Below are 85,474 nucleotides of genomic sequence, written 5' to 3'. Positions count from 1 at the left end.
AAGACGGACAAACCTGTATCGATTGTCATAAAGGGGTGGCTCATTTAGCGCCACAACAAAAACTCGATACTTCTGAATTTGATCATTTATTCGATCTTGCAAAGAAAACACCAGAAGCAGCGAAAGAAGTGTACCCAATTAGTACCGTTAAAATGGGGGAACTTGCGACTGTCAATCCAACCACTGCATTACAAGTGGTGAAAGCGGATGGCAATAAACGTACGGTAGAGATCTCTGGTTTCCAAATGAAAGGTGCAGAGGCAATTTTATACCTTGATAACGGCAAGCGAGCAATTTTGGCTACGGTGACTGAGAAAGGTCAAAAAGCATTGAAATTAGGTGAATATGTTGCAGATAGCTATGGCAATCAATGGCGCAGTGCGAGTTTAACCGGCGAAATTGATCAACCGGTCTTGAATACGCGTGAACCAGTATGGAAATACGCCAATGATTTGAACACAGTGTATTGCTCAACTTGTCACGCCAAAATCCCAACTACGCACTTTACGGTAAATGCTTGGCCTCCAGTGGCTAAAGCGATGGGGTCACGTACTGATATTTCTGCAGATAACTTGGAAATTTTGACTAAGTATTTCCAATATCATGCCAAAGATATGAAGGGACAGGAGTAAAAATAATGACGAATATGAAGATTTCCCGTCGCGGGTTTTTAAAAAGCACAGGCGCATCTGCAAGTGTATTGGCTATCAGCAGTATTGTTCCACTTGCGGCCTCTGCCAATACTAAAGTGGCCGAGCGCGGTTACATTATTACTGCTGGCCGCATGGGCGTATTAAAAGCAAAAATTGAAAATGGCAAGATGGTGTCAACGACGAATGCACTTGCTCAAACCGTGGTTAACCACCTACAAAGTACGGGTCCGTCTCAAGTTTATACTCGAGCTCGCATTAAACACCCAATGGTGCGTAAAGGATTTTTAGCCAATCCGAGCAATCCAGAAGGTGTTCGTGGTCAGGATGAATATGTCAAAGTGTCATGGGATGAAGCGTTAAAACTCGCGCACGAACAACACATGCGCATTCGTAATGAACATGGAGCAGAATCTATTTATGCTGGTTCTTACGGTTGGCACTCAAGTGGTGTATTGCATGATCCTCGAACATTGTTACAACGTTATATGACACTTGCTGGTGGCTATGTGGGCTACCTTGGCGATTATTCAACGGGGGCGGCGCAAGTTATCATGCCGCATGTGGTTGGCTCGATAGAAGTGTATGAGCAGCAAACGACTTACCCTGTGGTGATGGAACATACCGATGTAGTTGTACTTTGGGGCATGAATCCTATCAACACACTGGAAATTGCATGGACAGCGACTGATGGACAAGGACTTGAGTTTTTCCATCAGTTGAAAAAATCGGGTAAAACCGTTATTGCTATCGATCCAATGCGTTCTGAAACTATTGATTTCTTTGGGGATAAAGCACAATGGATCGCACCAAACCCAATGACCGATGTGGCTTTGGCGATGGGTATTGCGCATACTTTAGTGAAAAATAAGCAGCACGATGAAAAATTCTTAAATAAATACACACAAGGTTTTGATAAGTTCAATGACTATCTGTTAGGCAAACCTGACGGTGTGGTAAAAGATTCAGCTTGGGCTGCCAATATTAGCGGCGTACCGGCTAAGCAAATTGAATTGCTGGCAGAAATATTCTCTAAAAACCGCACCATGTTAATGGCCGGTTGGGGAATTCAACGTCAACAGTTTGGTGAGCAACGCCACTGGATGATTACCACTCTAGCGGCAATGTTAGGGCAAATTGGTCTACCTGGCGGCGGTTTTGGTTTCTCTTACCACTACTCTAATGGCGGAAACCCTGCGCGTGATGCTGGTGTGTTACCTGCGATGTCGGCAACCATTGATGCCAACTTTACCGCTGGTTTGACAATGGGCAGTGTGGTCAATGCTTTCCCTGTTGCTCGGATTACAGAAGCAATGGAAAACCCTGGTAAGCAGTACCAACATAATGGTCAAACTCTAACCTTCCCACATCTTCGAATGTTGTGGACCGCAGGTGGTGCTAACTATACCCAGCAGCAAGATACTAACCGTTTAGTTAAATCATGGAATAAACTTGATCTCGTTGTAATCAATGAAATTTATTGGACTGCTGCCGCTAAGCATGCCGATATTGTTTTTCCAATCACCACCAGTTTTGAGCGTAATGATTTAACCATGGTTGGCGATTACAGTAGCCAATACTTATCACCAATGAAGCAAGTGGTAGAGCCAGAAGCAGAAGCGAGAAGTGATTTTGAAACTTTCGCGGCTTTATCTGAGCATTTATTTAAAGGTGGACGCCGAGTTTATACCGAAGGGCGTGAGGAAATGGAATGGTTGCGTGACTTCTATCAAAAAGCACAAAAAGGTGGACGTAACGCCCGTGTAGCCATGCCTAATTTCACTAAGTTCTGGGAAGCAAATGACGTAGTTGAAATGAAGTGGAACGAGAAAAATGCCCAATTCGTGCGTTTCAGCGACTTTAGAGCCGATCCAATTATGAATCCGCTTGGTACCCCAAGTGGCAAAATTGAGATTCATTCAAAAACGATCGAAAGCTTTAATTTGGCGGATTGTCCTGCGCATCCTACATGGCTTGAGCCAACTGAGTATACAGGTAATGCTAAAGAGGGAGAGTTGCAGTTAATGTCATCTCACTCAGCTTATCGTCTGCATAGCCAATTTAACTATGCTGATATTCGGAAAGATTATGCGATTGCCAATAAAGAACCCATCATGATCAATGAAGAGGATGCGAAAAAACGCGGCATTAAGCATGGGGATGTGGTTCGTGTATTTAACCAACGTGGTCAAGTACTCGCCGGTGCTCAAGTGACGGATGGGATCCGACCGGGTAGTGTGTGTATTCATGAAGGCGCATGGCCAGATTTTGATCCAAAATTAGGTATTTGCCGTAACGGTGGACCGAATGTATTGACCTTAGATATTCCGACTTCACGCCTTGCAAATGGCTGTGCGGCTAACTCAGCATTGATAAAAGTTGAGAAGTGGGTGGGTGATACATTAGAAACACAGGCATTTGAGCCACCGAAAGGAGCGTAATTTACTCTTTGTTAGTGTGGGGTTAAGGCTGCGGTGAAGCTTCATTTATATGTCATTGCTTCTGCATAAAACCGCATGGTTGTAACGGTTAGTTGAAACCGAACATTGTCACAATGTTCGGTTTTTTATTTATTGCTATACCTGCTTTTAGAGCATCGATTGATTTATGCGGATTGGTTTTTGGCTTGATTGGGGAGAGGGCGAGCTTTGCGTAAGTAATGGATCCCAATACTAGCCGCAATTAACGCACTTAATGCTCCGAGCCCTAATGACCAGCGTGGCCCATAAGTATCGGCTACCCAGCCGACAATCGGGGCGCCAATTGGAGTGCAACCCATCGCAATCGCCATTCGAATTGCAATCACACGCCCACGCATGCTTGGCTCGGTAGAAAGTTGCATTAAGCTATTGCTAGAAGTATTAAAGGTTTGGACTGAGATGCCAATGATCACTAACGTTGCGCCAAAAAACCAGTAATCGGGACTAAAGGCCGACAGCACAAAACCGATGGTTAAAATACTACAACCCACCACTAATGACTTAATGGTAGGGCCTTCACTGCGGGCGGAGAGCAAGGCTCCTGCTACGGATCCTACTGCCATGAGTGAGGTGAGTAAGCCAAACTGCCCTACGTTAGAGTGGAAGACGTTTACCGCCATAGTTGAAATGAAAATTGGGAAGTTTAGGGCAAAAGTACCAATCATGAACAACATAAAGAAAATAGCTTTTAGATCCGGACGTTGCCAAGCATATTGAAAACCTTTTAAAAACCCACCACGGCCACGTTTATTTATTGGATTAGGGTACAACTCATCTTGCCTTAGCAACGTGAGCGAATAGATCACCCCGATGAAAGACAGAGCATTAACAATAAATACCCATCCGGTTCCAATCATTGCAATTAATAAAGCCGCTAACGATGGGCCAATCATGCGAGCAGAATTAAATGAAGTCGAATTGAGCGCAACGGCATTAGAGAGATCTTTTTCACTCACCAGTTCTGCCACAAACGTTTGTCTTGTCGGGGCATCAAACGCGGTAGTGCAGCCTAAAATAAACGCGAAAATATACACATGCCAAAGCTCAATGTGACCGGTGAGGGTTAATAGCCCTAATAGTAGCGGTAAAATGCCTAATAAAGTTTGTGTCACAATAAGCACTTTTCGACGGTCAAAATGGTCAGCCACATAACCTGAAAATGGCAACAATAAAGCGTGAGGACCAAATTGCAGAGACATGACTATCCCAACCGCCGTCGCATTATGCTGAGTTAATTCGGTAAGCACGAGCCAATCTTGAGCGGTCCGCTGCATCCAAGTACCGATATTCGATACCAGCGCACCCGATGCCCACATTCGGTAATTAAAATGGCGTAATGAGCGAAACGTGCCAGTGAAGGCCATACGATTACCTTGTTTTTTTGATAAAAGTTGGGGGAATAAAATCATTGTGTACTTTATCAACAATCTTGCTTTCCATTCTTTTGAAAAGCAAGGATAATGTGATTTCAATCACCTTCTGAGTTGTCCTTTATTTATGAAAACCTCGTTATCAGCTGAGGCGAATTCTCGTCATTTGCAATATTTGCGCGTGTTTGCGATGGGATTCAGTGCGTTTATTTTTAATACCACTGAATTTGTACCTGTTGGTATTCTTACCGATATCGCACAAAGTTTTGATGTCACAACAGCCAAGGCAGGTTGGATGCTGACCATTTATGCTTGGGTAGTCGCGTTGCTGTCACTGCCATTAATGCTATTAACGCGTAAAGTTGAGCGTAAAACCTTGCTGTTATGTTTATTTGCGATGTTTACCGTAAGCCATATTTTATCCATTTTTGCCTGGAGTTTTCCTGTTCTGGTGATAAGCCGAATCGGTATCGCTTTTTCTCATGCTATATTTTGGTCGATCACCGCCGCAATTGCGATTCGGGTTGCTCCCGCAGGTAAAAAGACCTTTGCACTGAGTATATTGGCAACAGGAACGTCTCTAGCGATGGTATTAGGCGTACCGCTTGGGCGCTTAATTGGCCAATGGTTTGGTTGGCGAGTGACGTTTGGTGTGATAGGGGTGGTCGCATTTTTAATGATGTTATTACTGGCTCGTTTATTACCAGTACTGCCGAGTGTGTCTTCTGGCAGTTTAAAAAGCGTGTCGGCTGTATTTAAAAAGCCAGTGTTAATTGGCGTCTACTTTTTTACCTTTTTGATCTTCACCGCACATTACAGCAGCTACAGTTACATCGAACCGTTCATGCAGGAAGTGGGTCAATCAGACAGTTATTTCACGACTTTTTTGCTATTGCTGTTTGGTGGGGCTGGTATTATTGGCAGTGTGATGTTTGCCGTATGGGGAGAGAAGCATAATACTTTAATGCTAGTGAGCAGTGTGATTTTGATTGCCATTTGCATGGTGTTACTCAATAGCGTCGCAATGTCGACTTGGGGGATCAGCGGGCTGATTTTTGTTTGGGGTGCCGTGATGATGTTGGTGCCAGTGACGATGCAAGTAAAAGTCTTCAATATTGATAATGATTCATTTGAAGTCATTATGTCGATGTACTCTGGCATCATTAATTTAGGTATTGGCGCGGGGGCATTAATTGGCGGTAAAGTCATTATTCACATGGGTTTGCCTAATGTTGGTTATGTCGCAGCAGGCATTAGCTTGTTCTCTTTAATAGTACTGTTTTATCTACTACGTAAGTATCCGGTTTTGCGGTAATGATTCATCTAGTTTTAGGCGCAGTCGTATCAGCACTGCGGCGTATTCATGATATGGCTAGGACCAAAACCTGACACTTCAAATAATAGCTGATGAAAGCAGGAGCCTTGTTTGCTCCTGCATATAGTTTGTTCCTTCCTTCATATGGTTTGATGGCTAGTTGCCTTTGTTTCCTTTAATGTTCAACTTGCTTCAACATCAGCCCTGCTCTAAAACCTGCTTTGACGCCGCTATTTGGAAAGAGCAGGTATTCATTTTCTTCTTTGACCATGTATAAGGTGTTTTGATCGGTGGCGATCAAAGTGCCTTGTTTGAACTTGGTAAAATTATGGCTGTTTTCATTAATGTTGAATTGAAACTGCTCACTGATTTTGGTGATCTGCTGTGAGACCTTATACAAAATAGGCGAGATTGGGTTGGGCTGATTATTTTTGCTATTAGAGGCTTGATCGTTCTCTGAGTGAGGTAGATTATTAGCCATCAATGCGAGTAACCCTGAACGAATACCATCAAATTGGCTTAAATCATTAGCGCCAAAAGGCAAAGCCTCACCTAATTCTAGCGTGCAACTTTCAGCGTGAAATTGATGGCTAGTAAAGTAGCTAAAAGTCGACGCGGGATCATGGTTAATCACCAGCGCTTCTAGCCCTATATTTTGCAGCCATTGCATCATCGTGGGTGAGTATTGACCAGATTCGACATAAGGCAGCAAACCAAAACGAATGTGACGTGATGGCTTTATCGCGGTATGCAAATCAAAATGCCAATGTGAGTATTCAGGTTTTTCCTGATAAAATTTGGCAACCAGTGATTCCAGTGTCGCCGCGCGTGTGGTTTCAGTGTTTTGTGGATATTGAGCATGCGCTTGATTAAATAAACGGTTTAAATCGATATTAAGATAACGCTCACCAATTCGCATCGCGTCAAGATTGCCAAGAATAACCATTAATCGAACGTTAAGCGGATACTGTCCATTGAGTAAGCCTTGCACCAACTCAGATATAATTTCAACGGGTGCGGTTTCATTGCCATGTACGGCGCAAGAGATCACCACGTTTTTGTCGAGTTTGATATCTGTAGTGTTATTCCTCATTTGAATTGGCTCAAAGACAATGATGCCAGCTTCAGGTCGGTGCCAATCAATCGATGATCCAATACTGTTTTCAATTGAACCCGATTCAACTGATATTTTATCGCCTGCCAAAGACTCGGCTAAAAAATCAAACATGGTGCTTCCTTGCCTATTGATTACATTTGAAATGAATAAATTGATCCCAAATTCATGATCTTGGTGAGTTCATCTAATGCGGTGTAGTTTTCAATTAATAGCTGGGGATCACTAAGGTCCGATTCGCTTAATTGATCGCGATAATGCTTATTCACCCAGTTGGTTAAGGCGTGATAGTTAGTATCGGTTAACATAGCGTTTGGATTCGTGACGTTTAACTCGGCTTGACTTAACACGACTCGCAGCCTTAAACATGCAGGACCGCCACCGTTGCACATACTTTCGCGTAAGTTAAAGACTTGTATCTCATTAATCGGACCACCACTTTGAATTAATTCGTTTAAGTAGCCCCATACGCGTGGATTATTTTTCGATTCTTCCGGCACGACAATAAGCATACTGCCGTCTTTTTTAGTCAGTAATTGACTGTTAAATAAATAGGTTTTAACTGCATCTTCCACACTGACTTTAGAGGTAGGCACTTCAATTGGCATGAATTGCGATCCAAGCGGCTCCAGTTTGCGGTGGATTTCATCGAACGCTTGAGCTTGATGTAAAAACGCTTGTTGATGATGAAATAGTACGTTGCCATTGCTGACTGAAATAACATCGTTATGAAAAACGCCTTGATCAATCACGTCTGGATTTTGCTGCACAAACACGGTTTTATTTTCATCAAGTTGATGCAATCTTGCTACCGCTTGACTGGCTTCTTTGGTTTGACGTGCAGGGTATTTGGTTGGCTTGACGTGCCCGCCATCGCTTTGACAACCATAAACGAACACTTCGACGCCAGATGAACCATAGTCTGAGCATAATCGATTGTGATTGGCCGCGCCTTCATCGCCCCAAGTGCTTTGTTGTGGCAGCGCGGCGTGATGCTCAAAATATTGTTCATCGGTAAAAATGGCTTTAAGCGCATTGCTGGTGGTTGGAACTTCAATCGCGCGGTGAAACTTATTATTCAAGTTGGCAACTGTAAAATGTACTTTGCCATTGCCTGTATCGGCCGATGGTGACACGGTTGCGGCATTCGCTACCCACATTGATGACGCCGATCCGACAGCTGCCAGTAAATGTGGAGCGGTTTTGGCAGCTTGTTGCAGTACGGTAGCATCATTGCCGCTAAAGCCTAACTCACGCAGCGTTTTCACACACGGGCGTTGCTGTGGTGGCAATACGCCTTGCTTGAAACCAAGATCAGCCAGCGCTTTCATTTTGTCTAGCCCTTGTAACGCGGCTTGTTTCGGATTGGCGATAGCATTTTTATTTGAGGTCGAAGCGACATTGCCGAACGACAATCCCGCATAGTTGTGGGTTAAACCCACCAGGCCATCAAAATTAACTTCATATGCTGACATGCTGCATCCTTTTTACAGTTAAATCTATTTACGATTAACGTTATTCATGATTAAAACGAAAAATTAAAAGCGTAAGCCGGGTAGATTAGTTTCTGGCATGGTTAAGTGTTCTGACTCCACCGAAGCCATCGGCCAGGCACAATAATCCGCTGCATAATAAGCACTGGCGCGATGATTACCCGATGCGCCAACACCACCAAATGGCGCGTTACTGGATGCGCCCGTTAGTGGTTTGTTCCAATTTACAATGCCAGCGCGTGCTTCAATTAATACTTGGTCATAATCACTTCGTTTGGTTGAAATCAAACCCGTCGCTAAACCAAAGCGAGTTTGATTGGCAATGGCAATCGCTTGATCAAAATCTTGATAGCGAATAACGCTAAGCAGTGGGCCAAAATATTCTTCATCGGGCAGGACTTTCACATTGGTAACATCAATGATGCCAGGGGTAAGGAATGCGGTGTCAGCATCAGGCTTACTCATTTCAAGCAACGGCTGAGCGCCTAAATCACATAATTGTTGCTGCACTTTCATTAGTTGCTTAGCCGCTTGATTGGAGATCACCGGCCCCATAAATGGCGCAGGTTCTGCATTCCATGCTCCCACTTGAATATCGCGACTGACTTCGACTAAACGTTGGATGAAAGCATCGCCTTGCGCGCCTTCTCGTACTAATAATCGACGTGAGCAAGTACAACGTTGCCCCGCACTAATAAACGCCGATTGAATCGCAATATTAACGGCCGCATCGAGTTGCTCAAAAGACTCAACAATTAAGGCGTTATTGCCACCCATTTCGAGCGCTAGAATTTTCTCGGGTTGCCCCGCCAATTGGCGATGTAAATGGTAACCAGTATTGGCGCTACCGGTGAATAACAAGCCATCAATGCCATTATGATTGGAGAGAGCAATTCCGGTGTCTTTACCGCCTTGAATAAGATTAATTACGCCATTAGGTAGGCCCGATTTTTGCCAGATTTCAAGTGTGCGTTGCGCTGTCCACGGAGTAAGTTCACTTGGCTTAAACACTACGCAATTTCCCGCCAATAATGCAGGAACAATATGTCCATTAGGTAAATGAGCCGGGAAATTATAAGGACCGAATACGGCTAATACGCCATGCGGTTTGTGGCGTAGTACTGCCTGTCCTTCTGGCATTGGGGTGATTTTCTCACCCGTTCTTTCATGATAAGACTGAATTGAAATCGCCACTTTGTTGATCATGGCTTGTACTTCGGTTCTGGCTTCCCATTCTGGTTTTCCGGTCTCTTGAGAAATAATGGCCGCTAGTGGGTAGTGTTCTTTTTTTAGCTCTTCAGCGAAGCGCTCTAGGATTTCAATTCGTTGTGTTAAATCGGTTCGTGCCCATACAGGAAAGGCTTTTCTTGCGGCATCAATCGCTTGAGAGACTTCTTGTTCGCTGGCTTCTTTACCTTGCCAAATAGTATGGTTATCACTGGGGTTTTGTTTTGAGAAATAAACGCCAGTACCCGTTTGCCATTGTCCGTCAATAAAATGCCCGTTAGCCTGTTCGTGACTAGGATTGGAATGTTGAGTCATGAGTTATTCTCCTATTTTACAAAGTGAAACGAGACGAATAGAGTCACCATCTTTGACCTTTAACGCTTCGGCTTGGGCAAGAGTGATGGAAATATGGGTGTCATCAACATGTGGTTCACCAATAATGGCTCGGAAATCTTGGTAGCTATCATTACTCATCAAGATGGTGTGAGAGTCACTTAGGTTACTTGGGTCGGTAATACGAACTTGTCGGTGTTGGCTATCTCGCACTACGCGTAAATCTTTGGTGTAAGCTTCAAGAGTGGGGCCAGCATCAAAAATGTCGATGTAGCCTTCATAGCGCATCCCTTCGCTTTCTAAAATTTTGCGAGCAGGGGCGGTATTGGGATGAACTTCAGCCATTACTTTTTTCGCTTCATCGGTTAAAAAATCAACATATAAAGCATGTTTTGGCATAAGTTCTGCGATAAAGGCTTTTTGACCAATGCCAGTTAAATAATCGGCTTGGCTAAAATCGATGGCAAAGAAGTGTCGGCCCAAACTTTCCCAAAACGGTGATTGATCGTTGTCATCGTGCATGCCACGCATTTCAGCGATGATTTTTTCAGAGAACTTATCTTGAAATTGAGCAATAAACATTAAGCGGCATTTGGATAATAAATGACCGTTATAGTCTTTACGGTAATCAGGGTCTAAAAAGAGAGTACATAATTCACTGTAACCAGTATGGTTGTTGGTCAGCATTAGAGTTTTCATCTGGGTGTAGACATTGAGTTCTTTAGAGGCGTGAACTTGTGTACCCACATGGAAGTTATACCAAGGTTCATCTAAGCCGATAGCAACTTCAATACCGCAAATACCGACAACTTTTTGAATGTCGGTGTCTTCTAAAACAAACAAATAGCCTTCTTCTGCAGGCGTAGCTTTACCAGTCCATGTGGCTAATACTCGTTTTAGGCGAGCCAGTAAGCGCTCTTCATTTTGAGGTAGGGAAGTAAAACCTGTGCCCGTTTTAGTCGCAAAATCTAAAATAGACTGCTTGTCGTTATTCGTTATTGGTCGAATTATCATCATAATGGTTCATTCCTTGAATTTACTCGTCGTATTTGAAGCTGCCGCGTTGTTGAAGCTATTGTTTGCTGAAGCTATCGTTTGTTAAAGCTATCGTTTGTTGAAGCGACAATTTGTTGGCTAACCTCAGATCCTCTTATTCAATGATGTGACGAGTATTCTATTTATAAAACCAAACACCAAAGAGGTTGATTTTGGGTTAAGTTGGCTTGATAAGCCTTTTCTTGTGTGACGATCAATTGTCCGTCGTGCAATAGGCCATCAATAAAACAAGCTCTAAATCCTTGGCTGTCGGTGATGCCGATTAAATAGGTTTGGTTGTTCAAATGAAATTGATCTTGTAAGTACAGTTGAGCTTGTAAATACTGCTGATCTTGTTGTGAATCTTTAATGGTCAGCGTGGCCTGTTGGCTTTGCTGCCAAATCGCGAGTGCATGACGAGGCGCGGTTAAAATGGGTCCGGCATCGAAAATTTCTACGTACTTATCGGATTCAAAACCTTGGTCACACAACAATCCACATTGCAGCTCGGCTTGTGGATGCGTTTGTCCCATTACCGATTGCGCTTCTTCATTAATCAAAGGCACATAAAGTGGGTGGTGTGGCATTAACTCAGCAATAAAAGTATTGGCTTGAGTACCGTGATATTCCTCAACTTGGTGATAATCCATGTCAAAAAATTTACGCCCAACATGTTCCCAAAAAGGCGCACGGCCATCGTTATCAAAAATACCAGGTAATACCGCCATCCATTCACTTGAAAATCGTTCAGGGTAAGCGGTCATAAATAACAGGCGGCCTAAAGTAATTAACGCTGGATATTGGTTGTTGGAACTCAGCTCATTGTGAGTTGAAGGCGCTATATAAAAGGAACAAAGTTGTGAGTGATCACTTAAATCGTGACTCAGTGTTAGCGCATGGATCCGGCTGTGTACGTTGAGCTGGCGTGACGAATGAATCAAGGTGTCGTTACGAAACGAATAAAACGGAGAGCGATAACCAGCAAGTGCATTAATCGCTCCTGTTCCTATTAATTCATTGCTCGAGGTATCTTCTAAAACAAAGAAATACGACTCTTCTCCCGGGCAAAACACATCTTGTCCGAATGAATCAATCGACCGCTCAATTTTAGCCATTAACAACTCACGCTTAGCGGGCAAGGTGCATACCATTGGCCCGCTATTTTGCGCCAAATGTAATATCTGGTCGATGTCATTTAGTGTCGCGGGGCGCAGTATGACCATGCTTATTCTTCCTGAACTACATAAACCCCTAAAGCGGCTTCTAAGCGCGTTAAACCGGTCTCAACTTCTTGCTGGGTAATGTTTAAAGCTGGTGCAAAACGCACTACATTGGGTCCTGCAATTAACATCATCAGTCCATGTTCAGCGGCAATATTACTGATGGTTTTTGCGTTGCCTTTATGAGCATCGTTAAGCTCACAACCAATTAATAAGCCAACACCACGAAATGACTTAAACAGATCAAACTTTTGATTGAGTTGGGTTAATCGAGCGATAAATTGATCATGGCGATCTTGTACCGCTTGTAAGAATGCAGGTTGATTCACTTCTTCTAACACTGCGTTACCAATCGCGCCCGCAATAGGGTTGCCACCATAAGTCGTGCCGTGTGTTCCTACACATAATGAGGGAGCAAATTTATCGGTGGTGAGAATGCCGCCAATCGGGAAGCCGCCGCCTAGTGCTTTTGCGGTTGAAAGAATATCGGGGCACACGTTGTAATGCATATAAGCATAAAGCGCGCCAGTACGGCCAACACCGGTTTGCACTTCATCAAAAATTAAAGCGACGTCATATTGGTCACATAAATCTCGTAGACCTTGTAGAAATTCTTTATCGGCAGGGATAACGCCACCTTCACCTTGAATTGGTTCAACAATCACGGCGCATGTTTTTTCATTAATGATGGCTTTTGCTGCTGCTAAATCGTTATAGGCAACATGATTTATCCCACCAGGAAGAGGGGCAAAGTCTTGAGAATACTTTGGCTGCCCGCCTGCACTTACTGTAAATAGTGTGCGGCCGTGGAAGGCATTATTGAAAGCAACAATTTCGTTTTTATGTTCACCGAAATGATCAAGAGCGTATTTTCTAGCCAGTTTTAAAGCCGCTTCATTGGCTTCTGCGCCAGAGTTACAAAAGAAGACTTTATCGGCAAAGGTACTTTCCACTAATTGACGAGCCAGTTTCAAAATAGGCTCATTAGTATAACCATTACCGGTATGCCACAACGCGTCGGCTTGTTCGGCCAATACACGTTTGAGTTTTGGGTGAGCATGACCTAAAACATTGACCGCAATACCGCCAGCAAAGTCGATGTAGTCTTTCCCATTTTGATCGATGATCACCGAGCCTTTCCCCGACACTGGAATAAACGGTGCAGGTGAATAGGTTGGGAGTAAATATTTATCAAAATCGCTGCGAGTCGGTTTGTGAGTCATGATGATAGCCTTATCATTGAGTGCATTAATCTTAAATTTATTTAGGTATAGATTTAGGCTACGCGACTGATGATAAAAATACGTTCATATACGCGACAACTATTTACATATTTAACACATCGTTAACATTATGATTGTCGCTTTTATCGCAAATCGGGCTTTGGGGGAGTGGTCTGCTTGAGCCGTCTAATTAGATAGAGGTTGCTAAAATTATGGTTGAGAAGGATGTAGCTTGGCTCTCTCTTCTCTTGGGGTAAGTTGATAAAATGTTTTATAGGCAGAAGAGAAATGAGGGCCACTTGAAAAACCACATTTAAGCCCTATTTGAACAATCGACGTTGATGTGGTTTGCAGTAAATATTTGGCGTGCTTAAGACGAATTTGCATGTAATGACGCGCTGGCATGGTATCAAGATGACGTTTAAATAGGCGCTCTAATTGGCGACGTGATACATATATTTGCGCGGCAATATGATCAGTGGTGAGTGGATCTTCAATATGACTCTCCATGATCTCAATGGCGTTGGTGAGCTTACGATCTATTGCGGTTATTGGCTGTGGTATACGCTGTTTTTCATCGCCATTGCGTCGTCTTTCCATGCACAATAATTCGACTAAGTGCAGAATGAGTTCGGCGCTCTCAAATTGTTGCAGGTAATCGAGCAGACAATCGAATAAAGAGAGTTGCCCGGCGCAACTACTTATATGCTCATTTCGTTGGAATAGGTGATCACTGAAATGAATATGAGGATATTTATCTTTTAGATCATCATGCAAAGACCAATGGGCTACCAAGGTATGGTTATTTTCATGATTAGATGAGCTATTTTTACACTTTAGTGGGTTGTGACTAAAGCCGATGCTACTGTCGAGTAGCCAATAAACACCTGCATGAACCGTGAGTATTGGCGTGAGGTTTTGATGATAGTGATTGAGTGCGTTCTTAATTTTAAATGAAACAGGTTGTAGTGGCGCTTGTTCGGCTAAAATAATGAGACATTGATAAGGGGGAAGGCTCGTGAGCGCAGCACTATTTTGCTCGGTGATAAAGTCGATCTGATACTTTTCTTGCTCTAACAATTGATTGATGAGCCGAAAAGGTTCCACCACCGCGCCTCGACTTAAAGCGGAGCAGTCTTGTGGAATAAATACTCCAATATGCGCGGTTATAACGTCACGATGTGGCATTATTGCGTGATACTTTCAATGTTAGCGTGACTCGAACTCAGAGTAAGTTCATTCAAAGTAAGCCAACTAAGAATAAAAACGCAGCTTAAGTAATCCATTTAACCTTTCCTATTTGTTTAGGTGGTAGGCGAACTTTTTGCCTTATCAATTAATTCTAATTTGAGTTGACTAAAAGACATGGGTTTATACAAAAAATAGCCTTGAAGTCATTCTACATGGTGTGTGACCAAATGATCCATTTGCGCTTGTGTTTCTACGCCTTCAAGCACAATTTTTACTTTTAATTGATGGGCAAGGTCGATAATACTATTGAGAACTGGCGTATTAATGGAGTCGTTGCCTTTTGGTTATTTCAATGCTGAGCAAAAGGTTTTGTGCTTTATATTTTCCAGCCCATAAAGTGCTTTAATTAACTCCTTAAGATAAAAGGAAAAATGTTTTTTATTGGACACATTAATAAGATTATTAGGATGTTAATACATTACTTTAACTAGGTAGTTGTCGTATAACCATTTGTTTAAATTATAGTTTTATTTTTTATGAATATACATAATAATCTAATAATGGATTATGATGATGTAGTGCTTTCTGACATTAAGAGGTTAAGGATAATGAAGAAATTTTATTTAGGGTTGATCATTACAGGTTTATGAGCAGGGTGTTCATCGACAGATGATTCGAATGCACAATCCACATCATCAGTTGCCGTAATGGGCGTGATTGGTGATGGTCAATTTACCCAGTTTAGAGCCAATAATGGTAAAAGTGATGCTTGGCTAAAACATGCCGATAAAAATAATGGCTTAGGTGATGTTGATAGTTCTGCGGAAACAGCCTCTGGTGATGAGGGTTCAGTGCGAATTCGTTTTGTGAATGCAACGGATGATTTCACCGCAGCGCCCGGTATTAGCCAAGTATTAACGAATGTAGAGTCAAATACTGAATATACGTTATCGGTTTATTACGCTGATAAAAAAGGTGATGCCTCACTGAGCGAATTAGAGATTGGTGCGAAGGCGCTTGGCGAGCACTCATTATCTGGCTCGACTGTGGTTACAAAAGAGATTCATATTAAAGACCTTGCAGATAGTGCTCACGGCGATGCCAACGATGGCTTTCGTCAAGCAAGCGTCGACTTTAACTCAGGCAGCAACACGACTCTTGAGATTTATGCGTTGATGCATATTATTAATGCGAATCAATTGGATAAGAACGCTGATATTAGTGATCAAACGGAAGTCTATATTGATGATTTTTCATTAACCGTAAAAGATGATTAATGCTGTTGATATAAACTGCGACTAAGTTGCATTGCATTCAAAAAAGTTACCTGTGATAGAAAAAAGTCTCAAACTCTACATTTCAGAGTTTGAGACTTTTTTATTGATAAGCGCGACGTAGATGCTTGTTTTAACTAGAAACTAACTAAAAATCTAGAGGCATCGATAGATTATTGCGCATCAATAGTAAGGTCTGCACCTTGGCTATCGGTTTTTAGTTGAGATTTACTGTCGAGTATAAACACTCGCGCTGGATCGATTTTTTGTTCATCCACTAAGTATGCTTTAATCGTTCGAGAGCGTTCAACTGCCAGGCTACCAAGTTCATCAGGGCTGATATTTTCAGCATTAATCAGTTGGTTGTACAAGCTGATGTGTAGCGCTGTGTCTAGCTGTGTTGAATCGACCTTTTCTTTGCCTGTGCTTTGTTGGATTTGCAGTTTTACTTTGTCTTCTTCATCACTGACACTTTTGTTTGGAAGTTCGCTATACAAATCTTCTAGGCTGTCGGCTAAGTCTTCATTTTGTGCAATGCTACTGGCCGATGAGTTTGGTGGCAGTTCATCTAGTCCACTGTCTTGCAGTAATTTTTGTTGTAGTTTTTCTTCTGCTAACGCTTGGCTATCATCAGTGGCAGATACTGCCCCAACAACGCTTAGTTTTAGCATCGGCCTATCTTGTAGCGCTTTACCTAACGTGGCTAAGCGAGAAAGGGCTTCTTCATTAAGTTGTGATTTCCCTGCATCAAATGGGATGTGATCAAGCTCCTCATCACTGCCTACCAATCCAGCGAGTAGTGAGAAAGGAGAGGTGATGGCTTTCGTTATGATATTGGTCAGTGCCTGTAAAACGATGCTTCCAACACTAAAGTCTGGACTATTCACATCCCCAGAGACTTGTAGACCTAAATCAATCACACCATGACGATCTTGTAGCAGCGCAATCGCGAGTGTCAGTGGCAGGCTGGTAGCAAGATCGGAATCGCTTTTCTTACCCAGTTGGAGTTGATCGACCACCACGTGGTTATTACCCAATAATTGATTTTTCTCAAGCTTATATTTGAGATCTAACGATAGCTGGCCTTTATCAATATAGTAGCCAGCATAAGTGCCTGAATATGGGTTTACCGAAGTCAGTTCGACACTTTTGAAAGTAAGATCTAAGTCTAAGTAAGGCTGTTTTATTAATGGATTGACATGACCTTTTAAAGTGACGGGCGCGTATTTATTGATTTTACCTTGGATGTCTACGCTTGCTTTAGTGCCAGGCGTTGACGATAAATGACGGATATTACCGCTAATCGATTCAATGCCAGAAGAAAAACTGGTTGGCAGTGAATAATCGGCAAATAAAGCAGAACCTTGAGTGAATTTAATCTGTTTAATATCGACTTTTAACGGCTTGCTTGGCGCTGATTTTTTCTTGCCTGTATTGGCGCTAGCAGGTTGGGGCTTAACAATGCTTCCGATATTAGTATTACGTTGCTTATCAATTAATACTTTGCTGTAAGGCGCGGTAAAATTGATGGTGTCAATATTGAGTCGTTGAGTTTTTTGATCAAATTTTAAATTATTGATGGTCATATTGGACCATTTGATTAGCGGCTGGTATTCCAAACGATCACGGATGAGTAAATTGGCAATTTGTGCGCTCCCAGAATAAGACGCTGCGCCTTTAGTATCGGCATTAAAGTTACCTTGAGTGCTTAATTTACCTCGTAATAACTGCACGTTTAGATAAGGGTTCAAATAGGTTTGTAGCTGAGTTAAATCCAATTGTGATAGTGCTACTTTTCCTTTAACCACAATACCTTGACGGTCAACTTTGGTTAAATCCACACTGCCTTGACTGTTGAATGAGCCACGAGTGTTGTCGGGCGCTTTCTTGAGCCAAGAATTGACGGATAAGTTAACATTGTAATCAATCGGTTTACTCAGATCGCTAAATATATCTTTTGTTGTGATAGATAATGGATATATACGCCAATGCACACCATTACTCACCATTTTTTCATTGATATTGATATCGGTTTTTTTCATATCAAATTGGTGTAAATGAAGAAGCCAAGGTGTATTTTTTGAGTCGTTTGATTTGCTGTCAGCCGCATTTTTTACGGTCTTAGTTGCTGTGTTTTTAGCTGCTGTGTTTTTAGTTGCCGTGCGTTTAGCGACTGCTTGTGTAGTGACTGTTTGTTTAACGGCTGCTTGATTAGTCGCAGTTTGATTCACAACCACAGGCGTTTGGTTTTTTGGTTGCGCTATTGGAGAGAAAAGTTTTTGTAAATCAAGTCCATTCTTGGTGAGGTCTGCATCTAACCATAGGCCATTTAAGACTAAGCTTTGGACATCAATGCGTTTATTTTGGCTATTAAGTGCAACGTTATTTACCTTTAAGCTTGGGAGCTTAATTTTAGGTAGGTTGTTATCACTGAACTCGAGGTTGCGTAACGTAAATTGACCTTTGTCGGTAGTGAAATTAAAGGCGTCATCAGTATTTTTCAATGCAAATTGAGTTGATAAATCGAATTGTCCATCAGTAAGTTTTGCTTTTAGTTCTTTTTCGGCAAACGGCCAAAAGCGCGCTAGGGTGATTTTGTCTAGTACTAGGTTGCCTTGTAGAGCAAATGGTTGAAATTGGAATTGCCCTTTTAAAGCCAGTGAACCTTTATCGACTCCGATGATCTCCAACGCAAAGTGGTTGGCTTTTTCATTGAGCGACAATGGTGAATTTGAATTGGAGGCTTGGTCTGGTTTTACAAGCGTGACCGCCTTAGAGTCTAATTGTGGAAGGTGTAAATTTAGGCCTTGATACTGTAAATGTGCACCGGTTGGTGTATCGATAAAATCAAAGTGGCCTTGGGTAAGTTTAATGTCTTGCGCATAAAATGCAGGCAAGGTTTGGGTTTCGTTGGGTACTGTTACTTTCTCATCTAGATGTTGTGTGGCATTTTTTGCCAAGGTATTGATGATATCGGTAAAGTTAAAATCGGCTCCATTTTTCAGTCTCGCCACGGTGACTTGTGGTTTGATTAAATATAGGTGCTCAACGGTTGGTGCAAAGTGAATAATACTTTTCCAGAAACCAACTTGTAGATCTAAGCTGTCAAAGCTAACAAAAGGTGGTGTATTTTCTTGCTTCTGAGTTTTTGCATCTTGCATTGGCGTGTTGGCTTCAAGTATTTCGAAACCTTGAATGCGAAAGCGCAATAAGAATGGGTTGATACTGACTTTTTGAATGCGTACATCACGTCCCAATAAAGCACTTAACTGTTTGGGTGCTTGTGATTGAGCAACAGCCGGAATAATTAGCCCAAGAATGATGGCGTAAATGGCATAAGCTAATAATAAGTAACTCGCAATACGCAAGAAAAGAGGAGCTTGCTTAAATCGGCGATAAGCATTTTTTAAAGCGAGTGGCATACGTTGTATTGAACCTCTGGGCAGTATTTCTTAGGGTTAGTACAAACCCGTCAGAAAATAGAAAAGTCACCATCATTATACGCTTTGATAACTATTAACAAATAGTTAATTGTCGGTTTTTTCTTACAAAGTAGGCGAGAAGAACGGAATTCAGTAATTGCAGATATTGAGTAAGACGTTTCGTTGGTCAATCATCATAAATTTGATAGTACAGTTTTGGTTTTCTATGTAGTTCATTGCTGAATATTCAGTGATTAATCAAATGTATGGCGCCAAGATAACAGTCGGATTTGCAGATGCCACAACCATGACAATGACTTAAATTAATATGGGGTATTTGCCCATCTTTCCATTGCAGTGCTTGGGTTGGACACGATGTTTCGCAAGCATCGCAATAGCCGTAAAGGTTAATACAAGTATCGTTAACGTTGGCGCGCAATCCCGTATCTTGCTGCTCACCTGAGAGCGCAATAGTTGGACACACACTCTTGCATTCACCACATAAGGTGCAGTGAGCATAATCCACATCCAAAGTCGGATATCCAGCTTGCATATGAATAATGGATTGTGGGCACGCTTTGGCGCACTCGCCACATTGGTTGCACAATCTCTGGAATATATCTTCGTCGACAGCGGTTGGTGGGCGAGAAACGGTTCGCTGTACGGCTTCAACGGTTTTGATTGCCTTTACATGAGCGCTAAGACCACCAAATAAACCTCGTCGAGTTAAGTTAGGCGCTGTCGACATGCTCAATTACTCCTGAGTTTCATTTCTGTCTTGGTCGATTTGAATATAAACCTTTCTATTTTCTACCGGGATCAAGAAAAGCTTAGTGTATTGCTCTAGTAAAATTTGAGTGGTTTTTACTAATGATGAATAGCTCGGTTCGGTAAGCGCGAGACTGACATTACTCAGATAAGTCTGACTCCACGGAAGTAGGTGGACGCTTAGCATTTCTTGCAGTTCAGCTGAATCAATCGCGTTGTCGTTTTCTTGATTATCCAATAATGCACCTAATGCCATTAACATTAAGCCAATATGATCAAGCGGATCGTTGTTTTTGGTTTCAAACTCAAAGCCAGCCTTGGCTAAAAACTGCTTATATTGAGTATGAGATTCACCGAATAACACACATTCACGATCTAAATACACTGATCCCCACGGTGGTGCAGGAATATCGGCAATGGCGCAAAAATGTTGATCGTGCTGCGCGGTTAGATCATCAATATTGGCTTGTTTAAAGGCTGCCAATGTCGAGATAAATTGCTGCATTAACGGTGAGTTATTCGTTTGGTCTAATGGGGCGCTCAGTACCCGATCAATACCGTATAGCGAGTATTCGCATGGACGATAATAGAATAATGAACCTAATGTTTTGCTGATTAAGGCAGAATCTATATGGCTGTAAGTAGCAAGCGTCATAATATATCTCTATTGAAATTCGTCGTTAAAATCACTTATTCGTATTGTGGGAATTTAAAGCATAAGTGAACAAGTTACTGGCACATAATATACGTGTAAAAGATCGATCATACTTTGATGTAAAACAAGGTACCCCAAAGGGGCTAGGTTCATAATTCTCGGCATAACTCGAAATATAAAAGAGGAAATGTCGTGTCAGTTAATATTAAACAGACCACTATCAACGGTGCCTTTGCGGTTACTCGTCGAAGTTTTGTTAAAGGAAGTTCTGCGTTAGGTGCACTAGCTGTTGCATCAACAGGTTTAACATTACCGTTTAGTAAGAAAGCCATTGCGAAAGAAACGCCGGCTAAATCTGATGAAAAAATCGTTTGGTCATCATGCACCGTAAACTGTGGTAGCCGCTGCCCATTACGCATGCATGTGGTGGATGGTGAAATCAAATGGATTGAAACTGATAACACTGGCCTTGATGAGTTCAATAATACCCATCAAGTTCGTGCTTGTTTGCGTGGCCGTTCGATGCGCCGTCGTGTTTATAACCCTGATCGTCTTAAATATCCTCTTAAACGTGTTGGTAAACGTGGCGAAGGCAAATTCAAACGTATTAGCTGGGATGAAGCTCTTGATACGATTGCCGATAGCCTAAAACACACGATTAAAGACTACGGTAATGATGCGATCTACCTAAACTACGGTACGGGTACACTTGGTGGTACGGTGACTAAAAGCTGGGATCCATCGGCGACTTTGATTGCACGTTTAATGAATTTATCCGGTGGTTACTTAAACCATTATGGAGATTACTCTACGGCCGCAATTGCTCGTATGGGGGATTTTTTCTATGGCGGTTGGATGGATAATAATGGCATGGATGATATTCAAAATGCTGATTTAGCCATCTTTTTTGGTAATAACCCAGCAGAGACGCGTATGTCTGGTGGGGGACAAACTCATAATTATGTTGAAGGCCAACAAAAAAATCATACTCGTACCATTATTATTGATCCTCGTTATACCGATACGGCCGCTGGTCGTGAAGACCAATGGATACCGCTAAAACATGGCACGGATGCGGCGTTATGCGCTGCGCTGGCACATGTGATCATCACAGAAAACAAAGCAGATGAAGCTTTCCTAAATAAATATTGTGTTGGTTACGATGCCACAACGCTGCCGGCTTCTGCACCTAAAAATGGTAGTTACAAAGATTATATTTTAGGTAACGGCAATGATAAAACGCCAAAAACACCTGAATGGGCTTCAACCATTACAGGCATTCCAACGGAATATATTACTAAGCTTGGCCGTGAAATTGGTAATGCAAATCGACTTTATATTACACAGGGTTGGGGGTTACAACGTGCCGCCAGTGGTGAGCAAGCCTGTAAAGCGATTGGCATGTTGGCTTTGCTTCGTGGGCAAGTGGGTGTGCAGGGCGGCAGTACAGGAATGCGCGAAGGCGGGCATGGTTACCCGTTCCAGCGTTTCCCGAAAGTACCCAATCCAGTAAAAGCGTCTATCCCAATGTTCTTGTGGACCGATGCCATTTACCGTGCCCATGAAATGACGGATATCACCGATGGTATTCAGGGGGTCGAACGTCTGAAAAATCCAATTAAGTTCATTTGGAACTACGCGGGCAACTGTTTAATCAACCAACATGCCGATATAAATCGTACCCACAAAATTCTGCAAGATGAAAAAGCCTGTGAAATGATCGTGGTGATCGACAATCATATGACGTCTTCTGCCAAATACGCGGACATCGTACTGCCAGATTGTACCACTTCGGAGCAATCAGATTTTTGTATGGATGGTGCGGTAGGGTCAATGCCTTACTTTATCTTTGCGAGCCAAGCGATCAAACCACGTTTTGAATGTCGTCCGATTTACGACATGTTGTCTGATCTTGCTAAACGTATGGGCACAGAAAAAGAATTTACCGAAGGTCGGACTCAAGAAGAGTGGCTTAAGTGGATGTACGCTGAAACGGTGAAACAAAATAATGATCCTGATTTACCCGATTACGACACCATGCGTAAACAAGGGATTTATAAAAAACAATTCGAACGTCCTTATGTGGCTTACGAAGCGTTTAGACAAGATCCAAAAGCAAACCCTTTAAATACGCCATCAGGTAAAATTGAAATTTATTCTGAGCAGTTGGCTGAAATAGCAAACTCTTGGAAACTTGCTGACGATGAATACATCACTCCGATTGCCGAATATCACCCAACCTTTGATGGCTGGGATGCGCAGAAACGCCAACAGTTCCCACTGCAAATGACAGGCTTTCATTATAAAGCTCGTACGCACTCGACTTACGGAAACGTGGAGTTATTGAAGGCGGCAGCACCGCAAGAAATCTGGATTAACCCTATGGATGCTCAAGCGCGTGGCATCAAAAATGGAGATTTAGTCTTGGTAGAAAGTGAGTTCGGCAAGTTGCAAGTGTGCGCCAAAGTAACGCCTCGTATTATTCCTCAAACGACCGCGCTGAGTGAAGGTGCTTGGTATGCTCCAAATCGTGAAGGCACGGACATGAATGGTTCAATTAATGTATTGACCACCGCACGCCCATCACCTTTAGCAAAAGGGAATCCTTCTCACACCAACTTAGTTGAAATTACACTGCTAAAAAGCATGGGAGTTAAAGCATGAGTGAACACAATAACTCAGGCGTGAATCAATCAATGAAGGTCAAAAAACAATACGGCTTTTATATCGATTCAAGCAAATGTACCGGTTGTAAAACTTGCCAACTGTCATGTAAAGACAACAAAGATCTTGATGTTAAGCGTAATTTCCGCCGTATTTACGAATATGTCGGTGGTAACTGGTCTGAGAACAATGGTGTATATCGCCAAGATGTTTACGCTTATTACTTGTCGATTGCGTGTAATCATTGCTCAAACCCTGCTTGTACTAAAGTTTGTCCATCAGGCGCGATGCATAAGCGTGATGAAGATGGTTTAGTCGTGGTTAATGAAGAAGTGTGTATTGGTTGTAAATATTGTCATATGGCTTGTCCGTATGGCGCGCCACAATACAGTGAAGAAAAAGGTCACATGACTAAGTGTGATGGTTGCTATGAACGTGTTGCTGAAGGTTTAATGCCAATTTGTGTCGATTCATGCCCATTACGTGCGATTGAATTTGGTGACATTAATGAGCTTCGCGCGAAATACGGCAACAATGCTGATTGCGCGCCATTGCCGGATTCTCGCTTAACCAGTCCTAATTTGATTGTGAAATTGAATCCGAATGCGCGCCCACTTGGTGATACATCTGGCTTCTTACAAAATCCGAAGGAGGTGATCTAATGCACTTTTTAGAATTTCCATTAGTGATTTTTACGGTTCTCGCGCAGTGCGCAGTAGGGGCTTATTTATTGATCACCACTCGCATGACGTGTGTGAAAGAAGAATCACAGCTGACTAATTTAGCCGTGAAAAGTTTATTCTTTGTGCTCGGTTTTATGGCGATTGGTTTTGCAGCATCAACGGCTCATCTTGGCAGCCCATTGCGTGCATTCAACTCGTTTAATCGTGTTGGTGCATCAGGTCTTTCCAATGAAATATTAAGCGGCTCAATCTTCTTTGCGTTGGCAGGTATTTACTGGTTAACCGAAGTGTTAACTATGATGGGTAAGCCGCTGGTGTCGAAAGGTATCCGGACGGTGCTTCGCTATTTAGGTGCGGTGTCTGGTGTGGTCTTTATGGTCGCGATGATCAAGGTTTACTTGATCAACACCGTGCCACTTTGGGATAACATTTTCACACCTCTTGAGTTTACGTTTACCGTAATCACGGCTGGTTTATTGTTTGGTTATGTTTTATTGAATGCGTTTAATGGCAGTTCAGTAGCGTCCAATAAAAAGATGGCAGGCATTGGTGTATTACTGATCGCGATTCACTTTATAGTGATGATTGCTCGGATCCTTGATTTTTCTGGTGTGGTTACCTCAATCCACCAAGGTATTACCGTGCTTGATGAATACTCAACTATGATCATGACCCAATGTGTATTGATGTTAGTGACCGCTATTTTGTGGGTGTTTTCCGCTCAACAAACCAATAACAAAGTACGCTTCTACAGTATTCTGGCTTTGTTTGCCTTAATAGCGGCAGAAGTCTTTGGCCGCGGTGTGTTCTACGGTATGCACTTTACGTTTGGTCTTATCTAGTCAAACTAGTTTAATTCCACTATGCACTTCGATATTGAGTCTAAGTGATTAAAAACCGCTAGCGGAAAAAAGAAAGTCCGAGCAATTTGAAGGGGTCACTTCACTTGCTCGGACTTTCGTGTATTTGGGTGTGATCAAATAAATTGCTCTTATAAGACCTTACGAGCAAGAACCGCAACAAACGCCAGGTTCTCCGTGTTTCTTGGCTTTCTTCTCAGTACTTTCAGCAGACTGATCTTCATTTGCTGTTGGTTGCTGTACTAATTTCGTTTCTTCTGTATCCGATTTATCTTTCTTGAAAATTTTAGTAAATGAAAGTGCCATGTGAGTTCCTACCTTATAAGTTGCATTTTAAATGCATCTTATAAGTTGTGGTAATAATCGTCAACACTAAGTTGTGTGATTTTTGGTCAGTCTTACTTGAGGTTTTTGTTTTTAATTAATATTTGTTCCGATCAGTAGGTGCTGAAATCATCGCTTTCTTAAGGTTTAGCTTTGGCTCGAGTGACTAAAAAACAAATAAGGGAGCCTAATGTTACCAATATCACGCCTTGCCAAAATGAAGCGCTTAATGAAATGGATAAATAAACAGAGGCAAACAAGGTAGAGAAAACTGGCGTGAAGTAAGACAGGGTGCCTAGAAGAATGAGATTCCCTCCAATCATGGCTTGATTCCACAATGCATATCCTGTCCCAATTATAATGCCAGCCAGCAATAATGTGAGCGTTGATTGGGTCGTAAAGTGAAAACTAGGCTCATGGCTGAAAGCGTATTTTACCCATAATGTGATGGCTGTTGCGATGAAAAAGAGTGTAATTGCATTTTTACCATTACTGATTTTTTGGGTTACAACACAATAGATTGCCCAGATGATAGCAGCAAAGAAAGCCATAAAATAAGTGATGGGGTTATCCGATATATTATGGAGTAAAATATTTATGGAAATGCCTTGATCACCGGAGATACACCACGCTACCCCTGAAAATGCTAATAAGATGCTAGGATAAACGAGAATATTGACCTTATTTCTACTTAATATGACCGATAGGAGTATGGTCAGTGCTGGCCATAAATAATTAATGATAGCCATTTCCATTGCTTGATAGCGGCTATTTGCCATGCCTAACGATAATGCTAGGCAGACTTCATAAGTAACAAATAAGATGCCGCCGATAATCAAGTAACGTTTGGGGTAATGCTTGATTTTTGGTACACCCATGACCAACATTAGAAATATTGCACTAACGGAATAAATCATCGCGGCGCCGCCAGTTGGGCTAAATAGTTCGGATAAATCACGGATTAATGCGGTGACAGAGCTCCATAATAAAATGGCAGCAATACCGAAAAAAGTATATTTATTCTGGATAACGAAAGACATGAAAGCCTAATAAAGTGAATGAAATAGAAAGATTTTGACTTTACCTTTAATCACGCTGAATGCAAATAACCTCATGCAGTTATTGCTTTAATGCAGCGTGACCATTTGGTTTCGTTACGCGATTCAAATTGAATGGTGCGATAAGCATCGAGAATGTGATCTACCTCGCTCCCTTTGCCTTTTTGGATGCGTTGGTAATGCTGTAGTGTTTTATGAAGATAGGCTTTAACTGCCTCTATTTGTTGCGTGGAGGATACCTTCCAAATATCATTACCAACTGCGCTAACTCGTTTATTTATATCTATTTTTGATGATACAAATAAGATTTCATAGAAACGTTTGTTTTCTTCGATTAATATTTCGTGCTTTAAACTGAAATCAAGCTTGATTAGTTGTTGGCGTAAGGTAAATTGGTGGTGGACAGGACATAATAGGAAATCGATAGTGAGATGTGGATATTTTTGATGAATAGCTTGAATAAAGACATTCATTAAATCCCCACCGACACCTGCAATAATAATTAAATGCTTTCCTTCATATTGATCCAAAGGTAGCGCTGCCACATCCAGACAATGTGTTTTCCAAATGGAATCTGATCCTGAATAAAATTGGTGCAGCTTTATTTCTAACTTATCCATCAGTTCAGGGACAATATCTACAAAATGAATGTTCATAGCTGCTTGCCGAGATAATAAGGCGGCACCTAAAAAACCGTGATCACAACAGCAATCCCAAATATGGGAATAGCCTGGGATCACCATTTGTTCAATTTGCTTCAATCTTTTATTGAGTTTCAAGATATACGCCTGTTTTTTTATTAGAAAGCGGGCGTATTGTAATAACTTTCTTTTTCTATGCGAAGTATCTACCGCCATTTTATTACGGTTGATATTGAATTTTTTGTTAAGTGGGGTTTTCAGAAAACCTTTTGCCATCTTGTTAAGGAAACATAATGAATGCAAGACCAGAAATAACTATTTCATCTTTAGATGCAGATAGACTGTATAAGCTAATCGAGTCGTTACCAGAAGGTAGTTTTGCCGGAATTAACGATCTTGAAAGTGAATTAGACCGTGCCAATATTGTGGAGCCATCTGAAGTTCCGCCAACGGTTGTCACGATGAATTCAACGGTGAAGTTTGTTGTTGAGTCATCTCAGCAAGAGGTTATGTTAACGTTGGTTTATCCAAAAGATCTTGATACGAGTGGGAATAAAATCTCTATCCTTGCCCCCGTCGGTAGTGCGTTATTAGGGCTTTCTCAAGGTGATAAAATTGAATGGCCAAAACCGGGTGGCGGATTGATTAAGGTTCAGATAAAAGAGATTGTTTACCAGCCAGAGCGAGCGGGTGAAATGCATAGGTAGTATAGCAATATAGGTAGTAGACCAATAATGAAATGAAGCTTTTTAGTATTTAACGATTAATAAGCTTCATTTCTTGATGATTAAACCATGCTGTCAATTGCAAACCATATCGAAAAATAGAAGCCTTAAATATGAATGTAGATAAAGCAAAAAAGCGCATCGCTAAACAGGTGAAAAAGGGCTTTAAAGGCTATCCTCAGATCTGCATACAATACTTTGGTAAAAGCGATAACTGTGCTACCGAAGTGGTGGTTCAGTTTATTGCCGAAGAGGGAGCTGAAATACAAGAAGAGCGCTTTGCGAGTGCCTCTGACGTTAGAGAAAATGAGGTTATTCAATCTGCTTTGGTTAAAATTATAGAAAGAGCCAATGTAAGCTCGGTTCTAGAAGTAGAAGGCGTTTCTTTAATTAAGTAATGATGAATAAATTACCATAATAAAGAGTATGAATTTATTCATCTAAATAAGCTATAGGTTTAAATTTTAGGAGTAGGTATGAAGTGTAAATCTATAGTTTTGATATTTTCAGTCGTATTGTCATTACCATTCAACGTTTATTCATGGGGCAGTTTACAGTCCGAAAAAGTCGATGGTTTCAACCGTTATTGCCATTACAGTGACGGCGGTGTAGAGACAGTTAAAAGCATTGATTTATGCCCGGTTGATAATCAATCCACTGCGAAACATAGTAGCTCACCCACGATTAATATTAAAAAGAGCAATAGTAGTTTTGGGTCGTTAACGAGTGAGAAAACGAGTGGTTTTAATCGTTATTGTACTTATAGTAATGGCTCAGTATTAACCGTTAGCAGCACCGATTTGTGTCCGCTTACTGGTAAGTGATTTTTTATACCATTCCAGCTTCGGCTGAGGTTTTTCTATTGCTCATAATTAAAACCATCACCATAACAACCGTCATTATTAAATAAAAAATACCTAAATCATTTTGAGTATGGACGCAATTTCTTACCAAAAACCCACCACCAAAGCCTGCTACACACATTTGAATCGAACCTGAAAGGGCAGACACTGCGCCAACGCGATTTGGGTGAGGTTCTAATAGTAATGACATCGATAATGGAAACGTCATACCCTGTGCAATGGTTAAAATAGTGAAGGCAGTAATTAAGTGCTCGACAGAAAGCGGGGTAACTAATAACCATATACCGGAAATAGCCATGATCACGAAAGCGAGGCTCAAAATTTGACTACTTTGAAAGTAATTATTTAAACGGTTGACGGAAATACTGCCGATCAATAAACCGGCGGAAGGGATGATCATCGCTTGGCCGTATTCAGATGCCGTCATCCCCAGTTCATTTTGGAACAGGAACGGTAGAATAGAAAGTGAGACGACAGCCCCTAGATAGCTGATCCAATTATAGCTGGCACTGGAAATAACCTGACGATTGGTGATTAATTCGGCATAACCGCGCAGCACTTTTCGCACATTAAAACGGCTTTTGGCATAAGGAAGCGTTTCAGGCAATATACGCCAGCCGAGCAGAACAATTGCCGATAAATAAATTAGTACGGCCATAAACACGCTTTGCCAGCCAAAATTGAACGCTACCCAACCACCAAATACAGGTGAGATGATCGGTAAGATCGATGCCGTGATCGATAAGTAAGAGAGCGCCTTGGTGAGGTTCGCACCATCGTAACTGTCTCGTAATACACTGCGACCTAATACCGAAGCGCTACCTGCGCCCAATCCTTGCAATAAACGCCCCATCAATAATGCTTCAAAGTTATTAGCAAAATACACGCAGATTAATGTGCCGATAAGATACACACCTTGACCCATCAAAAATACCGGGCGGCGGCCGATTGCATCGGATAACGGTCCATAAAAAAGCTGAGATAAACCAAAAGACAGTAAGAAGAAGGTGACAATGGATTGTACTTGCGCTTGAGAAACTGCCAGATCATGGCTAATAAGTGGTAATGATGGCAAATAAATACTGACGCCGACCTGGCCCGTAGCAATGATCATCATCGCGAGCAAAAGTGGTGTTTTTTTAAAGGTGTTGATCGCTTTAATCGTGGTTTCTGTTTTCATTTAAGTAGTGTACTTTGAAGAATATAAAATGATAATGACTCTAATTGGAAAGAGATTGAGTCCTTTTGGGAATCAATTGAAGCGCATAACTTGGGTGGTTCAGATGGATTGGATAGAATCGGTTAGAACATATATAAAAGTCGTCGAAGAAGGCAGTTTTAATCAGGCTGCGCGGCGTTTAAACACGACCAGTTCCGCGGTGAGTAAGCGTATTCACTTTTTGGAGCAACGTATTGGAGTGCAATTATTAAAGCGCACCACGCGATCCATTAGCCAGACGGAAGCGGGCGCAATGTTTTATCAGCGCGGTAAAAGACAATTAGAACAATGGCAGTCTTTGGTGGATGAAACTCGTTCAATCAACCAAGCACCAACGGGATTGTTACGAGTGGGTACAACCCTGGCGCTTGGGTCTAAATTTTTTATGCGTTATGTGGATGATTTTTTGCGTCAATATCCGCACATTAAAGTCCAGCTTATTACCACCATGCCCGGACAGTTGCCTGAATTAAGTTTTGATATTTTTATCGGGCGAGAAATTGAAAATCTCGATACCTTAAGTTTTCGAGCGGCGCCTCTGGTGGATTATCAATCGGGCTTTTACGCCTCACCACTTTATTTGAAAGAACACGGTGCGCCGCAGAATATTGATGAACTGTCTGATTACAATATGCTGATTTGGGGCGAGAAGGTAGAAAGAGAAGTTAGGTTATCCGTGGAAGGGCAACGCTCTAAAAAAGTGCGGTTAACTGGGAATTTTTCGACCACCAACCCTGAAGCATTATTTCACAGTGCTAAGCGCGGCATGGGGATCATTCTTTCTAACCAAGTGATGTTGCAAGAAGAAATTCAACGTGGTGAGTTAGTTCGTATTTTGCCTCATGTGACTTCGGAACATACTCGGGTATATGCGTATTACCCAAAACTAGATTATGAGCATACCCGTACTCAGTTGTTTGTTGATTATTTAAAACAGCGCTTAAAAAGTGAAAAAGATGTATTAGTGGTATAAACCGAGAGTCTTTTTAGCTCTCGGTCATTGATTTATCGTTGTCGGTACTGATCTGTTTAGATAGCTTTAAGCACGATGACTTAAGCTTTAAGAATAGTTTGTAATTCGGTTAAAGAACTGACCGTATAATGCGGCGTGATGTGCTCAACAGTATTCGCGCCGTGAGAATTTAACCAGCAGGTTTCGATACCAAAATTTAACCCACCTAAAATATCAGAATGCAGGTTATCACCCACCATCAGTACCCGTGATTTACATGGATTTCCTATACGCTCGAACGTGTGTTGAAAAATCCCGTGATCAGGTTTCGCAACACCGACTTCTTCTGAAATTACCACGTGCTTAATGTATTTATCCATCCCAGTGCGTTCTAAGCGTATCGCTTGCAGTTCGGTAAAACCATTGGTGATGATGCCAACTTGCGCTTTACCAACTAAGGACTCCATTAATTCTTTAGCGCCGGGTAGTAAGCTGCAAATATCGGCCATTGCTTCAAGAAAAGAAGAGTTCAGATCGACGGTGGTGGTATTGAGTTTTTGTGCCCAAGATTCAAAACGAGTGTGTTTTAATTGCGCCGCAGTAATGTCACCATTTTGATAGTCAACCCAAAGAGGTTTGTTCACGTTTTGGTAGGCGATAAAGTCTTGTTCGGTAAAATCCACGCCTTTACGCGAAAACATTAATTGAATCCCTTTAAATGAATCAAAATGGAAAAGGGTTTCGTCAGCATCAAATAAAATCCAATCATATTTCATGGTTACTCCTTATTTTGGTGACACTAGTGTAACGATTTTTATTTTTGGTGATAAGGGGGTGCTAAGAAATAGCTTACATCCCATAGCGAAAAGGTTTGCCCAATGAAATAAAATCTCGGTGTATTGGCGCGAGAGCATGGGCGTAACCAGAAAGTAGATGCAGAGTGTACTCACATCGAGCAAGAAAGTGTGGGTCGATGATGGTTGACTCTTCGCTTAACAGAGAGTCAACCTCACGAAAGATAAGGTGATCAGGTAAAAAGCAAACATGGTTATTTTTATTGCCTGTCATTCGTAATTCACTGATAGGGTAAACTCCATTGATACTGGCAGAGACACTAACGAGTAAGGCCGGCTTGTGCGCAATCTCTTCATCTGTGGTGAGTAGCAAAAAATTCTTGAGCGCAGGCGTTGCCATTCCATGCCATTCTGGTGTAATAAAAATAAAGGCATCAGATTGAGATAATTGTTGAGCAATGGGTTTCCATTGTTGCCATTCGTCATCGTCATTCCAGACGCCTTCATTCCAAAAAGGTAGAGCCAATTGGTGTAAATCTATGATGTTAATGTCATCAAATTTCGAATGAGCTAATTGTTTTAACACATTCGCGACATTTAAGCTTTGGGACTGTGGTCTTTGGCTACCAGAAATAATAGTGAGTTTCATGGTTAATTCCTTTTATTCAAATAGTTAATGAGTGATGGATTACGGGTTAGAGTGCCGACTGTTTTGATGTTTTATTGCTTAAAATAATTGAAGAGAATATTGCTAGCGCGCCTATTAGTTGGCTTGGTGTAAAAGCTTGCTGTAAAAAAATATAGCCGAGTACACAAGCGGAGACGCTGCTGAGAAAGCCTAAAAATGAAATGGAAATGGCAGGCAACTTTTCTATACCGCGAAACCATAAAAAGTAACCTACAATTGCGCCGATTATGCCTAAATAGAGGTATCCCAATACGTTGGTGAGGCTGATGTCGTTTGGAATACCTTCGACGCTCAAGGCAACTGGAGCAAGAATTAAGCCACCAAATAATAATTGCCAGCCGGTAAAGCCTAATAAACTCATTTCTTCTGGGCGTCCCCATTTTTTAGTTAAGACCACGCCTAGTGCCATGCTCAAGGTTCCCAGCAATGCGATAAAAATACCTGTTCGATTAAGATCTGCATGGTTGTTGAGCACTAATAAACCAATGCCAGTAATGCCGATTATGCCTGCAAGAATATGCTGGGAGGTGAGTGCACTCTTCAGTAAAAATCGACTGAGGACGATCACCATTAATGCTTGGCTTGACATGACTAACGCAGCCATACCGCCGGGTAAATAAGTTGCGGCATAGAAAAGGCAGTAGAAAAATAAGCCGATGTTAAGAAAGCCTAATAGTGCAAGACGAAGCCACCAATGCCCTTTGGGTAAGGTTCGAGTGATCATTATTAATAGTATTCCAGCAGGAAGCGCTCGCATAAGGGCTGCCATTAATGGACTGTTTGTTGGAAGAAATTCGCTAGTAACAATATAGGTGCTTCCCCAAATGATAGGAGCCAGTGCAGTGGTAAGTAGTAGCAGTAATAATCCAATTCTAGACATTATCGTTTCCTTCAATATTTCACTTCTAATGCGCACAGAGTAATCTTTATTGAAAGTAACTCCTGTGAAAGATACTTTCATTAAAGTAATGGATATTTGCATTTTTATCAAGTATCTTTTTTAAAAGTTACTTTTGAGATTTGAATGATGAAAGATTCGGTCGATACAATTTTGCTGCAATGGTTACAAGTTCGCCCCGACCTTGATTGCTCAAGTATGGGCGTGGTTGGTCGTGTTCGACGCACCAGTGAGCAATGGAAAAAAAACATGGAGAGAGTGTTTAAGCTCCATCAATTGAGCTCAATTGAGTTTGATATTCTTGCTACGTTACGTCGGAGCCAAACACCATTGACGCCAACAGAGCTTTATCAAACTCTGATGTTGTCATCGGGAGTGATGAGCACTCGTATTGAATCTTTAGTTCAACGAGGTTTATTACAGCGTCTTGCGAGTGAAGAGGATCGACGCAGCTGCCGAGTGGAATTAACCGAAGAGGGAATGGTTTTAATCGATCTTGTTGTTGTTGAGCATGTCCAGAATATGGAAAGCATGCTGTCACCATTAAATCATAAAGAACGAGATCAGCTGGCTGAGTTGTTGAGAAAATTATCCCAATAAAAATGGCGATATCATTTGTTAATGATATCGCCATTTTTGGTATAGCACTGAAGTGGACAGTTATGGCTACATTAATTGCTCGGCGTATCGGCAGGGTAATGCGTAATATTACCGACTTCGAGTAATGGCGCGACATCTAAGTGTTCCGCATTCATCATCGATGAAATACGTTGCACGGAGGAAACGAGCAAAGATTGCTCCCAAACATCCAAGCTTTGAAAGCGATCAATAAAGTGATCTTGCAAAGGAAGTGGCGCTTTTTCGAGTAGAATTGCACCTTCTTCGGTTAGATAAGCGTGTACTTTTCGTTTGTCTAATTGGCTGCGTTTGCGCTCAACTAGCCCACGTTTTTCGATTCGATCAATAATGGTCGTCGCGGTTGCTTGACTCATATTGGTATTTTTTGAGATCTGTCTAATGGTGACTTCACCACAATCACGAATTGAGCGCATCAAAAGTAGTTGTGGTCCGGTCAAGCCTAATTCTTTGTTGAGCTTTCTGGAATGTAGATCCACGGCGCGGATGATCTGGCGAATCGCTACCAGAACTTCTTCATGTTTGTTCATGTGATGTCCTTCTAGTTAGGAGGAGGAAAGTACCTTATCTATCGTTATTCGAAAAGGAAAATCTGCAAATTGCTGTAATCTACCAGTCACTATAAAGCGACTGTTTGAGAGGAACTACCTTGGTATTTCCAGTTTTTATGAAAATACCAAGGTAGTTTAATCATGAATAAATGGAATATTATTTCGCTGCGGCTTTCGCTTGAGCTATCCATGAATCAAATGTCTTTTGGTGTGCTTTGATCCAACCGTTAGCGTGGGCTTCGATATCCGCAGGTTTGTTTTGACCTTTTCTCATCATAAGATTTTCTTGGCTAATATCGTTTACACTGAGTTTCATAATGGCAAACAGTTTTGCAGCTGCTGGGTTTTCTTCAGCAAATTTCTTATTGGCAACAATACGCATGTTATTTACTTGGAATCCGTAATTGCGACCGTTTGGTAACTCGGTATTTTGCTGTAATCCTTTCGGCATTGAAGAAAATGGCACTTGTAGCCACACCACATCTTTGCCAGGGATTAACTCACCGCTCACCCAATAAGGAACCCAACCATAGTAAAGAATTGATTCACCGTTGTGATAACGAGTAATGGTATCCGCAATTAATGCCGAATAGCTACCTTGCTGATGCGTTACCGTATCTTGCAAACCATAAGCTTTAATTTGGTTATTGATGATGCTTTCTGTTGTCCAGCCCGGTTCACTGCCGGTTAGATCCGCTTTACCATCCCCATTTGAATCAAATAATTTGGCTAATTTAGGGTCTTTTAATTGACCAAGATTGGTGATGTGATATTTATCGGCGGTCTTTTTATCAATCAAATAACCTTGCGCGGCATTAGTGACGTAATTACCCTTTCGATAAAATTTATCATCACCCCCAGAGAGCTCGTATTTGTCTTTATGCTGTGGATCCCAGTTAACGGCTAAATAGGTCGCATCGTTATTAGCGATTGAGGTGAAAGCAACGCTGTAATCAACTTCTTTGCTTGCTCTAACGGTATAACCGAGTGATTCCATTGCTTTGTTTACAATAAGCGTTTGAAAGGTTTCTTCTGCAATGGTGGATTGTACTGGTTGAACGGTAATTCCTTTACCGGGTAATTCTTGTGCTTGAACCGTCGTTACAAATGAAGTACTCAATAAGACACTTGAAAATAGTAAATGAGCAAAAGCTTTCTTCCGTGGGGCATTCATAGTTTATTTTTCTCTTGTAATAAATAATGTATTGAAAGGAATTGTGAGTGGTTTGAGTGCAATAATTGGTGGGTCAAAGTCGGTTAGTTAAATCTTGGTTGAACTTGACCGTAATTTGTATCACTCCTCACCCTAGATACATTGAAAGGAAAGCTGCCAAAGGCCTCTGGCAGCTTAATGTAGAATTGACCGCTTAATATAAATCTATGTTTGTTATTTAGCAGCGGCTTTAGCTTGTTTTATCCAAGCATCAAATTGTTTTTGGTGCGCCTTGATCCAACCGTTAGCGTGGGCTTCGATATCAGCAGGTTTGTTTTGACCTTTTTGCATCATCAAGTTTTCCGCACTGACATCGTTAATGTCCAGTTTCATGATGGCAAATAGTTTTGCAGCAGCTGGGTTTTCTTCAGCAAACTTTTTATTGGCAACAATACGCATGCTGTTCATTTGGAAGCCATAGTTCTTACCATTTGGAAGCGTGGTATCGATATCACTACGATCGCCTGGTAATGAAGAGTGTGGCACTTCTAACCAAACTACATCTTTTCCTGGGACTAATACACCACTCACCCAATATGGCGTCCATGTGTAATACAGGATGGATTCACCATTTTTATAACGAGCAATAGTATCGGCAATGATCGCAGAATAACTACCTTGGTTATTATCAACAGTGGCTTCTAATCCAAAATCTTTCATTTGATGATTAACGACGGGTTCACAACCCCAACCTGGATTACAACCGGTTAAGTCTGCTTTACCGTTATCGTTAGTATCAAACAGTTTGGCAATTTTAGGGTCTTTTAGTTGCTCAATGTTGGTGATGTGATATTTATCGGCAGTTTTCTTATCAATCAAATAACCTTGTGCAGCGCCTGTGATGTATTGGCCTTTACGATAGTATTTGTCATCGCCGCCAGCTTGCTCATATTTGTCTTTATGAAGGGGAGCCCAGTTAACGGCTAGGTAAGTAGCATCGCCATTGGCAATCGATGTGTAACCAACGTTGTAATCGACTTCTTTGGTTGGCTCTACTGTGTAACCAAGAGATTCCATTGCTTTATTTACGATAAGCGTTTGGAATGTTTCTTCGGCAACGGTTGATTGAATTGGTTGAACGGTAATGCCTTTACCCGGCAAATTTTCTGCGTAAGTCGCGGCAGTAAAGGTAAGCGCACTGGCAAATAATGCACCGGTAATCGCTTTTGTCGTTCGTGTTTTTGTCATCCATGTCGTTTTCATACTTTCTCCTAGTTAACTTGTTTACACTTAGTATGTAGATTCATTTTTATGATGAAGATGTCGAAGTGTTTTTACTTGTTAGCTTGTATATCAAAGATGCTGGGCCAGTTTCATACCAGCGAGTTTTCTTATCTCGGGCTGCAACACCTATGGTTTGAGTTAGGCGATCAAGTAAAATAGCTAAGATAACGATGCCTAAACCACCAACCGCTGCAAGGCCCATATCTAATCGACCAATACCACGCAATACCATTTGACCTAAACCACCAACGGCAATCATTGACGCGATAACCACCATTGAGAGTGACAACATTAAGGTTTGGTTAACACCTGCCATTATTGTTGGCGTTGCAAGTGGTAATTGAACTCGGTACAGCATTTGTTTCGGACTCGCACCAAATGAATGACCTGCCTCGATAAGCTCTTCTGGTACTTGTTGAATACCTAAAATAGTTAAACGGACAATAGGCGGTAGGGCGAAAATAATCGTCACCACAACACCAGGTACATTACCGATACCAAACAGCATGACGATTGGCACTAAGTACACAAAAGCCGGTGTGGTTTGCATCGCATCGAGTATTGGGCGAATAATTTTGCCTGCGGTTTCACTTCTGGCGAGCCAAATCCCCATAGGTAAACCAATAAGCAGACAGAAAAAGACCGAGGTAAGTACTAGGGCCAATGTCACCATTGCTTCTGACCATGCACCAATTAAGCCAATTATGGTTAAAGAAATCAGCGTTGAGATCCCCATTTTTCTTCCAGCTAATTGCCATGCAATCAAGGTTAAAATGGCAATCATGACTATCGAAGGTGTTGATACTAAAGCGGTTTGAAAAGAGGTTAAAATAAAGTCAATCGGTACACGTATTGCTTGGAATATCGGGCGTCCATGCATAACAAGCCAATTTAATGAAGTTTCAACCCAGTTATCAAATGGGATCACGGCATCTTTAAATGGATGAGACCAATCAATACTTTGCTGAACATGTTCTGTTGGCGCATTGCTTAACCAGGATGTTGTGCTTTCGGCAGAGCTTGCAGTAGACCAAGGATCTGAGTTGGCTGTGGCATCAACGGTTGTGCTAGCCCAAGGATCGGCTGCCGCTGCTTGGCTAACCGTTTCTGTAATAGTAGTTTCGGTTGTCATAATGATTACTCTCTATCTAATGTTTGCAGTAGGCGCGTTTTGGTTATTACGCCATAATATTGACCTTTTTCATCCACAACAGGGACGGCATAAGGGACATCTGCTACTTTGCTGATTAGCTCGCTGACGGGAGTGTCTATATCCAAAGACAGGGTATCTTTGAGCAATGCTGAGCTTAAAGTCCTTCCTTCTTTTTTGGCGAGAGTTAGAGAGTCTATGGAGACAATGCCTGCATAGATATTGGCTTTGTCGGTGACGATACCGTAGTCACGATCGTGATCCGATAAAATTTGTAGTGCAGCTGCTGGGCCGTCGGTTTCACCTTTCTTGAAGACTGCCGCAGGTTTTTTACGTGCAATATCTTTGGCTGAGTAAACCGATGCTACGTTTACACCACTAAAGAATGATTCAACATAATCATTGGCTGGATTTTGTAATATTTCATCTGGTGTACCGACTTGAACCACCACGCCATCTTGCATAATGGCGATTCGGTCACCAATTCGCATTGCTTCATCTAAATCATGAGAGATGAAAACAATTGTGCGTCGATCATCACTTTGCAGGCGAATGAGTTCATCTTGCATTTCGGTTCGAATTAATGGGTCGAGAGCTGAGAATGCTTCATCCCGCCGGATAATTCATCTGGATAAGATTCGCATTGATTTTCAAGTCCTACTCGAGCTAATGCTTTTCGAGCAGCATCATTACGTTTATCCAACTCAACGCCCGATAATTCAAGACCAAACGCGGCGTTTTGGATGACGCTCATATGTGGCATTAAGGCGAAGTTTTGGAAAACCATACTGATGTTGTTACGACGAACGGTGCGCAGTTCTTTATCGGAAATAACGGCAATATCTTTACCATTTAAATAAACATGGCCTTTGGTTGGTTCAATTAAGCGATTTAACAAGCGAACTAAGGTTGATTTTCCTGAGCCAGATAGACCCATAATAACAAAAATCTCACCTTCATTAATGGAAAGGGAAACATCTTTAACACCAACGGTTAAGCCCGTTTTGTCAAAAATTTGGTCTTTATCGAAACCTTGTTCTAATAATTTAAATGCCTCATCAGGGGATTCTCCGAATACCTTGTAGAGATTTTTTACTTCTAATTTAGTTGTCATGTTTTATTGCATCCTTGACTAAATTTTACAAAATCTGAACGTCATGATTTTGTAAATTGTTTAGTACTCTAACGAATTTTGGTAAGAATTGCAAAAATATGACGATTTCACAGGTAATGAACATCCTGCATTAGACTTCTATGAAAGTGTTTATATATTCCCTAATACATTGAAACTTAGTTATTATTTGTTTGTAATCTCAGCCTTAAATTGAACTATATTCATAAGTTGTTTCGGGCTATGAGCGGGAGATATGATGGGATCAACAAAATATTTAATACTGGTTGGTTTGTGCCGAGGTAAGCTGTTAATGGTTTTACCTTTAAGTTATTCTCGCGTGTTATTTCTGTTTTGATTTGAATTGCGTTATAGCCTAAATGAATGGCGAATCATGTTGAATTATTCACCTTCACTTTTTAAATAATGAAGGTGGATATTATTACTTAGGTTGTTGTGCACATGCCATTCTAATTCTTTCGGCCGGTGCTCTTAATTGCGTGATTAGATACTGTTTGAACACCTCTTCATAAGGTTGTTCAGATATAGCCTTTTGCATACATAGTATCCAGGCTTCACTCTCTTCATCACCAATGGGTAAATGTCTATGCGCCGACGGTATATTTATGGACCCATAAGTCTCAGTGTACAATCTAGGGCCGCCTAACCAACCCGATAAAAAATAAGCCAGCTTTGTTTGCGATGAGGTTAAATCATCACTGTGCATATCGCGTATAACCTTTGCTTCTGGCAGTGTATCCATAAAGCCGTAAAACGCCTCAACGAGCTTAATTAACCCTGAAATCTCTCCTGCCGCTTTATACGAACAATCTCCGATACCATATTGACGTTCTTTTGAATTCATTTTATTCCAGCTGCCTATCCTTAATTGAATAATCTAAACTGTATCATTGTCCGCCGCGCAGCAAAAATAAAAATGCACGTCATACAAAAATGACGTGCATTTGATTGTCGATATTTTTGCTAACGACTAAAGGTTACACACTTTTTCCCAGCTACTGTCACTACCCGGAGTCGAAGCTGTCCACCAATTTGCTTGATAGATGACACCATTATTAATGACCTTATCACCCTGATTAGCATGATCGTTTTGTGGGAGAGTTGGATACGTTACCAAGCCAGTACCATCGCAACTTGCACTGCCGCCACCATTATCGCCACCACCATTATTCACGGATAAATCGGCGACTGGAAAGTCAGGGTGCTCAAACTTAAAGCTGTAGTCGATACCATTGATATTGACGGTATAATTGGCAGGGCCTGAAATTGGTAGGTAATACACCATATCCAACTCGTAGGCTTCACCAGCCGGCAAGCTTTTCCATGCAGGTAAAGTAAAGGCAACACGATGCATCACGCCATCTAAACCACCAATGTTATCGGCGCGAGTATGACCAGAGCTAATGACAGCTAAACCGCCACCGGATTGATCTTTAGCGTTATCTGGCGCAGAAGTTGGAATATCGAACTGGAATTCGGTTCCACCTGGAATATCTTGGCCTGTGTTGTTGGTAAAGGTGATTTTTGGATTAATTGGGTAGTTTTGATCGCCCACTTTAAATCCGCCAATACTCACACTAATATCCACCACTTGTTCTGGCATTGCGCTGGTGGCGACTTTATTACCGTAAGGCGCTGCGGATTTGAACTCATCATAAATGGCTTTGGTCATGGTGTTACCCATGTGATATTCGCCATTACCAGAAGCACAGGCTTGTTCAGTTGAATCAACGGTGGTTCGCTTGCCGTTTGCATTTAACACATAACAGCTATAATCGCCCGCCAGTTCCCAGAACATTATACCACCAATCCCTTGGTCGATAACGTAATCAGCTTTGGTGATGATCGATTCTTTATCTTCGGTTGATAAGAAGACTTTTTTATCTTCATTCCATAACCAAGGTGCGACCGCAACACTGTCGTAATAACGAGTGTAAGAACCGGTTAAAGCATCTTCTGGATTGGTGTCTGGGTGTAAAGCATAAGCATCGGCATACGATCCCCAAATGCCTTTTTCGAGATTTTTGGCATGCCACATTGGGTTCGAACCTGCACCCATTTCATTGCCTTTTGGATCGGTGTCGTGCCACATGTTGTCGATACCTACCGCGCCATGACCACAGTTGTTTTTCTCTCCTTCACCTGTGCCAGCATCACATTGAGTTTGATCGGGTAATGCTGCACGACCCCATAAACCATGATCGCCGCCAGTCACGCCTTGCCAGCCGCGAGTATAATAAGGCACGCCAATATTGATTCGTCCCGCCGACATAGAGCCGCGGAAGAAGTGATATGCCCAATCGGTGTTTAGATAACCAATGCCGCCATAGGCAGCCGTACCATAAACGTTCCACTGTGCAAGCTCTGAGTCTTTACCAGTATCGTATAAAGCCGCATTGTGACCAACGTGATCATTCCAAGCACCATGCAAGTCGTAAGACATAATATTGACATAATCGAGATACTTGGTGACGTTAAAGGTTTCCATGCCACGTAATAAATAGCCTGAAGATGGTGCGGCGATGGTTAACATATAGTATTGATCGTCAGCCGCCGATGCTTCATCTACTTTTTCTCGTAGCACTTTCATTAGTTCTTGATAAGAAGCCCATAAATGCGCACGACGCGGCTCCATAATGTCTTTATCAAGTGGATTGCCAGCGCCAGCCATTGAGGTTGGGTATTCGTAATCGATGTCAATACCATCAAACTTATACTTTCTGATTAACTCAACTGCCGACTGAGCAAATTTTTCAATCGCGGTATGGTTAATCGAACCATCGGCATTGGTGGTCATGGTATAGAAACCACCATCATCAACACGAGAGCCATCATCAGCAAAGTGACCGCCTGTTTCGGCCCAACCACCAATCGATATCAGGGTTTTTACGCCATAACGTTTTTTGTAAGTAGCCAGTGCTCCGAAGTGGCCTTTGAAGCCTAACTCGGGATCCACATCCACACCCAGCCATGTTTTATTAACCGCGGCATTGTTTGGATCATTAACATCACCAATGTTGACTTTGCCATCAGCACCAATACTGACGAAAGCGTAGTTAATATGTGTTAATTGATCCCATGGAATGTCTTTTACTAAGTAAGCGGCTTGTGGATCATCGCCCGATCGCCAACTGGTAAAGCAGCCTATAACACGGCGAGGGTGATCGGCTCCCATGATCTCGCGACCGTCTTCATCATAAGCATCACAATAAGGAACGTTGACACCTTCGGTTTGATATAAACCATCGGGACGACAAGAGTTGGTGGTGGGTAAATCACTTAATACTTTTAAAGAAACGGCAGAGGAATCGGTTGTCGCTCCTTTGTTGTCCGTAGCTTTAGCAAATACGGCTAAAGTTCCTGCTTTGGTGGTGGTGTAATCAAGAGTGTAAGGAGCAGAAGCAACCGTACCCACCAAAGAACCTGCAACGTAGAAATCGACTTTATCAACCGTGCCATCGCTGTCTGCCGCACTAGCGGTCAATGTGACCATTTCACCCACATTAACGCTTGTTGCTGAAAGAGCCGCAGAAACGGTTGGCGCTTGGTTGCCATCGGTTTGCGCGGTTTTAACATCGACAGTCACACTACTTTGAGTACTCTGTGCGCCTTCATTATCGTATGCAATAGAGCTAAAGCTATGTAAACCTGAAATAGCGGTCCAACTTGCTTTATAAGGTGCGGTGGTCGCTTGTGCCACAATTGAACCATCGACTAGAAATTCAACACGAACAATACTGCCATCAGTATCATTGGCGTTAGCCGCTAGTGTTACAATGTCGCCTTCGGTAATATCCGCTGTTGCTAATGGCGCTGTAAGATCTGATGTCGGTACTTCATTAGTGATAACGTCACTAGAGCAAGTGTCAACTAATGCCCAAGCTCCCCATTCACCCGCCTCTATAGGACTATTGCCTTGAGTCCAATATTTCGCACTGTATACACTGCTATCTTGTTGTACTTTATCTCCGCCATTATAAATTGAGCTCGAATTCCACTCTTCTAGCGAACTACAATCGGCCGCCGCATAGCTTCCGAATGCCATGATGCAGCCTATGGTTAAGGTACTTAGCCGAAAGGCATTTTTACCAAACTGAGTTTGCGTTATTTCCATATTAAATCATCCTTAACATATTGTTTTTACTTATTGTATGGATAGCTATTATTCAAGTTATAGACTTAAGTTCTCGCGCAAAACAACTGTAGGATAATTTATATAATTCACACTTAAATATTGTGATAATTCAATAGTGACTCGGAAAAATTAGCTTATGACATGCAAAAAATTACAACAGTTTGTAGAAGTAATCGGTTTTTTAGTTATCTTGACATTTCAATAACATAAGAGGCAGTTTTAAAGTATTTTTTTTGATCCGTTAAATAAATAATGGCTCATTGGATTGACGTGACTTTATAAACCTTTACCCTGTATCCGCTCAACTTATGGCTGATCATTTTTTTGTTATTTATTTATATGATCGGGTGACTGAAACAGTTGTAAGTGATCGCGACCTGTTTGAAAGGGATAGCAGCAGGTGTAAATACATCTTTGTTATGGTTTGAGCCATGCAGAGAAAAATGGAGTCAGAATGTCTGATTTAACCAACTCCCTAGAGACAACTTCACAAAATCCTCAATTACAAGAAGCGGCCCCATCCACATCCGATAAATTAGGTCTCACCAATCCTGCATTTTGGTATAGCGGTGGTTTTATTGCCCTTTTTGTCGTACTTGCCTTATTTGATGGTCAAGTATTATCCAGCCTGGTTAATACTGGCTTTGCTTGGTCAGTAGCGGTCTTTGGGCCTTTTTGGCAAGTTCTTTTATTACTTACTTTTCTTATTGGATTGGCTTTAGCTGCTGGGCGTACTGGGCGTGTAATCCTTGGTGGAGTGGATACACCAGAACTGCCTAATTTTCGTTGGATGTCGATTCTTTTTTGTACTCTACTTGCTGGCGGAGGTGTATTTTGGGCGGCGGCTGAACCTATCGCACACTTTGTCAACGCACCTCCAGTTTATGCTGCCACCGATGATATTCAGCAACTAGCGATTAATGCGCTTTCGCAATCCTTTATGCATTGGGGTTTTTTAGCGTGGGCGATTGTGGGTAGTTTAACGACAATTGTGGTAATGCACCTTCACTATGATAAAGGCTTACCTCTAAAACCTCGAAGTTTACTTTATCCCGTCTTAGGTGAAAGAGCGCTCTATGGGCATACTGGTGCCTTAATCGATGCTTGCTGCATTATTGCGGTCGCGGCAGGCACAATTGGTCCAATTGGTTTCCTTGGGTTGCAAATTAGTTACGCTTTAAATGAATTGTTTAACGTGCCTGATGGTTTCACTACCCAGATGATCATCGTACTGTTTGCTATAGCTTTGTATACCCTTTCTGCATTGAGTGGTTTAAATCGCGGAATGCAAATGATCAGCCGTTATAATGTTATTTTAGCGGCTGGATTAATGATCTACATTTTAATCTTTGGTCCTACCAACTTCATTTTCAATGGTTATATTCAAGGCGTTGGAACCATGATTGATAATTTCATTCCCATGGCGACTTATCGTGGTGATGAAGGATGGTTAAGCGGCTGGACGGTCTTTTTTTGGGGATGGTTTTTAGGCTATGGGCCTATGATGGCCATTTTCATTGCTCGTATTTCTCGCGGTCGTTCGATTCGTCAATTAATTTGTACCATAAGTTTAGTGGCGCCATTAGTAACGTGTTTTTGGTTCACTATTATTGGTGGCAGCGGGTTGGCATTTGAGATCGCTAATCCGGGCAGTGTCAGTGCGGCATTTGAAGGCTTTAACCTTCCAGGTGCATTATTTGCGATTACTCAACAATTTCCAATGCCAATTCTAATTTCGATTTTATTTATTGTATTGACGACGGTATTTATTGTGACGACAGGTGACTCAATGACTTACACCATCAGTGTTGTGATCAGCGGAGAAACAGAGCCTAACGCGATTATTAGAACCTTTTGGGGAGTCATGATGGGCGTGACAGCTATTATTTTGATTTCACTTGGTGAGGGTGGAATTTCGGCGTTGCAATCATTTATTGTGATCACGGCGGTGCCAGTATCGTTTATATTATTACCGTCATTGTGGAATGCACCACAAATTGCAATGAAAATGGCAAAAGAGCAGGGCTTTGATTAATCGATCATATTGATGACATAAAAAATAAAACCAACCTTCGGGTTGGTTTTTTTCTATTAAAAAAAGCTTTCAATAGCTAGGCGTTATAAATATTGACACCTAGCCAATGTCAACGGATTACGATTTTGTTAGCCGAGGCTTAAAGGTAATTAAGCGTGGTAATAATAAACCTGCAATCACAACAGCAACCCCGACGAGTTGTAATTGCGTCACGCTTTGTCCCATTAGAAATGAAGTAAACAAAGCAAATACAGGTACAAAATTAAAGAATAATGAGGCATTGGCTGAGCCTAGTTGGCGTACGCCATTTAACCATAATAAATAACCCGCTACCGTGCCAAAGAGTCCGATGTAAATTATCTCGGTCATGCCTACGGTTGTGCTATTCATGAACTCATCAAAAGGGTGAACGTCAGGGGTCATTAAGCACATGACTCCAATCACCACTGCGCCACTGACCATACCGACAAAGGTGTATGGAATCACTGGCATCCAACGACTGATCCCTTGGCTGCAATAAGTATATAGACTCCACGCGAGCATTCCGGTAAAAATAAGTTTATCACCATGATTAAGCTGCATATCCAGCAATGTTTCTAAGTGTCCATTAGTGATCACGAGCATGACACCCGACAAACTGACCAATAAACTAAAACATTGTGCGGCGGTTGGCAGAATACGCTTTGCAATACAAGCGATCAGTGATGTCATTAATGGACTGAGCGCCATAATGAGTGAACCATTAGCAGCGCTGGTATAAGTTAGCCCTGTAAATAGGCCGAGATTTAAGCCTCCAACGCCAACGGCGCTTACTGCCACAGCCCAAACCCATTGTTTAGTCGTTAATATAATTTTTGGACCACGAATCATTTTTATATATACCGCTAGGCAGACCGCGGCAATCGTAAAGCGCCAAAAAACCAACGTAAAAGCATGCACTTCATTTAAAGCATTTTTACCGAGAGGAAAGGTGCTTCCCCAAAAAAAAGCACACAGAACTAAAAGTAGCACGGCTTTAGTGGTGGTTGAAAAGTTCATATTATTCCATCTTACTTGTTAAAAACGTGTCACTAGTGTATTAGTTTCAATAATTAGATAAACAGGCAAAAATAAGATGGTAAATCCTATATATGAAATCTAACTATTCACTTGATGACCTACATTATTTTTGTACTGTAGCACGTTTAAAAAGCTTTAAAGCCGCGGCAGAAAGTTTATCCATGCCACTTTCTACTTTGAGCCGCCGTATTCGTCAATTAGAGCAGGACTTACAACTTAGGCTATTAAACCGAGATGCACATCGAGTATCACTTACGCATACAGGAGAGCTGTATTTCCAGAGAGCCCATGATTTATTCGATGAACTGAGTGATATTGGTGAAGATCTACACAGTGAGAAATATCAGCCCAAAGGTAAGGTTCGGATTAGCGCCCCAATCAATGCTGGCTCTCAGTTCTTACGTGAGATTTTTTATGATTTTTTATTGGAATATCCTGATATTCAATTGGATTTACATTTTTCTAATATTTTAATTGATATTGAACAAGAAGGGATGGATGTGGTTTTTAGAGTGGGGAATCCTGTTGTGGACAATTGGATTGCTCGGCCATTAAAGGATATCCATTTTATTTTGTGCGCATGTCCCAACTATGGCACCAACGCAATAACGCATCCGACGGATTTGTGCGGTAAACCGGTGATCATTTGCCATCCGATGTCTATTTGGCAGTTAGTCAATGTAGCCACTCAGCAAGAATATGATTTTCAAGCTACTCACGGTATCCGATTAGAAGTAGATGAAATTCAAATGTTGACTCATGGCGTCAAAAAAGGTCTAGGTATCGGCTATATTCCAGATTATTTTGCGCATCCAATGATAGCAAATAATGAACTGAGTCGAGTCTTACCAGAATGGCGCAGTAAGGTGAGAACGCTATTTATGCTGTACCGTGATCGAGATAACTTACCAATGCGAGTGCGGTTATTTGTTGAGTATGTGGTTACGCGTTTTGATGAAATGAAATAAAAACCTTATCGGATCTTATCGTTTAATTAATACTCACTAAATCAACGCTGATTTTACCTATGATGATAAATAAAAAGCTCGGGTATGGATTGATCCCAATACACGAGCTTTTTATATCAATATTCTGTTAATGATAAAACATCACCTAATCGCTTTTATTTTACCAACCATTCAATCTGTTCATTGGCTCTAATTGGCACGACAACATCGTCGCCAAAAGGCATCGTTGCAGGAACAGACCATGATGATTTTTCAATCGTGATGGTGTCGCTATTACGCGCGATATTATAGAAATCAGGGCCATTATGGCTAGCAAACGCTTCTAGATTCTCAATCTTGCCCTCTTTATCAAATACTTCAGCGTAAAGTTCAATTGAAGCATGCGCGGTATAGGATCCAGCACAACCACAAGCGGTTTCTTTTTTGCCCTGAGCGTGAGGGGCAGAGTCGGTACCGATGAAGAATTTCTTATTGCCGCTGGTGGCAGCTTCTATTAATGCTTGTTGATGAGAACCACGCTTCAAAATTGGTAAGCAATAAAAGTGAGGACGGATACCGCCCACGAGCATGTGATTACGGTTGAATAATAAGTGGTGCGCAGTAATGGTGGCTGCCACGTTATCGCCCGCATTTTTAACAAACTCAACGGCGTTGCTGGTGGTAATGTGCTCTAACACGATTTTTAAATGTGGAAAATCATTAACGATTGGTGCAAGAACGGTACTTAAGAATATTTCTTCACGATCAAAAATATCCACATCGTGAGCCGTCACTTCACCATGGATAAGTAATAACATGCCAATTTCAGCCATTGCTTCTAAGACAGGATATATTTTCTGCGCTGAGGTAACACCAGAGTCAGAATTGGTGGTCGCGCCAGCAGGGTAGAGTTTACAAGCAACTACTTTGCCAGAAGCGTGTGCGGTGCGAACATCCTCAGCGGTAGTATTATCGGTTAAATACAGCGCCATTAATGGTTCAAATGAATGATGACTATAGTTATGCGCCATAATGCGTTCGCGATATTCAAGTGCCATATCTAAATTGGTCACAGGTGGAATCGTATTGGGCATGATCAACGCTCGACCATTGTAACGGCTGATATCTTTTACGGTATTGGCTAGTGCATCTCCATCGCGTAAATGAACATGCCAATCGTCAGGACGGGTAATGGTTAGAGTTGTCATGAATTTCTACCTTTATTTATGAGCTAATTTCTGATGCTAAATGCTTATGGGTAAAGTCGTACGCAAACGCTTTCGTTTGGTGCGAATAATAGAGGAAATAGCTCTGATTTTCACCTGATCTTTTATTGAGATTTCTGATAACATTCTATCAATAGCATAAAAAGGAATTGGAGTGGAAATGAGCAAGGCTGAATTGGAAAGAAAACTCGCTAAGATTGAAGCGACACTTGGTTTTGATGATAAGGATGGCCTAGATGAATATACTCCCGCTTTACTCTCTCAAATTAATGTTTATCCAGTAAAATCGATTACAGGGATTGAACTGTCGTCATCTTGGGTTGAAAAACAAGGTTTAAGCTTTGATCGTCGTTTTATGGTGGCCGATATGAATGGCAGGATGATCACCGCTCGTGAAAACAATCAAATGGTGCGGGTAAAATCGGCTCTGCAATCCAATGGTTTAGTATTAACCTACCCAGAAGCAAAACCATTGCATGTGAAATTTACCGATTGCTCAATGGCAGAGGTGACGTGTCAAGTATGGGGCGATGAGTTTCAAGCTTATGCAACGTCAGAAGAAGCCAATCAATGGTTTAGTTTTATTATTGGTAAAAAAGTACAGTTATTGTTTACGGGTGAGCAATCGAACCGTCAGCGAGAAAAAATTCAAACCAATGTGAGCTTTGCTGATGGTTACCCATTGTTATTGATAAGCCAAGCCTCTCTTGATGAATTAAACCAACGTTGTCTAGATAAAGGAAGCACTGTGCAACACAGCATGGCTCAATTTAGACCTAATATTGTGGTGTCCGATACGAAAGCTTTTGCTGAAGATGGATGGAAACGTATTCGTATTGGTGAAGTTGAATTTGAAATCGTGAAATCTTGTATGCGTTGCGTACTGACCACGGTTAACCCTAAAACGGCGATGCGCAGCGAACAAAATGAGCCCCTTAAAACGTTATCTACTTTCCGTGCTGATGAAGAGGGGGGTATTTATTTTGGCCAAAATGTGATCGCTAAAAATGAAGGTATGATCCGTGCGGGTGATGTGGTGGAAGTGCTCGAAACCAAAGAAAAACAGTTCTACCAAGACACCAGTGAGGATGTGGTAGAAGTTGAGCCTGTAAAAACCATTATGATTAGCATCGATGGTAATTTATTTGAAGGTGATAACCAATCAACCTTATTAGAACAAGCCGAAAAAGCAGGGTTTGCGATCGCCAATAGTTGTCGTTCTGGTTTTTGTGGAACCTGTAAAATGACATTAGAGTCGGGCAAGGTCGATCAGCCTGATATGCCGGCTTTATTTCCAGGTGAAATCGATGAAGGTAAAGTGCTTGCGTGTTGCTGCGTTCCTAAGTCAGATGTCGAATTAGTCAGTTAGTTTATTCGTTATTGCCAATAATCAACCGTCGTTAATTTGAGCTTTAACGATGGTTTTTTATTGCTTTATGGGTTACCCGATGAGAGTGAATGCGTTCGCTTTTTTTGTGAAATTAAGTTACATTTCCGCCTGCGTTTTTGAACTCTTTTGACCTAAGTTGTCTTAGTTGGTCACTCTTGGTGAATTCATGCGTATTTTACAGGCTTGTTTCTGCCAAATTTTTTTCCATTCTCTGCCTTGTTTTACTACTAAGGTAATGAATTATAAACACTTATATTATGCCTAAACTACGATTATCACAATTACGTCAACATCCTTTATTTCCCCGTATGATTCAAATTATCATCGGTTTAGTTTTCCTTTGGTTCTTATATGCCATTTTTTCGGGAACCAGTGATGGACGAAAATCAGTGGATATGGATATGGAGAAAGTGTTAGCCAAAGAGCAGGAAGCGGTGGCTAAAACCAAGCCGATTAGACCACTAGAAAATGCGCCTTTATTCTCTTATCAAATTCAAAGTGGGGATAATTTAAGCAGTATTTTTGTTCGTTTAGGTGTGCCCTATGGTGACATGCTTAGCGTTATGGATACCGACCAAAACCACCTCACGTTAGATACATTACGACCGGGTAATACATTAAAAATTTGGATGGATGAAGATCAAAAGCATCTCACTAAACTAGAAGTGGAATTCACTATTGCCAATAAAGTGGTGTTTACTCGTAATGATGATGCGAGTTATACCTTTGATGAAGTTATCCTTGATGGTGAGTGGAAGACATACCCATTAGTGGGTGAGATTCAAGGCAGTTTTTCAACTTCAGTCTATCAAGTTGGTGTGTCAGGTCGAGAAATTGCCAATATCACTCAAATCTTAAAAGATAAACTTAACTTTGGACGTGATTTACGCGCTGGAGATAAGTTTGAAATTTTGCAAAAACGTCAGTTTATTGATGGGGTTGCCAGCGGTAGTCGAGAAATTGATGCGATTCGAATTTATAATCGTGGCAGTGTGATCAGTGCGTATTTACATACAGATGGTCAATATTACGATAGCCATGGTGATAGCTTACAGCGTGCATTTTTACGCTGGCCGACTAAAATACATTATCGTATTAGTTCGCCGTTTGATGCCCACCGTTTGCATCCAGTCACGCATCGTTTAGCACCGCATAATGGTACCGATATAGCATCACCTAGTGGCACTGATGTATTTGCGACGGGGGATGGTATTGTGACTATGACCACCAATCATCCCTATGCTGGTAAATATGTATCTATCCAACATGGGGCAACCTATTCGACTCGTTATTTACACCTGAGCAAAATATTAGTGCGTAAAGGGCAGGTCGTGCATCGTGGACAATTGATTGCTAAATCGGGCGCAACAGGGCGGGTAACTGGTCCTCATTTGCATTATGAGTTCATTATTCGCAATCACCCGGTGAATTTTTTAACGGCAAAAATCCCGATGGCAACATCGATTTCTAAGAAAGATAAAGCCGCGTTTAATGCCAATGTAAAACAAATAGATGAAGAATTTAAGCAAGCAAAAGAGATAGCAAAACAGGAAGATAAGTCGGCCGAAAACCAGTCGAGTTAAGTCATAAACATAAGGCAAGTGAATGAATCTCACTTGCCTTTTTCATTTTAAATGGATTGAAAATGAAAAATTTAACGACCCCGCCTTTAACATCCCAATCTTTAGAATCAGAGCCAACGTCAGATGAAGGATTACAGCATCGCACCGATATAAAACATAAATATAGCTGGCAAAACCCGCAAACTTTTTTGTTATTGGTTTCGATTGTCGTTCCGATTGCTTTTGCTAGCTGGCAAGCACTGCTGAATAACTTTGTCATTGAAAAAGCCGCGTTCACTGGTGCCGATATTGGTTTGTTGCAAAGTGTACGTGAAATCCCGGGTTTCTTAGCGTTTACGGTTGTCTTTGTGCTGCTATTTATTCGTGAACAGAAGTTTATGATCGTGGCATTAGCGATGCTTTCTGTTGGCGTTGCTATTACGGGGTTTTTCCCATCTGTATTGGGTTTATTGCTTACGACATTATTGATGTCTACTGGTTTTCATTACTTTGAAACCTTAAAGCAGTCTTTGTCTCTACAATGGCTATCAAAAGAAGAAGCACCAGAATTTTTAGGCAAATTAATTGCCGTTGGTGCGTTAGCTTCATTGCTTACTTATGGCGCATTGTGGAGCATGCTAGAAATCTTCAAATTAGATTACTGGCATATCTATTTGATCACTGGCAGCGTGGCATTGGCAGTGACTGTATTTATGGCGCTTGCTTTTCCTCAATTTGAATCGACAACCATTCAAAATAAGAACTTAGTATTACGCAAACGTTATTGGTTATATTACGCCCTAACGTTTATGAGTGGCGCGCGTCGTCAGATTTTTACCGTATTTGCGGGCTTTTTGATGGTTGAGAAATTTCACTATTCCGCTGCCGATATTACGTTATTATTTTTAGTCAACTATGTATTTAATTTCTTGTTCGCTAAAAAAATTGGCCGCTTTATTGGTGTGGTCGGTGAGCGTAAAGCGTTGATCTTTGAATATATTGGCTTGATCTTAGTCTTTGTTGGCTATGCGTTGGTTCATAATGCTCATTTAGCGGCCGGTTTGTATGTTATTGATCATTTATTCTTTGCTTTAGCATTAGCGGTAAAAACATACTTTCAAAAGATAGCGGATCCAAAAGATATGGCATCAACGGCGGGCGTATCATTTACCATTAATCATATTGCAGCGGTCATTATTCCAGTTAGTTTTGGTTTACTGTGGCTCCAGTCTCCCGCGGCAGTATTTTATATCGGAGCAGCAATGGCAGCAGTTTCATTATTGCTCGCTTTTAATGTTCCATCTAAACCAAGTATTAATAATGAAGTATGCCTGTTTCGATGGGGAAAGAAATCTGATTAGTCTTTACTAGTAATCAAGACTTAGTGGCGGGCTAAAAATAACAAGGCCGAACAGATAATAGTTTCTGTTCGGCCTTATTGTTTACTAGATATTGTGAATCTATTTATTCGTCCAATCTGGTTGAAAGGTATTGCTTTTAGGTCTAATCACAACACTGCCCGCGAGCTTGTCGTGAAAGCCTTGTTTTTTACTATCAAATGCTACCCATATGAAACCTAAAAAGAACAAGAATGTAGAAACAAAATACCCTAAATAACGAATAATCGATTGTGGGGTCGTTAGTGGTAAACCTGTCTTTGCATCAACTACTTTTGCTTTGATCAACATTTTTCCCGGTGTGGCTGAGCGGTAACGCCAAAATAAAACGGTAATGATCAGCAGAGGTAAATAACTCCATAATGAACCTTGAGGTAAGATATTTGACCACGAGGTACTAAAAGAGTGAAAGCTTCCCATGTCATTTTCGACCGAGTAACTTTCAACATTATTGAACATACTGCCAAGAGGTAATAAAAGTAATAGGCAAGAATAAAGAACCGTATCGACGAGGCTGGCTCCAACGCGAGCCCAAAAACCGACATATTCATACTCAATAGGTGTTCCGAGTGGGTTGTTAAAATTAACCATGTTGATCCCTAAATTCTAAATAGATTATAAATAACTAACGAATGCCGATAATACGCCGATAAGTCCACCAAACACACCACCCCAAACGACCAGCCATCCCAAATGTTGCTTAATCATGGTCTGTACCATTTCTTTTACCATTTTAGGTGTTAGTTCATTAAGTCTTTGGTCGATTATGTTTTCAATTTTAGAGCCAATGTCACCTAGCATTGATTGGCTGTGCAATTGTTCTTGAATGGCTTGCTGTATTTGCTCACTCTGGCTGAGTTCAATAATAGATTGCTGCATTTTTTCTATGAATGGTTGCTTGAGTGGTTGCAGTGCTTCCGGACCACCAAACATTGCCAGCATTGTGCCAAATGATGAGTTTACAATAACTTCAGTCAATGAATCAAAAGTAGGCGCTAAATCGATTTTCTTAATAATAGGTTCAAGAGCTAAGCCTTTACCCTGAGACATCTCACTACGAACAAAGTTCTCAATATTTCCTTGAGCGAAAAACTCCGTCATCATTAGGTGTTTAATCGCCGCTTTAAATTCTTCAAAACGTGCAGGGATAACACCAGATCCATATAAACCGGGTATTTTCTCAAATAACATGTGGATCGCTAACCAGTTGGTGATTGCACCAGAAAATGCAAATAGGCCAGCATAAAAAATGGTGGTTTGCTGAGTAATATAACCAATAGCAAGCAATATTAAAGAAATGAGGTTAGCGATAAGGCTTTTATTCATGATGTCTACTTTGTTGGAGTTGATGAATATCTAAGAAAATAGGTAATAAAAAAGATGATAACTTGGGAAAGTATCATCTTTTTAAGAAAGCGTTCAATGTCGATATATTAGATCATGCAGATATTAGAATTCGATTGGAGAAAAGCCCGTCATGACTTCTAAATTCAATTGTTTGCCAATTTTAGTGATAGGGTGAACAATAATGAGACCTTTCACTGATTTTTTCAAACTGCCTTGATCGGCTTGCTCTGCTTTGGTCAACTCACGAATAAATGGCATCGCTAATAATGCTTTACGCTCTTTATTAAGGTCAAAGCTGTCTTTGTGATTCATCTGCGCTAGCTTTTTGCTGATTTGTTTGATTTCAGTTTCAAATTGAAAAATCATCGCTTTATCTGCGCGTTTTTGTGCCGCTTCTAACTTATGACGGCATTTATCGAGTCGGTTATTTAGTTGTTGTTTTTCATCATTTTGGCTCATATATACACCAGTCAAGTTATCACAAATACAAAGGGCGCAGATTGTAGCATAAGCGATGGCGTTCACCTATTGTTACTTGGAGGGTTTAAATGGGATCTTTGACGGTTATAATAAAGAAAATATAGATGAAATAATCAGAGTAAAACAATGAACGAAATCTTTTTTGCGGGTGGTTGCTTGTGGGGGGTGCAGGAGTTTATGCGTCATTTACCTGGCGTGTTGATGACAGAAGCGGGCCGAGCGAATGGGCAGAATCATGATACACAAGGGGACTACGACGGTTATGCTGAATGTGTTCGGGTTCAGTTTGATCCGAACCAAGTTTCTATGTATCAGTTGATGGACTATTTTTTTGAAATTATTGATCCTTATAGTCTTAATCAGCAAGGGGAAGATGTGGGTGAAAAATATCGAACTGGGGTTTATAGCTGTGATGATGCAATCTTATCGATCGTAGAGCAATACATTGCTCAACGTAGTGATGCGGATAAAATTGCGGTAGAAGTCATGCCGCTATCAAATTATGTGAAAAGTGATGATGATCATCAAGACCGGTTGACTTTACATCCTAATGATTATTGTCATATTCCGTTTGATCTTTTACATAAATACCGACAATAACGAAATCATTTCTAGCTTGGTAAAAATAAGAAAAGCCCCCGACATTTAAATGCAGGGGGCTATGGTCTTACTCGCAGCAATCCAGCTACTTTTTATGCTCCATGCATCAAATCCTTGATAGTTTGCTTATCCTAAGCTTATCCATTATCTCGCATCCTAGCGGTGTCCAATTATATTCCGTATAAGCTAATCTTCCTGAGTAGCATTCATCACTTGTTCCCTGAGCGGTGTCCTTTCCTCAATCTTGAGGTGTCCATAAATCCATTTTAAGTTACGTCCTGTAACTTAGTTGTATCCGTTCGTTGTCCTGCATCCTGCTGACCGCCAACCTTAGCGGTCCAATTCCTATTTGTTTAAAACAAGCTTGCTAGCTTTCGATAAGATTAATCCTACGTGATTTTAAATTTGTCTCAAGATAGATCAATAAGAAAAACTAAGTATGAATCATTATATAAAATAAAACCCCATTAAATATCAATAATTTAATGGGGTTTATGCCGTGTTTATCTTGTATGAAAACGTCTTATCTTACAAAAAGCGTAAGCGATCTCTTACATGGATATACGCACTCAGCTTATGTTAGTCAGCTTTAGTTCGAACTAAAGTTGCTGCCATTGTTTTTAGGGTTGCGTCGCGGTGCTGGCTTTGCGCCATTTGCCGGGCCTGAACGAGGAGAGCTATTTGGGCGAGTTGCACTTGTGCCTATATTACTTGCGCCTGTATTGTTTGAACGAGCATTATTTGGACGAGGTGCATCTGAACGTGAGCCTGATGCTTGCGCTCCATCAGTACTTGCTGTTGCCGGTTTAGCAGTGCCAGTATGACGACGGTTTTTGCTGACAGGTTTGTGGCCACGGGCATTATCGCTTGAGCGTTGCCCGTCACTGTGCCCAGTACGTGCACTTGGTTTTTTCGGTTTCTTCGGCTTCATCGGACGCATATCTAGATTCGATGCAGGCAGTGTATTGACGACTTTGAAGCCTTCAAGTTCCATACGTGGTAGGACTTGCTTGATTAAGCGCTCAATCGAGAACAGATCGTGTACTTCGTCGATACAAACTAAAGAAATCGCTTTACCTGTGGCGCCAGCACGACCAGTACGACCAATACGGTGAACATAATCTTCAGATACATGAGGTAAATCGAAGTTGACCACTTGAGGCAGTTGAGCAATATCGATACCGCGAGCGGCGATATCGGTAGCGACTAATACTCGAATTTCACCTGTTTTGAAGTTTTCTAATGCTTTGGTACGTGCGCCTTGGCTCTTGTTGCCATGAATAGCGGCAGATGTAATGCCTCTTTCATCTAAGAAACGGCTTAAACGGTTGGCACCATGTTTAGTTTTGCTAAAGACCAATACTTGTTGCCAATCATTATCTTCAATCAGTTTTAATAGCATCGGTGCTTTTTGTTTCTGATCTGCAGGGTAGATGGATTGCTCAACCGTAGTGGCAGTTTGGTTAGCGGGGTTAACCGAAATTTCAACAGGATTATTGACCAAGCCTTTAGCGAGATTGCGAATATCGTCAGAAAACGTAGCCGAAAACAAAAGATTCTGGCGTTTAGCGGGTAAGAAACTCAAAATTTTACGAATATCGCGAATAAAGCCCATATCCAACATACGATCCGCTTCATCAAGTACCAGTACTTCAAGTTGCGAAAAACGCACAGCATTTTGATTGTATAAATCAAGCAAACGGCCAGGTGTTGCTACTAATACATCGACACCTTGACGCAGTTTCATCATTTGGGGATTAATTTTAACACCACCAAATACCACGGTAGAAGTCAGGCGAGTATGTCGGCTGTATTGTTCTACATTCTTATGAACTTGGGCTGCAAGTTCACGAGTTGGCGTTAGGATTAAAGTACGCACCTGATTCGGACGAACACGCTCACCACCAAGCAAGCGTTCTAGAATTGGAAGAGTAAAACCCGCTGTTTTGCCAGTTCCTGTTTGGGCTGCAGCCATGACATCCTTGCCTTCGATAACCGCTGGAATTGCTTTAGCTTGAATTGGTGAAGGTGTGTTATAGCCCTGCTCTTCTACTGCTTTTAGTAGAGGTGCAGAAAGTCCCAAAGAGGAAAAACTCATATAGTGATCTCAGTCATTAATAGATAGCCGATGTGGCTTTGAAAGGCATGTATGGTAAGTCGAAAGTTATTAATATCGGTCTACCATTTTTTGAATGCGCTATTCTGAGGCTTTTACAAGCAAGCAGCAACCACTATCGTCATTATTCGTGTTTTTCTTGGTATTGAGTATTCCACTTTGACTCAAATATCGGTATTCTTGCCGCCAGTGAATAAATCACGGATAGATAGTGAATAGTTATGCGATGGATTGCGCAGTATTTAAGCATTGTCATTTGAGAGCATAATGAATAACACCTCAGAAACGCTAGAAGATCCATCTTTAGTTGAATCACCTGTCGGCGATCATCCTCTAAGTTATAAATTGTACCCAACAAAAACCTACTTAATGTTTCTTATCCCATCATTGATTGGTTTGTTTTTGTTTATGGCTCCGATTCAATATCAAGATTCATATACCATTCCTGTCGCCGTTTTAGCCAAATCGATGCAAGCGCTTCTAGCAAATCATATTGTTGATATGGTGACACTGGTGATCGCGTTTATGTCAGTGGCGACGTTAGCATGCCAAGTGATCAAACCTAAGTTCGTTCAAAATAGTCCTTTCTTAAACAGTTTAATGAACCCAAGTCCAATTTGGTTGATCGTGCGTTTATTGGGTGGATTAGCTGCGGTGATGAGCCATAGCCAACTTGGGCCTGAATTTATTTGGGAAGAAAATACCGGCGGTATGGTATTGAATGGTTTATTGCCAACCCTATTTTGTGTGTTCATTTTTGCTGGAATGTTATTACCGCTGTTACTTAATTTTGGTTTGCTGGAATTATTTGGCACCTTATTAAGTAAAGTGATGCGACCAATTTTTAATTTACCAGGCCGTTCAGCGATTGATTGCATGGCATCTTGGTTGGGTGACGGTTCGGTTGGGATCCTACTAACCAGTAAACAGTATGAAGATAAATTTTATACGCAACGTGAAGCAGCCATTGTGGGAACTACCTTTTCTGCGGTGTCGATTACTTTTAGTTTGGTCGTGATTGCGCAAGTTGGTTTAGAGTATTTATTTCTGCCATTTTACGCAGCAGTATGTTTAGCCGGATTTGTTGCCGCGATTATTTTGCCTCGTATTCCACCACTACGTTGGAAGAAAGATGTTTTTGTTGATGGTAGTGTGCCTGATCGTAAGGCCGATGACTTACCAGAAGGCCATACCAATTATACTTGGGGCATGACGCTCGCATTAAGAAAGGCACATAACGTACCGTCTTTTAAAAGTGTGCTAGGTGAAGGCGTGCGCAATGCAATTGATATGGTGTTTGGCGTGCTGCCGGTAGTGATGGCGTTAGGGACACTTGCTTTAATTATTGCTGAGTATACTCCTATATTTTCTATTCTAGGCCAGCCATTTATTCCTTATTTGAAGTTACTTGGCGTGCCAGAAGCCGTTGAAGCATCACAAACCATTGTGGTGGGCTTTGCTGATATGTTCATTCCCGCGATTCTTGCCGCTCCGATTCACAGTGATATGACTCGTTTTATCATTGCGGCTATGTCGGTGACTCAGCTTATCTACATGTCAGAAGTCGGTGCATTACTGTTAGGCAGTAAAATTCCAGTGGCGTTATGGGAACTGTTTATTATCTTTATTTTACGGACTTTAATTACCTTGCCTGTTATTGTCGCGGTCGCACATTTGGTTTTTTAGCCTTTATTTTTAGTAAACTTAATCCAATTTATAAAAGAGTAATCAAACTATGCAACAAGATGAATTTGAAACATTAGTAAAAACATTATGCACACTCGATGCTGTACCTCAAATCTTAAAATTTTTGCAGATGAACAGTGATGCTGATGTGTCGGAAGCCGCTAAGTCTCTATCTGGGCAGTTTGCGCTGGCTGATGTAGATGGTGAAAGCCGCATTTACCATGTGACCACCGAGAAAGACGAGCAAGGTGTGGAGCAAGAATACGTCGAGCACATCATGAATGAAGGGGATGATGTTATCCGCTTTGTAGCATGGTTTTTTGAAATTTTGTTTGAAGTGAAAATGAAAGATACTTATCAAGCGGCAGGTAAAACATACGTTCAACCTAAACGTAGTTAACCTGAATTTGAGATAGCTAGTGTTAATACATTATTGAATATCTAACAAAACCAATGGATGTTTCCATTGGTTTTGTTGTTTTCGCTCTGGAGAATATTTAATTGTAAACAATAGCTTAAATTTCAGCATATCATGTTGAAAATAAGTTAAAAAACAGTCGTAACTTTCCCAGTTTTTATTATAAAGTAAGACTTGATGTTGAGTTTTTATTCATTTTATTAATATAAAAATATAGCAACCTCGGTCGATAGGATTTGACTCAGTTGATGGTATTAAGGAAGGGATGTCTGATGAGAATAAGAGAAGCTGAATTCAATGATTATGCCAAAATTGCGGAATTGCATACTGCGAATTGGCAGCAAGCTTATGCTGGTATTTTAGATGATGATTATTTACAGAATCAAATGCTTGATGAACGAAAAGCGATTTGGCAAACCCGCTTAATCCATCCTTCATTGAACCAAGGTATTTTGTTATTAGAAGAAAATGATCAGCTTTGTGGTTTTATTTGCTTGTATGGAAATCACAGTTTTGATTATGGCACTATGATTGATAACTTACACGTTGCGTCTGGTTCTCGAGGGAAAGGGTTTGGTAAGCAGTTGATGGCAGAAGCCGCAACGTGGGCAAATAAACATTTTTCTAGTTTGGGTATGTATTTAGAAGTATTAAAAGCCAACCAAGCTGCAATAAACTTTTATTTATCCGTCGGGGCTACCGACAGCAAAGATATGGTATGGAATGCGCCATGTGGTACTCAAGTGCCTTGTCATACTTATACTTGGCAATCTCCTGATCAACTTAAACAAGCAGTATCATGCCATTCAGAAGCCTAAATATTTATACTCAAAGAATAAAAAAACCGAGCGATAAGCTCGGTTTTTTACGAATAATCTCAATTAAATGATAATTATATTAGTTGCTAGGACGAATAAATGGCATATGGCGATTCACATCTTTATATAAAAGATAGCGGAATGGGCCTGGGCCACCTGCGTAACAAGATTGTGGGCAGAACGCGCGTAACCACATGAAATCACCGGCTTCAACTTCAACCCAGTCTTGGTTCAAGTGGTATACCGCTTTGCCTTGTAGAACATACAAACCATGTTCCATTACATGCGTTTCATCAAATGGGATCACAGTACCTGGCTGGAATGTCACGATATTAACATGCATATCATGGCGCATATCGGCAGAATCAACAAAGCGAGTGGTTGCCCAGCCTTCATCTGTATCCGGCATTGCGATCGGCGCAAGATCATTTTCATTGGTAACAAATGCTTCTGGTAGTTCAAGGCCATCTACAAACTGGTAAGCTTTACGAATCCAATGGAAACGCACTGGTTGGTCATTATTATTATGAACCGTCCATTTACAACCCGGTGGCAAGAATGCATAGCCGCCTTCAGTCATATGATGTGCTTTACCTTCAATCGTGATGTCCATTTCACCGGCAACAACAAATAAAACACCTTCAGCATTAGGATCAAGCTCTGGTTTGTCGGAGCCACCTTGTGAAGAGATTTCTACAATGTATTGTGAAAAGGTTTCAGAAAATCCACTCAATGGGCGAGCGATGACCCACATACGCATATTTTCCCAAAACGGTAAAAAGCTAGTGACGATATCGGTCATGACTCGTTTGGGAATAATGGCGTAAGCTTCGGTTAGCACTGCGCGGTCTGAAAGTAATTGAGTTTGAGGTGGTAACCCACCTTCTGGTGAGTAATAAGCGTGTTTCTTGCTCATGTATTGTGATCCTTCATAAAACGAGAGGGGAGTGATAGGTAAACGTTAATAACTGATGTATTTACTATACTACATTGTATACAAAATTAATCAATAGAGTTCACAATATTTAATTTTTCTATTTAAAATAACCACTTGCATTATATTTTATTGATCGCGTTATGGTGTTTTTTGCTTTGTAGAATCACTAGGAAAATACCACCTAAAATCATGATTGAGGCAATAATAAATGTCGGCGTGATCGGTTCTGCGATAAAGATAACGGCTCCTAATGCTGCAATAACGGGGACTAAAAGCTGGATCACACCAGCTTGGGTGGCCGATAAACCTCTAAGCGCGACGTACCATAATGAATATCCTATTCCAGATGTAATAGCACCTGATGTTATAGCCAGCAGTATTCCATTTAAAGCCAGTTGGGGAGGTGTAAACAAAAAGCCGATGAGTAGCAGTAAAGTAAAAGGTAAACTGCGAATAAAATTGCCTGCTGTGTCCGATAATGGGTCATCACATCGTTTTCCTCTAATGGTGTATACAGCCCAAGCGATACCGGCTATCGACATCAATATAAATCCGCTTAAAGAAGGCGTGGCTAGATTCGGCAATACTAAATATAAGAATCCAGAAAACGCGAGCCCAATACCAATAAATTCGATTAGTTTTAATTTTGTGCCAGTGAAAGATGAATATAAAATCATGCTAATTTGTACGGCGCCAAAGAGAATTAATGCACCAATACCGGTATCGATAGAAAGGTATGCGATCGAAAAAGAGCAGGCATAGAGAAACAGCATAAAGGCAGATAACCAACTGCCTTTTATGATAGACGAAGACAAAGAAAATAAATGTGTTCGCCCTTTGAGTAGCAGCCAAAGCATAATGGCCCCAGAACTTAAACGGATAATCGTAAAGCTGTATGGATCAATGTGACCTTCGGTGAGAGCTAACCGACCTAAAACCGAGTTCGCTGCCAATGCCATGAGAGCTACGGTGGTAAATAATAAGGTCGTTGAAGGTTTTTGCATAAAGTGTGATCACTTATTCTTTGGGATGTTCAGTATTTTTCTGTTTATTTATGCTCATCGTTATGTGCCATGCTCGTCATGCCTGTCATTATTTTCTGAACAGGAACGGTGATATTTTCAGTGTCACCGTTGGCATAAGTGAGCGTGACAGGAATGGTTTGTCCTTCAACTAAGGGTTGTTTCACATTGAGCAGCATAATATGGAAACTGCCTGGTTTTAATTCAACTTGCCCATGTGCAGGTAAAGTAATGCTTTTCACTTGACGCATTTTCATTACATCGCCGCTTTTTTCCACCGTATGTAATTCTGCTTTTTCCGCGATATTGGTTGATACAGAGATAAGGTTTCGCTCGTGATCTTGATGGTTTTCAATCGTCATAAAAATAGCACTATTAACGGCATTCGGCGGCGTAGCTCGCGCATATGGGTTGTCATATTTTAAGCCATCATGAGCGAATGCAGAGGCACTTAATAATAAACTAGTGAGAGTGACACCGGCCAGAGAAAGTAGGTTGATTTTCATTATTGGTTTTCCTTTTCTAGTTGTTCAATAGCAACAATAATAGGCTGTGGATTTAATGTGTGCGGTACTTTTTGCAGTAATGAACCATCGGGTGCTAAAAAGTAGAAATAAGAGCTGTGATCGATGGTGTATTTTAATGCGGAATCTTTTAATTCGGTTTTTTGAAAGATGACACCGTAACGGTGAGCCAGAGTTGATATGGTATCGAGTGAGCCTGAAAAACCTTCAAGATTTGGGTGAAAATAATGTGCATATTTTTGAGCATCGTCACCAGAATCGCGTTCGGGATCTAAAGTAATAAATATCGGTCGGATCTTATTTAGCTCCGTTTGAGGCAGTTGCTTTAAGGCGGCTGATAACATAGCGAGTGACGTTGGGCAAACATCTGGGCAGCGCGTAAAACCAAAGTAAATGACTCGAATGCGATGATCTTGGTTGTCAAAAATATTGACCATTTCACCATCGCTTCCTTCTAGTAAAGCCTCTTGCGATTGAGCGTTTTTTACATCAGTAGAAGTGGGGTTGTTGAGAGATAAATTGGCTGCAATACCAATAACAAATGCCAAGATTAATAAGCCTATCCAAGACTTTTTCATTTTTCCATCCTAATTGAAGTGTAAATCGTATTTTGGTTGTTATCTGTTAACGATCCAATCCAAGTCATTTTAGTATAAGTACAAATGGGTAAAACAATATCGCCTCGAAAACTGCCATCATCTTGTTTGATCACCGGAAATTTCACTACGCCCAAATCCATTTCAAGTCCTCGTAGAGTTAGCATTAATTTATCGCTACTTTGATTTGGCCAATCTACATGAATTTTGGTTTGGGTTAACGGACGAACAATGTCGGCATCTAGCGTTAAGGTGACGTTATTTTGTTGGCATTTTGTCGTTGATAAGGCGCAATAGCGTGACAACTCCCATTTAGGCGCAGTAGAGGTAAATGCGGTATTATTTTTGATAAGAGAATATAAAGTAGGGGCATAAAAACCAGCAATCAGTGCCAGTCCAATCAATAGAATAGGGATTATAATACGGCGTTGACTTGGATTAGCGTTGGTTGGCATCTCTATCTCATCAATGATTTTTTCAATGCTGATGCTACCAGTAAGAGGTGATGTGAAACAGATTTTGTTATCAATTTGTGAGTTAGGAGTAATAATTATAAAGAAGGTAAAAATAACAAAGCCCAAATTCGAAAACTTGGGCGTTTAATTTTAATCAGATTATATTTAGTTAATCGTTTTGAGCGAATTTTTCGAGTAACCACACCACCATAACACCACTGATCATGCAGATGATTGCTAGGAAGAGTTGTGATGGTTCACCCACTACATGTTCAAATTGATTGGGAAGTAAATTGTGTTGCAGCAATGGTACTTGTTCGCCGTGAGAATTGGTCATCCAGCTTACGGTTTCTTTCCAAGGCCAAATTTTTGGCAGTGTGCCTACCATTAAGCCTGTCAAGAAAATCAGAGTTGCGTCGCGATAGCGCTTTAATAACCAAGCTAATAGATGTGAAAAGCTTAATAAACCGCAAACCGCACCAATAGCAAATAAACTAATAATACCAAGGTCGAGTTCTTTTACGGCAGCAAGAATAGTTGGATAAATACCAAGCAATAGTAAAATAAAGCTGCCTGAAATTCCGGGTAAAATCATGGCACAAATCGCAATGCCACCAGCAATAATTAAATTAATAGGTGTGGCTTGCATATTCAGGGGTTGCAAAATCGTGATGCAGTAAGCCAAAGCGATACCGAGAATTAAGAAAACGAAATAGCTGAGCTTTCTGTGTTCGACTTGTTTTAAAATATGCACGACCGAAATTAGAATTAGACCAAAAAAGAAAGCCCATAACGGAATAGGGTGGGTGACTAATAACCAAGAAATTAACTTAGCTAAAGTTAAAATACTGGTTAAAATTCCGCCAAACAGTGCCACGAGAAAACCGGCATTGATATGAACTAAAACAGCTTTGAATCCTTCGCGTTTCCATAGACCTAACAAGCTTGGATTAATTTTTTGAATACTGCCCAATAAGGTGTCGTAAATACCAGTAATGAAAGCAATTGTGCCACCAGAGATGCCAGGAACAACATCGGCAGCGCCCATTGCAATGCCTTTGAGATAAGTAAATAAATAGTTCATTAACTAAAATACCATTAACAGAAAGTGATGCGGATCATCATCTTAATTAGGGCCGTAGGTTGGCATGGTTTACGGTGAAAGAAAAGTAATTTGATGGTTAATTTTGTTGAGGCTATACAGTCAATTTCATTACTGAAAAGCCCACCAAAAGGCTTGATAGAATGCATCCTTTGCATTTTTTTCAATGACTAAACCGTTGGAGGATAACAGGCGATCAAAAGGCCATGTCATGATCTCTTGAATTGAAGCTCTGAGCCGCGCTTTATTTTTGAATTTTCGACGTTCTAAATAAGGCAATTTGATTTCGTTTTTACTGCCTTGAATTAAGGTGGTTATTTTTTGACCAAGTGGTAGGTGCGGTTGAATAGCCACTAAATTGTCACTGACAAAGAGTGTACGACTGGTGGGATCGCAGAAAATCATTTTGTTGGGATGATCGTCGCTGACGATTGAGGTTTGTAGTAATTGACCTTGCCAAAGTTCCGGTGTGTTGTTTGAAAGCACGCCATCAAAATTAAGATCGGTTCGTTTTTCAATTAATGCATGTGTGGCATAAAAATACGCCTCTGAATAGGCCAGCCACCAGTCGGATAGATATTGATGGTAAGTCGATGTTGGGGAAATAATGGCTTTTAGCGTACCAAGATTAGACAGCTCTAATTGTTTCTGCGTATTCAATTCAATCGGTGAGATCACGACTAATTGTTCATCTTCCAACTTAATCACGATCATGCGCTGAAGATGCGTTAATCCAAATTTATGGTATGGCATATCTTCATACCATACACGACCGGCTTCCCATTCAATTAACATTCAAATTGCTTCCTGCAAATATGCCTTTTGGCTCAATATACTTTTAGACTAATACCCAGTGGTATCTGCGTTGTAGTTTATCTCAAGTGATGATAACTGTAATTAGGAATCAATCTTAAATCATTATTTTTATGGAGAAGGTGCTCTATGGTGGCGGTTAAACCACGCTTTCCAGGGCATCATTAAAAGTGTGAAAATGCTGATGGCGTAGAGCATGCTCCAACCTAAACATAGGAAGACGATGCTGCAAAGGAGTGCTGAAAAACCCGCTAAGTATTTACTCCAACCAGTCAGTAACCGATAAGCTGAAAGCATGGCGAGTAAGTATAATAATACAAAAACACTGTTCGCGAGTTTGACTAAAGTTTCAAGATCAAGGTTAGTCATACGGCCAATAGTGACGGATAAAAATAGTATGACAGCAACGGCATAGGTCGCTTTGACTGGAACACCGCGTTTGGATAAACGAGTGAGGCTGCTGGTGGGTTTATAATCTCGGGCTTGAGACCACACCAAGCGAATCATGCTTTGAGTGTATAAATTAATGCTAGCAAAACAAGCAAAGTAGCCAATTAGGGTGATCACGATAGCAAGCTTGTTACCGAGTAATTGTTCGCTGAGCCAAGGAATGGAACTGTGCGCCAATATGTTTGGTTCAAATGCATGAAATTTTAGGATCACAACGGAACACGCCCAATAAATAAACCCTGCAACAAAGCAACCAAGAATAATAGCGATGGGAAAATCTCGTTGCGGATTTTTAAATTCTTCCCCCATGTGAGTAAAAGCTTCGATACCCACAAAGCACCAAAACATAACGGCTAGTGCGGTACCGATAGGAAATATCGCAGAAGAGTTTAAACTTGGCATTGGAATATCATCAAGACCAATGTCGCCTTGCCAAAAGAACACCGCCACTAATGCAAAAATACTGAGCGCAATGAGTGTTTGAAAGTGAGATGAAGATTTACTACCTAATAAGGTGAGCGCCAGAATAAGCACGATCGTGAGGATTTCAGCTAAATAATATCCATCGATAAACCCGATGCCTTGATTGAATAAATTAGGCATCCATTGGTTATCAAACAATATCGCATGACCAAAACCGCCCGCTAAAGTAATCGCAGCAGGTAGCCCAACTGGAAGCACACTTAAAAATAACCAAGCGACACTGCGTTCGGTTTTGGAATTAAAAGCCTGGCGGACAAAATAAGCCGTACCACCTGCATTTGGGTAACGTTGTCCTAAAATCGCAAAGGTGAGTGCAATGGGACAAATAGCAATGAATAGAATCAACCAAGCCCATAATGACCAAGTGCCTGCTAGATTCGCGGCAATCGCTGGGATCATGAATAAACCAGTACCGAGTAAGGTAGTTGATAGTTGACCGACACCGCCGAGCAGAGTGATTTCTTGTTTTAAATTTTGACTCATCTTTAACTCTTCATGGTTTATCTAAGCAATTTTGGCTGATTTTCTATTTCAAATATTCTTCCATCTCAAACACTTTCTATCTCAAGCATGATGGCGAGTTTACATAAGCTGTAGGCTTGATAATAAAATAATACCTAAGCTGCAAGTGAATATGGAACCAACGGTAGTTAAAGCAATAATATTGGCGGCTAAGGTGGCATTTCCGCCCATTGCTCGTGCCATCACATAACTGGCGGCGGCGGCGGGAGAGGAGGTCATGAAAAAAACGATGCCCAGATCGAGGCCTTTAAATCCATACCAGTAAGCGGCGAACGTTATCATAAAAGGACAAAGAATTAACCGATAACTGCTGGCAATAATATTGGCGGCTTTATCATGTTTCAATTCGTGAATATTTAAAGAAGCGCCAGCACACAATAATGCTAAAGGCAGTGTCATATTGGCGAAGTGTTGTCCTGCATGAATGATTATTTTAGGTATAGGCAGGTTCAAGTTACTGGCGATAAGCGCGAGAGTGATCGCGATAATAAGTGGGTTTTTGATAATGGCTTTTAGCATACCAACGTAAGATGTAATGCTCGAACTTTGGCCCTTTGGCGTTAAGGCGACCACCGCTAAGATATTATATAAAATGGTGACACCGGCAATATAAATAGCGGCAACCGCAACACCGGTTTCGCCATAAGCATTAGTGACATAAGCGAGCCCAATAATTGCCATGTTCGATCGAAAAGCCCCTTGAATGATGACGCCTTGATCTTTAGGTTCTTTAATTAATATTCGAGTTGTTATGGTGGCGAAAATAAAAAAAACGACAGTAGTGATTATCCCGAATACCACCAAAGGAACGTTTTCAGCCGTAATGGTGTTTGATTGGATAATGCTGAGAAACAATAATGCAGGGAGTGTGACTTGAAAAACCAGCTTAGAAGCGATTTCGATAAAATTATCATTAATCATGTTAAAGCTACGTAGTGCTACTCCGAGTAATAGCATCAAACAGATAGGGCCTGTAATCGAAATGGAAAAGGCAAAATGCTGCATCATTTCAGTCATAATTCATCCGTGGAATTTAAGGCTTAGTAAGCGAATATAGGCGAGAGCATAACTTTGGATAACCTGCTACAGCATAAATGATATGTATAGAGAATGATATTAATTATATAAATGTTAATTAATCAAAAATTAAAATAAATCTTGAGTTAAATGAAGAGCTCAGATAAAAAGAGTGCGTCAATCATTTATTAATAGGGACATAAAAATGATCAAAGAAAATACATATTTTGAAGGTTCGGTAAAATCATTAGGTTTTACTCAAGACGATGGCGATAGCAGTGTTGGTGTGATGGCTGCGGGTGAATATACATTTGGCACAGCGGCACCAGAAAAAATGACGGTAGTAAAGGGCGCACTAACGGTAAAATTACCGGGTAGCGAAGAGTGGATCACTTATGAAGCAGGCCAAGCTTTTAATGTGGTTGGTGATTCTTCTTTTGATCTTAAAGTTACCACTCCAACGGCTTATTTATGTGAGTACCTTTAAAGAGGGCTAATTCATTCCATTTACGGAATACCCTCTTAACACAAGTTAAAGCTTATATTTAAACAATATCGATGCACTATTTCAGGGATGCGAGCATTGCTTGTTCGTCTTGTAATAATGCCTGCATCGAAGGACGAGCTTTAATACGAGAAATAAGAGCAGCAAGGTTAGGCCAACGCTGCTCATCTAATCGTTCACCAGCATATTCCATATTAATTATCTGACAAGTGAACGACAAATCCGCAAGACTTAAAGTGCCACCCACCAAGAATTCTGCATTTCCAAGGCTTCGTTCAAGATAGTCAAAGTGCGCAGGCAGCTTTTCATTCATTGCTAATTGCACCACATTTTCATCACACGTTTTATTCATACTTGGATTAATGATTCGGTGCTGAAATATAGTGAAGGTCGTGAGCGGTGATAATTCATAGTCGGCATATTTCTCTAGCCATCGTACTGTCGCTTTTTGTTCCGGACTTTGACCAAGTAATGGTGTTAGTTCAGGGTGTTTATCCTCAATATATTGGCAAATCACACTAGAATCAGCCAATGAAAAATTGCCATCTTTTATGGCAGGAATTCGCCCTAAAGGATTAATGTCTAAAAACCAAGATGGTTGATTAAAAGGTGGCACTATTTCTAATTGATAATCGATCCCTTTTTCAGCTAAACACAAGCGTAATTTACGCACAAATGGAGAGAGAGGAACGCCATAAACAGTTAAGCTCATGATTAAATCCTTATTTAGTCGACAAGATGAAAGAAGTAAAAGAAAGAGTACTTGAGCCTACTCTCTAACAAGTAATATTACTATCTTGAAGCTGGATTACTATCTTGAAACAGATGTTGATTATATGAGGTGAAATGTCTCATTTTTATTTAATATTTATTCTACCGTGAGTTGCCTGCGTATCATCTCATCATTCACCCAGTGTAATAACTGTTTGATTGCTTTAGATAACACCTGATTCTGGCGCACGATATAACCTAAGCTGGTGGTGGGGAATTGCGGCAATGGTGTGACGGTGGTGGTTAAGTTTAACTTTGTATGCAGTGAAAATTCTGGAACGATGGCCACGCCAAACCCCGCTTCTGCCCAATCAATTTGAGCATCGACACTGCCCACTTCCATAATGCGATATTGTGGTAAGTTTAAAGAAGGTAATGTGCTGTCTAACAAATCACGAGTTCGAGTATCGTGACCGAGTAAAATTAACGTTGGAGGCTCGGATAGCGTAATATTTTTATCATCTTTAGCTTGTTGCCATAAACTTAAGTTGTTACCTAGAGCACACCATTTTATTTTTTGCAGTTCGGTAAAATGCAGTGGCTCACTTTCTTTTTGCGCGATCACAAACCCAAGATCGGCTTCGGCGCTTTTTACTAAGCTTGATGCTTGTGATGAAGTGGTATTGAGAAGCGAGAAATCAATGCCAGGAAATTCTTTTTTAAATAACTGGAAAGGCTCAATCAGGAGTAAACGAGAAATAATATCGCTAGCGGCAATGGTTAACGTCCCTAAGCTTAAATCATTAATCGCATTGAGATCAGATTGACAAACTTGCAGTTCCTGCAACGTTTTCTGTCCTGTTTTTAGTAATCGTAATCCTGCTTGAGTTAAGCAAAATGGGTTGCGTTCAATGAGTTTGACTCGCGTGGCTTTTTCTAACTGTTTAATGTGCAGGCTGACATTGGGTTGAGTCATGTGCAGGGCATTGGCCGTTTTACCAAAGTGTTTTAATTCCGCTAACGTAACAAAGGTTTTAAGCCAGTGGATATCTAACATGCTATTGCCTCCCAAATTCAGATTGTCGCGATGATTGATGTTATATGTAATTCTTATCAAGACAATAATTATAATTAATTTCTCTTATTTAGATAGGGGGGATAACATATTCGCTTAATCAATTTGGAGAATAAATTATGCCGTCTATTGTAGTTGTTGGTGCTAACTGGGGTGATGAAGGCAAAGGCCGTATCGTAGATTTTTTAGCGGAAGATGCGTCTGCCAGTATTCGTTTTCAAGGTGGTAACAACGCAGGTCACACTGTGGTCAATGATTTCGGCACCTTTAAATTACACCAGCTACCGAGTGGTATTTTTAATCCAGATTGTATTGCGGTGCTTGGCCCTGGCATGGTCATTAGCCCTGCGGCATTAAGTGAAGAAATGGCAGAAGTGAAAGCAGCTGGCGTTGAAGTGAAAATGTGCATCTCTGATCGCGCCACACTTTGTCTTCCACTGCATGCACTTGAAGATACACTTGAAGAGCTACGTTTAGGCGATGCCGCTTACGGTTCTACACGTCAAGGTATTGCTCCCGCTTATGGCGATCGCGTGATGAAAAAAGGCATTTTAGTGGGTTGGTTAAATCAGCCGGAAGTGCTTCAAGAACGTATTCAATTCATGCTTGACTGGAAAATGCCACAATTAAAAGCCTTATATCCAAGCTGTGATTTTTCTCAAAGTGCAGAAGAAATGACGCAATGGTTGCTTGAAGTGACGGCGGCTTGGCGTCCATTTATTTGTAATGTGACAGAGCCTTTAAAAGCGTTGCAAAAACAAGATGCAAATCTTTTATTTGAAGCGCAATTAGGCGCTGGCCGTGATTTGGTTTATGGCGAATACCCTTACACGACATCATCAAATGTAACGGCGGCTTACGCGGGAATTGGTAGTGGTTTACCGGCGCTTCGTCCTGAACGTATAGTTGCGGTTGCTAAATCATTTAGCTCATCGGTTGGTACGGGTACTTTAGTAACAGCAATGGAAGAGCAAGATAACTTCCGTGAAAGTGCTAATGAGTATGGTGCAGTGACTGGTCGTCCTCGTGACATGGGTTACTTTGATGCAGTTGCAACTCGTAATGGCGTTGAACTGCAAGCGGCAACCGAAATTGCACTTACTAAGATCGATTGCTTATCTGGTATGCAAGATTTAAAAATCTGTGTTGCTTACGATGGCGATCATAGTGAAAACCCAATCTGGCCACAAACGGCGGCATTAAGCCCAGTTTATGAGCAAATGGAAGGTTGGAGTGAAGATATTACAGGTTGCCGTACTTTTGAAAGCCTACCATTGGCAGCGCAGCATTATGTTGAGCGCATTGAAGCCTTAATGGGGGTTCCGGTGAGCATGGTATCGGTTGGACCAGAGCGTGATCAAATGATCATTCGATAGTTTTATCGTATCAATTTTTATAAATAAGATTCTACAAACCTCGCTTAATACGATCAGTATTTGCGAGGTTTTTTTATGTCTGATCTGCTTGTCGGCCTAACGTTGCTTTAATTATTTTTGAATGCAGAAAGCCGGATATCAGATTGAAGAAAGGGCGGTGAAAGGGTAGAAAACTGAACCAATATCACATTGATTGGTCTATCATTGGCATTGTTTATATTTTTATCATTAAACGGAGAGATTATGTCTATTACTGTATTAGATCCGAAAACTGCCTTGATTGTCATTGATATTCAAAAAGGGATTTTGGCTTTACCAACCTGCCATGACTCCGATCCCGTAGTGGGTAAATGTGTGCAACTGCTGAATGCTTTTCGTGCGAAAGATTTGCCAGTGGTTTTAGTGAATGTCGCAGGTGGTGCGCCGGGTCGCACTGATCAAACAAGTGCTCATGGGGAATTACCCGCGGACTGGGCTCAGCTTGATTCTCGTTTGAATATTCAATCTAGCGATCATTTAGTGACGAAAAAAACGTGGGGCGCATTTGTTAATACTGATCTAGATGCGCATCTGAAAGCGCAAGGCGTAACGCAAGTTGTCGTCGTTGGCGTTGCGACAAGTATTGGTGTGGAATCGACTGCTCGCCAAGCCTTTGAAGCAGGATATAACGTGACATTAGCAACCGATGCCATGACGGATTTAAATCTAGATACGCACAATAACAGCGTAAATTTAATCTTCCCTAGAATGGCAGAAACGGGTTCGACTCAGGATGTTATTGCTCTCATTGAAAAACGTTAATTTATAAAAATGATATAACAAAAAGGCCAGATCATTATGATCTGGCCTTTTGAGATCAATCTAGGTCACACTAACTATTATTCATTTGGTTAGGGACGGCAATAAATCCTGTCGTTAGGTTTTCATCTTTAGCTTCTACAAGCTCAATAATATCGCCGATATAATTTTCGACTTTATCACCGACAGAATCATTATCTTCTGTAAAATAAGCAACGTGGAATACCGCATCGCCTTCATTGACGAGAGGTAAAGTTTGTTGACCAATGACGATACCTTCTTTTGGCGCTTCCATCGTAATTTCTTCGTGGCCTAGTGGTGAGCTAATGTAGGCTAATATCTGCCCTTTACTTACTCGATCGCCTAAAGTGACCATAGTTCGTAAAATGCCATTACTTTCCGCTCGAACCCAGCTGCTTGATTTCGCGATAACAGATTCTGGTAATTTTCTACGTGTTGCGCGGAGCATTTTCAACTCTTGCATGACACGAATTACCCCTAATACACCAGCATTAATGGCGATAGGCTCAAACCGTAGCGCTTCACCTGCTTCATAGGTGAGTACCGGAATACCAAATTTTTCAGCTTCAGCCCGCAGTGAACCATCACGTAAAGCTGCGTCAATAATGACGGGGGTTCCGAATGCTTTTGCCATGCGGAGTGTTTCAGGGTTTTCTAAACAAGCACGAATTTGTGGCAAGTTAGTCCGATTAATTGCTCCGGTATGCAGATCTATAATGTAATCTGCTTTTTGTGCTACTTCAGTAAAGAAGGTATGAGCAATACGTGACGCAAGTGCGCCTTTTTCTGAGCCAGGGAAGCAACGGTTTAAATCACGACGATCGGGTAAATATCGCGACTTATGAATGAAACCGAACACATTGACAATAGGCGCGGCAATCAAAGTGCCTTTGAGCTTACTCGCGTCTATTTTTTCAATGATTTGTCGTACGATTTCAACACCATTTAACTCATCACCATGAATCGCAGCATCAAGCAATAAGACAGGACCTGCCTGTTTGCCATGTATGATTTCCACAGGGATTGAAAGCGGCGAGTGCGTATACAGTTTCGCCGCTTCAATTTCCATGACTTGTCGTTCACCTGCTTTAATCACCTTGTCCATAAATTTAAAAGATGGATTCCGTTTCACCTTTTTTTTGACTGGTGTTGCAGTTTCAGTTGCTTTGGGATTATTAGCCACGTCCACGAGTTTTGGTTCCTTTCTCAGATGCATTTTTTTCTATGAAATCAATGATCATCCCTGCAACATCTTTCCCTGTTGCCGCCTCAATGCCTTCAAGACCTGGTGATGAATTGACTTCCATCACTAATGGGCCACGTGAAGAACGTAATAGGTCTACGCCTGCAACGTTTAAGCCCATAATTTTTGCCGCAGCAACAGCCGTTTTGCGTTCTTCTGGTGTGATACGAACCAAGGATGCAGTACCACCGCGATGTAGGTTTGAGCGAAACTCACCTTCACCTGCTTGACGTTTCATTGCCGCAATAACTTTATCACCGATAACAAAACAGCGGATATCCGCACCGCCTGCTTCTTTAATGTATTCTTGCACCATGATGTTAGCTTTTAAGCCCATGAATGCTTCGATAACACTTTCAGCAGCTTTACGCGTTTCAGCCAATACAACACCAATGCCTTGAGTACCTTCAAGCAGTTTGATCACCACTGGTGCGCCGCCGACCATTTCAAGTAGATCTTTAATATCATCTGGTTTACTGGCAAAACCGGTAATAGGCATGCCAATTCCTTTACGTGAAAGGAGCTGCATAGAACGAAGTTTGTCGCGTGAACGAGTGATCGCAACAGATTCATTAGCAGGGTAAACACCTAACATCTCAAATTGGCGTAATACCGCAGTGCCATAAAAGGTAACGGATGCGCCAATACGAGGAATGATGGCATCAAAACCTTTTAATTCTTCACCTTTAAAATGAATCTGTGGTTGGTCAGAATTGATATTCATATAACAGCGCAATGCATCGATCACTTTGACCTCATGTCCGCGAGCGTGGCACACTTCGATTAAGCGCTTAGTTGAATACAGTGAGCGGTTACGCGATAAAATCCCGATTTTCATTAATCTTTATCCTTGGTGGATGGGTTGATACTAAGAAATTAAAAATGATGCAGTAGGATCAACAATGATCTTGTTTTGCATCGCTGTTCGGCCTAATAACATTCGAAATAACATATTTTCTCTATTCGTTAATGTCATTTCGATTGGCCATTCTTCTTTATTAAACTTAAGCATAGTCTGGATGACGAATCTTTGCTCTTCGTGACCGCCTGAATCTTTGACCATTCTTTGATCTAAAACCTTGGCTTCGCACTCTTTGATAAAGTCATTATTATTTTGCAGAGGATGGACCCAAAAACGAACCCAAAGTTCACTGTCGCGCTCGAAAGTCTCCAGTTTGAAAGTATGCAGACAAGAGCTGCGAGCCCCGGTGTCTATTTTGGCTTTGATCGTTTCAATGCCCAGCTCTGGGAGGGATAATATTTCTCGCCATCCTACGATGATTTTATCGGTCATAGTTTTTATCACTAAGGTTGGGTTAATAGGCTTGCAGAGTGTAAGTCTATTTGAATATAACAAGTAATTAATAGTGTAGATAGGTAATGTTGCGGACCTTAACAATTCTATAGGGGTACGTCATGTGAAATGTTTTTTTGGTCACGATAAAAAGTGTTGATTGAAAATAAAGACATATTATTCACGTTAGTGGCCTACAAAAAAGCCAGACTATTCGTCTGGCTAGTGTCTATTTCGCTATGCTCGCAAGGTGTTAGAAATCGTAACGGATACCCGCTTGTAGTTGATCATCTTGATCGTCGATTTGTTCAAACTTGTAACCAATATAAGTGCGTAAGTTGCTATTAAATTTATACACGCCTTCAAGTGCGAAGTTGTCTACCGCATCGTCATCGCCGTCATTACCGGTAGCATAGTTATACACGCCAACGAATGTCCATTGTTCAAATTTATATTGAGCTGAAACTTCGTAGCCGTCGTTATCACCATTTGCACCGTCATCAGTTGTCATTTGGTATAGGGCACCGAAAGTGAAATCAGCAATAGAATATTGTGCGCCTAAGTCTACTTGAGATACATCATTATCAGCCGATTTACCACCAGCGTAACCGGCCCCTAAATCCAGACCAAAATCAAATGAGTACTTTGCACCTAAAGAGTATTGGTCGCTATCAACCTCTTCACTTGCAAGATAGTTAGCGCCAACGGTCAGTCCACCAAATTTACCTTTATAGGCAAAGTTATTTTCTTGTTTGTCTGCGCCAGCATTAAATGATAATGCATCATCAGCGTCTGCACCAAAAGTGGCCATGGTGTCGGTAAAGTCGGTGATCATCACTAAAGCGGTATCTTGTTTACCGTAAGAAAAATCGCCAATTTGAGTACCAATACCGGCAAATATATAACGAGTTTTAATATTGCTACCTGAACTGACTTCGTTTTCGTATTTACCAAAACCGGTTAATCCTTCCGATATTGTTGTTTTACCTGAAATGCTTAAACGCGCACGGCTTTTATCATCAAATCCACTATCAGTTTGATCACCCGTGGTAGCGTCGTATTCTTCATTATTATCCGACACATTGAAGCGAGCTTCTGCACGGCCACCAATTTTTAACTCCGATGTTTCATCTTTATAAACGGTTGCGGCGAGCGTTGATGTTGAAACGAGCGCTGCAAGAACAGCGGAAGCCAATACTGCTTTTTTCATGGTTTAATCCTATTGATTTAAATTAGAGACTTACATGTCTTCTTAGGTGTTGCGGTTACTCTAAAAGAGGATTGTGAAACATTGATGTCGAGAATGTGACAGTTTGGTTTAATAGCTGAGAGCGTATTAAAATGTGATTGGCATCACTTGAAATAGAAGAAAAAAGGCAAAAAAATAGCCAAAGATGGTGAGATCTTTGACTACATAAGCTTATCTAAGTAAATCGTTTGGATAGATAGTGTGGCAAGAGAAATGTGCTAAATCGCAGGGTAAATGGCACCGAGAACGGCTAATCGACTTGCACCAGTTGCGGCGGGTAAATTACCCGGTTGTCGATTCATCGTTTGATGTGCCAGCCATGCAAATGCCATCGCTTCCATATAGTCAGCATCAATGCCGTATTTTAAAGTATTACCAACCTGCCAATTTGGTAGCAGTTCAGTTAAACGAGCCATTAATAATGGGTTTTGAGCGCCACCACCGCATGCTAAAAGCTCATTCGTTGTGTTATTTTGCTCAAATTTTTTGACTTGTTCGGCAATGGTTATTGCAGTTAATTCGGCTAACGTTGCTTGTACATCTTCTATAGACGTTGAGGATGTCGATAAAATATTCTCTAGCCACGGCAGATTAAATAGCTCGCGCCCGGTGCTTTTAGGGGCAGGGTGTTGGAAGTAAGGTTCTTGTAACATAGCTTGCAGCAAAGCTTGATCAATGGTGCCACTTTTGGCTAATTGCGCGTCTTTATCAAAACTTTGTTGATAATGCTTTTGCACCCAAGCATCCATCAGCATATTACCGGGTCCGGTATCATAACCGGATGTTTGATCGCCATTAATAATAGAGAGATTAGCAATGCCGCCAATGTTTAGGATCACAATATTATTGTCTAAATGCTCAAACAGTGCTTGATGAAATGCCGGAACCAAAGGCGCACCTTGGCCGCCAAGTGCCATATCTTTGCGGCGAAAATCTGCCACGGTGGTGATACCTGTTTTGGCGGCAATAATATTGGCGTCACCTAATTGCATCGTGAAGGGGTAGCGCGAATCAGGTGCATGGAATACGGTTTGACCATGGCTGCCAATAGCCGTGATTTCATTGATTGAAGTATGACTAGTAGCGAGCAATTGGTTTACAGCATCGGCAAACACATGCCCTAAGCGATGATCAATCTCACCGATTTTGATTAGATTAGTTTGTTGTCCAATGCACACGTCTAATACATCGGCTTTGAGATCCTCTGGCATGGTAAAAAAGTCATAGGCTAATAACTTGATTTGTTTCCCATCGGTTTCGACTAATGCAGTATCCACACCATCCAAACTGGTACCAGACATAATACCAATGTACTTTTCCATGAATCGTTCTCCTACAGCAATATTGTGCTTTGAGTATAACGGCATATAGTGTCAAAATATGGAAATTATATAATGATTCAGTGGATTACATCACATGTGTTGGTTTTCATTCAGTGAATACATAAAGTTAATTTTTTCAGTAAGGAATAAGCATGGGTCCATTGTGGTTAGATGTCGAAGGGTTTGAACTCGACGCAGTAGAAAAAGAAATTCTGGCGCATCCAACCGTGGGCGGCGTGATCTTATTTGCCCGGAATTACCATGATAATGAACAATTAATTGCCCTTAATAAAGCCATTCGCACCGCAGCTAAACGTCCTATTCTCATTGGTGTTGATCAAGAAGGTGGGCGAGTACAGCGTTTTCGTGAAGGCTTTACGACCATTCCTGCGGCAAAAGATTATGCCCAAATGAATAATGGCGAGGAAGCCGCGTTACTTGGCGGTTGGTTAATGGCGGCAGAGTTGATTGCCCACGATATCGACTTAAGCTTTGCGCCAGTATTGGATAAAACATTTCAATGTAAGGCAATTGGTAGCCGTGCATTTGGGGAAGATTTAGAGACTATTTTGAAATACAGCTCGGCGTATATGAAAGGGATGAAACAAGTCGGAATGGCGACCACAGGTAAGCACTTTCCCGGGCATGGTGGCGTGATTGTTGATTCGCATTATGAAACGCCATTTGATCATCGTGATGATATTTTTGCTACCGATATGGCGATCTTTAAAGCTCAAATTGAAGCTGGAATTCTTGATGCTATGATGCCGGCGCATGTGGTGTATCCTCATTATGACGATCAACCCGCCAGTGGCTCAAACTATTGGTTAAAAGAGGTATTGCGTAACCAACTTGGTTTTGAAGGAATTGTGTTTTCAGATGATCTCAACATGGAAGGCGCCAGTATTATGGGCGGACCCGCTGAGCGTTCACTAAAATCCATGCAATCGGGTTGTGACATGGTATTGATGTGTAATAACCGACAATCTGCGATTGAAGTTTTGGATAATTTACCCGTTACCGAAGTGCCACAAGCGATGTCGTTATTGAAAAAACAAAGCTTTAGTTTGGCCGAACTGCAATCAACGGAACGTTGGAAACAAGCCAACCGATGGATGCGAGATCATCAAGAAGCTTTATGTTAGTCAGCGGTAGCTCTATTAGTCTATTTTAGCTGTAGTAGCTGTATCTATGTTAACTGTGGCCTTATGTTAATTGTTAGCACCGTTGGTATTAACCGCTGAATCCAAGATAAATAAGGGATACCGTGCAGTATGTAAAAATTAAAGAAGCTTTGGTTGAGCAAATTGATTCGGGCATGTTGGCGGCGAGACAAAAGCTGCCATCTGAACGGAAATTAGCGGAATCTTTTGATACCACGCGAGTGACGTTGCGTGAGGCGTTATCGCTATTGGAAGCAGAAGGCAAAATTTACCGTGAAGATCGCCGTGGTTGGTTCATATCTCCAGAGCCTCTTATTTACGATCCAACTCAAACACATCATTTTACTAATATGGCTTTAGCGCAACAGCGTAAACCTGAAACGAAATTGATCTCAACTAAATCGATGCTAGCAAACAAACAGGCGGTGAAATTATTAGAATTGCCACCTTTTTCTGATGTTTATCAAGTAGATCGGGTACGATACTTAGAAGATAGGCCAGTAGTCTTTGTCACTAATTACATAAAATCAGAGTTGTTCCCTAAACTGCTTAAACACGACTTAACCCAATCATTAAGCGATATTTATCGTGAATATTATGGGCAGCAGTATCAGACAATACGTTATCGAGTCAGCACGACTTCCTTGCTTGGTAATATGGCCCAAGCTTTGCGAGCCACACCGGGCAGCCCAGCGACGTTAGTTGAACGGATTAATTATAATCAACATGGGCAATTGATTGATTGCGATTTAGAATATTGGCGCCATGACGCTATGTGTATCGAGTCAATTGCTGAGTTTCAGTGTGATTAATTAAAACCATACCAAGATCGATACTTGTATTTTTCTTGGAATTTTTGCACAATCTTCCACCAGTAATTTAACGCTATATTACGAAAAAATGAGCGTTAAATTCACTTCGTATAATCCCACTAATCTGGCGTGGGAGTCTCTACCAGAAACCATAAATTCTGATTACGAAGAGAGGCGAGCGATCGTTTTCTCTTTGTATGTCTACACTTAACTTATCCGTATCCCACTTTGGGCTATGAATCAGCACATCAAAAAGAAAAAATCGTTGCGCATTCACTTTAATCAATTGATTTGAAAAAAGGGTATAGACAATGAACCAACAGATGAAAACCTTTATCCAAGGCCTACCAAAAGTTGAATTGCATTTGCATATTGAAGGCTCGCTTGAACCTGATCTTATGTTTGAACTCGCCAAGCGCAATCAGATTTCCATTCCTTTTACTTCCCCACAAGAAGTACAAGCAGCGTATAAATTCAATAATTTACAGTCTTTCCTCGACATCTATTATCAAGGCGCGAATGTATTGATCCATGAGCAAGATTTTTACGATCTTACTTGGGCGTATTTATTGCGTTGCCAACAAGATAATGTTGTTCACACCGAAATTTTCTTTGATCCACAAACTCATACCGCGCGTGGTATTGCGTTTGAAACCGTCATCAATGGTATTGATAAAGCGCTAAAAAAAGGTAAAGAAGAACTTGGGATCTCAAGCCAGATTATTATGTGTTTCTTGCGTCATTTAGATCAAGATTCTGCGTTTGAAACCTTACAACAAGCACTTCCATTTAAAGATAAAATCATCGGTGTGGGCTTAGATTCTTCAGAGGATGGTCATCCACCAGAAAAATTTACCGACGTGTTTCAAGCCGCCATGAGTCATGGCTTTTTAACGGTCGCCCATGCAGGGGAAGAGGGGCCGGCGGAGAACATTCATAACGCCATGAAGCTGCTCGGGGTGTCGCGTATTGATCACGGTGTCCGTTGTGTGGAAGACCCACAATTGGTGGCTCAATTGATTGCGGATCGCACACCATTGACCGTTTGCCCATTATCGAACACTAAACTTAAAGTTTTCGCCAAAATGGAAGATCATAATATTGTTGAGTTATTACGCCAAGGTTTGTGTGTGACCATTAACTCAGACGATCCCGCTTATTTTGGCGGTTATATGATCGATAATTTTATGGCAGTTGCGCAGGCTCTACCAACCACACAAGAAGAATTAATGGCATTTAGTTTTAATGCGATTGAGGCGAGCTTTATTTCTGATGAAGAGAAGCTGGGATTGAATGAGCGGGTGAAGCAATATGGCTTAGTGAACGTGTGGTAATTTAAATCATCAGAATTGGATTACTCAATCTCTTTTTTGAATAGTTTGTTGTTTTATTATAATGAAAAAGCGGCGGCTTTAGATTTAGCCTCCGCTTTCCTATTACTTCCTATACAGTCACCTATTATTGATAGTTTGGCGTATTTAGTTAAGTGCTTTCGGGTAATAAAAATAATCCAACAGGGTTGATAACTAAATAGGCATGATCGGTACAGTTGGGATCAAACTGTGATGAGTTTAACTGCAATAAAAGCTCTTTGTCATGCCACTGAACGGTGAGCTCAAACATTGAGCCCATATAGGTTTTATTTATGATTTTGCACTGCTGACAAGCTTGACCTTCGGCACGCAATAATATTGCCTCTGGTCGGACACCAATTTGGTAATTACCTGGCGGTAAAGCTTGCACCGTTTCTTCATCGGCAGGAATGTGGTAATCATTAATGATTAAATCTGTGCCGTCATAATGACCATTAAATATATTAGATTCTCCCATAAAGCTGGCCATAAATAGGGAGGTGGGATGTTGGTATAATTCGGTAGGGGAGCCTTCTTGCATGATGTCGCCATCTTTCATTACAATTACGGTATCCGATACCGCGAAGGCTTCAGTCTGATCGTGGGTCACGTATAAAGACGTAATATTAAATCGTTGTTGTAATTCACGGATGGTTTCACGCATGCTGCGTCTTAAATTGGCATCTAGATTACTTAAGGGCTCATCAAACAACAGCACTTTAGGCTTTAATACCAGTGCTCTGGCTAAGGCGACTCGTTGTTGTTGTCCCCCTGAAATTTGGTCAACATAACGCTCACCAAATCCTTCTAAGTCAACCAGTTTTAACGCTTCGTCTACTCGCTGATTGATTTCCTTTTTATGTAAGCCAATCATTTTTAGTCCGTATCCAACATTATCACGCAAAGATAAGTGTGGAAATAAGGCGTAGGATTGGAACACCATACAAATATCGCGTTGTTGGATGGAGGCGCTAGTGACATCTTCGCCATCAATAAAGATCTGGCCGCTGGTCGGTTTTTCTAACCCTGCAACAAGTCGTAATACTGTGGTTTTTCCGCAACCGGAAGGACCAAGTAAAGTGACCAAGCTACCTTTTTTGATCGTTAAGTCTAAATCGCCAATCACGGTTTTGTCACCAAAACGTTTGCAGACATTTTTTAATACAACAAAGTTTTCATTTTCCATGGGTATTCTCCAAACGTTATTCTTGATTATTGGCTTTTGAACGAGACACGCGTGCTTCGCCAACAAAAAAATCAAATATTAAAATAATCGACAGCATCACCACAATGAGAATGGAGCCATACGCGATCGCGATGCCATATTCTCCATCTTCAACTCGGTTTAATATATAAGAGGTCGCAACTCGAGTTTCTGGTGTAACTAAAAATATGATGGCGCTGACGGTCGTCATGGCGCGAACAAAACTGTAGATCAATGTGGAGAGGATTGCTGGTCTCAATAAAGGCAATAAAATTTGGGTAATAGTTTTAAGCGAATTAGCTTTCAAACTCATAGAAGCTTCATCGAGTGATTTATCCAGTTGACCTAAACCAGCGATACCAGCTCTGATGCCGACGGGTACATTACGCATCACCATTGAGATAACCACAATGGCGGCAGTGCCAGTGAGATAAATAGGCGCGTCATTAAACGCTAAAATATACGAAACCCCGGCTACGGTGCCAGGTACGGCGAAACAAAGCATGGTGGCGAATTCAATGATTTTTTTACCATGGAACTGCTGGCGTACGACGATGTAAGCGATCAATAAGCCGAACAATGCCGTTAGTGGTGCGGCGATCCCTGCGAAAATTATGGTTGAGATCAACGATGGCCAAGCGCCTTCTCCAATACCCATCCCAAATAAACGAGTGTAGTTATTTAAGGTTAAGCTGTAATCCACACCCCAGTTAACAGTAAAGCTACCAAAAACGATGCTACCGTACAGTAAGATGTTAAACGCCATCCAAAAGTACAATAATCCGGAAACTGAATGTTTCAATAGGCTTGGAAGGGGTTGCACATCACCTCGATACGATTTTCCCGAAATAGTGACGTATGACCGCTTACCTATCCATAAATATTGCACCACAAAAATCGTGAGAGAGAACAATAATAATACGGCGCCTAAAGTACTGGCGGAGGCGTAGTCTAATTGTGCTCCTGCTATATAAAAATATATTTGAGTCGCCAGCACATCAAAGCTACCACCTAATACTAGCGGGTTACTAAAGTCGGCGAGCGATTGAACAAATATTATTAAGAAGCTATTGGCTAGCGCGGGTTTTAATAAAGGTAATACGATTTTAAAAAAAGTTTGATAGCGGTTTGCTCGCAGGGTATATGAGGCCTCTTCTAATGAAGGATGTAATGATTTCATAGCGCCATCTAAAATCATAAAAGACATAGGGGCAAAGGCGAGTACTTGTGCCATCCAAATTCCGGTGAAACCATATAACCAGTTGGTTTGTTCTAATCCAAACCAATCCGTCATAAATTCAGTGACATAGCCTGAGCGACCTAACATTAAGGTGACCCCTAAGCCGACCACAAAAGGTGGAGTGACGATTGGTAAGATAGAAAAAATACGTGCAATAAATGCTGAACGTATGGCTATACGTGTCGTGTAGATGGCAAAAACCAATCCAAAGAAGGTGGCACCGATACCAACGGATACTCCGAGAATGATAGAGTTCCAGATAATTTGAATAATATGTGAATGGCTAAGAATATCGAGGAATTGCCACGCTACAAAGTTCCCCATGTCATCTTTAAACATAGGAATGAAGATGGCAATGCTCGGAAATATGATAAATATGCCGATTAATAACACAATTGACAGCAGCGCACCGATCACAAAGCGATCACCGCCTAAAAACTCTAAGCGTGCAAACGCTAAGGTTATTATTGCCCCTAAAGCAATAAATAAAGCAATAGTGGAATAACCCAATCCTTGATGAGTTCCCCAAGACGAGATCAAGACAGCTAACATGCAAAAAGCTGAGTAACTAATATCAAAATAATGTCGTGATTTTGCGTATTTGTTAAGCGGTTTAAGCGGGCGAATGAATAATACGAGTGGTAGAGTAAACCATAACCAAGCAATGTTTAGACTACTCCACCCCATCGCATCGTGAAATTCTTTAGAGGTCGATTCAAAAACGCCATAATCAAGAGCAAAAGAGGGCAGTAAGACAAAGGCACATAAGAGTGCGATTATCCAATAAAAAATCGGATCGCGATGAGGCGTGTTGTGCTGCCGGCGTGGAACGGTGTCTGCGGTGAGTTCATTCATGTATGAGTACCAAAATAGTGATTCGATCATTAAGCACGATTTGATTGCAACAATGTATTATTGGAACAATGTAAAGTCGTGAGCGTCTCTTTCGCGGTCAGCAAAGACAACGCCTATTCGATTTAAAGCGATAACGTTAATGACGTTGAGTATAAACAGAACATTGGAATAGCGAGCCAGAAGTAAGGCAGAACGAGCCTACCTTACTAGTGTGATAGTGTTCGAGGGTTAGTTACCCATTTTCACCTGATTGACCCATTTATTGATCAGACGTTTACGCTCATCAGATGAGCCATAGGTGTCCATGTCATAATTTATTAGAGTGAGTTTTTTAGGATCCAACGCATTCGGCGATTGCTCTGCTTGAGTGTTGGTTAGGATCTGGAATGACTGACCCTGTTTCCAAGCCAGTTCTTGGCCTTCTTTAGACATAACCCAATCAACGAACAACTTGGCGTTATCTAGATTGCGTGCACCTTTGATAATACTAACGCCACCAATTTCATACCCAGTACCTTCACAAGGAGAAATGAGTTCAAGTGGGGCACCTTTTGATTGTTCTAGTGAGTAATCGTGTAAGAATCCGATTCCAATCGCTATTTCACCACGAGCCGCGTTACGAGAAGGAGTGACACCTGACTTAGTGTACTGGGAAACATTTTTATCTAACGCTTTGAAATAATTAAAGGCTTTTTCTTCATCCCATAACTGAATAAAGGTCGCTAATGCCGTGTAGGCTGTTCCTGAGCTCTGAGGATCGGAGATTTGGATTTCGTCTTTATATTCAGGTTTAGTCAGATCTTCCCAGCATCGTGGAATCGGTAACCCTTTTTCTTCTAGACGCTTAGTGTTCACCCCAAAGCCCAAAATACCCATGTAGACTGCTGAGGAGTAGTTGCCTTTACGTTTGGCTGGATCTTTGAACCCATCCATGATGAATTCAAGTTGTGGTGATTTATAGGCTTGCAGTAAACCCATTTCCCCGGCTTGAGATTGAGGATCTAAGGTGCCACCGTACCAAACATCAGCGCGAGGATTCTTTTTCTCTGCATCTATTTTGGCAAAGGTACTT

General features: G+C 41.2%; 75 protein-coding genes, 2 pseudogenes and 1 riboswitch (1 of these 78 running past the window's edge). Of the genes and pseudogenes, 27 read left to right on the top strand and 50 right to left on the bottom strand.

Features of this window, described 5'->3' with window-relative positions; translation table 11 throughout:
• Nucleotides 1-632, top strand: a pseudogene (locus FH976_RS03515) (NapC/NirT family cytochrome c); the annotation flags it as partial.
• A 5-nt stretch (nt 633-637) separates the two neighbouring features.
• On the top strand, nt 638-3,091 hold the full coding sequence (locus FH976_RS03510; protein WP_194089531.1) for a molybdopterin guanine dinucleotide-containing S/N-oxide reductase: 2,454 nt from the start codon (nt 638-640) through the stop codon (nt 3,089-3,091).
• A gap of 164 nt (nt 3,092-3,255) precedes the next feature.
• Here FH976_RS03510 and FH976_RS03505 read toward each other — a convergent pair whose 3' ends face one another.
• Nucleotides 3,256-4,494: an MFS transporter gene (locus FH976_RS03505; protein ID WP_194089530.1), complete on the bottom strand. Its 1,239-nt coding sequence runs from the start codon at nt 4,492-4,494 to the stop codon at nt 3,256-3,258.
• Between the two features lie 133 nt (nt 4,495-4,627).
• Between FH976_RS03505 and FH976_RS03500 the strand changes: the two genes are divergently transcribed.
• On the top strand, nt 4,628-5,815 hold the full coding sequence (locus tag FH976_RS03500) for a sugar transporter (RefSeq protein ID WP_194089529.1): 1,188 nt from the start codon (nt 4,628-4,630) through the stop codon (nt 5,813-5,815).
• 175 nt (nt 5,816-5,990) lie between these two features.
• Here the strand turns inward: FH976_RS03500 and astE are convergent, their stop codons facing one another.
• From astE to FH976_RS03465, 7 genes are all read right to left on the bottom strand, one after another.
• On the bottom strand, nt 5,991-7,043 hold the full coding sequence (astE, locus tag FH976_RS03495; protein ID WP_194089528.1) for a succinylglutamate desuccinylase: 1,053 nt from the start codon (nt 7,041-7,043) through the stop codon (nt 5,991-5,993).
• Nucleotides 7,044-7,063: 20 nt separating this feature from the next.
• Nucleotides 7,064-8,404, bottom strand: a complete 1,341-nt coding sequence (gene astB / locus FH976_RS03490; RefSeq protein ID WP_194089527.1) for an N-succinylarginine dihydrolase — start codon at nt 8,402-8,404, stop codon at nt 7,064-7,066.
• 63 nt (nt 8,405-8,467) lie between these two features.
• Nucleotides 8,468-9,964 (bottom strand): succinylglutamate-semialdehyde dehydrogenase, encoded by a 1,497-nt coding sequence (astD, locus tag FH976_RS03485; RefSeq protein WP_194089526.1) that lies wholly within the window; start codon nt 9,962-9,964, stop codon nt 8,468-8,470.
• 3 nt (nt 9,965-9,967) lie between these two features.
• A complete protein-coding gene (gene astA, locus FH976_RS03480; protein WP_194089525.1) occupies nt 9,968-10,999 on the bottom strand; it encodes an arginine N-succinyltransferase in 1,032 nt (343 codons plus the stop codon).
• A 161-nt stretch (nt 11,000-11,160) separates the two neighbouring features.
• Entirely contained in the window at nt 11,161-12,240 is a 1,080-nt protein-coding gene (locus FH976_RS03475; RefSeq protein WP_194089524.1) for an arginine N-succinyltransferase, read from the bottom strand.
• 2 nt (nt 12,241-12,242) lie between these two features.
• Nucleotides 12,243-13,460, bottom strand: coding sequence for a bifunctional succinylornithine transaminase/acetylornithine transaminase (locus FH976_RS03470; protein WP_194089523.1), 1,218 nt, complete (start codon nt 13,458-13,460; stop codon nt 12,243-12,245).
• Between the two features lie 210 nt (nt 13,461-13,670).
• Nucleotides 13,671-14,648 carry a GlxA family transcriptional regulator gene (locus FH976_RS03465; protein ID WP_194089522.1) on the bottom strand — a complete coding sequence of 326 codons (978 nt, stop codon included), beginning with the start codon at nt 14,646-14,648 and terminating at the stop codon, nt 13,671-13,673.
• 710 nt (nt 14,649-15,358) lie between these two features.
• Here FH976_RS03465 and FH976_RS03455 point away from each other — a divergent pair.
• The gene (locus FH976_RS03455; RefSeq protein WP_194089521.1) at nt 15,359-15,928 is read left to right on the top strand and encodes a hypothetical protein; all 570 of its coding nucleotides are present in this window, start codon (nt 15,359-15,361) and stop codon (nt 15,926-15,928) included.
• A 170-nt stretch (nt 15,929-16,098) separates the two neighbouring features.
• Here the strand turns inward: FH976_RS03455 and FH976_RS03450 are convergent, their stop codons facing one another.
• The 3 genes from FH976_RS03450 to FH976_RS03440 all read right to left on the bottom strand — a co-directional run bounded on the left by FH976_RS03450 (nt 16,099) and on the right by FH976_RS03440 (nt 20,770).
• Nucleotides 16,099-19,347: a DUF748 domain-containing protein gene (locus FH976_RS03450; protein ID WP_194089520.1), complete on the bottom strand. Its 3,249-nt coding sequence runs from the start codon at nt 19,345-19,347 to the stop codon at nt 16,099-16,101.
• 247 nt (nt 19,348-19,594) lie between these two features.
• Complete coding sequence (gene napF / locus FH976_RS03445; protein ID WP_194089519.1) at nt 19,595-20,095, bottom strand: ferredoxin-type protein NapF; 501 nt, start codon at nt 20,093-20,095, stop codon at nt 19,595-19,597.
• 6 nt (nt 20,096-20,101) lie between these two features.
• Nucleotides 20,102-20,770 carry a molecular chaperone TorD family protein gene (locus FH976_RS03440; protein ID WP_194089518.1) on the bottom strand — a complete coding sequence of 223 codons (669 nt, stop codon included), beginning with the start codon at nt 20,768-20,770 and terminating at the stop codon, nt 20,102-20,104.
• Nucleotides 20,771-20,962: 192 nt separating this feature from the next.
• Between FH976_RS03440 and FH976_RS03435 the strand changes: the two genes are divergently transcribed.
• From FH976_RS03435 to FH976_RS03425, 3 genes are read left to right on the top strand one after another with little or no spacing between them, the layout of a single operon-like run.
• Nucleotides 20,963-23,434, top strand: coding sequence for a DmsA/YnfE/YnfF family dimethyl sulfoxide reductase (locus tag FH976_RS03435; protein ID WP_194089517.1), 2,472 nt, complete (start codon nt 20,963-20,965; stop codon nt 23,432-23,434).
• A gap of 32 nt (nt 23,435-23,466) precedes the next feature.
• Nucleotides 23,467-24,096 (top strand): DMSO/selenate family reductase complex B subunit, encoded by a 630-nt coding sequence (locus FH976_RS03430; RefSeq protein ID WP_194089536.1) that lies wholly within the window; start codon nt 23,467-23,469, stop codon nt 24,094-24,096.
• Entirely contained in the window at nt 24,096-24,959 is an 864-nt protein-coding gene (locus FH976_RS03425) for a dimethyl sulfoxide reductase anchor subunit family protein (RefSeq protein ID WP_194089516.1), read from the top strand. Before FH976_RS03430 ends, FH976_RS03425 begins: the two co-directional genes overlap by 1 nt.
• 159 nt (nt 24,960-25,118) lie before the next feature.
• Here the strand turns inward: FH976_RS03425 and FH976_RS03420 are convergent, their stop codons facing one another.
• From FH976_RS03420 to FH976_RS03410, 3 genes are all read right to left on the bottom strand, one after another.
• Nucleotides 25,119-25,283, bottom strand: coding sequence for a CCGSCS motif protein (locus FH976_RS03420; RefSeq protein ID WP_194089515.1), 165 nt, complete (start codon nt 25,281-25,283; stop codon nt 25,119-25,121).
• 158 nt (nt 25,284-25,441) lie between these two features.
• Nucleotides 25,442-26,341, bottom strand: coding sequence for an aromatic amino acid DMT transporter YddG (gene yddG, locus FH976_RS03415; protein WP_194089514.1), 900 nt, complete (start codon nt 26,339-26,341; stop codon nt 25,442-25,444).
• A gap of 71 nt (nt 26,342-26,412) precedes the next feature.
• A complete protein-coding gene (locus FH976_RS03410) occupies nt 26,413-27,216 on the bottom strand; it encodes a tRNA (adenine(22)-N(1))-methyltransferase (protein WP_194089513.1) in 804 nt (267 codons plus the stop codon).
• A 77-nt stretch (nt 27,217-27,293) separates the two neighbouring features.
• Between FH976_RS03410 and rnk the strand changes: the two genes are divergently transcribed.
• The 3 genes from rnk (at nt 27,294) to FH976_RS03395 (ending at nt 28,549) form a co-directional block, all read left to right on the top strand.
• Nucleotides 27,294-27,707 carry a nucleoside diphosphate kinase regulator gene (gene rnk / locus FH976_RS03405; protein ID WP_194089512.1) on the top strand — a complete coding sequence of 138 codons (414 nt, stop codon included), beginning with the start codon at nt 27,294-27,296 and terminating at the stop codon, nt 27,705-27,707.
• 131 nt (nt 27,708-27,838) lie between these two features.
• Nucleotides 27,839-28,123 carry a hypothetical protein gene (locus FH976_RS03400; RefSeq protein WP_194089511.1) on the top strand — a complete coding sequence of 95 codons (285 nt, stop codon included), beginning with the start codon at nt 27,839-27,841 and terminating at the stop codon, nt 28,121-28,123.
• A 78-nt stretch (nt 28,124-28,201) separates the two neighbouring features.
• Nucleotides 28,202-28,549: a hypothetical protein gene (locus tag FH976_RS03395; protein ID WP_194089510.1), complete on the top strand. Its 348-nt coding sequence runs from the start codon at nt 28,202-28,204 to the stop codon at nt 28,547-28,549.
• Nucleotides 28,550-28,553: 4 nt separating this feature from the next.
• Here the strand turns inward: FH976_RS03395 and FH976_RS03390 are convergent, their stop codons facing one another.
• A complete protein-coding gene (locus FH976_RS03390; protein ID WP_194089509.1) occupies nt 28,554-29,768 on the bottom strand; it encodes a multidrug effflux MFS transporter in 1,215 nt (404 codons plus the stop codon).
• Between the two features lie 103 nt (nt 29,769-29,871).
• On the opposite strand from FH976_RS03390, the gene FH976_RS03385 reads away from it, so the two are divergent.
• The gene (locus FH976_RS03385; RefSeq protein ID WP_194089508.1) at nt 29,872-30,780 is read left to right on the top strand and encodes a LysR family transcriptional regulator; all 909 of its coding nucleotides are present in this window, start codon (nt 29,872-29,874) and stop codon (nt 30,778-30,780) included.
• An 80-nt stretch (nt 30,781-30,860) separates the two neighbouring features.
• Here FH976_RS03385 and yjjG read toward each other — a convergent pair whose 3' ends face one another.
• From yjjG to FH976_RS03370, 3 genes are all read right to left on the bottom strand, one after another.
• Complete coding sequence (gene yjjG, locus FH976_RS03380) at nt 30,861-31,535, bottom strand: pyrimidine 5'-nucleotidase (RefSeq protein WP_194089507.1); 675 nt, start codon at nt 31,533-31,535, stop codon at nt 30,861-30,863.
• A gap of 73 nt (nt 31,536-31,608) precedes the next feature.
• The gene (locus tag FH976_RS03375) at nt 31,609-32,202 is read right to left on the bottom strand and encodes an NADPH-dependent FMN reductase (RefSeq protein WP_194089506.1); all 594 of its coding nucleotides are present in this window, start codon (nt 32,200-32,202) and stop codon (nt 31,609-31,611) included.
• A gap of 46 nt (nt 32,203-32,248) precedes the next feature.
• Nucleotides 32,249-33,121, bottom strand: coding sequence for an EamA family transporter (locus FH976_RS03370; RefSeq protein WP_194089505.1), 873 nt, complete (start codon nt 33,119-33,121; stop codon nt 32,249-32,251).
• 144 nt (nt 33,122-33,265) lie between these two features.
• Between FH976_RS03370 and FH976_RS03365 the strand changes: the two genes are divergently transcribed.
• The gene (locus FH976_RS03365; RefSeq protein WP_194089504.1) at nt 33,266-33,739 is read left to right on the top strand and encodes a MarR family winged helix-turn-helix transcriptional regulator; all 474 of its coding nucleotides are present in this window, start codon (nt 33,266-33,268) and stop codon (nt 33,737-33,739) included.
• A gap of 71 nt (nt 33,740-33,810) precedes the next feature.
• On the opposite strand, the gene FH976_RS03360 is transcribed toward FH976_RS03365, so the two are convergent.
• The 7 genes and pseudogenes from FH976_RS03360 to FH976_RS03330 form a co-directional block, all read right to left on the bottom strand.
• Nucleotides 33,811-34,305 (bottom strand): MarR family winged helix-turn-helix transcriptional regulator, encoded by a 495-nt coding sequence (locus FH976_RS03360; protein WP_190330212.1) that lies wholly within the window; start codon nt 34,303-34,305, stop codon nt 33,811-33,813.
• 178 nt (nt 34,306-34,483) lie between these two features.
• A complete protein-coding gene (proX, locus tag FH976_RS03355; RefSeq protein WP_194089503.1) occupies nt 34,484-35,500 on the bottom strand; it encodes a glycine betaine/L-proline ABC transporter substrate-binding protein ProX in 1,017 nt (338 codons plus the stop codon).
• Nucleotides 35,501-35,713: 213 nt separating this feature from the next.
• Nucleotides 35,714-36,742, bottom strand: a complete 1,029-nt coding sequence (gene proX / locus FH976_RS03350) for a glycine betaine/L-proline ABC transporter substrate-binding protein ProX (RefSeq protein ID WP_194089502.1) — start codon at nt 36,740-36,742, stop codon at nt 35,714-35,716.
• 46 nt (nt 36,743-36,788) lie between these two features.
• Nucleotides 36,789-37,895 carry a glycine betaine/L-proline ABC transporter permease ProW gene (gene proW, locus FH976_RS03345; RefSeq protein ID WP_194089501.1) on the bottom strand — a complete coding sequence of 369 codons (1,107 nt, stop codon included), beginning with the start codon at nt 37,893-37,895 and terminating at the stop codon, nt 36,789-36,791.
• Between the two features lie 5 nt (nt 37,896-37,900).
• Nucleotides 37,901-39,027, bottom strand: a pseudogene (locus tag FH976_RS03340) (quaternary amine ABC transporter ATP-binding protein).
• 439 nt (nt 39,028-39,466) lie between these two features.
• A complete protein-coding gene (locus FH976_RS03335; RefSeq protein ID WP_194089500.1) occupies nt 39,467-39,889 on the bottom strand; it encodes a group II truncated hemoglobin in 423 nt (140 codons plus the stop codon).
• Between the two features lie 126 nt (nt 39,890-40,015).
• Entirely contained in the window at nt 40,016-43,159 is a 3,144-nt protein-coding gene (locus FH976_RS03330; RefSeq protein WP_194089499.1) for a chitinase C-terminal domain-containing protein, read from the bottom strand.
• Between the two features lie 475 nt (nt 43,160-43,634).
• On the opposite strand from FH976_RS03330, the gene FH976_RS03325 reads away from it, so the two are divergent.
• Nucleotides 43,635-45,215, top strand: coding sequence for a BCCT family transporter (locus FH976_RS03325; protein ID WP_194089498.1), 1,581 nt, complete (start codon nt 43,635-43,637; stop codon nt 45,213-45,215).
• Nucleotides 45,216-45,332: 117 nt separating this feature from the next.
• On the opposite strand, the gene FH976_RS03320 is transcribed toward FH976_RS03325, so the two are convergent.
• Nucleotides 45,333-46,253, bottom strand: a complete 921-nt coding sequence (locus FH976_RS03320) for a DMT family transporter (RefSeq protein WP_194089497.1) — start codon at nt 46,251-46,253, stop codon at nt 45,333-45,335.
• 92 nt (nt 46,254-46,345) lie between these two features.
• Here FH976_RS03320 and FH976_RS03315 point away from each other — a divergent pair, with 92 nt between their 5' ends.
• The gene (locus tag FH976_RS03315; RefSeq protein WP_194089496.1) at nt 46,346-47,242 is read left to right on the top strand and encodes a LysR family transcriptional regulator; all 897 of its coding nucleotides are present in this window, start codon (nt 46,346-46,348) and stop codon (nt 47,240-47,242) included.
• Nucleotides 47,243-47,397: 155 nt separating this feature from the next.
• Here FH976_RS03315 and pyrC read toward each other — a convergent pair whose 3' ends face one another.
• Entirely contained in the window at nt 47,398-48,429 is a 1,032-nt protein-coding gene (gene pyrC, locus FH976_RS03310; protein WP_194089495.1) for a dihydroorotase, read from the bottom strand.
• 178 nt (nt 48,430-48,607) lie between these two features.
• Between pyrC and FH976_RS03305 the strand changes: the two genes are divergently transcribed.
• The 3 genes from FH976_RS03305 (at nt 48,608) to FH976_RS03295 (ending at nt 52,760) form a co-directional block, all read left to right on the top strand.
• Nucleotides 48,608-49,816 carry a YcbX family protein gene (locus FH976_RS03305; RefSeq protein WP_194089535.1) on the top strand — a complete coding sequence of 403 codons (1,209 nt, stop codon included), beginning with the start codon at nt 48,608-48,610 and terminating at the stop codon, nt 49,814-49,816.
• 278 nt (nt 49,817-50,094) lie between these two features.
• On the top strand, nt 50,095-51,420 hold the full coding sequence (locus tag FH976_RS03300) for a peptidoglycan DD-metalloendopeptidase family protein (RefSeq protein ID WP_194089494.1): 1,326 nt from the start codon (nt 50,095-50,097) through the stop codon (nt 51,418-51,420).
• 62 nt (nt 51,421-51,482) lie between these two features.
• Nucleotides 51,483-52,760 carry an MFS transporter gene (locus tag FH976_RS03295; protein WP_194089493.1) on the top strand — a complete coding sequence of 426 codons (1,278 nt, stop codon included), beginning with the start codon at nt 51,483-51,485 and terminating at the stop codon, nt 52,758-52,760.
• Nucleotides 52,761-52,859: 99 nt separating this feature from the next.
• Here the strand turns inward: FH976_RS03295 and FH976_RS03290 are convergent, their stop codons facing one another.
• The 3 genes from FH976_RS03290 to FH976_RS03280 form a co-directional block, all read right to left on the bottom strand.
• A complete protein-coding gene (locus FH976_RS03290; RefSeq protein ID WP_194089492.1) occupies nt 52,860-53,387 on the bottom strand; it encodes an RDD family protein in 528 nt (175 codons plus the stop codon).
• A 24-nt stretch (nt 53,388-53,411) separates the two neighbouring features.
• Nucleotides 53,412-54,122 (bottom strand): DUF445 family protein, encoded by a 711-nt coding sequence (locus FH976_RS03285; protein ID WP_194089491.1) that lies wholly within the window; start codon nt 54,120-54,122, stop codon nt 53,412-53,414.
• Nucleotides 54,123-54,245: 123 nt separating this feature from the next.
• Nucleotides 54,246-54,602: a YibL family ribosome-associated protein gene (locus FH976_RS03280; protein ID WP_194089490.1), complete on the bottom strand. Its 357-nt coding sequence runs from the start codon at nt 54,600-54,602 to the stop codon at nt 54,246-54,248.
• A 147-nt stretch (nt 54,603-54,749) separates the two neighbouring features.
• Here FH976_RS03280 and FH976_RS03275 point away from each other — a divergent pair, with 147 nt between their 5' ends.
• Nucleotides 54,750-55,223 (top strand): peptide-methionine (S)-S-oxide reductase, encoded by a 474-nt coding sequence (locus FH976_RS03275; RefSeq protein WP_194089489.1) that lies wholly within the window; start codon nt 54,750-54,752, stop codon nt 55,221-55,223.
• A gap of 589 nt (nt 55,224-55,812) precedes the next feature.
• Here the strand turns inward: FH976_RS03275 and FH976_RS03270 are convergent.
• On the bottom strand, nt 55,813-57,321 hold the full coding sequence (locus tag FH976_RS03270) for a DEAD/DEAH box helicase (RefSeq protein WP_194089488.1): 1,509 nt from the start codon (nt 57,319-57,321) through the stop codon (nt 55,813-55,815).
• Nucleotides 57,322-57,606: 285 nt separating this feature from the next.
• Between FH976_RS03270 and FH976_RS03265 the strand changes: the two genes are divergently transcribed.
• The 3 genes from FH976_RS03265 (at nt 57,607) to FH976_RS03255 (ending at nt 60,261) form a co-directional block, all read left to right on the top strand.
• Entirely contained in the window at nt 57,607-59,025 is a 1,419-nt protein-coding gene (locus FH976_RS03265) for a YjiH family protein (protein WP_194089487.1), read from the top strand.
• A 49-nt stretch (nt 59,026-59,074) separates the two neighbouring features.
• Nucleotides 59,075-59,425 carry a hypothetical protein gene (locus FH976_RS03260; protein ID WP_190330232.1) on the top strand — a complete coding sequence of 117 codons (351 nt, stop codon included), beginning with the start codon at nt 59,075-59,077 and terminating at the stop codon, nt 59,423-59,425.
• A 290-nt stretch (nt 59,426-59,715) separates the two neighbouring features.
• On the top strand, nt 59,716-60,261 hold the full coding sequence (locus tag FH976_RS03255; RefSeq protein WP_194089486.1) for a GNAT family N-acetyltransferase: 546 nt from the start codon (nt 59,716-59,718) through the stop codon (nt 60,259-60,261).
• Between the two features lie 79 nt (nt 60,262-60,340).
• Here the strand turns inward: FH976_RS03255 and FH976_RS03250 are convergent, their stop codons facing one another.
• The 9 genes from FH976_RS03250 to FH976_RS03210 all read right to left on the bottom strand — a co-directional run bounded on the left by FH976_RS03250 (nt 60,341) and on the right by FH976_RS03210 (nt 68,182).
• Nucleotides 60,341-61,177 carry a bifunctional allantoicase/(S)-ureidoglycine aminohydrolase gene (locus FH976_RS03250; protein WP_194089485.1) on the bottom strand — a complete coding sequence of 279 codons (837 nt, stop codon included), beginning with the start codon at nt 61,175-61,177 and terminating at the stop codon, nt 60,341-60,343.
• 140 nt (nt 61,178-61,317) lie between these two features.
• On the bottom strand, nt 61,318-62,202 hold the full coding sequence (locus FH976_RS03245) for a DMT family transporter (RefSeq protein WP_194089484.1): 885 nt from the start codon (nt 62,200-62,202) through the stop codon (nt 61,318-61,320).
• A 44-nt stretch (nt 62,203-62,246) separates the two neighbouring features.
• Nucleotides 62,247-62,726 carry a copper chaperone PCu(A)C gene (locus FH976_RS03240; protein ID WP_194089483.1) on the bottom strand — a complete coding sequence of 160 codons (480 nt, stop codon included), beginning with the start codon at nt 62,724-62,726 and terminating at the stop codon, nt 62,247-62,249.
• A complete protein-coding gene (locus FH976_RS03235; RefSeq protein WP_194089482.1) occupies nt 62,726-63,322 on the bottom strand; it encodes an SCO family protein in 597 nt (198 codons plus the stop codon). The genes FH976_RS03240 and FH976_RS03235 overlap by 1 nt, the downstream gene beginning before the upstream one ends.
• Nucleotides 63,319-63,795, bottom strand: coding sequence for a hypothetical protein (locus FH976_RS03230; protein ID WP_194089481.1), 477 nt, complete (start codon nt 63,793-63,795; stop codon nt 63,319-63,321). The genes FH976_RS03235 and FH976_RS03230 overlap by 4 nt, the downstream gene beginning before the upstream one ends.
• Nucleotides 63,796-63,964: 169 nt before the next feature.
• Nucleotides 63,965-64,879 (bottom strand): DUF368 domain-containing protein, encoded by a 915-nt coding sequence (locus tag FH976_RS03225; protein ID WP_194089480.1) that lies wholly within the window; start codon nt 64,877-64,879, stop codon nt 63,965-63,967.
• A gap of 129 nt (nt 64,880-65,008) precedes the next feature.
• Nucleotides 65,009-65,692, bottom strand: a complete 684-nt coding sequence (locus FH976_RS03220) for a hypothetical protein (RefSeq protein WP_194089479.1) — start codon at nt 65,690-65,692, stop codon at nt 65,009-65,011.
• A gap of 129 nt (nt 65,693-65,821) precedes the next feature.
• A complete protein-coding gene (yjeH, locus tag FH976_RS03215) occupies nt 65,822-67,126 on the bottom strand; it encodes an L-methionine/branched-chain amino acid transporter (RefSeq protein ID WP_194089478.1) in 1,305 nt (434 codons plus the stop codon).
• A gap of 99 nt (nt 67,127-67,225) precedes the next feature.
• Entirely contained in the window at nt 67,226-68,182 is a 957-nt protein-coding gene (locus tag FH976_RS03210) for an AEC family transporter (RefSeq protein WP_194089477.1), read from the bottom strand.
• 205 nt (nt 68,183-68,387) lie between these two features.
• On the opposite strand from FH976_RS03210, the gene ppnP reads away from it, so the two are divergent.
• Nucleotides 68,388-68,669: a pyrimidine/purine nucleoside phosphorylase gene (gene ppnP, locus FH976_RS03205; RefSeq protein ID WP_194089476.1), complete on the top strand. Its 282-nt coding sequence runs from the start codon at nt 68,388-68,390 to the stop codon at nt 68,667-68,669.
• Nucleotides 68,670-68,745: 76 nt separating this feature from the next.
• Here the strand turns inward: ppnP and FH976_RS03200 are convergent, their stop codons facing one another.
• Together FH976_RS03200 and FH976_RS03195 are read right to left on the bottom strand one after the other, a co-directional pair.
• Nucleotides 68,746-69,399 (bottom strand): glutathione S-transferase family protein, encoded by a 654-nt coding sequence (locus tag FH976_RS03200; protein WP_194089475.1) that lies wholly within the window; start codon nt 69,397-69,399, stop codon nt 68,746-68,748.
• 156 nt (nt 69,400-69,555) lie between these two features.
• On the bottom strand, nt 69,556-70,455 hold the full coding sequence (locus FH976_RS03195) for a LysR family transcriptional regulator (RefSeq protein ID WP_194089474.1): 900 nt from the start codon (nt 70,453-70,455) through the stop codon (nt 69,556-69,558).
• Nucleotides 70,456-70,592: 137 nt separating this feature from the next.
• On the opposite strand from FH976_RS03195, the gene FH976_RS03190 reads away from it, so the two are divergent.
• The gene (locus FH976_RS03190; protein WP_194089473.1) at nt 70,593-71,849 is read left to right on the top strand and encodes an adenylosuccinate synthase; all 1,257 of its coding nucleotides are present in this window, start codon (nt 70,593-70,595) and stop codon (nt 71,847-71,849) included.
• A 243-nt stretch (nt 71,850-72,092) separates the two neighbouring features.
• Nucleotides 72,093-72,650: an isochorismatase family protein gene (locus FH976_RS03185; RefSeq protein WP_194089472.1), complete on the top strand. Its 558-nt coding sequence runs from the start codon at nt 72,093-72,095 to the stop codon at nt 72,648-72,650.
• A gap of 70 nt (nt 72,651-72,720) precedes the next feature.
• Here FH976_RS03185 and FH976_RS03180 read toward each other — a convergent pair whose 3' ends face one another.
• From FH976_RS03180 to FH976_RS03160, 5 genes are all read right to left on the bottom strand, one after another.
• Nucleotides 72,721-73,773, bottom strand: coding sequence for a succinylglutamate desuccinylase/aspartoacylase family protein (locus FH976_RS03180; protein WP_228767326.1), 1,053 nt, complete (start codon nt 73,771-73,773; stop codon nt 72,721-72,723).
• A 70-nt stretch (nt 73,774-73,843) separates the two neighbouring features.
• The gene (gene rimK, locus FH976_RS03175) at nt 73,844-74,749 is read right to left on the bottom strand and encodes a 30S ribosomal protein S6--L-glutamate ligase (RefSeq protein ID WP_194089470.1); all 906 of its coding nucleotides are present in this window, start codon (nt 74,747-74,749) and stop codon (nt 73,844-73,846) included.
• 30 nt (nt 74,750-74,779) lie between these two features.
• Nucleotides 74,780-75,205, bottom strand: coding sequence for an ATP-dependent zinc protease family protein (locus FH976_RS03170; RefSeq protein ID WP_190330258.1), 426 nt, complete (start codon nt 75,203-75,205; stop codon nt 74,780-74,782).
• Nucleotides 75,206-75,458: 253 nt separating this feature from the next.
• Complete coding sequence (locus FH976_RS03165; protein WP_194089469.1) at nt 75,459-76,415, bottom strand: porin; 957 nt, start codon at nt 76,413-76,415, stop codon at nt 75,459-75,461.
• A gap of 257 nt (nt 76,416-76,672) precedes the next feature.
• Entirely contained in the window at nt 76,673-77,776 is a 1,104-nt protein-coding gene (locus FH976_RS03160) for an anhydro-N-acetylmuramic acid kinase (protein ID WP_194089468.1), read from the bottom strand.
• Nucleotides 77,777-77,928: 152 nt separating this feature from the next.
• Between FH976_RS03160 and nagZ the strand changes: the two genes are divergently transcribed.
• From nagZ to FH976_RS03145, 3 genes are all read left to right on the top strand, one after another.
• Entirely contained in the window at nt 77,929-78,921 is a 993-nt protein-coding gene (gene nagZ, locus FH976_RS03155; protein WP_194089466.1) for a beta-N-acetylhexosaminidase, read from the top strand.
• 122 nt (nt 78,922-79,043) lie between these two features.
• Entirely contained in the window at nt 79,044-79,751 is a 708-nt protein-coding gene (gene phnR, locus FH976_RS03150) for a phosphonate utilization transcriptional regulator PhnR (RefSeq protein WP_194089465.1), read from the top strand.
• Nucleotides 79,752-79,837: 86 nt separating this feature from the next.
• A riboswitch (purine riboswitch) is annotated at nt 79,838-79,936 on the top strand.
• A 138-nt stretch (nt 79,937-80,074) separates the two neighbouring features.
• Entirely contained in the window at nt 80,075-81,085 is a 1,011-nt protein-coding gene (locus FH976_RS03145) for an adenosine deaminase (protein WP_194089534.1), read from the top strand.
• 148 nt (nt 81,086-81,233) lie between these two features.
• On the opposite strand, the gene fbpC is transcribed toward FH976_RS03145, so the two are convergent.
• From fbpC to FH976_RS03130, 3 genes are all read right to left on the bottom strand, one after another.
• Nucleotides 81,234-82,289 carry a ferric ABC transporter ATP-binding protein gene (fbpC, locus tag FH976_RS03140; protein ID WP_194089464.1) on the bottom strand — a complete coding sequence of 352 codons (1,056 nt, stop codon included), beginning with the start codon at nt 82,287-82,289 and terminating at the stop codon, nt 81,234-81,236.
• 16 nt (nt 82,290-82,305) lie between these two features.
• The gene (locus tag FH976_RS03135; RefSeq protein ID WP_194089463.1) at nt 82,306-84,402 is read right to left on the bottom strand and encodes an ABC transporter permease; all 2,097 of its coding nucleotides are present in this window, start codon (nt 84,400-84,402) and stop codon (nt 82,306-82,308) included.
• Between the two features lie 228 nt (nt 84,403-84,630).
• A protein-coding gene (locus tag FH976_RS03130; RefSeq protein WP_190330265.1) for an ABC transporter substrate-binding protein crosses the window boundary here: on the bottom strand, nt 84,631-85,474 show its 3' portion. It continues 194 nt past the right edge of the window; 844 of the gene's 1,038 nt are visible here — the last part of the coding sequence; its start codon lies beyond the right edge, outside the window; the stop codon is at nt 84,631-84,633.

The organism is Vibrio hibernica (assembly GCF_015223435.1).
In the GTDB taxonomy this organism is placed as follows: Bacteria; Pseudomonadota; Gammaproteobacteria; order Enterobacterales; family Vibrionaceae; genus Vibrio; species Vibrio hibernica.
The sequence above is the reverse complement of the archived record's forward strand: the minus strand, read 5'-3'. Positions and strand labels throughout refer to the sequence as shown.

Bases quoted from the DNA above. Each gene is read 5' to 3' on its own strand.
- FH976_RS03305 (WP_194089535.1), top strand. From the start codon at position 48,608: ATGAGCAAGGCTGAATTGGAAAGAAAACTCGCTAAGATTGAAGCGACA.
- FH976_RS03315 (WP_194089496.1), top strand. From the start codon at position 46,346: ATGAAATCTAACTATTCACTTGATGACCTACATTATTTTTGTACTGTA.
- fbpC (WP_194089464.1), bottom strand. From the start codon at position 82,289: ATGGAAAATGAAAACTTTGTTGTATTAAAAAATGTCTGCAAACGTTTT.
- FH976_RS03325 (WP_194089498.1), top strand. From the start codon at position 43,635: ATGTCTGATTTAACCAACTCCCTAGAGACAACTTCACAAAATCCTCAA.
- astA (WP_194089525.1), bottom strand. From the start codon at position 10,999: ATGATGATAATTCGACCAATAACGAATAACGACAAGCAGTCTATTTTA.
- FH976_RS03330 (WP_194089499.1), bottom strand. From the start codon at position 43,159: ATGGAAATAACGCAAACTCAGTTTGGTAAAAATGCCTTTCGGCTAAGT.
- FH976_RS03240 (WP_194089483.1), bottom strand. From the start codon at position 62,726: ATGAAAATCAACCTACTTTCTCTGGCCGGTGTCACTCTCACTAGTTTA.
- FH976_RS03390 (WP_194089509.1), bottom strand. From the start codon at position 29,768: ATGAAAACAGAAACCACGATTAAAGCGATCAACACCTTTAAAAAAACA.
- FH976_RS03290 (WP_194089492.1), bottom strand. From the start codon at position 53,387: ATGGTTAATTTTAACAACCCACTCGGAACACCTATTGAGTATGAATAT.
- FH976_RS03285 (WP_194089491.1), bottom strand. From the start codon at position 54,122: ATGAATAAAAGCCTTATCGCTAACCTCATTTCTTTAATATTGCTTGCT.
- FH976_RS03165 (WP_194089469.1), bottom strand. From the start codon at position 76,415: ATGAAAAAAGCAGTATTGGCTTCCGCTGTTCTTGCAGCGCTCGTTTCA.
- astD (WP_194089526.1), bottom strand. From the start codon at position 9,964: ATGACTCAACATTCCAATCCTAGTCACGAACAGGCTAACGGGCATTTT.
- FH976_RS03410 (WP_194089513.1), bottom strand. From the start codon at position 27,216: ATGGCGGTAGATACTTCGCATAGAAAAAGAAAGTTATTACAATACGCC.
- astE (WP_194089528.1), bottom strand. From the start codon at position 7,043: ATGTTTGATTTTTTAGCCGAGTCTTTGGCAGGCGATAAAATATCAGTT.
- FH976_RS03180 (WP_228767326.1), bottom strand. From the start codon at position 73,773: ATGGACAAGGTGATTAAAGCAGGTGAACGACAAGTCATGGAAATTGAA.
- FH976_RS03295 (WP_194089493.1), top strand. From the start codon at position 51,483: ATGAAAAATTTAACGACCCCGCCTTTAACATCCCAATCTTTAGAATCA.
- proW (WP_194089501.1), bottom strand. From the start codon at position 37,895: ATGACAACCGAAACTACTATTACAGAAACGGTTAGCCAAGCAGCGGCA.
- FH976_RS03370 (WP_194089505.1), bottom strand. From the start codon at position 33,121: ATGTCTAGAATTGGATTATTACTGCTACTACTTACCACTGCACTGGCT.
- FH976_RS03385 (WP_194089508.1), top strand. From the start codon at position 29,872: ATGGATTGGATAGAATCGGTTAGAACATATATAAAAGTCGTCGAAGAA.
- FH976_RS03190 (WP_194089473.1), top strand. From the start codon at position 70,593: ATGCCGTCTATTGTAGTTGTTGGTGCTAACTGGGGTGATGAAGGCAAA.
- FH976_RS03425 (WP_194089516.1), top strand. From the start codon at position 24,096: ATGCACTTTTTAGAATTTCCATTAGTGATTTTTACGGTTCTCGCGCAG.
- FH976_RS03455 (WP_194089521.1), top strand. From the start codon at position 15,359: ATGGGCGTGATTGGTGATGGTCAATTTACCCAGTTTAGAGCCAATAAT.
- FH976_RS03375 (WP_194089506.1), bottom strand. From the start codon at position 32,202: ATGAAACTCACTATTATTTCTGGTAGCCAAAGACCACAGTCCCAAAGC.
- FH976_RS03430 (WP_194089536.1), top strand. From the start codon at position 23,467: ATGAAGGTCAAAAAACAATACGGCTTTTATATCGATTCAAGCAAATGT.
- FH976_RS03255 (WP_194089486.1), top strand. From the start codon at position 59,716: ATGAGAATAAGAGAAGCTGAATTCAATGATTATGCCAAAATTGCGGAA.
- astB (WP_194089527.1), bottom strand. From the start codon at position 8,404: ATGTCAGCATATGAAGTTAATTTTGATGGCCTGGTGGGTTTAACCCAC.
- rimK (WP_194089470.1), bottom strand. From the start codon at position 74,749: ATGAAAATCGGGATTTTATCGCGTAACCGCTCACTGTATTCAACTAAG.
- FH976_RS03260 (WP_190330232.1), top strand. From the start codon at position 59,075: ATGCAACAAGATGAATTTGAAACATTAGTAAAAACATTATGCACACTC.
- FH976_RS03335 (WP_194089500.1), bottom strand. From the start codon at position 39,889: ATGAATTCAAAAGAACGTCAATATGGTATCGGAGATTGTTCGTATAAA.
- proX (WP_194089503.1), bottom strand. From the start codon at position 35,500: ATGAATGCCCCACGGAAGAAAGCTTTTGCTCATTTACTATTTTCAAGT.
- FH976_RS03235 (WP_194089482.1), bottom strand. From the start codon at position 63,322: ATGAAAAAGTCTTGGATAGGCTTATTAATCTTGGCATTTGTTATTGGT.
- pyrC (WP_194089495.1), bottom strand. From the start codon at position 48,429: ATGACAACTCTAACCATTACCCGTCCTGACGATTGGCATGTTCATTTA.
- FH976_RS03320 (WP_194089497.1), bottom strand. From the start codon at position 46,253: ATGAACTTTTCAACCACCACTAAAGCCGTGCTACTTTTAGTTCTGTGT.
- FH976_RS03265 (WP_194089487.1), top strand. From the start codon at position 57,607: ATGAATAACACCTCAGAAACGCTAGAAGATCCATCTTTAGTTGAATCA.
- FH976_RS03505 (WP_194089530.1), bottom strand. From the start codon at position 4,494: ATGGCCTTCACTGGCACGTTTCGCTCATTACGCCATTTTAATTACCGA.
- FH976_RS03145 (WP_194089534.1), top strand. From the start codon at position 80,075: ATGAAAACCTTTATCCAAGGCCTACCAAAAGTTGAATTGCATTTGCAT.
- FH976_RS03400 (WP_194089511.1), top strand. From the start codon at position 27,839: ATGAATGTAGATAAAGCAAAAAAGCGCATCGCTAAACAGGTGAAAAAG.
- nagZ (WP_194089466.1), top strand. From the start codon at position 77,929: ATGGGTCCATTGTGGTTAGATGTCGAAGGGTTTGAACTCGACGCAGTA.
- FH976_RS03470 (WP_194089523.1), bottom strand. From the start codon at position 13,460: ATGACTCACAAACCGACTCGCAGCGATTTTGATAAATATTTACTCCCA.
- FH976_RS03365 (WP_194089504.1), top strand. From the start codon at position 33,266: ATGATGAAAGATTCGGTCGATACAATTTTGCTGCAATGGTTACAAGTT.
- FH976_RS03510 (WP_194089531.1), top strand. From the start codon at position 638: ATGACGAATATGAAGATTTCCCGTCGCGGGTTTTTAAAAAGCACAGGC.
- FH976_RS03230 (WP_194089481.1), bottom strand. From the start codon at position 63,795: ATGCCAACCAACGCTAATCCAAGTCAACGCCGTATTATAATCCCTATT.
- proX (WP_194089502.1), bottom strand. From the start codon at position 36,742: ATGAAAACGACATGGATGACAAAAACACGAACGACAAAAGCGATTACC.
- yjeH (WP_194089478.1), bottom strand. From the start codon at position 67,126: ATGAGTCAAAATTTAAAACAAGAAATCACTCTGCTCGGCGGTGTCGGT.
- FH976_RS03185 (WP_194089472.1), top strand. From the start codon at position 72,093: ATGTCTATTACTGTATTAGATCCGAAAACTGCCTTGATTGTCATTGAT.
- yjjG (WP_194089507.1), bottom strand. From the start codon at position 31,535: ATGAAATATGATTGGATTTTATTTGATGCTGACGAAACCCTTTTCCAT.
- yddG (WP_194089514.1), bottom strand. From the start codon at position 26,341: ATGTCTTTCGTTATCCAGAATAAATATACTTTTTTCGGTATTGCTGCC.
- FH976_RS03420 (WP_194089515.1), bottom strand. From the start codon at position 25,283: ATGGCACTTTCATTTACTAAAATTTTCAAGAAAGATAAATCGGATACA.
- FH976_RS03300 (WP_194089494.1), top strand. From the start codon at position 50,095: ATGCCTAAACTACGATTATCACAATTACGTCAACATCCTTTATTTCCC.
- FH976_RS03220 (WP_194089479.1), bottom strand. From the start codon at position 65,692: ATGTTAATTGAATGGGAAGCCGGTCGTGTATGGTATGAAGATATGCCA.
- FH976_RS03250 (WP_194089485.1), bottom strand. From the start codon at position 61,177: ATGAGCAAGAAACACGCTTATTACTCACCAGAAGGTGGGTTACCACCT.
- FH976_RS03475 (WP_194089524.1), bottom strand. From the start codon at position 12,240: ATGGTCATACTGCGCCCCGCGACACTAAATGACATCGACCAGATATTA.
- FH976_RS03210 (WP_194089477.1), bottom strand. From the start codon at position 68,182: ATGACTGAAATGATGCAGCATTTTGCCTTTTCCATTTCGATTACAGGC.
- FH976_RS03465 (WP_194089522.1), bottom strand. From the start codon at position 14,648: ATGCCACATCGTGACGTTATAACCGCGCATATTGGAGTATTTATTCCA.
- FH976_RS03135 (WP_194089463.1), bottom strand. From the start codon at position 84,402: ATGAATGAACTCACCGCAGACACCGTTCCACGCCGGCAGCACAACACG.
- FH976_RS03395 (WP_194089510.1), top strand. From the start codon at position 28,202: ATGAAGTGTAAATCTATAGTTTTGATATTTTCAGTCGTATTGTCATTA.
- FH976_RS03195 (WP_194089474.1), bottom strand. From the start codon at position 70,455: ATGTTAGATATCCACTGGCTTAAAACCTTTGTTACGTTAGCGGAATTA.
- FH976_RS03280 (WP_194089490.1), bottom strand. From the start codon at position 54,602: ATGAGCCAAAATGATGAAAAACAACAACTAAATAACCGACTCGATAAA.
- ppnP (WP_194089476.1), top strand. From the start codon at position 68,388: ATGATCAAAGAAAATACATATTTTGAAGGTTCGGTAAAATCATTAGGT.
- FH976_RS03200 (WP_194089475.1), bottom strand. From the start codon at position 69,399: ATGAGCTTAACTGTTTATGGCGTTCCTCTCTCTCCATTTGTGCGTAAA.
- rnk (WP_194089512.1), top strand. From the start codon at position 27,294: ATGAATGCAAGACCAGAAATAACTATTTCATCTTTAGATGCAGATAGA.
- FH976_RS03245 (WP_194089484.1), bottom strand. From the start codon at position 62,202: ATGCAAAAACCTTCAACGACCTTATTATTTACCACCGTAGCTCTCATG.
- FH976_RS03500 (WP_194089529.1), top strand. From the start codon at position 4,628: ATGAAAACCTCGTTATCAGCTGAGGCGAATTCTCGTCATTTGCAATAT.
- FH976_RS03270 (WP_194089488.1), bottom strand. From the start codon at position 57,321: ATGAGTTTTTCCTCTTTGGGACTTTCTGCACCTCTACTAAAAGCAGTA.
- napF (WP_194089519.1), bottom strand. From the start codon at position 20,095: ATGTCGACAGCGCCTAACTTAACTCGACGAGGTTTATTTGGTGGTCTT.
- FH976_RS03450 (WP_194089520.1), bottom strand. From the start codon at position 19,347: ATGCCACTCGCTTTAAAAAATGCTTATCGCCGATTTAAGCAAGCTCCT.
- FH976_RS03160 (WP_194089468.1), bottom strand. From the start codon at position 77,776: ATGGAAAAGTACATTGGTATTATGTCTGGTACCAGTTTGGATGGTGTG.
- FH976_RS03360 (WP_190330212.1), bottom strand. From the start codon at position 34,305: ATGAACAAACATGAAGAAGTTCTGGTAGCGATTCGCCAGATCATCCGC.
- FH976_RS03440 (WP_194089518.1), bottom strand. From the start codon at position 20,770: ATGACGCTTGCTACTTACAGCCATATAGATTCTGCCTTAATCAGCAAA.
- FH976_RS03170 (WP_190330258.1), bottom strand. From the start codon at position 75,205: ATGACCGATAAAATCATCGTAGGATGGCGAGAAATATTATCCCTCCCA.
- FH976_RS03275 (WP_194089489.1), top strand. From the start codon at position 54,750: ATGAACGAAATCTTTTTTGCGGGTGGTTGCTTGTGGGGGGTGCAGGAG.
- FH976_RS03225 (WP_194089480.1), bottom strand. From the start codon at position 64,879: ATGAACTATTTATTTACTTATCTCAAAGGCATTGCAATGGGCGCTGCC.